Source organism: Bradyrhizobium sp. CCBAU 11357, from assembly GCF_028128865.1.
In the GTDB taxonomy this organism is placed as follows: Bacteria; Pseudomonadota; Alphaproteobacteria; order Rhizobiales; family Xanthobacteraceae; genus Bradyrhizobium.
This window is the reverse complement of record NZ_LBJW01000017.1, coordinates 1-115,343: the sequence shown is the minus strand read 5'-3', so window position 1 is coordinate 115,343 and position 115,343 is coordinate 1. Positions and strand designations below refer to the sequence as shown.

General features: G+C 64.3%; 107 protein-coding genes and 1 pseudogene (1 of these 108 running past the window's edge). 30 read left to right on the top strand and 78 right to left on the bottom strand.

The genetic code is table 11. The features are described 5' to 3' along the window. The 33 genes from fliR to motA form a co-directional block, all read right to left on the bottom strand. Window positions 1-481, bottom strand: partial view of a flagellar biosynthesis protein FliR gene (fliR, locus tag XI05_RS05560; RefSeq protein WP_172786940.1) — the 5' portion only. 272 nt of this gene lie to the left of the window's left edge; 481 of the gene's 753 nt are visible here — the first part of the coding sequence; it begins with the start codon at window positions 479-481; the stop codon falls past the left edge of the window. Further along, window positions 478-2,559 (bottom strand): flagellar biosynthesis protein FlhA, encoded by a 2,082-nt coding sequence (flhA, locus tag XI05_RS05555; RefSeq protein ID WP_212254446.1) that lies wholly within the window; start codon window positions 2,557-2,559, stop codon window positions 478-480. Before flhA ends, fliR begins: the two co-directional genes overlap by 4 nt. 76 nt (window positions 2,560-2,635) lie before the next feature. Further along, entirely contained in the window at window positions 2,636-2,902 is a 267-nt protein-coding gene (gene fliQ, locus XI05_RS05550) for a flagellar biosynthesis protein FliQ (protein ID WP_025034323.1), read from the bottom strand. Further along, window positions 2,899-3,321: a flagellar hook assembly protein FlgD gene (gene flgD / locus XI05_RS05545; RefSeq protein ID WP_271499506.1), complete on the bottom strand. Its 423-nt coding sequence runs from the start codon at window positions 3,319-3,321 to the stop codon at window positions 2,899-2,901. The genes fliQ and flgD overlap by 4 nt, the downstream gene beginning before the upstream one ends. Window positions 3,322-3,336: 15 nt before the next feature. Continuing rightward, window positions 3,337-3,747: a flagellar biosynthesis repressor FlbT gene (flbT, locus tag XI05_RS05540; RefSeq protein ID WP_271499502.1), complete on the bottom strand. Its 411-nt coding sequence runs from the start codon at window positions 3,745-3,747 to the stop codon at window positions 3,337-3,339. Further along, window positions 3,747-4,091: a flagellar biosynthesis regulator FlaF gene (flaF, locus tag XI05_RS05535; protein ID WP_172786944.1), complete on the bottom strand. Its 345-nt coding sequence runs from the start codon at window positions 4,089-4,091 to the stop codon at window positions 3,747-3,749. The genes flbT and flaF overlap by 1 nt, the downstream gene beginning before the upstream one ends. A 55-nt stretch (window positions 4,092-4,146) precedes the next feature. Next, the gene (locus tag XI05_RS05530) at window positions 4,147-5,193 is read right to left on the bottom strand and encodes a flagellar hook-associated family protein (protein WP_271499500.1); all 1,047 of its coding nucleotides are present in this window, start codon (window positions 5,191-5,193) and stop codon (window positions 4,147-4,149) included. A gap of 3 nt (window positions 5,194-5,196) precedes the next feature. Continuing rightward, the gene (gene flgK, locus XI05_RS05525; protein WP_271499497.1) at window positions 5,197-6,672 is read right to left on the bottom strand and encodes a flagellar hook-associated protein FlgK; all 1,476 of its coding nucleotides are present in this window, start codon (window positions 6,670-6,672) and stop codon (window positions 5,197-5,199) included. A gap of 34 nt (window positions 6,673-6,706) precedes the next feature. Further along, window positions 6,707-7,936: a flagellar hook protein FlgE gene (locus XI05_RS05520; RefSeq protein ID WP_212254441.1), complete on the bottom strand. Its 1,230-nt coding sequence runs from the start codon at window positions 7,934-7,936 to the stop codon at window positions 6,707-6,709. 90 nt (window positions 7,937-8,026) lie between these two features. Beyond that, window positions 8,027-8,608, bottom strand: coding sequence for a transglycosylase SLT domain-containing protein (locus tag XI05_RS05515; protein ID WP_271499494.1), 582 nt, complete (start codon window positions 8,606-8,608; stop codon window positions 8,027-8,029). After that, a complete protein-coding gene (locus tag XI05_RS05510) occupies window positions 8,559-9,902 on the bottom strand; it encodes a flagellar hook-length control protein FliK (protein ID WP_271499492.1) in 1,344 nt (447 codons plus the stop codon). Before XI05_RS05510 ends, XI05_RS05515 begins: the two co-directional genes overlap by 50 nt. Further along, a complete protein-coding gene (locus tag XI05_RS05505; RefSeq protein ID WP_271499490.1) occupies window positions 9,899-11,077 on the bottom strand; it encodes a chemotaxis protein in 1,179 nt (392 codons plus the stop codon). The genes XI05_RS05510 and XI05_RS05505 overlap by 4 nt, the downstream gene beginning before the upstream one ends. Continuing rightward, window positions 11,074-12,387, bottom strand: coding sequence for a MotB family protein (locus XI05_RS05500; protein ID WP_271499488.1), 1,314 nt, complete (start codon window positions 12,385-12,387; stop codon window positions 11,074-11,076). The genes XI05_RS05505 and XI05_RS05500 overlap by 4 nt, the downstream gene beginning before the upstream one ends. A 6-nt stretch (window positions 12,388-12,393) precedes the next feature. Beyond that, window positions 12,394-13,086, bottom strand: coding sequence for a hypothetical protein (locus XI05_RS05495; RefSeq protein WP_271499485.1), 693 nt, complete (start codon window positions 13,084-13,086; stop codon window positions 12,394-12,396). After that, complete coding sequence (gene fliF, locus XI05_RS05490; RefSeq protein ID WP_271499482.1) at window positions 13,083-14,708, bottom strand: flagellar basal-body MS-ring/collar protein FliF; 1,626 nt, start codon at window positions 14,706-14,708, stop codon at window positions 13,083-13,085. The genes XI05_RS05495 and fliF overlap by 4 nt, the downstream gene beginning before the upstream one ends. 300 nt (window positions 14,709-15,008) lie before the next feature. Beyond that, on the bottom strand, window positions 15,009-15,923 hold the full coding sequence (locus XI05_RS05485) for a flagellin N-terminal helical domain-containing protein (RefSeq protein ID WP_271499479.1): 915 nt from the start codon (window positions 15,921-15,923) through the stop codon (window positions 15,009-15,011). Window positions 15,924-16,198: 275 nt separating this feature from the next. Then, on the bottom strand, window positions 16,199-17,107 hold the full coding sequence (locus XI05_RS05480) for a flagellin N-terminal helical domain-containing protein (protein ID WP_271499476.1): 909 nt from the start codon (window positions 17,105-17,107) through the stop codon (window positions 16,199-16,201). 263 nt (window positions 17,108-17,370) lie between these two features. Further along, the gene (gene fliP / locus XI05_RS05475) at window positions 17,371-18,111 is read right to left on the bottom strand and encodes a flagellar type III secretion system pore protein FliP (protein WP_128263897.1); all 741 of its coding nucleotides are present in this window, start codon (window positions 18,109-18,111) and stop codon (window positions 17,371-17,373) included. Next, window positions 18,108-18,551, bottom strand: coding sequence for a flagellar basal body-associated FliL family protein (locus XI05_RS05470; RefSeq protein ID WP_260374817.1), 444 nt, complete (start codon window positions 18,549-18,551; stop codon window positions 18,108-18,110). The genes fliP and XI05_RS05470 overlap by 4 nt, the downstream gene beginning before the upstream one ends. A 33-nt stretch (window positions 18,552-18,584) precedes the next feature. Next, window positions 18,585-19,292, bottom strand: coding sequence for a flagellar basal body L-ring protein FlgH (gene flgH / locus XI05_RS05465; RefSeq protein ID WP_271499473.1), 708 nt, complete (start codon window positions 19,290-19,292; stop codon window positions 18,585-18,587). Then, entirely contained in the window at window positions 19,293-20,057 is a 765-nt protein-coding gene (locus tag XI05_RS05460; RefSeq protein WP_271499470.1) for a MotE family protein, read from the bottom strand. A gap of 67 nt (window positions 20,058-20,124) precedes the next feature. Continuing rightward, a complete protein-coding gene (gene flgI / locus XI05_RS05455) occupies window positions 20,125-21,255 on the bottom strand; it encodes a flagellar basal body P-ring protein FlgI (RefSeq protein ID WP_271499468.1) in 1,131 nt (376 codons plus the stop codon). Next, a complete protein-coding gene (gene flgA, locus XI05_RS05450) occupies window positions 21,252-21,728 on the bottom strand; it encodes a flagellar basal body P-ring formation chaperone FlgA (protein WP_271499466.1) in 477 nt (158 codons plus the stop codon). The genes flgI and flgA overlap by 4 nt, the downstream gene beginning before the upstream one ends. 13 nt (window positions 21,729-21,741) lie before the next feature. Then, entirely contained in the window at window positions 21,742-22,530 is a 789-nt protein-coding gene (flgG, locus tag XI05_RS05445; protein ID WP_172786960.1) for a flagellar basal-body rod protein FlgG, read from the bottom strand. Window positions 22,531-22,548: 18 nt separating this feature from the next. Next, on the bottom strand, window positions 22,549-22,878 hold the full coding sequence (locus XI05_RS05440) for a flagellar hook-basal body complex protein FliE (protein WP_271499463.1): 330 nt from the start codon (window positions 22,876-22,878) through the stop codon (window positions 22,549-22,551). A 2-nt stretch (window positions 22,879-22,880) separates the two neighbouring features. Continuing rightward, a complete protein-coding gene (gene flgC / locus XI05_RS05435; protein WP_172786962.1) occupies window positions 22,881-23,297 on the bottom strand; it encodes a flagellar basal body rod protein FlgC in 417 nt (138 codons plus the stop codon). Between the two features lie 11 nt (window positions 23,298-23,308). Beyond that, the gene (flgB, locus tag XI05_RS05430; RefSeq protein WP_172786963.1) at window positions 23,309-23,710 is read right to left on the bottom strand and encodes a flagellar basal body rod protein FlgB; all 402 of its coding nucleotides are present in this window, start codon (window positions 23,708-23,710) and stop codon (window positions 23,309-23,311) included. Window positions 23,711-23,774: 64 nt separating this feature from the next. Then, window positions 23,775-24,860, bottom strand: a complete 1,086-nt coding sequence (gene flhB, locus XI05_RS05425) for a flagellar biosynthesis protein FlhB (RefSeq protein WP_271499460.1) — start codon at window positions 24,858-24,860, stop codon at window positions 23,775-23,777. 13 nt (window positions 24,861-24,873) lie between these two features. After that, entirely contained in the window at window positions 24,874-25,914 is a 1,041-nt protein-coding gene (locus tag XI05_RS05420) for a flagellar motor switch protein FliG (protein ID WP_271499458.1), read from the bottom strand. A 2-nt stretch (window positions 25,915-25,916) separates the two neighbouring features. Next, entirely contained in the window at window positions 25,917-26,291 is a 375-nt protein-coding gene (gene fliN / locus XI05_RS05415; RefSeq protein ID WP_172786966.1) for a flagellar motor switch protein FliN, read from the bottom strand. A 76-nt stretch (window positions 26,292-26,367) separates the two neighbouring features. After that, on the bottom strand, window positions 26,368-26,682 hold the full coding sequence (locus XI05_RS05410; protein WP_271499455.1) for a hypothetical protein: 315 nt from the start codon (window positions 26,680-26,682) through the stop codon (window positions 26,368-26,370). After that, a complete protein-coding gene (locus XI05_RS05405; protein ID WP_271499452.1) occupies window positions 26,663-27,604 on the bottom strand; it encodes a flagellar motor switch protein FliM in 942 nt (313 codons plus the stop codon). Before XI05_RS05405 ends, XI05_RS05410 begins: the two co-directional genes overlap by 20 nt. Further along, on the bottom strand, window positions 27,601-28,497 hold the full coding sequence (motA, locus tag XI05_RS05400; protein ID WP_271499450.1) for a flagellar motor stator protein MotA: 897 nt from the start codon (window positions 28,495-28,497) through the stop codon (window positions 27,601-27,603). Before motA ends, XI05_RS05405 begins: the two co-directional genes overlap by 4 nt. Before the next feature lie 142 nt (window positions 28,498-28,639). On the opposite strand from motA, the gene XI05_RS05395 reads away from it, so the two are divergent. The 5 genes from XI05_RS05395 (at window position 28,640) to XI05_RS05375 (ending at window position 35,051) form a co-directional block, all read left to right on the top strand. Further along, entirely contained in the window at window positions 28,640-29,428 is a 789-nt protein-coding gene (locus XI05_RS05395; protein WP_271499447.1) for a DUF1217 domain-containing protein, read from the top strand. Between the two features lie 3 nt (window positions 29,429-29,431). Next, a complete protein-coding gene (gene flgF, locus XI05_RS05390) occupies window positions 29,432-30,160 on the top strand; it encodes a flagellar basal-body rod protein FlgF (RefSeq protein ID WP_172786971.1) in 729 nt (242 codons plus the stop codon). A gap of 36 nt (window positions 30,161-30,196) precedes the next feature. Then, window positions 30,197-31,522 carry a flagellar protein export ATPase FliI gene (fliI, locus tag XI05_RS05385; protein ID WP_260382456.1) on the top strand — a complete coding sequence of 442 codons (1,326 nt, stop codon included), beginning with the start codon at window positions 30,197-30,199 and terminating at the stop codon, window positions 31,520-31,522. Window positions 31,523-32,337: 815 nt separating this feature from the next. Next, window positions 32,338-32,973, top strand: a complete 636-nt coding sequence (locus tag XI05_RS05380; protein ID WP_172786973.1) for a MarR family winged helix-turn-helix transcriptional regulator — start codon at window positions 32,338-32,340, stop codon at window positions 32,971-32,973. A 1,013-nt stretch (window positions 32,974-33,986) separates the two neighbouring features. Beyond that, the gene (locus tag XI05_RS05375; protein WP_036006955.1) at window positions 33,987-35,051 is read left to right on the top strand and encodes a ketopantoate reductase family protein; all 1,065 of its coding nucleotides are present in this window, start codon (window positions 33,987-33,989) and stop codon (window positions 35,049-35,051) included. A gap of 24 nt (window positions 35,052-35,075) precedes the next feature. Here XI05_RS05375 and XI05_RS05370 read toward each other — a convergent pair whose 3' ends face one another. Continuing rightward, window positions 35,076-35,660, bottom strand: a complete 585-nt coding sequence (locus tag XI05_RS05370) for a LysE family translocator (protein ID WP_172786975.1) — start codon at window positions 35,658-35,660, stop codon at window positions 35,076-35,078. Window positions 35,661-35,904: 244 nt separating this feature from the next. Here XI05_RS05370 and XI05_RS05365 point away from each other — a divergent pair, with 244 nt between their 5' ends. Continuing rightward, window positions 35,905-37,419 carry an ATP-binding protein gene (locus XI05_RS05365; protein ID WP_271499444.1) on the top strand — a complete coding sequence of 505 codons (1,515 nt, stop codon included), beginning with the start codon at window positions 35,905-35,907 and terminating at the stop codon, window positions 37,417-37,419. Window positions 37,420-37,422: 3 nt separating this feature from the next. Here the strand turns inward: XI05_RS05365 and XI05_RS05360 are convergent, their stop codons facing one another. From XI05_RS05360 to XI05_RS05325, 8 genes are all read right to left on the bottom strand, one after another. Continuing rightward, window positions 37,423-38,160, bottom strand: a complete 738-nt coding sequence (locus tag XI05_RS05360; protein ID WP_271499441.1) for an ABC transporter ATP-binding protein — start codon at window positions 38,158-38,160, stop codon at window positions 37,423-37,425. Beyond that, window positions 38,157-39,005, bottom strand: a complete 849-nt coding sequence (locus XI05_RS05355) for an ABC transporter ATP-binding protein (RefSeq protein ID WP_271499438.1) — start codon at window positions 39,003-39,005, stop codon at window positions 38,157-38,159. The genes XI05_RS05360 and XI05_RS05355 overlap by 4 nt, the downstream gene beginning before the upstream one ends. Continuing rightward, a complete protein-coding gene (locus tag XI05_RS05350) occupies window positions 39,005-40,828 on the bottom strand; it encodes an ABC transporter permease (protein ID WP_271499436.1) in 1,824 nt (607 codons plus the stop codon). Before XI05_RS05350 ends, XI05_RS05355 begins: the two co-directional genes overlap by 1 nt. Before the next feature lie 55 nt (window positions 40,829-40,883). Next, window positions 40,884-42,041 carry an ABC transporter substrate-binding protein gene (locus tag XI05_RS05345; protein WP_271499434.1) on the bottom strand — a complete coding sequence of 386 codons (1,158 nt, stop codon included), beginning with the start codon at window positions 42,039-42,041 and terminating at the stop codon, window positions 40,884-40,886. Between the two features lie 58 nt (window positions 42,042-42,099). Then, a complete protein-coding gene (locus tag XI05_RS05340; protein WP_271499430.1) occupies window positions 42,100-42,675 on the bottom strand; it encodes an alkylhydroperoxidase domain protein in 576 nt (191 codons plus the stop codon). 11 nt (window positions 42,676-42,686) lie between these two features. Further along, window positions 42,687-43,286 carry a CMD domain protein gene (locus tag XI05_RS05335; RefSeq protein WP_271500571.1) on the bottom strand — a complete coding sequence of 200 codons (600 nt, stop codon included), beginning with the start codon at window positions 43,284-43,286 and terminating at the stop codon, window positions 42,687-42,689. A 37-nt stretch (window positions 43,287-43,323) separates the two neighbouring features. After that, window positions 43,324-44,361 carry a putative FMN-dependent luciferase-like monooxygenase gene (locus XI05_RS05330; protein WP_271499427.1) on the bottom strand — a complete coding sequence of 346 codons (1,038 nt, stop codon included), beginning with the start codon at window positions 44,359-44,361 and terminating at the stop codon, window positions 43,324-43,326. 162 nt (window positions 44,362-44,523) lie between these two features. Continuing rightward, window positions 44,524-45,318 carry a MetQ/NlpA family ABC transporter substrate-binding protein gene (locus XI05_RS05325; RefSeq protein ID WP_271499424.1) on the bottom strand — a complete coding sequence of 265 codons (795 nt, stop codon included), beginning with the start codon at window positions 45,316-45,318 and terminating at the stop codon, window positions 44,524-44,526. A gap of 307 nt (window positions 45,319-45,625) precedes the next feature. On the opposite strand from XI05_RS05325, the gene XI05_RS05320 reads away from it, so the two are divergent. Beyond that, the gene (locus XI05_RS05320; protein ID WP_271499421.1) at window positions 45,626-47,413 is read left to right on the top strand and encodes a peptide ABC transporter substrate-binding protein; all 1,788 of its coding nucleotides are present in this window, start codon (window positions 45,626-45,628) and stop codon (window positions 47,411-47,413) included. Window positions 47,414-48,013: 600 nt separating this feature from the next. On the opposite strand, the gene XI05_RS05315 is transcribed toward XI05_RS05320, so the two are convergent. The 4 genes from XI05_RS05315 to XI05_RS05300 all read right to left on the bottom strand — a co-directional run bounded on the left by XI05_RS05315 (window position 48,014) and on the right by XI05_RS05300 (window position 50,232). Beyond that, window positions 48,014-48,292 (bottom strand): DUF2934 domain-containing protein, encoded by a 279-nt coding sequence (locus XI05_RS05315; RefSeq protein WP_271499418.1) that lies wholly within the window; start codon window positions 48,290-48,292, stop codon window positions 48,014-48,016. 143 nt (window positions 48,293-48,435) lie between these two features. Further along, complete coding sequence (locus tag XI05_RS05310) at window positions 48,436-48,621, bottom strand: hypothetical protein (RefSeq protein ID WP_212254414.1); 186 nt, start codon at window positions 48,619-48,621, stop codon at window positions 48,436-48,438. Further along, window positions 48,618-48,779, bottom strand: a complete 162-nt coding sequence (locus tag XI05_RS05305) for a DUF2934 domain-containing protein (RefSeq protein ID WP_081493716.1) — start codon at window positions 48,777-48,779, stop codon at window positions 48,618-48,620. Before XI05_RS05305 ends, XI05_RS05310 begins: the two co-directional genes overlap by 4 nt. Before the next feature lie 274 nt (window positions 48,780-49,053). Beyond that, window positions 49,054-50,232: an acyl-CoA dehydrogenase family protein gene (locus XI05_RS05300; protein WP_271499415.1), complete on the bottom strand. Its 1,179-nt coding sequence runs from the start codon at window positions 50,230-50,232 to the stop codon at window positions 49,054-49,056. A 322-nt stretch (window positions 50,233-50,554) separates the two neighbouring features. On the opposite strand from XI05_RS05300, the gene XI05_RS05295 reads away from it, so the two are divergent. Beyond that, window positions 50,555-51,070: a MarR family winged helix-turn-helix transcriptional regulator gene (locus XI05_RS05295; protein WP_271499412.1), complete on the top strand. Its 516-nt coding sequence runs from the start codon at window positions 50,555-50,557 to the stop codon at window positions 51,068-51,070. Window positions 51,071-51,073: 3 nt separating this feature from the next. Here the strand turns inward: XI05_RS05295 and XI05_RS05290 are convergent, their stop codons facing one another. Genes XI05_RS05290 through XI05_RS05260 form a run of 7 tightly spaced genes read right to left on the bottom strand, consistent with a single transcriptional unit; the run spans window position 51,074 to window position 58,453 of the window. Then, window positions 51,074-52,699: an ATP-dependent acyl-CoA ligase gene (locus XI05_RS05290; protein ID WP_271499410.1), complete on the bottom strand. Its 1,626-nt coding sequence runs from the start codon at window positions 52,697-52,699 to the stop codon at window positions 51,074-51,076. 39 nt (window positions 52,700-52,738) lie between these two features. Beyond that, window positions 52,739-53,896 carry an ABC transporter substrate-binding protein gene (locus tag XI05_RS05285; RefSeq protein ID WP_271499408.1) on the bottom strand — a complete coding sequence of 386 codons (1,158 nt, stop codon included), beginning with the start codon at window positions 53,894-53,896 and terminating at the stop codon, window positions 52,739-52,741. Between the two features lie 55 nt (window positions 53,897-53,951). Continuing rightward, window positions 53,952-54,734 carry a cyclase family protein gene (locus XI05_RS05280; protein ID WP_271499405.1) on the bottom strand — a complete coding sequence of 261 codons (783 nt, stop codon included), beginning with the start codon at window positions 54,732-54,734 and terminating at the stop codon, window positions 53,952-53,954. A gap of 35 nt (window positions 54,735-54,769) precedes the next feature. Continuing rightward, window positions 54,770-56,011, bottom strand: coding sequence for an SDR family NAD(P)-dependent oxidoreductase (locus XI05_RS05275; protein ID WP_271499402.1), 1,242 nt, complete (start codon window positions 56,009-56,011; stop codon window positions 54,770-54,772). After that, on the bottom strand, window positions 56,008-57,186 hold the full coding sequence (locus XI05_RS05270; protein ID WP_271499399.1) for a thiolase family protein: 1,179 nt from the start codon (window positions 57,184-57,186) through the stop codon (window positions 56,008-56,010). The genes XI05_RS05275 and XI05_RS05270 overlap by 4 nt, the downstream gene beginning before the upstream one ends. A gap of 25 nt (window positions 57,187-57,211) precedes the next feature. Further along, complete coding sequence (locus tag XI05_RS05265) at window positions 57,212-57,640, bottom strand: organic hydroperoxide resistance protein (RefSeq protein ID WP_333939818.1); 429 nt, start codon at window positions 57,638-57,640, stop codon at window positions 57,212-57,214. A gap of 30 nt (window positions 57,641-57,670) precedes the next feature. Continuing rightward, a complete protein-coding gene (locus tag XI05_RS05260) occupies window positions 57,671-58,453 on the bottom strand; it encodes an aspartate/glutamate racemase family protein (RefSeq protein ID WP_271499396.1) in 783 nt (260 codons plus the stop codon). Between the two features lie 586 nt (window positions 58,454-59,039). Between XI05_RS05260 and XI05_RS05255 the strand changes: the two genes are divergently transcribed. The 4 genes from XI05_RS05255 to XI05_RS05240 are packed head-to-tail and all read left to right on the top strand — an operon-like array spanning window position 59,040 to window position 63,745. Further along, window positions 59,040-60,188: an ABC transporter substrate-binding protein gene (locus XI05_RS05255; RefSeq protein ID WP_271499393.1), complete on the top strand. Its 1,149-nt coding sequence runs from the start codon at window positions 59,040-59,042 to the stop codon at window positions 60,186-60,188. Between the two features lie 37 nt (window positions 60,189-60,225). Next, window positions 60,226-61,269: a branched-chain amino acid ABC transporter permease gene (locus tag XI05_RS05250; RefSeq protein ID WP_271499390.1), complete on the top strand. Its 1,044-nt coding sequence runs from the start codon at window positions 60,226-60,228 to the stop codon at window positions 61,267-61,269. Then, complete coding sequence (locus XI05_RS05245; protein WP_271499387.1) at window positions 61,266-63,035, top strand: branched-chain amino acid ABC transporter ATP-binding protein/permease; 1,770 nt, start codon at window positions 61,266-61,268, stop codon at window positions 63,033-63,035. Before XI05_RS05250 ends, XI05_RS05245 begins: the two co-directional genes overlap by 4 nt. Further along, window positions 63,032-63,745: an ABC transporter ATP-binding protein gene (locus XI05_RS05240; RefSeq protein WP_271499384.1), complete on the top strand. Its 714-nt coding sequence runs from the start codon at window positions 63,032-63,034 to the stop codon at window positions 63,743-63,745. Before XI05_RS05245 ends, XI05_RS05240 begins: the two co-directional genes overlap by 4 nt. A gap of 304 nt (window positions 63,746-64,049) precedes the next feature. Here XI05_RS05240 and XI05_RS05235 read toward each other — a convergent pair whose 3' ends face one another. Then, window positions 64,050-67,322 (bottom strand): adenylate/guanylate cyclase domain-containing protein, encoded by a 3,273-nt coding sequence (locus tag XI05_RS05235; RefSeq protein ID WP_271499381.1) that lies wholly within the window; start codon window positions 67,320-67,322, stop codon window positions 64,050-64,052. 311 nt (window positions 67,323-67,633) lie between these two features. Here XI05_RS05235 and XI05_RS05230 point away from each other — a divergent pair. After that, window positions 67,634-67,790 (top strand): annotated as a pseudogene (locus tag XI05_RS05230) (transposase); the annotation flags it as partial. Between the two features lie 275 nt (window positions 67,791-68,065). Beyond that, on the top strand, window positions 68,066-69,070 hold the full coding sequence (locus XI05_RS05225; RefSeq protein WP_271499378.1) for a hypothetical protein: 1,005 nt from the start codon (window positions 68,066-68,068) through the stop codon (window positions 69,068-69,070). An 81-nt stretch (window positions 69,071-69,151) separates the two neighbouring features. Here XI05_RS05225 and XI05_RS05220 read toward each other — a convergent pair whose 3' ends face one another. The 3 genes from XI05_RS05220 to XI05_RS05210 form a co-directional block, all read right to left on the bottom strand. Next, entirely contained in the window at window positions 69,152-69,874 is a 723-nt protein-coding gene (locus XI05_RS05220; RefSeq protein WP_271499376.1) for a GrlR family regulatory protein, read from the bottom strand. 275 nt (window positions 69,875-70,149) lie between these two features. After that, on the bottom strand, window positions 70,150-70,980 hold the full coding sequence (locus tag XI05_RS05215; RefSeq protein ID WP_271499374.1) for an outer membrane protein: 831 nt from the start codon (window positions 70,978-70,980) through the stop codon (window positions 70,150-70,152). Between the two features lie 123 nt (window positions 70,981-71,103). Then, window positions 71,104-74,355: an outer membrane protein gene (locus XI05_RS05210; protein ID WP_271499371.1), complete on the bottom strand. Its 3,252-nt coding sequence runs from the start codon at window positions 74,353-74,355 to the stop codon at window positions 71,104-71,106. Between the two features lie 438 nt (window positions 74,356-74,793). On the opposite strand from XI05_RS05210, the gene XI05_RS05205 reads away from it, so the two are divergent. Beyond that, on the top strand, window positions 74,794-75,774 hold the full coding sequence (locus XI05_RS05205; RefSeq protein WP_271499368.1) for an AraC family transcriptional regulator: 981 nt from the start codon (window positions 74,794-74,796) through the stop codon (window positions 75,772-75,774). A 147-nt stretch (window positions 75,775-75,921) separates the two neighbouring features. Here XI05_RS05205 and XI05_RS05200 read toward each other — a convergent pair whose 3' ends face one another. The 4 genes from XI05_RS05200 to XI05_RS05185 are packed head-to-tail and all read right to left on the bottom strand — an operon-like array spanning window position 75,922 to window position 79,118. Next, window positions 75,922-76,623, bottom strand: a complete 702-nt coding sequence (locus XI05_RS05200) for a hypothetical protein (protein WP_271499365.1) — start codon at window positions 76,621-76,623, stop codon at window positions 75,922-75,924. Continuing rightward, window positions 76,620-77,057, bottom strand: a complete 438-nt coding sequence (locus tag XI05_RS05195) for an acyl-CoA thioesterase (protein WP_271499362.1) — start codon at window positions 77,055-77,057, stop codon at window positions 76,620-76,622. Before XI05_RS05195 ends, XI05_RS05200 begins: the two co-directional genes overlap by 4 nt. Beyond that, a complete protein-coding gene (locus tag XI05_RS05190; protein ID WP_271499359.1) occupies window positions 77,057-77,965 on the bottom strand; it encodes a fumarylacetoacetate hydrolase family protein in 909 nt (302 codons plus the stop codon). The genes XI05_RS05195 and XI05_RS05190 overlap by 1 nt, the downstream gene beginning before the upstream one ends. Before the next feature lie 46 nt (window positions 77,966-78,011). Further along, complete coding sequence (locus tag XI05_RS05185; RefSeq protein WP_271499357.1) at window positions 78,012-79,118, bottom strand: cupin domain-containing protein; 1,107 nt, start codon at window positions 79,116-79,118, stop codon at window positions 78,012-78,014. Between the two features lie 110 nt (window positions 79,119-79,228). On the opposite strand from XI05_RS05185, the gene XI05_RS05180 reads away from it, so the two are divergent. From XI05_RS05180 to XI05_RS05165, 4 genes are all read left to right on the top strand, one after another. Then, entirely contained in the window at window positions 79,229-81,388 is a 2,160-nt protein-coding gene (locus tag XI05_RS05180) for an indolepyruvate ferredoxin oxidoreductase subunit alpha (RefSeq protein ID WP_271499354.1), read from the top strand. Further along, on the top strand, window positions 81,385-82,950 hold the full coding sequence (locus XI05_RS05175) for an indolepyruvate oxidoreductase subunit beta family protein (protein WP_271499352.1): 1,566 nt from the start codon (window positions 81,385-81,387) through the stop codon (window positions 82,948-82,950). Before XI05_RS05180 ends, XI05_RS05175 begins: the two co-directional genes overlap by 4 nt. A gap of 254 nt (window positions 82,951-83,204) precedes the next feature. Then, window positions 83,205-83,597 carry a MarR family winged helix-turn-helix transcriptional regulator gene (locus XI05_RS05170; protein WP_271499349.1) on the top strand — a complete coding sequence of 131 codons (393 nt, stop codon included), beginning with the start codon at window positions 83,205-83,207 and terminating at the stop codon, window positions 83,595-83,597. Continuing rightward, a complete protein-coding gene (locus tag XI05_RS05165) occupies window positions 83,597-84,079 on the top strand; it encodes a MarR family winged helix-turn-helix transcriptional regulator (protein ID WP_172789279.1) in 483 nt (160 codons plus the stop codon). Before XI05_RS05170 ends, XI05_RS05165 begins: the two co-directional genes overlap by 1 nt. A 44-nt stretch (window positions 84,080-84,123) precedes the next feature. On the opposite strand, the gene XI05_RS05160 is transcribed toward XI05_RS05165, so the two are convergent. From XI05_RS05160 to XI05_RS05135, 6 genes are all read right to left on the bottom strand, one after another. Next, window positions 84,124-84,852, bottom strand: coding sequence for an SDR family NAD(P)-dependent oxidoreductase (locus XI05_RS05160; protein ID WP_271499346.1), 729 nt, complete (start codon window positions 84,850-84,852; stop codon window positions 84,124-84,126). 23 nt (window positions 84,853-84,875) lie between these two features. Then, entirely contained in the window at window positions 84,876-86,492 is a 1,617-nt protein-coding gene (locus tag XI05_RS05155) for an ATP-dependent acyl-CoA ligase (RefSeq protein ID WP_271499344.1), read from the bottom strand. Between the two features lie 7 nt (window positions 86,493-86,499). After that, window positions 86,500-86,976 carry an aromatic-ring-hydroxylating dioxygenase subunit beta gene (locus XI05_RS05150; RefSeq protein ID WP_212254375.1) on the bottom strand — a complete coding sequence of 159 codons (477 nt, stop codon included), beginning with the start codon at window positions 86,974-86,976 and terminating at the stop codon, window positions 86,500-86,502. Next, window positions 86,973-88,313, bottom strand: coding sequence for a Rieske 2Fe-2S domain-containing protein (locus XI05_RS05145; RefSeq protein WP_271499341.1), 1,341 nt, complete (start codon window positions 88,311-88,313; stop codon window positions 86,973-86,975). Before XI05_RS05145 ends, XI05_RS05150 begins: the two co-directional genes overlap by 4 nt. A gap of 19 nt (window positions 88,314-88,332) precedes the next feature. Then, the gene (locus tag XI05_RS05140) at window positions 88,333-89,283 is read right to left on the bottom strand and encodes a PDR/VanB family oxidoreductase (protein WP_271499339.1); all 951 of its coding nucleotides are present in this window, start codon (window positions 89,281-89,283) and stop codon (window positions 88,333-88,335) included. A gap of 99 nt (window positions 89,284-89,382) precedes the next feature. Next, on the bottom strand, window positions 89,383-90,000 hold the full coding sequence (locus XI05_RS05135) for a flavin reductase family protein (protein ID WP_271499336.1): 618 nt from the start codon (window positions 89,998-90,000) through the stop codon (window positions 89,383-89,385). A 154-nt stretch (window positions 90,001-90,154) separates the two neighbouring features. On the opposite strand from XI05_RS05135, the gene XI05_RS05130 reads away from it, so the two are divergent. The 6 genes from XI05_RS05130 (at window position 90,155) to XI05_RS05105 (ending at window position 95,987) form a co-directional block, all read left to right on the top strand. Continuing rightward, the gene (locus XI05_RS05130; RefSeq protein WP_271499332.1) at window positions 90,155-91,033 is read left to right on the top strand and encodes an IclR family transcriptional regulator; all 879 of its coding nucleotides are present in this window, start codon (window positions 90,155-90,157) and stop codon (window positions 91,031-91,033) included. A 196-nt stretch (window positions 91,034-91,229) separates the two neighbouring features. Continuing rightward, on the top strand, window positions 91,230-92,273 hold the full coding sequence (locus XI05_RS05125) for an LLM class flavin-dependent oxidoreductase (protein ID WP_271499329.1): 1,044 nt from the start codon (window positions 91,230-91,232) through the stop codon (window positions 92,271-92,273). A gap of 46 nt (window positions 92,274-92,319) precedes the next feature. Further along, window positions 92,320-92,934 (top strand): NADPH-dependent FMN reductase, encoded by a 615-nt coding sequence (locus XI05_RS05120; RefSeq protein WP_271499326.1) that lies wholly within the window; start codon window positions 92,320-92,322, stop codon window positions 92,932-92,934. Between the two features lie 46 nt (window positions 92,935-92,980). Next, entirely contained in the window at window positions 92,981-93,760 is a 780-nt protein-coding gene (locus XI05_RS05115; RefSeq protein ID WP_271499323.1) for an alpha/beta fold hydrolase, read from the top strand. Window positions 93,761-93,840: 80 nt separating this feature from the next. Continuing rightward, entirely contained in the window at window positions 93,841-94,839 is a 999-nt protein-coding gene (locus tag XI05_RS05110) for a Bug family tripartite tricarboxylate transporter substrate binding protein (RefSeq protein ID WP_271499320.1), read from the top strand. A 197-nt stretch (window positions 94,840-95,036) separates the two neighbouring features. Next, window positions 95,037-95,987: a LysR family transcriptional regulator gene (locus tag XI05_RS05105; RefSeq protein ID WP_271499317.1), complete on the top strand. Its 951-nt coding sequence runs from the start codon at window positions 95,037-95,039 to the stop codon at window positions 95,985-95,987. Window positions 95,988-96,006: 19 nt separating this feature from the next. Here the strand turns inward: XI05_RS05105 and XI05_RS05100 are convergent, their stop codons facing one another. Beyond that, complete coding sequence (locus XI05_RS05100) at window positions 96,007-96,630, bottom strand: MFS transporter (protein ID WP_271499314.1); 624 nt, start codon at window positions 96,628-96,630, stop codon at window positions 96,007-96,009. A 244-nt stretch (window positions 96,631-96,874) separates the two neighbouring features. Here XI05_RS05100 and XI05_RS05095 point away from each other — a divergent pair, with 244 nt between their 5' ends. Then, window positions 96,875-97,183, top strand: a complete 309-nt coding sequence (locus tag XI05_RS05095) for a hypothetical protein (protein ID WP_271499311.1) — start codon at window positions 96,875-96,877, stop codon at window positions 97,181-97,183. Between the two features lie 16 nt (window positions 97,184-97,199). After that, window positions 97,200-98,111, top strand: coding sequence for a sigma-70 family RNA polymerase sigma factor (locus tag XI05_RS05090; RefSeq protein ID WP_442869231.1), 912 nt, complete (start codon window positions 97,200-97,202; stop codon window positions 98,109-98,111). Window positions 98,112-98,212: 101 nt separating this feature from the next. Here the strand turns inward: XI05_RS05090 and XI05_RS05085 are convergent, their stop codons facing one another. From XI05_RS05085 to iolD, 4 genes are read right to left on the bottom strand one after another with little or no spacing between them, the layout of a single operon-like run. Continuing rightward, window positions 98,213-99,388, bottom strand: a complete 1,176-nt coding sequence (locus XI05_RS05085; RefSeq protein WP_271499306.1) for a Gfo/Idh/MocA family protein — start codon at window positions 99,386-99,388, stop codon at window positions 98,213-98,215. A gap of 14 nt (window positions 99,389-99,402) precedes the next feature. After that, window positions 99,403-100,458, bottom strand: coding sequence for a sugar phosphate isomerase/epimerase family protein (locus XI05_RS05080; protein WP_271499302.1), 1,056 nt, complete (start codon window positions 100,456-100,458; stop codon window positions 99,403-99,405). A 43-nt stretch (window positions 100,459-100,501) separates the two neighbouring features. Continuing rightward, complete coding sequence (iolE, locus tag XI05_RS05075; protein ID WP_271499299.1) at window positions 100,502-101,401, bottom strand: myo-inosose-2 dehydratase; 900 nt, start codon at window positions 101,399-101,401, stop codon at window positions 100,502-100,504. A 15-nt stretch (window positions 101,402-101,416) separates the two neighbouring features. Next, window positions 101,417-103,258: a 3D-(3,5/4)-trihydroxycyclohexane-1,2-dione acylhydrolase (decyclizing) gene (iolD, locus tag XI05_RS05070; protein ID WP_271499297.1), complete on the bottom strand. Its 1,842-nt coding sequence runs from the start codon at window positions 103,256-103,258 to the stop codon at window positions 101,417-101,419. Window positions 103,259-103,366: 108 nt separating this feature from the next. On the opposite strand from iolD, the gene iolG reads away from it, so the two are divergent. Beyond that, window positions 103,367-104,359, top strand: a complete 993-nt coding sequence (iolG, locus tag XI05_RS05065) for an inositol 2-dehydrogenase (RefSeq protein ID WP_271499294.1) — start codon at window positions 103,367-103,369, stop codon at window positions 104,357-104,359. 271 nt (window positions 104,360-104,630) lie between these two features. Here iolG and XI05_RS05060 read toward each other — a convergent pair whose 3' ends face one another. From XI05_RS05060 to XI05_RS05040, 5 genes are all read right to left on the bottom strand, one after another. Then, on the bottom strand, window positions 104,631-104,951 hold the full coding sequence (locus tag XI05_RS05060) for a hypothetical protein (RefSeq protein WP_271499291.1): 321 nt from the start codon (window positions 104,949-104,951) through the stop codon (window positions 104,631-104,633). Window positions 104,952-105,159: 208 nt separating this feature from the next. Beyond that, window positions 105,160-107,280 (bottom strand): glucans biosynthesis glucosyltransferase MdoH, encoded by a 2,121-nt coding sequence (gene mdoH / locus XI05_RS05055; RefSeq protein WP_271499288.1) that lies wholly within the window; start codon window positions 107,278-107,280, stop codon window positions 105,160-105,162. After that, complete coding sequence (locus XI05_RS05050; RefSeq protein WP_271499286.1) at window positions 107,268-108,773, bottom strand: glucan biosynthesis protein G; 1,506 nt, start codon at window positions 108,771-108,773, stop codon at window positions 107,268-107,270. The genes mdoH and XI05_RS05050 overlap by 13 nt, the downstream gene beginning before the upstream one ends. Window positions 108,774-108,967: 194 nt before the next feature. Continuing rightward, complete coding sequence (locus XI05_RS05045) at window positions 108,968-110,515, bottom strand: tetratricopeptide repeat protein (protein ID WP_271499284.1); 1,548 nt, start codon at window positions 110,513-110,515, stop codon at window positions 108,968-108,970. A 26-nt stretch (window positions 110,516-110,541) separates the two neighbouring features. Further along, window positions 110,542-110,976: a hypothetical protein gene (locus XI05_RS05040; protein ID WP_271499282.1), complete on the bottom strand. Its 435-nt coding sequence runs from the start codon at window positions 110,974-110,976 to the stop codon at window positions 110,542-110,544. Window positions 110,977-111,578: 602 nt separating this feature from the next. On the opposite strand from XI05_RS05040, the gene XI05_RS05035 reads away from it, so the two are divergent. Continuing rightward, entirely contained in the window at window positions 111,579-112,277 is a 699-nt protein-coding gene (locus XI05_RS05035) for a hypothetical protein (RefSeq protein ID WP_271499279.1), read from the top strand. 95 nt (window positions 112,278-112,372) lie between these two features. Here XI05_RS05035 and XI05_RS05030 read toward each other — a convergent pair whose 3' ends face one another. After that, complete coding sequence (locus tag XI05_RS05030; RefSeq protein ID WP_271499278.1) at window positions 112,373-112,825, bottom strand: hypothetical protein; 453 nt, start codon at window positions 112,823-112,825, stop codon at window positions 112,373-112,375. 693 nt (window positions 112,826-113,518) lie between these two features. Here XI05_RS05030 and XI05_RS05025 point away from each other — a divergent pair. Further along, complete coding sequence (locus XI05_RS05025) at window positions 113,519-113,992, top strand: hypothetical protein (RefSeq protein ID WP_271499276.1); 474 nt, start codon at window positions 113,519-113,521, stop codon at window positions 113,990-113,992. The last annotated feature ends 1,351 nt before the right edge of the window (window positions 113,993-115,343 follow it).

The window sequence follows — 115,343 nt, the reverse complement described above, 5'->3', positions numbered from 1 at the left end:
TGCCGGGCTTCCAGACGTCGTAGGAGTTCATCAGCCCCCGCAGTACCTGCCAGTGCTGGTCGGTCATGAAGAACAGCGTGGTGACGGCGGCCATGATCAGCGGCACCAGGGCCGGTGCCGGATCGGTGTCGGCGACCGGCGTGCCCGGGATGTTGCTCAGGCCGATCGCGCCCGCCATCATGGTCGCCATGGTCTGGAGGGCGAGGAAGAACACGCGCCCGCCGAGCCCGATGACGCTGCCGACCACGAGCTCGGAGCAGATCAGGAGCGCCAGCGTCAGCGGCGCCGCGTTGTCCGTGAGCGGCTTCAGGACGGCGATCAGGATCGGCGTCAGCGCAAACGTCGTGACCAGCGCGACGAACAGGCGCACCTGGGGCGGCACGTTGACGCTGGAATAGCCGGGCACCAGCATCAGGCAGGCACCGATGCGGCAGAACACGATGAACGTCACCAGCACGCTGTCGGCGAGACCGGAGATCACGATATGGCTCCGAGTGCCCTGATCTCGGCGCTGCGTGCGACTTCGACATGCGACAGGATCGGCAATGTCGGGAACACCCGCTCTAGGATCATCCGGACATAGGGCCGCGCTTCCGGCGTCACGGCCAGCACCACGCTGGTGCCGCTCTCGGTGAATTTCCGGATCGCGGCGCTGGCTTCGGTCGCGAACTGCTCGATCAGGCGCGGGTCGGCGTCGAACTCGACGACGTCACCCTTGGCATCGCGCTTCAGGCTCTGGTGGAAGGCGAGGTCCCAGCGGTTGCCGAGACGGACCACGTTGAGCACGCCATTGTCGGAGAGATCGCCGCAGATCTGCTGGGCGAGCCGCGTGCGCACGTGCTCTGCCACCTGCTCGGAACGCCGCACATGGGGCGCGATCTCGGCGATCGCCTCGAGGATCAGATGGAGATTGCGGATCGACACGCGTTCGGCCAGCAGGATCTTCAGGATCGCCAGCAGGCCCGAATAGGAGATCTGCGACGGACAGAGATCCTCGACCAGGCGCTTGTATTCGGGATCGAGCCGGTCGAGCAGGGCGCGCATGTCCTTGTAGGACAGGAGCTGAGCGAGGTTCGCCCTGATCACTTCGCTCAAATGCGTGAGCAGCACCGACAGATTGTCGACCGGCTTGCAGCCCTGCCGCTTGACTTCGTCGGTGAAGGCTTCCGTCACCCATAGCGCCTTCATGCCGAACGCAGGCTCGATCACCTCGTCGCCCGGCACGTCGGGCTTGCCGTCCTTGTCGACCAGCACCAGCACCTCGCCGAGCCTGAGCTCGCCGTGGGCAACGCGCGTGTCGTGAATCCGGATCTGGTAGCTCTTGGGATCGATCGACAGATTGTCGGTGAGCTTGATCTCGGGAATGACGAAGCCGTACTGCTTGGCGAATTTCTTGCGTATCTTGGCCACGCGGTGGGCAAGCTCGTTGCGCGAGCCCAACAGATGGACCGAAAGGTGGCCGCCGAGCGCCAGCTCGATCTCGGCGGTCTTGAGCTGCTCCTTGACGGATTCCTTGGCCTCGGCCTGGGCGCGCTCGTCGGCCTTGGATGCCGCCTCCTTGCGCTCCCGCGCGGCTTGGCGCTTCGGCAGCGAGTAACCGACGAAGGCCATGACGCCCCCGAGCAGCACGAACGGCGCCATCGGCAGCCCCGGCATCAAAGCGAGCACGAACATCATCAGCGCGGCAGCCGACACCGCGCGCGGATAGCCGCCGAGCTGCCGCAGCACCGCCTGCTCGGCCGAGCCCCTGGTGCCGCCCTTGGAGACCAGGAGGCCCGCCGACAGCGACACGATCAGCGCCGGCATCTGCGACACCAGACCGTCGCCGACGGAAAGCTTGGTGTAGACGTCGGCGGCGCGGGACAGAGTCAATCCGTGATGGGTGACGCCGATGACGATGCCGCCGAAGATGTTGATCGCGGTAATGATGAGGGCGGCAATGGCGTCGCCGCGGACGAATTTCGAGGCGCCGTCCATGGCGCCGAAGAACGCGCTCTCCTCTTCGAGCTCGCGGCGCCGGCGCTGGGCCTCCTTGTCGTCGATGAGGCCGGCGGACAGGTCCGCGTCGATCGCCATCTGCTTGCCGGGAATGGCGTCCAAGGTGAAGCGGGCGCCGACTTCGGCGATACGCGTCGCGCCCTTGGTGATCACGACGAAATTCACCGTCACCAGGATCGCGAAGATGATGAGGCCGATGACGAAGTCGCCGCCCATGACGAACTTCGAGAAGCCGGCAACGACATGGCCTGCCGCCTGTTCGCCCTCCCCACCCCGCGATAGGATGAGGCGCGTCGTCGCGATGTTCAGCGCCAGGCGCAGGATCGTCGCGATCAGCAGCACGGTCGGGAAGGCCGAGAAGTCGAGCGGCCGCTGAATCCACAGCGCGACCATCAGGATCAGGGCCGACAGCGCGATCGAGAACGCGAGGCCGAGGTCGATCAGGATCGGAGGAATCGGCAGGAACAGTATCGTGAGCATGGTCACGATGCCGCCGGCGAAGAAGGCATCCGTTCCGAGGCGGCGCGGATTGGGCAGGCTAGCAGCTAACGTATCGGCCATGGGTCACCGGCAGAGGGGTCCGGTTCGCAATCTGCCGCGCAAAGCTTACGCGGGGATGGTGCCGGGGCCGTCCGGATCAGAAGCCGCGTTCGATCCTGGAATAGACCATCTCGGTGAAGGTCGACAGATGCGCGCCGATGAAGGAGCCGGAGACGGCAACGACCAGGAGAATGACGATAATCTTCGGAACGAAGGTCAGCGTCACCTCCTGGATCTGGGTCAGCGCCTGGATCAGCGCGATGACGGTGCCGACCAGCATGGCTGCGCCGACTGCCGGCCCGGAGGCGACGATGATGGTCCAGATCGCCGCCTGGACGATATCGAGGGCGTCCCGCTCGTTCATGACTGGCTGATCGTGAGCCCCGGTCCGACCGCGACCTTCGTGTCGTCCTGAAGGGTCGCGATGGAGCCGTCGCTGTTGATGGAGACCGAGACGACCTTGCCGCTGAAGGTGGCGCCGGTCGAATCGGTGAAGCTGACCGTCTTCCCGATCAACCCGTTGGCCTGCGACAAGGACTGCGAGGACAGCAGCGCGTCCAGCTTCGAATTCGTCTGCATCGCCTGCTCGACGGTCGAGAGCTGGGCGAACTGGCTCATATATTGCGAGGTATCCATTGGATTCGTCGGATCCTGATTCTTCATCTCGGCAATGAGGAGCTGGAGAAACGAGTTGTAGTCCACGCTGTTGCTCGACGTCGGCGAGTTGGTCGCGTTTGAGCTGGACGACTTGCCGGTCGTGTCGGTCGCGCTGTTGACGTTCATCTTGTCTCTCCGCTGTCAGGCAGCTTCGACTGGGGAAACATTGGCGGCGCCAGCCAGGATGGCCTGCTCCACCGGAAACAGCGCCCGAATCCGCTTGAGCGCCTCGAAATAGCGGGTCGCCCCGACCAGCTCGTGGATCGCGCCGAGCCCGTCGAGCATCTCGCGGCCCTCGCAAACGGCACACAGGGCCGCGTAATGCTGCGCGTAGAGCGCGGCGGCGTCGCCGACGTCGGTCGGGTTCATCAGCATGAGTTGGACAATGAAATAGAGCTGTCGCAGCGCCGTGGTGGCGTCGGACGCCTGCATGACCTGCCCTTCGAGCAGGAACATCACGTCGTTGACGAGCTCGACGGAGACCTTGCGGTCGACGCGGAGCACCGCGCCGTTGATGTAGATCCGTTCGCCCGCGCGCAAGGAGATCTTCATTAAAGCGCGTCTCGGATCAGGCGGTTGATTTCGATGAGCTGCACCACGTCGCTCGACCGCTGCTCGCGGAGGCGGTCGGCTTCCTTGACCACCCACAGCCCGATCGAGATGATGTCGGCGCGCAGCTTGTCCGGCAGCCCGTTCTCGGGGTGCGCGAGATCCTCGATGAAGATCGTCCACAGCCGCCGCACATAGAGCAGGCTCTCGACCTGGTCCTCGAGGCTGAAACGCCCCTTCTGGATCCGCTCGAGCCGGTCGATGCCGAGGCTGAGCGCCTGCCGCTCGCGGCTGCGCGCCTCATAGCCACTTTCGTCGACGACCGCTTCATAGGCTTCAAACGTCATCAGGACCACTCTTCGCAGGAGACCGAACAACTGGACAAAGGTTACGAGCCCCTATTCAGAGATAATTGATGAGGCTGATTTTCTGGAGCTGCGAAGTGAGCGCCAGCGCCGTCTGGATCTGTGTCTGCAGCGTGTTGACCCGGACCGAGGCTTCGGTCGGGTCGACCTTCTCCATGCCGACGATCTGATTGTTCAGGATGTCCTGCTGCGTCTTGAGCTTGGTGGTTGCTGTGGTGATCCGCTGCTGGACCGTGCCGACGCTGCCGCCGAGCGCAGCGAGGTCGTTGATGGCGTTGCCGACGAGCCCGATGGCCTTGTCCACCACGACCTGGAACGTCTCCTGGCTCAGCTTCACGTTTCCGAGGTCGGCCATCATGGTGTAGGCCTCGGCGAGCTTGCGGAAGCCGGTCTGGTTGGCGCTCACGGACGTATCGGCGATCTCGGTGGTGGAGATCCGGCTTTGCATGGTCTGGTCGGTCGCCGACGACCAGTTGGTGTTCCAGGCCGGGCTGGCAAACTCGGCATCGAAGGTGGTGTCGAGGAAGGTCTGCATCTGGGCCGGCGTGATGGTGGCGACGCTGACTGAGGATTGCGAGAAGCCGAAGGCCGCGAGAAAATCCGCATCGACCTGGTTCTTGCTGGCCGAGCCCGCGGCGTAAGGCGTGATCGGCGCGTTCTGCGTGTTGATGCCCGAGAACAGATAGGAGCCGTTATAGGAGACGTTCAGGGCGCCGATCAGATCCTGGAGATTGGAGGATGCAGGCGGCAGGATGACCCGCCCGCCGCCGTCGGTGCTGCGGGCCGCGATCAGGTCCTTGAGGAAATCCGTCGCGGTCTTGCTGAGCTGGGTGATCCGGTTCTGCGTCACGTCCAGGCGCCCCGAGACGAGGCCGTTGGTGTCGACGAGCTGATCGGCGAAGCTGAAGTCCGCCCGCAGCGTGAGGTCGCTGCCCGTCGTGGCACCGAGCTCGAGGCCGATATCGGCGAAGCGGCCGGTGGTCGCCTCGGTCGAGGCCTTGCTCAGCGCCGCCTGGTTGTTCGTGATCGAATACCTCAACGAGGAGGACAACATCAGGGTGGAAATGTAGTTCGCGCTCATCATGACTTAGTTCCCTACGGCAGCGAGCAGGCTCTGCAGCATTTCATCGACGGTCGAGATGATCTTCGACGAGGCCGAATAGGTGCGCTCGACCTGGAGCATCAAGGCCATCTCGTCGTCCATGTTGACGCCGTTGACGTTGGACAACGCCGTGATGCTGCGGTTGAGCAGCGTGCTCTGGTACTCGGAGTTGTCGTTGGCGGCCTTGCGCTGGTTTTCGATCCAGCTCGCCGAGGACGATGCGAAGTCGATCAGGCTGCTGCTCGGCTTGCCTTGCGTCGTTGCATCGAACGGCTGCGAGGCATCCATGCCGCCGATGAGCTGCTGCAGCCGGGTCGAATAGCCGCCGTTGCCGGCGGTGTTGTATTGATAGGCGGGGTTGCCGCTGATCGCGCCGTCGCGCAGCAGATTCGGGTTGCCGCCCAGGGCCGGATCGACCGATGCGGCGACCGAGATCGTGCCGGCGAGGCCTACGGAGACGGTTGCGCTCGCCGGCATCGCCGGCGCACCCGGATAGGTGAAGAGACCGGGAACGTCGGGCAGCGCCGCGGCGGTCTGATCGCTTTCCCTGAACGTATTGATCAGGCCGCGCGCGATTTCGTCGAGCTGGCTCTGATAGGTGACGGTGTCCTGGTCGCGCAGCTGAGCCAGCCCCGCGAGCTTGCCCGACTTCAGCGGCATCACCGAATTGGTCCCGGTCACGGGGACGCCGTCGATGTAGACGGCATTGCCCGTGGTGCCGGCGGTGTAGGCGGTCGTCGGCGCAAAGCTCACCGTCCGCGCCGTCTTGTCGAACAGCACGACGCCGCTGTCGGCGTAGAGCGCCGCGTCGCCGTTGGGGCGGATCGACATGGTGACGCCGACCTCCTGCGACATCTGCGAGACGATGCTGTCGCGCTGGTCGAGGTAGTCGGTGATGTCGTCGCCGGAGATCGTGCCCTTCACGATCGCCGTGTTCACGGTCTCGAACTGGAAGAGCAGCTGGTTGATGTTCTGAACCGACGTCTTCATGTCGGCATCGGCGCTCTCGCGGACCGACTGCACGGTCCGGGTCGCCTGGTTGAGCGCGGTCGCCATGTCCTTGGCGGACGCGACGGCCGCCTGTGCCAGCGTGGTGTTGTCCGGGGCGTTGGCATATTTCTGCAATGCCTGCTTCAGCGCATTGAGCTGCGCCGTCGGCGACTGGTCGAGCTCCGGATCGTCCACCGTCGCGGTGGCGATCTTCTGCAGGCCGTCATAGATCGCGGTTTGCTTGGCGGACGACGAGGTCGCGATCAGGACGTTGTTGTAGAGGCCCGAGCTGGCGGCGCGCTGGATCGCCGCGACATAGACGCCGGTGCCGGGCAGATTGTCCAGCACGGTGAGCTTGCGCGAATAGCCGGTGGCGCTGGCACCGGCGATGTTGCGCGAGATGACCGACGACTGGATGCTCGACGCCATGAGCGAGGAGCGAGCCGAGTTGAGAGCGGCGGTAAGCGACATGGCGTGCTCTTGCCCGAAACGAGCGCCGAAGAATTCAGCGCTTCAGGTTGACGACGACGTCCAGCAGATCCGCGCCGGTCTGGAACGATTTCGAGTTCGCCGTGAAGCCGCGCTGGGCTTCGATCATCGAGGTCAGTTCGTCCGCGAGATCGACGTTGGAATCTTCCAGCGCGCCGGATTTGACGGTGCCGAGACCGCCCTGGCCGGCGAGGCCAACCTGCACGTTTCCGGACTCCAGGTTCGGCGAATAGACGTTGCCGACTTCGGGCGTCAGATGGTCCGGGCTCGGCACCGTGGCGAGCGCGATCTGGAAGCTCGGTAGCGTGGTGCCGTTCTTGAGGACGGCGGTTACGATGCCCTTGTCGTCGATGTTCACCTTCTCCACGGCGGACGGAGCGTTGCCATCGACCGTCGCCTTGAAGTCGAAGGCAGCAGCGACCTGGGTCATGGCCGACATATCGATATTGAAGGCGGCGGAACCGCCCGGGATCGCGACCGAGAGCGCCGTCGGGCTCGCCGCGGCCAATTTGCCCTTGCCGGTCGCGGTGACGTCGAAGGTGAACGTGGTTGCGGGGCCTGGCGTCGTCAACGCAGTGGCGCCGTTGTAGACCTGGATATCCCAGGTATTGGCGCCCGTCTTGGCAGCATAGACGTCGAGCGTCACGGCATTGCCGATATTATCGTAGGTCACCATCGACGTCTTCGACGTGTAGTTGGCGGGCCCTGCCGGCGCTGCGATCGCGGTTGCGCTCGGATCGAGATTGGCGGCCACGGTCGCCTTGGTGGACGGCGCGGCCTGCAGCGCCATCTGGTTGACGTTGATGACCTGAAGGCCGCCGAAACCGTTGGCGGCGACGTTGGGGACGGCGCCGTTCGCGATGTTGTACCCCATCAGCTGGAAGCCGGCTGTGTTGACGAGGTTGCCGGTTTCGTCGGGCACGAACGCGCCCGCACGGGTGAGGAAGTTGTTTCCGTTCGCGTCCTGCACGACGAAGAATCCGTTGCCCTGGACCGCAAGATCCGTCGTCGATGTCGTGAAGTGATAGTTGCCGGCGTCGGAGATGGCATAACGGACGGTGGTTTCGACCGCGCCGGAATCATAATTGCCGGAGCCGCTCTTCAGGATCAGCGAGGAGAACTCCGTCGAAGCCCGCTTGTAGCCCGTCGTGTTGACGTTGGCGATGTTGTCCGAGACCGTCGACAGCTTGTTGGACTGCGCGTTCATCCCGGAAACGCCGGTGCGCATAACACCATACAGGCTCATGAATTGGACTCCTTGGTCAGGTTGCAGCTACAATGCGGGGTCTTGCTTGCGCGGGGCTGATGATTGGGCGCGATGCACAACTTCATGTTGTCAGGTCGTTTTCGGCTGACAGAAGGAGCGAGCCTTGTCGGTCCATGCGCCGAAGCCGCTCGAGACGAGGTGCGCGACGATGTGACAGACGTAGCGCTTCTGCGCCGGCTGATTGTTGGGACCTGCGTTGTAGCGGGCGACGGCCATGGTCCAGCTGCCTTCGCGCTGCTTCAACTCCTTGAGGAAGCGCGCGGCGTATTGGACGTTCCTGGCGGGATCGAACATCGCCTGCACCGAAGCGAACTTGTCGCCGTGGTAATAGTGATTGATCTGCATGCATCCGAGGTCGATCAATTTGATCCCCTTGCTGCGCATGGTCTCGAAATTCGCGATTGCATCATCCATGTCCTTGGCGAACACGGTCTGGCCGTCGGCACCGAGAGCATAGGGATGGAGCGCGCCGCGCCGTCCGGTCTCGGTGAGCCCGACCGCATAGAGAATGCCGAGCGGAATCCCGTGCTGCTGCGCCGCGCGCGCCATCTCGCGCTCGCAGGGGCGCGCAGTTTCGGCGGCCACCTGGGCCGCGCTCGAACTAGAGATAAACAGGGCCGCGACGGTGCTGCGGCGCCACGTCCTGATCATGACGCGTCTCCTGGCTGAACGGGCGCTCCTGGCGGGCCTGCTTCGCGCCGCCGTCGGACTGCCCCGACGACGTGCCCCCACCGCCGAACGCGTCTTGCGACTGCGGCGAGGATTGTTGCTGGCCCGAGAGCTGCGGCTGCGACGGGCCGGAGCCGCTCTGAAATCCATCCAGCGAGCCGTGCTGGACCGGCGCGACATCCGCGACATAGCCCGCCGACTGCATGAGATCGCGGATCTGGTCGCGCTGCTGGTCAAGCATCTGGCTCGTGTCCTTGCGCTCGGCCGCGAGCTGGACGGACACTTCGGTGCCGACGAGGCGCAGGCGCACCGTGACGTTGCCGAGCGCGGGCGGTTCGAGATTGACGGTCAGGATCCTGAGCGGCTGATCCGGTGCGTTGGTCTGGGCTGCCGCGAGATCGGGCGCCGCGGATGCCGCCGCGGCCGACGGCTCCTTCAGCTCGGCCACGACTGCGTTGGCGACCTGCTGCGGGGCGTTGAACTGCGCCGGCGGCAGATGGGTTTCCTGCTGGACCACGGTGACCTTGGTCGTCTCGGGCAGCGCCGCACGCGCCGAAGCCTTGGCAGCGCGCTCGACATCGGCCGTAACAGCCTCGAAGCCAGGTGATGCCGGCATTGCACTCGAAGACTCCGCACCTTGCGTCGGTGTCGGCTGCGACTCGGCCATCGCTTGCGACGTCGCGGCCTGCGAGCGTGCGCCGGCTTGGGCAGCACCGGATGGGACGGTATCGGCGGTCACCGCCTTCACGGCGCTTGGCGCCTCGTGCTTCGCCGAGGGGGGCCGCTCGTCGCGCGCGGGCGCGTCCTTGTCTGCGGACGGCAATTGCATCTGCGGCTTCGCAGCAGGCGCGGCAGCGATCTCCTGGCCGACCATGACAGCGATGCCGGATTGGTCCTGGCGATCCGTCCCGGCGACATCATCGACCGGACGTGGTTTCTCCGCCAGCTTGTCGGACTTGGTGTCGGAGGCCTCGTCCATGGACTTTGGATGTGCGGTGGCCGCGACGCGTTCGCGCAGCGTCGCCTCCTTCGGCTTCTCCTGCTCGGTCGGATGGATCAGGCGCGTGCGCAACGTTCCGGTCTTCGCGGCCGTCTCGCTGCCATCTTCGCCCAGTGCCTGCTTGGCGAGGTTCGAGACGGTGTGGAGCAGATCGTTGAACGACGAATTCGCCTGCGGTTTGGTCCCGGCGCCCTTTGCCGAGCGCGACCCGCGCATGTTGAGAGTCTCGGCAAGACCGGAGAAGAGCTGTCCGGAGGTTCCATTGAGCTTGGTCATGGACGGCGGTCCTTGGTCAGGAGTTCGAGTTCGCCGAGCTGCTTCTGCGCGCGTGCGAGCGTCGCGGTCGATGACGCCAGATCCAGCCGCGCCGGCGTTGCCGGAGGCTTGTCCGCTGCCGCGGCGGATCCGCCCGCGAAGGACTTGCGGACGTCGAGCGCGAGCTGCACCGCCGCATTGAGAAGGGGCACGTCGCGCTCGGGCAGCTTCGACCGGTCGAGCGCCTTGAGTTCGGCGAGACCGCCGTCATATTCGTCGGTGAGCACGCGCGAGGCGCCGCGGAAGAAATGCGCCCGCTCGCGTTCCGCCGATGCGTCCGCGCTAAGCGTCAATGCCCGCTCGCCCGCAAGTCGGGTGACGGCCAGCCGTCCGCGCACCATCGCCGCGCGCGCGATCACGAGATAGAGCTTGAGGCGGCTGGCGCGATCGATCTGCTCCAGCAAGGCGGAGATCCGCCCAAAGCGCCGATCGTCGAGTGCAAGGCTCGACTGCGTCAGCCCCGCGGAGAAGCGCTGCCAGAAATCGCCGGCATAGATCGAGTTGCGGTAATGGCGGATATAGGCCAGCGTCAGGAACTCGAACTTCTCGAAATCCTCCGCCTGCCCCACCAGCAGGATCTCGCGCCGCAGCGCCGCCTCCTCGACCAGCGTGCCCGGCAACAGCAGGCGCGCATCGTCCAGACGCTCGATCGCGAGCGACGCCTCGGCGCGCGCGAACAGCGCGCCCTGAACCAGCGCGACCTGTCCGCCCAGTCCTGAGGGAATGGTCCGCGGCTTGATCTCCTTGAGCAGCTCCCGCGCTTCCTCCTGACGACCCTCGACATAGGCGAGCGCACCGTTGAACAGCCGCTCGTCGACGTTCATCTTGTCGCGCGGCAGCTTGCGGACGATTTGCGGCGCACCGCCGCTGAGCAGGTAGATGACGACCGCCTGGCCGTTCTGCGGATTGCTCCACACGGCGGGATCGGCCGCGAGAAACTTCTCCCCGATCTGCCGGATCAGCGCGATATGACTGCCATGTGCAGCAGTGTCGCCGTTGGCGATGCCGTCCTGCACCGCTTGCAGCGCGCGGACGAGCTCATAGGGTTCGCCGCCCTGGGGCGCAGGCTGGGCAAGCGCATTTGCCGCCATGAAGGGCAGCAGCAGCCAAGCGGCACGGCGCAGCAGCCTGATCAAGGGCGCTTCTCCCGGATCAGGATCTCGATCCGGCGGTTCTGAGCGGCCGCCGGGTCGTTCGGAAGCTTCGGCCGCCGATCGGCGTAACCTTCGATATGCTCGATCCGCCGCACGTCGACGCCGGAGCGAACCAGCATGTAATAGGCCATCTGCGCGCGCGCGGTCGACAGTCGCCAATTGTCGTAGGTCTCCGACCGATACGGCCGATTGTCGGTATGCCCGCGGACGATGATCATGCCCTGGCGCTTCATCAGCAGCGGCCCGATCTTGTCCATCGCGCGGATCAGCTCGGGACGCGGCTCCGCCGAGCCGACCGCGAACATTCCGAAGCTTGCATCGTCGGTCAGGCTGATCAGGAGCCCCTCCTCGACCTGACGCACCTCGGCCGCCGGCCCTGCCCCTGCCTTGATGTCCGACAGCGCCTCCGCGATCGCGGACTGAAGCTGCTTGAGGGTCGGCTGCTGCGTTTGCGCCACCTCACGCGTTTCCGTCTCCTTCGCCGTATCGTTAGGACGCGCCTGCGGGGCGGCGTTGGCCTGAACGCCGGCTTGGACGCTGCCCTCGCGTGCCGACTGCGTCGGTGCGGAGCCCCGCGGTAGCAGAGGCGACAGGCTTGCGGACGAGCTCTCCGGATTCGGAGCCACGCTGCCGCCGGCATCATCGGTCCTGGTCCGGCGCGCCTGCGGCTCGCCCGGATTCGCGCCGGCTGCGCCGTCCCGCGCGGAGGCATTCGGCTTCGGCTCGTTCTCGATGAAGCGATCGGCGTCCTTGGACGCCTGCGGCGCCAGCTTCCAATAGCCGGGATCGAAGGGATCGCGATGGGCATCGCCCCCCTTGAGGCCGTCCTCTTCGGCGGAGGTCAGAGCGCCGGCGCGACGCTGGCCCGTGGACTGGTTCGCGCTGTTGGCGATCTCGGCGAGCGTCGCATAGGGATCGCGGAACAGGACCTTCTCCTCGAAGGAGGCCGGCTTCTCGGCGGTCGGAGAGTCACCACGACGTTCTTCGTTCGTGCCAGCCGGCTGGCGCTTGCCGTCCTGACCTTCGAACGAGGTCGGCTCCTTCTTGGAGAGATTCTTCAGGCCCTTCGGCGCGGGGGCATTTTCCGCGAGCTGAATCGGGTTGAAATAACTCGCGACCACCTGCTTCTGGTCCTGGTTGAGCGCGTTGAGCAGCCACATGACCAGGAAGAACGCCATCATCGCGGTCATGAAGTCCGCATAGGCGATCTTCCAGACGCCGCCGTGATGCGCCTCCTCGGCGAAGGCGCTGCGCCGGCGGACGATCACGATCTCATGCTTGACCTCCTCCATGGCGGACTACCGGCGCGCTTCCTCGAGGCGTTCGCTCCAGGCCGTGATCTGCGTCTCGATCACGGTCTGGTCGGCCACGACGCGGACCTCGAGCGTCTCGGCGGCCTCGTATGCGATGCCCGTTCGCCTGGATGCCTCGAGCTGCGTCTTCACGAGATCCAGCAGCTCGCTCGGGCCGGTGACCTTGAAGGCCGGCACCGACGAGTTGCCGGTCAGCGCCGCGATCTGCTCGACCAGCGATCCGATCGCCTTGTCGCGCACCGCATCGGTGAGGAACGGCAGCAGGATCCGCGCCACCGAGCTTGCGATGTTGGTCTCGATCTCGCGGCACGCCGCCTCGAAGCCGCTGACGATTGCGACCGCTTGCTGGTCGGACCATTTGGCCCGCTCCTCGCCGAGCCGGATCGCACTGCGGACGCGCTCCTCGGCCAGCTTGGCCTCGCCTTCCGCGAGGCCCGCGGCTTGGCCGCGCCGATAGGCATCGTCCAGCGGATTGACCGGCGGCGCTTCCGTCGCAGGCGCCGGAGACGGCGCCTGAAGCTGCGTCTGGGCCTGCGGCTGCGCTTGAGGCTGCGGATCGCGCCTCGCCTCCTTCGGCCTGGTCAGCACGTCCTGGATTTTCGGCGGCGGAGGCGGTGGCGACTTGATCCGGCCATTCGCATCGAACTGCGTCAGGAGTTTTCCGATTGCCGCGTTCATGCCGCCTCCTCGCGTCGCATCCAGTCTTTAAGGATCGCCGCCGCCTGCATCTGATCGAGCCGGACGATCTGCTCCAACCGCTTCTGCGGCGTTCGCTGCATCTTGCCTTCGAGGTCTTCGACGAGGTTGAGCTCGGCCTCCTCGCTGTCGGGCAGCGCAAGGGCCGCCGAGGCCTCGAGCTGGGCGGCCTCGGCCGCCTCTGCCTGCTCCTGCTCCGCGCGATGGGTCAGAATGCCGTTGACCGCGGGCCGCAGCCCGAACCAGACGAGCATCGAAGCCACGGCCAGGATCGTGATCGCATTGATGACGCTGCCGAGTTGCTTGTTGATCATCTCGACGAAGCTGATCGGCGGCACCGGCGCCAGCTCACGCGAACCTTCGATGAAGTCGACGGCCGTCACCTGGATCTGATCGCCGCGCGTCTTGTCCAATCCGCCCGCCGTCGCCGCGAGCTGGCTGATCTCGGCGAGCTTGCTGTCGATGATCGCCTGGTTGCTCTTGTCGCCGAGATCGGCGACCAGCCGCGCGCGGTTCACCAGCACGGCGATGAACAGCTTCTTGACCGAATAGCCGTCGCTGACCGTGGTCGTGGTCTTGGACGAGACCTCGAAATTGGTGACGTCCTCGCGGCGGGTCTTGTCCTCGCTGGAGTTCTTGCCGCCGCCCGCATTCACCTGCTGGTCCGGGAGGTTCTGCTGCACGGTGGTCGGCGACGAACGATCGGCGTTCTGCGAGGATTCCTTCTCGCGCACGGCCCGCACCGAGCGCTCGGCGCGGTTCTCGGGATCGTAGACCGTCTCGTTGATCTGCCGCTTGTCGGTGGACAGTTGCGGAGCGACGCTCACCTCGAAATTGTCGAGGCCGAGATACGGCGTCAGCGCCTTGCGGATGTTCTCCTGCACCATGCCGCTGACCGTCTTCTGCAGGCTCGCCATCTTGGTCGGCGCGGCGCTGGCCTCGTCCTCTTCGGCGAGCAGCATCGAGCCGTCGGCGTCGAGCACCGTCACCTTGTCGCGGCTCATGCCGGGAATGGCGGCGGCGACGAGATGCCGGATCGACTGCGCCGTGCGTGCCTCGATCGCGCCGTCGGTGCGCAGCACGACCGAGGCCGAAGGCGGCTGCTGCGTCGCGCGGAACGATCCGCGCACCGGCAGCACGATATGCACGCGCGCCGCCTTCACGCCCTTCATCAGCTGGACGGTGCGGGCGATCTCGCCCTCGAGCGCGCGCAGCTTGGTGACTTCCTGCATGAACGAGGTCAGCCCGAGCGAGCCGATCTTGTCGAACAGCTCGTAACCGGAATTGGCGCTGGTCGGCAGCCCCTTCTCGGCGAGCAGCATCCGCGCCTGCATGGTCTGGCTCGGACGCACCGAGACCGCATCGCCGGCGGAATTGACGTCGAAGGTGATGTTCTGCTCGCGCAGCGCCGCGCCGATGCGCGTCACGTCTTCGCGGGTGAGGCCGGTGTAGAGCGTCTCGAACTCCGGGCGGCTGAGATAATAGGCGCCGCCGACGACGGTGACGAGAACCGCAAAGCCGATCAGTCCCAAGGCCATCAGGCGTCGCGGCCCAAGCTCCAGCAGATTGTTGAGCAGTTGCTGTACCTGCGCACGACTGAGCATATGACCTCGTACCAATGCGAATGGTGAGGACACTCAGCTGCCAACCTTGTCTGAAGGTTGCGCGATGCGCGAATGTGCGGGTTCGCTGGCGAGGCGTTGCAATTTTACAAGGCTGGACGACGCAATCGTCTGGCAACCGCGAGCGAGCGCTCGGGCGCACGGCGGCCCGACCGGCTGCAGCGTGTCGCAAGAAGTCTGGCGTCGGGAGGTCGATTGCCGGCACATCGCGTGTCGGGACGCCCACCATCACGGCGGGGACCGTGCTCCCCGAGGGAGCACGGTCGTTTTCGAGAGCGCCGCTTAGCCGCGGAACAGCGACAGGATGCTCTGGCTGTTCTGGTTGGCGATCGAGAGCGCCTGAACGCCGAGCTGCTGCTGGGTCTGCAGCGCCTGGAGGCGGGTCGATTCCGCGTTCATGTCGGCGTCGACGAGCTGGCCGACACCACGATCCACGGAGTCCATCAGGGTCTTGACGAATTCCGTGTTGGTCGAGATGCGGTTCTTGACCGCACCGAGATCGGCAGCGGCCGAGCTCACCGAGTTGATCGCAGCGGTGACCTTAGCGATGTAACCATCGAGCGTGGTCTGGTCAGCGGCCGAGTCGGTCAGCGCGGAGATATTGATCGTGTCGACCGAGGCGCTGGCGGCAACGGTGTCGAGAATGCCGGTCTGCGTGGTGGAGTAGAGCGTGTAGTTGGCGGTCGTGACGGTGATCGAACCGATCGTCGGGGTGCCGCCGACACGCGAGTAGGACGAGACGAGATTGAAGCTCGTCGGGGTGGTACCCGTCGTCGTGCTCAGCCAGTTGATGCCGTTGAAGGTGGCCGAATTGGCCTTGAGCTTCATGTCCTGCTGGATCTGGGTGATGTCGGCCTGGATCTTGGTGCGGTCGATACCGGCAGTCTTGGCTTCGACCAGCAGCGCCTGGAGCTTGGTCAGGCCGGATTCCTTGTCGCCGATCACCGAGGTCAGAGCGGTGTATTCGGTGTCGACGGTCGCAGCCGACAGACCGAGCGAGTCGGAGACCGCGGACAGTGCGGCGTTGTCGGAGCGCATCGAGGTCGCGATCGACCAGTAGGCGGCGTTGTCCGAAGCGGTGGACACGCGCTGACCGGTGGAGATCCGGTTCTGCGTGGTGGCGAGTTGCGAGCTGACAGACCGCAGGGTCTGGAGCGCGGTCATGGCGGAGGAGTTGGTGAGAAGACTAGAACCCATTTTGATGTCCCTTTGAAGATTGAATCGAGCTTGGGGGACATACCGGGCTTGCACCGGTACGACAGAACGGCGTCATGCCTTTGGGCGTGCCGCAAGCGCGGGTTCAAGGCCCAATCTGTCGTAGCGGCGAGGTTAATGAGCGAAGCTTGTGCGGGGCTTGTGGCTCTGTGCTCCACCTGCAACAAGGTAGCCGAAATGACGGCGTGCGCAGGGTAACGCCAAACGAAAGGGCCGCGCTTCGCAAGAAGCGCGGCCCTCCCCGGATGATCCAAGCCTTAGCGGAACAGCGACAGGATGCCCTGGCTGCTGTTGTTGGCGATCGAAAGCGCCTGAACGCCGAGCTGCTGCTGGACCTGAAGCGCGGCAAGGCGGGTGGATTCCGCATTCATGTCCGCGTCGACGAGCTGGCCGACACCGCGGTCAACCGAGTCCATCAGCGACTTCACGAACTCCGTGTTGGTCGAAAGACGGTTCTTGACGGCACCGAGATTGGCGGCGGACGCGGCCACCGAGTTGATGGCGGTCGTGACCTGCGCGATGTAGCCATCGAGGATGGTCTGGTCAGCGGCCGAGTCGGTCAGCGCGGAGATGCTGATCGTGTCGACCGAGGCGCTGCCGGCCACGGTGTCCAGAATGCCGGTCTGGGTGGTCGAGTAGAGCGTGTAGTTGGCAGTCGTCACGGTGATCGAGCCGATGGTGGGCGTGCCGCCGACGCGAGAATACGACGACACCAGGCTGAAGCTCGTCGGCGTGGTGCCGGTCGTCGTGCTCAGCCAGTTGATGCCGTTGAAGGTCGCGGCATTCGCCGTGCTCTTCATCTGCTGCTGGATCTGGGTGACGTCCGCCTGGATCTTGGTGCGGTCGATACCCGCGGTCTTGGCTTGCACCAGCAGCGACTGGAGCTTGGTCAGACCGGAGTCTTTGTCACCGATGACCGTGGTCAGAGCGGTATATTCGGTGTCAACCGTCGCAGCCGACAGACCGAGCGAGTCGGAGACGGCGGAGAGCGCGGCGTTGTCGGCCCGCATCGAGGTGGCGATCGACCAATAGGCGGCGTTGTCCGAAGCGGTGGCCACGCGCTGACCGGTGGAGATCCGGTTCTGCGTGGTGGAGAGTTGCGAACCCACAGACCGCAGCGTCTGGAGTGCGGTCATGGCGGTCGAGTTCGTAAGCAGGCTTGACATTGCGAATGTCCCTTTATGTACGCGTTTACATTTTCACGAGGGGACATACCGGGCTTTCACCGGTACGGAAGGGCGGCATCATGCCTTTGGACCGATCTGTAAGGGTCCAACCCGCCGTGCCGCATTGCTAGCACGGCGAATCTTGCTTCCGGATTAAGACGAACTTGAATTCCGAAGTAAAATCATATGGTTAACATTACGACCCGCTAACCATAACCAGTGCGTATCGTTTAACCATAACCGCCCGCCGGCGATCGCGGCGCTCACGAGAACGAGCGGACCAGTCCGGAGGCCAGCAGATTCCAGCCGTCGATCAGCACGAAGAACAACATCTTGAACGGCAGCGCGAGGATCGTCGGCGGCATCATCATCATGCCCATCGACATGGTCAGCGTCGCCACGATCATGTCGATCACCAGGAACGGCAGGATGATGAGGAATCCGATCTCGAACGAGCGGCGGAGCTCGGAGATCATGAAGGCCGGAATGATGACGCGCAGATCGATCCGCTTGTCGTCGAACTTCCTGCGGAAGCTTTCGGCGGCGAGCGCTTCGAAGGTCTGGAGATCCTTGTCGCGGACATGGGCCAGCATGAACTCGCGGAACGGATCCGTGATCTTCAGATAGGCTTCCTCCTCCGATATCTCGTTCTTCATCAGCGGCTGGACGCCGCTCTCCCAGGCCCGGTCGAAGGTCGGCGCCATGACGTAGAAGGTCATGAACAGGGCGAGACTGATCAGCACCAGGTTGGCAGGCGTGGTCTGGAGGCCAAGACCGGCGCGCAGGAACGACAACGCCACCGCAAATCGCGTGAAGCTCGTCACCATGATGAGCAGCCCCGGTGCCACCGACAGCACCGTGATCAGCGCCATCAGCTGGATGATCCGGCCGCTGGTCGAGCCGTTTCCGGGCGGCAGCAGGGAATTCAGGTCCGGAATCTGGGCCAGCGCCGCCTCGGGCAGCACGACCAGAACCAGCGCGAGCAGCAGGACTTTCACCCTCACTGGATCACCAGCGTCTCGATGATCAATTCGCGGACCTTGCCCGACGAGCGGATATTGGCGCGCTCGGTCAGGTCGTCGCGCAGATGCTGGAGCCCGCGCGATCCCTCGAACTGGGCAACGGTCGCCGACCGCAGATAGGTCACGATGTCCTCGCTGATATGGGCGGCTAGAATGCCGGCATCCTCGTCGCTCATGCTGTCGGTCACCATCGAGGCTTCGATGCGCGCCCAGTTGTTGGCCGGCGCGGCGAGATTGGTCACGATCGGGGACAATTTCCTGAGCCGCGCGCTGCCGGCGTAGCTCGAGGCGATCGGCGGCGGTGTGGCGCTCTTCTTCGCGTCGGCAACGCGCTCGGCGGTTGCGATCAGATGCAGGCCGGCAACTGCGCCCGCGCCGATCGCGATCAGGGTCAGCACGACGATGGCGGCGATCAGGCGCATGGCGTCCCCTGCCATCGCGACACGGTGCCGGTCTCAGAACGGTGCCACGGCATCATAGATCCGGTGTCCCCATCCAGGCTGCTGCACGTCCGACAGATTTCCGCGCCCGCCATAGGACACGCGCGCCTCGGCGATCTTGTCGTAGGAGATCGTGTTGGCCCGCGAGATATCGCGCGGACGTACGATGCCGCCGACGTTGAGCACGCGCATCTCCGTGTTGACGCGAAATTCCTGCGAACCGCTGATCATCATGTTGCCGTTCGGCAGCACGTCGGTGACGATGGCCGCGATCGACAGCTTGATGTCCTCGGTGCGGTCGATCTGGCCGTTGCCCTTGATCTGGGTGTTGGTGCTGAGATTGGCGTTGGCCGAACCCGTGTCTTTCCATCCGGCGACGTCCATCAGCCAGTCGAGCCCGAACTTCACCTGAGAATCGCGCGAGCGGCCGGTCTTGTTGTCCAGCTTGGCCTTGTCCTGCATCGAGATGATCACCGTCACGACGTCGCCGGTGCGGCGGGCGCGGGGATCGCGGTAGAGATCGGTGCCGTCGTCCCAGGTGGAGCGGTAGCTGACGGGCGTGCGCATGCGCGGCGTCACCGGGATCGGATCGGCCTGCATCCGCAGGCCGCTGCCGACGGGCGACATCTGCGGACCGATCAGGACTTCGGACGGATCATGGTAGCACCCGGCCAGGATCACGGACGCCGCGAGCATAGACAGGATGAGGATCGGCTTGTTCATCTATTTGCTCTTTCCGTCGTCCACGCGACGCATGCCGCCGAGCAGGTCGGCGAGGTGCGCCGCGCGTGCCGCGTCCATCTCGTTGAAGATCGCGCTCGAGCTGCGCGGGCTGAGCTTGGCGAGCACGGCGGCGGCGGTCTCGTCGGCCATGCCGGCGATCTGGGTCGCCGCAGCTTCGGGCTTCATGCGCGAATAGATCTCGACGACGCTGGCTTCGGCCTTCTTCAGGAAGTCGTCGCGCAGCGCCATCCACTTCTCGTATTCGACGCGCTTGGCCTCGACTTCCGCGATGCGCTCGCGCAGCAGGCTCTCGGCCTTCTCGAGCTCCTTGAGCTGCCAAGCCAGCCTTGCGTCGACGGCGGGATCGGCGACGTTGCTGCAGAAGAGGGCGATTTCGTTGTCGGGAGCCGGCGCGGCCTGCGGCAGCGCAGGCTTCGGCGGCGCCGTGACGCTGCCGGGCTTGGCTGGACGGACCGGCGCGGGCGCAGGTGTCGGCGTTTCCGGAGACGGCACCGCGCCGGTGACGACGGGGCCGGAATCTTCAGCCGCCCATGCCCCGGCCCGGACCGACGCATTGTCGGCGGGTGTCGCGGTGGCCGGCGGCTGCGGCTTCTGCGGTCCGCCCGCACGAGCGCGGGCGAAGGAGAGCAGGTTGAGCGGTTTCGACGGCTTGGCCTCGTCCAGGGCGAGCACCGGCGAGACGCTCGCGAGCATTGTTGCCGCGGCCAGCAGGAGGAGTTTGGCTTTGTGATCCAGCTTCAGCATCGGGCCGCGTGCGATTCTCGCTTCAGACCTGAGCATTGAGCGACCAAGCTTGCACGACGCTTGCGCATCATTGCACGATGACGTCGGCCTGCAGCGCGCCCGCCGTCTTGATCGCCTGGAGGATCGCGATGATCCCTGACGGCTTGAGGCCGATCTGGTTCAGCCCGCGCACCAGGCGCTGGAGATCGACCCCGCTCAGGATCGCCACCTGCGATCCGGCCTCGTTGGCTTCGACCACGGTCTGCGGGACGACCACCGTCTGTCCTCGCGAGAACGGCGCCGGCTGCGACACAACCGGCATCTCCGTGACGCGAACCGTCAGATTGCCGTGGGTCACGGCAACGGTCGATATCCGCACGTCGCGCCCGATTACGACCGTGCCGGTGCGCTCGTTGATCACGACCCGCGCCGGCGTGTCCGGCTCGACCACCAATTCGCCGATCTCGGCGAGGAAGCGGACAGGGCCGACATGGCGCGGCTTCGACAGCACGATGGTGCGGTAGTCGCGCTCGAACGCGATCTGCGCCCGGTAGCGACCGCCGGCGTAGCGGTTGACCGCGTCGAGGATGCGCGTTGCGGTGACGAAGTCGGGGTTCTTCAGCTGGAGTACCAGGAACTCCATCTCGTGGAGGCTTCCCTGCACCTCGCGTTCGACCAGCGCACCGTTCGGGATGCGCCCGGCCGTCGGCGTGCCCTGGCTGACGTTCTGCGCCTGGCCTCCGACGCTGTAGCCGGCAACCGTGATCGCGCCCTGTGCCACCGCATAGACCGCGCCGTCCGCCGCGCGCAGCGACGTCATCACCAGCGTGCCGCCGAGCAGCGATGTCGCATCGCCGAGCGAGGACACGGTGACGTCCATGCGCTCGCCAGGCCCGATCGAAGGCGGCAGGTCCGCCGTCACCATCACGGCCGCGACGTTGCGCGTGCGTAGCGTAGTCGGCCGCGGGGGATTGTTGGTGCTCGTGGTCTCGTTCCTGACGTTGATGCCCATGTTCTCGAGCATCGACTGCAGGGACTGTTCGGTGAACGGCGCGTTGCGCAGCGTGTCGCCGGTGCCGTTGAGGCCGATGACGAGGCCGTAGCCGACGATCTGGTTCTCGCGCAAACCCTTGACGTCCGCGATGTCCTTGATGCGGACGGCGGCCTGGGCGCTGGCGGCAGACACCAGCAGGATGAGCGCAAGCAGGAGTCTGGTCATGACCCGTCCACGACCTTGACGGTGCCGTCCGGCTGGACGACGCCCCTGATGATCACGCCGGTGTCCGTGTTGCGCACCGGGATCAGCGCACCGGCCGCACCCGACTGCATCGCCGAGCCGTAAGTGACGATGGACAGGCCGCTGTCCTCGACCACGACCTTGACCATGGCGCCGCGCGCGACGGTCCAGGGATCCTCCACCGCATTGGTTGGAATGGGCTGGCCCGGCAACAGCGCGCGCCGCGCCATGCGGCCGACCAGGACCTGACGTCCCTCGATGAACATGGCAACGCCGAGCAGGCTCGGCGCGAAGGCGCGCTCGGTGATCATCTCCTCGCGGATCAGCTCGCCGGCGCGGATCGAGACGGCCGGCACGGGAAGCCGCTTCTCCTCGGCCGCGGCGACCCGCGCCGCGACGAGAACCAGCAGCACGGCGGCCAACCCGCGCACGATCCGGCCCACCCTGTTCAACATCGAGACACCGGAACTAGCGCATGCCCTTCGAGACCGTCTGGGCCATTTCATCCGAGGCCTGGATGACCTTGGCATTCATTTCGTAGGCACGCTGCGCCGAGATCAGCTCGGTGATTTCCTTGACCGGGTCGACGTTCGAGGCTTCGAGATATTTCTGGTTGATCTTGCCGTAGCCGGCATCGCCCGGCAGCCCGACGACCGGCGTGCCGGACGCCGTGGTCTCCTTGTAGAGATTGCCGCCCAGCGGCTCGAGGCCTGCTTCGTTGGCGAAATTGGCGAGGTTGAGCTGGCCGATCTGCCGCGGATTCACTTCCGTGTCGAGCTTGGCAAACACCTGGCCGGTGGCATTGACGGTGACCTCCACCGTTCCCTGCGGCACCGTGATCGCGGGGTCCAGCAGGTAACCGTCAATGGTGACGAGCTGGCCGTTGGCATTGGTGTTGAACGAGCCCGCACGGGTGTATTGCACCTCGTTGTTGGGTCCGAGCACCTGAAACCAGCCGCGGCCGTTGATCGCGAGATCGTAGGGGTTTCCGGTCTGCGTCAGCGCGCCCTGGATGTGCAGCTTGCGGATCGCCGCGGACTTGACGCCGAGGCCGAGATTGGCGCCTTCCGGAATCGGCGAGGAGCCGTTGGTGTTCGCGACGCCCTGCATGCGGTCCATCTGGTAGAACAGATCGGTGAACTCCGCACGCGCCCGTTTGTAGGAGGTCGAGTTGATGTTGGCGATGTTGTTCGCGATGACTTCGATGTTGGTCTGCTGGGCGTTCATGCCCGTGGCCGCAATGGCGAGCGATTTCACTTGTCTCACTCCTTCAGATCAAATCGACATCCGAACGACTTCCTGGTAGGCCTGCACGACCTTGTCGCGAACCGCGACCGCCGTCTGCAGGGCCTGCTCGGCCGACATCAGCGCCTCAACGACGCGGCGCGTCGATTCCTTGCCCTGCATTGCCGAGATCGATGCGGCTTCGCCCGCCTTCAGCGTCCCGATCGCGTCGGACGTCACCTGCTTCATCACCGATTCGAAGCCGACATCGTCACCGGCCTGGACCGACGTTGTCGCGGCAGGCGAGACGGCCTGCGTCTCGGTCGCGCGGCTCGCCGCTTGCCCTGCGGAAATCGCGGTGGATGAAATCGCTTCAAGCATGGTCAGCTCCTCAGGAGGTCGATGCTCATGCCGAGCATGGACCTCACCTGCTTTACGACCTGGAGATTGGCTTCATAGGAGCGGTTGACTTCCCGCATGTCGGCCATCTCGATCATCATGTTCACGTTCGGCAGCTTCACGTAGCCGGCCTTGTCGGCGGCGGGATGCCCGGGATCGTACTCGACGCGATAGGGCGTGGTGTCGACCCCGATCTCCTTGACCTTCGCGAGCTGCGCGCCCGAGGCGCGGTCCATCGCGGCGTCGAAGGTGATGGTCTTGCGCTGATACGGATCGGCGCCGGCGGCGCGCCCCGTCGAGGTGGCGTTCGCGAGATTTTCCGAGACGATGCGCATGCGCGTCGACTGCGCTTCGAGCCCGGAGCTTGCGACCGTCAGAGAGGCGCTCAGTGAGTCCAGCATCTCAGTTCACCTCAGGCTTTTGCACTCGACAGGACCATGCGGTGAAACGACCGCACGATCGCCGCGTTCATCGAATAGTCGCGATTGACGTCGTTGCCCTTGATCATTTCCTGCTCGAGGCTGACGGAGTTGCCGGAGTGAACCACTTCCCAGCTGTCCTTCTTCGCGGTCGCCCGGGTATCGGTCTCGGCCGCGGACAATTGCATGTGGGAGGGCGATGTCGTCGCAAGCCTGACCGGCATGCCGTCGAGCACCTTGTTGAATGGCTCGACGTCGCGCGCTCGAAAGCCCGGCGTGTTGGCGTTGGCGACGTTGGTGGCGATGGTCGACTGACGCAGCTCGAGATAGCGCGCCTGCGACGATGCGAGTTCGAAGAGATAAAGCGGTCCCACGACGGCCCCATTCTGATCCATTCGGGACGAGCCTAGGGCGTTAAGCTTTCGTCAAGCTGTTGCGCGACGCACCATCCTCGGAAATCTATCGGACGTTCTCGGGCCGCGGCGCCTGCTTGGATTGCAGGAAGTAGATGATCTCGGCGACGGGCCGGAAGAATTCCGCCGGAATCACCTGATCGACCTGAACCGCCTCGTAGAGTGCGCGCGCCAGCGCCTTGTTTTCGATGATGGGAATTCGGTTCTGCTCGGCGACCTCGCGGATCTTCAGCGCGATCACGTCCATGCCCTTGGCCACGACGAGCGGTGCGGCGCTTTCCTCGCGCTTGTAGCGCAGCGCGATCGCGAAGTGCGTCGGATTGGCAATCACCAGCGTCGCGCGCGAGGCCGAGGCGATCATGCGTTGGCGCGAACGGTCGCGCGCCAGCGAGCGCAGGCGCGCCTTGATCAGGGGATCGCCTTCCGCCTGCTTGTGCTCGTCCTTGATCTCCTGCTTGGTCATGCGCAGCTCGCGTCGCCAATGGAAGCGCGCCCAGGCGAGATCGATCGCCACCAGGACGATCGTCGCGATGCAGATCGCCGAGACGATGCGCATCGCGATGCTGAGGATCATCTCCGGCAGCGCGACCGGATCGGTGTACATCGCCTCGAACGCCTTCGCTTCGGACGCGCGCAGCACGAAGGCGACGACGGCGGTCACCGCACCAAGCTTGAACAGCGACTTGGCGAACTCGATCAGGCCCTGCGTTCCGAACAAACGGCTCCAGCCGCTGACGGGAGAGATTCGCGACAAATCAGGCTTGATGCGCTCGAACACGAAGCGCGGCGCGTTCTGCAGCAGCGAGGCGGCGAGCCCGAACACAACGAGGATGACGACCAGCGGCACCAGGAACCGCAGGGCCTGCAGGCCGACCACGGTGAGCAGGTTCTGCGCGTCCGCGCCGCTGGAGAGCGGGAAGCCCTCGGGATCGTCGAGCAGGCTCTTCAGCGTCGGCGTCAATTGCTGCACGCCCTGGCCGATCAGGAACGCCTGGATCACCATCAGCGCGGCCATCGAGGCGAAAATGGAGGCCTCCCGAGAGACCGGAATCTTGCCCTGTTCGAGCGCATCGCGGACTTTCTTCTCGGTCGGCTCTTCTGTCTTGCTCTCCTGATCGGATGTTTCTGCCATGCCCGTTCAGCGGTCAGCGGAAGACCAGCTCATCCTCCTGCTCGGGGTTGAGCTCGATTTCGCCCTTCTCCGCGAGGTCAAGTGCGAGGTCGGTGATCACACGGCGCGCCTCGAGCACGTCGCGCTGGTTCGACGGCTCGCCGATCGCGAGCTCGGCCTCGACGACGCGGCGGACGCGCGAGGCGACCGCGGACAGGATCACCTCGCGGAAATGCCTGTCGGTGCCCTTCAGCGCGACCACGATGCGGTCGGTCGGAACCTGGTCGAAGATCATGGTGCGCGCCTTCGGCGCCAGGTTGATGACGTCGTCGAAGGTGAACAGCAGCTCCTTCAGCACCTCGGCCGACTTCGGACGCTTCTCCGACAGGCTCTTCAGGATGTCCTCGATGTGGCCGCGCTCCATCTTGTTGATGATGTCGGCGACGCGAGCGTAGGTGTCGGCGCCGAGGTTGCGGGCGAAATTCAACGTCAGATCTTCGTGCAGCGTCTTCTCGAGAACCTTCATCGCGTCATCGACGATCGGCTTGAGGCTGAGCACGCGCCGCATCAATTCGTTGCGCAGGCTCGACGGCAGCTGGCTCATCACCTTGGCGGCGCAGGACGGCTTGACTTTGGACAGGATGAGCGCCGCGGTCTGCGGATGTTCCTTGGACAGGTAGGTGGCCAGCGAATTTTCCGACACCGACGAGACGCGGTCCCACACAGAGCGGCTCGAATTGCCGAGCAAGTCCGTCATGATCGCCGAAACCTGATCGGCCGGAAGCACGTCGCCGAGCACGGCCTCCAGACCGCCGAGGGTGCCGAGAATGTTCGCGCCCATCGAGAATTGCTGGGCGAACTCCTCGACGATTCCCTCGAGCTCCTGCGCGGTGATCGGCCGCAGCTCCGCCGCCGCCTTGGTGACGATGCGGATCTCCTGCGGCTCGAACTGCTGCAGCACGCTCGCGGCCGCCTGCCGGCCCATGGCCAGCAGGAGCGCGGCGACCTTTTCCGTGCCGCCCAGCGTGGTAACGCCTCGCTGCTTGACGGGAGCGATGCCGACCGGTGCCGCCATGGTCAGGTATCACCCTGCCCCAGCGGCCCGACGATCTCGGTGAGCGAGACGCCGAAGCGGGAATTGTCCTCTTCGACGACGACCACCTCGCCGCGGGCGACGATGCGGCCGTTGACGACGACATCGACGGGCTCCCCGACCCGGTGATCGAGCGGAACCACCGCGCCGCGTCCGAGCTTCATCAGGTTCGCCACCGGAATGGTCGCCGATCCCAGCACCACCTGCATGGTGACGGGAATGCGCAGGATAGCGTCGACATTGGCGAACTTGCCGGTCTCCTCGGCCGTGCGCTGGGCGATCTCGGCCAGGCGTTCCAGCGGTGACGTCTCGGCCTCAGTCGATGCAGATGCAGACTCGTAGTCGAAGGATTGCGCCATTTGGTATCGCCTCTTGGTATTTCCGCTGCCGGAGCGCCGCTGCGTTCCGGTCGTATTCTTCTGCCGGGTGGGGGCTTCAGTGCTTGTTCAGATCGGCGGTCGCCGCCGTCGCGATTGGTGCGAGCCCGCTCCGCGCGTCGAGCGCCGCGATCGCCTCGTGGGCCTGGTCGATCTTCGTGCCCAGCACGTTGGCCAGGCGTCCGAGATTTGCGGTGGATTCGTGCGCCGCGGTAATCACGGTGTCGAAGGCGCCCGCGGTCTCGTGCACGATGGTCGAGAATTCGCCCTGATAGCTGCGCAACCGCGCCAGCTCGCGGTGCATCCGGGTCACCCGCATGCTGGTGAAGGCGAGCGCGATCAGCAGCACGGCATCAACGAGATAGGATATCATCGACGAACTCCCGTTTCTGATCCACGGGATCTGCCACCTGCATGGCGTAATAGCCATCAAGCTGGCCGATCTGACACCAGAACAGCACCTGATTGTTGCTCTCGAGGCGAGCCAGCGTGCGCGGCGTGGCCTCCAGCTCCAGCACCTGCCCCACCTTGAACTTCACGACGTCCTCGAGCGAGATCATCTTCTCGTCGAGCACCGCGCTCAGCGTCACCTCGGTACGCTGGACCTCGCTCTCCATCTGCTCGCGCCAACGCGGATCGGTCGTGCGGCCGTCGCTGGCGGTGACGGTTGCAAGCTTCTGCCTGAGCGGGTTGAGCGCGGAGTGCGGAATGATCAGGAACATCTGACCGCCGCGGTAGAGCGCCTGCACCATCATGTTCGCGCAGATCGACATGTTGCTGGCGCGTCCGATCGCCAGCGACGCCATCGCGGTCTCGACACGCTCGACGCGGAAGGTGACGTTGGACGTTCCGGCGAAGGCGCCCTGCAGCGCCTTGGCGAACCGCTCGAACAGCGCCTGGACCAGCCGGATCTCAATGTTCGAGAACGTGCGTTCGACGTCAAGCGGCGGTTCCGCTCCGTCGGAGCCGAACATCGCCTCGACCATCGTGAACACGAAGTCGCGGTCGAGCATGATGATGACGCGCGAGTCCCACTGCTCGGCATAGAGGACGGCCGCGACCGCGTTGCCCTCGTAGTCCTTGATGATGTCGCCGAGCGGATCGTTGGTGATGCCGTTGACCGAGAAATAGCAGGGCGTTCCGGCCATCGGCTGCAGGCTGTCGGTGCACGATGCCGCCATGCGATCGAAGATCACATTGAGCATCGGCATGCGGTCGATCGATATGCCGGCAGCGTCCAGCAGGTAGTTCGGCAGCTGCTTGCGCTGATCGACTTCGGCGTCTTCCATCATCATGCGCGCGCCGCCTTGGGTTCAGCGTCGGCAACGACGGCCTTGGGACCTGCGATCGTCTCGTTCTCGACGACATCGATCGAGGGACGTTCGCTGCTCGAGATCATCTTGCGGCCGTGCTCGACCGCGATCTGGGGCATGGCGCCGTTCATGAACGCCAGCAGCGTCTGCTTGACGATGATGTAGGGCCGGCACTTCTTCTCGCGCGTCATCTTGATCTTGATCGCGAAGGGCGAAATGATGCCGTAGGACAGGAAGATGCCGGCGAAGGTACCGACGAGAGCGGCGCCGATGAAGCCGCCCAGCAGCTTCGGCGACTGATCGAGCGCCCCCATCGCCTTGATGACGCCGAGCACCGCAGCGACGATACCGAGCGCCGGCATCGCCTCCGAGACCGTCACCAGCGCATGGTAAGGAGCCAGCTTGCCCTTGACGATGGTGTGGATCTCCTCGTCCATCAGCGCCTCGATCTCGTGCGTGCGCGCATTGCCCATGATGATGAGACGGACGTAGTCGCAGATGAACTGGAGCAGCGAGGGGTCGCCGAGCACGCTGGGGAATGCCTTGAAGATCTCGGAGTTCGAGGGGTCGTCGATATGCGCCTCCACCTCGTTGCGGCCCTTGCCTCGCAGCTCACGCATCAAAGCGTGCAGCGCGCCGAGCAGGTCGAGGTAATAGCGCTGTCCCGGCACCGCGTTGGTGATGGCCTGCATGCAGGCGACCCCGCTGTCGACGACCGTCTTCCACGGATTGGCCACGATGAAGGTACCGACCGCGGTGCCGATGATGATCACGAACTCCCACGGCTGCATGAGCACGGCCAGGTGCCCGCCCATGGCGGCAAAACCGCCGAGCAGCGCCGCTACCGTGATGAAAATCCCCACGAAACTGCCCAACGCGCCGCTCCATCGCCGATCCCACCGGGAATACCTAGTCGGCGACGCTTGCGCGAAGCTGGCTTTGAGGTCGCCAGCCCCGCGCAAGCAATCGGCGGCAGCTTGAAGCGGCGTCGCAAACGGCGCCAGAGGGGCGCGTGTCATGCTATCCACCATCGCGGACTACACCAGGCTGACCAAGGACATGGGCAAGTCGCTGACGCAGGTCGCGCAGCAGCCGGATGTCAGCCGCGAAACCGATTATTTCCTCGGCCATATCGGCAACGTGAAGACCGTCGACGACTTCCTGAAGGACTACCGCCTCTACTCCTATGCGATGAAGGCCTATGGCCTCAGCGACATGACCTACGCCAAGGCGTTCATGCGCAAGGTGCTGACCGAGGGCGTCGCGAGCAAGGACGCCTTCGCCAACAAGCTGACTGACGTCCGCTACCGGCAATTCGCAACCGCCTTCAATTTCGCCGCGCTCGGCGACAAGGCGACTCAGACCGCCGCGGCCACGACCGGCACGGCGACCCAATTCGTCACGCAGGCGATGGAGGAGAAGGCCGGGGACCAGAACGAGGGCCTGCGGCTGGCGCTGTATTTCACCCGCAAGGCTTCCACCATCACGACCGCCTACCAGGTCCTGGCCGACAAGGCGCTGACGCAGGTGGTGCAGACCGCGCTCGGCCTGCCGGCGACGATCAGCTCGGCCGACATCGACGCCCAGGCCAAGATGATCGCGGACAAGATCAATCTCGCCGACTTCCAGGACCCGGCCAAGGTGACGAAGTTCGTGCAGCGCTTTGCGGCGATGTGGGATGCGACCCAGGCCCAGAACGGCAGCTCGACCAATCCCGCGCTGGTCCTGATCGCCGGCGCCGCGACGTCGGTCAGCATGGATACCAACGTGCTGACGACGCTTCAGAACATCAAGTTCAACAGGTAAGTCATGCAATCGGCTCTCTATGTGGGATTGTCGGCGCAGGTCGCCCTCGAAAAGCGCCTGCAGACGATCGCCAACAACGTCGCCAACGTCAACACGGCGGCGTTCCGCACCGACGTGGTGAAGTTCGAGACCGTGCTGTCCAAGGCGGGCCCGACGCCGGTGGCGTTCTCCTCGCCCGGCGACAACATCATCTCGCGCGAGATGGGCAACATCACCGAGAGCGGCAACCCGCTCGACGTCGCCGTGGTCGGCCAGGGCTGGATCGCCTTCGCCGGTCCGAACGGCACGGTCTACACGCGCGACGGCCGGCTCCAGATCGCCCCCAACGGCGATCTTCAGACCGTGAGCGGCTTTCCGGTCGTCGATTCCGGCGGCGCGCAGATCACGCTCGACCCGAACGGCGGACCGATCTCGATCGCGCGCAGCGGCGCGATCATCCAGGACAACAACGAGATCGGCACCATCGGCCTGTTCAGCATTCCGGCCGACGCCAATCTCGAACGCTACGGCAATTCCGGCGTGACGCCCGACCGACCCGCCACTGCAATCGCCGACTTCTCCCGGGACGGCTTCAAGCAGGGCTATGTCGAAGGCTCCGGCGCCAATCCAATGATGGAATTGACCAAGCTGATCGCGGCCTCGCGCGCCTTCGACGGCACCAACTCGATGATCGAGGGCACCGAGAGCTCGCTGCAGAACGCGATCCGGACGCTCGGCGAACCCGGCAAGTAGAGTGTGCCGCGTGCGCAATAAGGTTGGACGGTTTCCTTGAACGCTCTTCGGCAACTCGAGTGGGCGCTGCTGGAGCTTCAGCAGAGCACTCCCCTGGCAAGCGTCAGCGGCGCGATCTCCGAGATCGCGCCGACGCATTTCCGCGTCTCCGGCCTGTCGCGCTTCGTCAGGCTCGGCGAGCTCATCGGCGTCGATTGCGGCGGCAAGCGCCAGATCGGCGAGGTGGTGCGGATCGACAGCGACGGCATCATTGCCAAGCCGTTCGACCGGCAGTTCGCAGGCGGGCTCGGCTCGGTCGCCTCCCGCATGCCGCCTCTGTCCTTTGCGCCCGATCCGAGTTGGAAGGGCCGCGTCATCAACGCCCTCGGCGCGCCGCTGGACGGACTGGGGCCTCTCACGCAAGGGTCGCAGGCGGTCTCGGCCGAGACCGAAGCGCCGTCCGCCATGAAGCGCGCACGCGTGCACAAGCCGCTGCGCACCGGCGTGCGCGTCATCGACCTGTTCGCGCCGATCTGCGCCGGCCAGCGCGTCGGCATTTTTGCCGGATCGGGCGTCGGCAAATCGACGCTGCTCGCGATGCTCGCCCGCAGCCAGGGCTTCGACACCGTCGTGCTGGCCCTGGTCGGCGAGCGCGGCCGCGAGGTGCGCGAGTTCATCGAGGACGTGCTGGGCAACGACCGTCACCGCGCTGTCACAATCGTGTCGACGGGCGACGAAAGCCCGATGATGCGCCGGCTGGCGCCGAAGACCGCGATGGCGGTCGCCGAATATTTCCGCGACCGCGGCGAATCGGTCCTGCTGATGGTGGATTCGATCACCCGCTTCGCCCACGCCGCTCGCGAGGTCGCGCTCGCCGCCGGCGAGCCCGCGGTAGCGCGCGGCTACGCGCCGACCGTCTTCACCGATCTGCCGCGCCTGCTCGAGCGCGCCGGCCCGGGCGAGGAGGGATCCGGCACCATCACCGGGATCTTCTCCGTGCTGGTCGACGGCGACGATCACAACGAACCCATCGCCGACACCATCCGCAGCACGCTCGATGGGCACATCGTGCTCTCCAGGCACATCGCAGACCAGGCGCGCTATCCGGCCGTCGACGTTCTGGCCTCGGTCTCCCGCCTCGCCCACAACGTCTGGGACCCGGAGGAGCGCGAATTGGTGAGCAAGCTGCGCGCCATGATCGCGAAATACGAGGATACGCGCGACCTTCGCCTGATGGGCGGCTATCAGCCGGGACGTGATTCGAGTCTCGACCAAGCGGTCGAGATGGTCCCGCGAATCTACAGCGCGATGCGGCAAGGCGCGTCGGCCCCGCCGAGCGCCGATCCGTTCCGCGAGCTTCGGGACATGCTCAAGGGCGACTGACGGATTGAGAGGGCGAGGCGCGTGCCGCGCGCCGTGCCCGTGGTTTTCGACGGGAGATTGCGCATGTCACTACGCTTCCAGCGCATGCGCATGCACACCGGTCGCCAATTTTTCTCTTGAACGAATTCACCCGTTCGGGTGAGCACAAGCCCGCAAACGCGATGCAAGCAATCGAAGGGTCGATTCTGCAAGCAGTGCGGGAACAACCGTCACGTGTAATTCCAACGAATTCCCTCGACGATTCCTCGGCAGAACGCACAAGTTGTGGATGACGTGCCGCCAAACCCGGTCGTGATGCACAAGCTTCGATCAATTTGCATCAACGCCAGACAACAACGTGCCGTGCAATCAAACCGTCGTATAGTTGCGTGCATGTTGCGCGCGGGGCAGCGTATTGCGTTCACTATCATGTGTCCCTGGAAGTGAAATTGTCTTGAACGTTACATTCGCCTGCAACGACATCCAGTCTGCGAGAGGGTCTCTACTTGATTTTGTTGAGAAGCTCATCCATCGTTTTGGTTGAGTAGAAGAAACGTCTGCTTGTGACTTGAACTTTTGGGGGCTTCGGTTGAGCTATTCCGGTCCACCGTTCGCCGGCGACGGCAATCCGAGCTCCCGCGCGACGACGACGCTGTCGGCATGCCATCAGCGATACGGCTTCTCGCTCCGGACGATGCGACGCTCATCCGCCCAGGTCGAGCGCGTTGCGATCCGTGCCTTTGTGCAAGAGTTCGATCCGACATGCTCGTCTGACACTCAGGGCGCAAAGCGGCTTCGGGACGCCGCAGACGAAGTTCCGGGGACGAGGTAGATTCATGCCATTGGCGCGGGAAGCCGTCGAGCTGCTGGTTCAGGCGGCGAGGGCTTGGTATTTCGAGGGCAATCAGCATGGATTGCGCGATCGGGAGTGGATGGCGCTGCGCTTTCTCGGGCGCGCCAACAGGTTTTCGCGCACGCCGTCCGCACTCGCCGGCTTCATCGGCGCCACGCGAGCGACTGCATCGCAGATCGTGAAGACTCTGGAGAGCAAGTCGTTCCTGGTGCGAAAGCCGTCGCACGAGGACAAGCGTTCCGTCGTCCTGAATGTCACGTCCCAGGGCGAGAAATGCCTGAGCCAGCACGATCCGATCAATCACGTGGTGAACGCGGTGACGGCGCTCGGGACCGACGAGTGCATCAAGCTGCGCGACTCTCTCCGCGAGATCCTCAATCACCTCGACGCGGCCCATCAGCGGCTCGAAGCGAGCATCTGCCGCGACTGCATGTTTCTCGCAGAGCGCGGCCCGGGCACCGGCAAGGGACGTGGAAACGCCGAGTTCATGTGCCGGCTCTATCGTGCTCCGATCTCGCTCGAGGAGACCGAGCTGCTCTGCACCAGCTTCGAGCGCACGCGTGACCGTCCCAAGATCGAGCAGCATCTCGACCGCGACCGCGTGGCGAGCCAGGGCTGAGGCCGCCAAGAAGCGGCATGCGGTCCATCAATATCGTCATTGCGAGCGAAGCGAAGCAATCCAGAATCTGTCCGCGGAAAGACACTGGATTGCTTCGCTTCGCTCGCAATGACTTGAATATGAGATCGCGTCGTCATTCACCAACTCTCATCTCGGCCTGCGGACACGCCTTCCCGTTCTCGCGGCTGATTTCGCCCGAGCTTTGCTTCGTCGCTCCACCCTCCAATCCAAAAGGGCGCAGGGAAGACCGGGTGCCGGCTGGCACCCACGGTCCGCTGTGCGCGTGTAGCGCAAAAGGAATTGCACAGCGGCATACAGGTGAAGCCGTACACACGGCCTTCCCTGCGCGATGGTCGGACGGCTTATGCCGTGCTCTCCCGGGAGCCGAACTTTCCTTCTGGCCTCCCTCGCCCCGCGAATTGCATGATGCAGTCTGCCCGGTTGGGCTCGCTCGCACCTCCGCAGAAGCTTGACCGTAGCAACGACGGCCAGGACCACACGGTTTTGCCGTACGCACGGCCCGCCATTTCGCCGCAGTTTTCCCGGCCCTGTCGACGAAGCCAGAAACTTACAAGCGAGACGAAGCCTAGCAGCGCCGTTCGTCCGCACGCGGCTACGGACTCACAGGGACTACCCGCCCTGCCCGCACCTCTCGTGCCGACGCTGCCGCGTCCACCGCAAGCCCGGCTCGCGACAGTGACGACCACAAGATCGCCCCTCTTGGTTGAGCCGGGATGGACGACACATACGCCAAAACCGAATTTCGGTAAAGCGGAATATTTTTGCCGGAGTGGGTTGACGGCAGGCGAAACAGGCACGATGGCGCAGCCGGGATGGAGCGCAATCCGAGACCGGGGCGAGACGTGGGGCTGGGCGGCGGCCGGAGCCCGGCCTCGCCTTGTATGCATTATCCCAGTTGCCATCCTTCCGCAGTTCGCTTTACATGCCCCCAACGCGCCCCGCGGATGACGGCCGGGGCCGAAAAAACACACACATTGCCAAAGGGACGGAGCATGGCGCGCAACATATTGATTCTCGGGGCTTCTTACGGCTCCCTGCTGGGCACGAAGCTGCTGATGGCCGGGCACAACGTGACCCTGGTCTGCCGCGCCAAGACGGCGGAGCTGATCAACCGGGACGGTACCGAGGTCCGCATCAAGTTGCGTGACGAGGCGGTGCACCGGGCGATCTTCTCCCGCAACCTCCCCGGCAAGCTCGATGCGGTGACGCCGGCCAATGTCGACCTCTCCCGCTACGATCTGGTCGGCCTCGCGATGCAGGAGCCGCAATACACCAACCACACGGTGCGCGTCCTCATGGTCAAGATCGCCGCGGCGAAGCTGCCGTGCCTGTCGATCATGAACATGCCGCCCCTGCCCTATCTGAAGCGGATTCCGGCACTCGCCGACATGGATCTCGAGGAGGCCTACACCAATGCGCAGGTGTGGGAGCGGTTCGAGCCCGGGCTGGTGACGCTGTGCTCGCCCGACCCGCAGGCCTTCCGTCCGCCGGAAGAAGCCGCCAACGTGCTGCATGTCGGCCTGCCCACCAATTTCAAGGCGTCGGTCTTCGCCGACGAGAAGCACAACAAGCTGCTGCGCGAGCTGGAGGCCGACATCGACGCGGTGACGCTCGACGGCCACGACGTGCCGGTGAAACTGAAAGTGTTCGATTCCCTGTTCGTGCCGCTGGCGAAATGGTCGATGCTGCTCACCGGCAATTACCGCTGCATCACGCCGAACGAGCCGCAGTCGATCCGCGATGCCGTGCACGGCGATCTCAATCGCTCGCAGACGATCTACGACCATGTCGACGCGATCGCCCGCCGCCTCGGCGCCGATCCGCAGGACCAGGTGCCGTTCGCGAAATATGCCAAGGCCGCGGAGAGCCTGCTCAAGCCGTCATCGGCCGCGCGCGCGGTCGCGAGCGGCGCGCCCTTCATCGAGCGCGTCGACCTCCTGGTGAAGCTGATCTCGCATCAGCTCGGCGTGCCCAACGCCGAGATCGATCGCACCGTCGACACCGTGGACCAGAAGCTGAACGAGAAGATCGTGCAGGGCGGCTCCGGCGCGCAGTAGCGCCGCTTCCAGCGACGTCGGCGCTCAGGCGATCAGGAACGATTGCAGCCAGATCAGGCCGGTCACCGCGACCAGCGTGACTGCGCCGGTGCGCGTGACGAGGTCAGGGCGCCCGAGGCGGCGCGCGCCGCGTCCGAGCGTTGCGCCCAGAATGATCCATGCGGCGCCGGCGGTGAGAATCTGAAGCGCGATCACGCCGAGCCACGGCACCAGTTCGAGCGGTCCGGCCCCAAGCGGCAGGAGCAGGAACGCGAAGACCAATGCTTTCGGGTTCAACAGGGTCGTCAGCAGCACCTGACCGAACGTCACCGCAGCACCGTCGCGCAGCTCGCGCGTGTTGACGCGCCAGAGCATGGCCGCGAGGCACAGGATGTAGATCGTCACGGCGACGCGGAGCACCAGCGCCGCAATCGGGATGTCGCTGATGACCGGACCGAGCGCCAGCCGCAGCACCGCGATCGCCAGCAGATAACCGCACAGCTCCGCCGCGAGCAGATGAAGGGAGCGCGAGATGCCGGCTCCGGCGCCCGATGTCGCGAGCAGGGTGTTGGTCGGCCCCGGCACCGCCAGCAGGAAATAAGTCGCCGTGAAGAAGGTCAGAAACGTCATACGGCCAGATAGCAGGTCTCGGGCTCATCGATCTTGATCTGCATCATTTCGGGCCGAGCGATCGCCGATGCGGCCCCTTGGTCGGCGAACCGACGCCGTTCGGCACCGGGTTCCTGCCGCTCACAGTGAATGCTTTCCGGTTTTGACGTGGGCAACACCGCCTGATTCGCGCTGGAGCGCTCGACGCGCCACCGCTGGATTGATAAGCCGCTGTCCGCGAATGACGGGGACTTGAGTCGGGGACATGACGGTTGCGATCGAGATGGGGCAGACCACGGCGGGCGCCGCGGCCGCCATGGACCTCGAGGAACTGCTGGCGACCCGTCTCCTGGTGCAGGGCAATTCGGGCTCCGGCAAGTCGCATCTCTTGCGGCGGCTGCTGGAACAGAGCGCGCCCTGGGTGCAGCAGGCCATCATCGATCCCGAGGGCGATTTCGTCACGCTGGCCGAGCGCTTCGGCCATCTGGTGATCGAGGCTGAGGACCACACCGAGCGCGGCCTTCAGGTCGCGGGCGAACGCGCACGGCTACATCGTGTCTCCACCGTGCTCAATCTCGAAGGCCTCGATGCCGAGAACCAGATGCGGCGCGCGGCTGCCTTCCTCGGCGGGATGTTCGACGTCGACCGCGATCATTGGTACCCGATGCTCGTCGTCGTCGACGAGGCGCAGCTGTTTGCGCCGGCGGTGGCCGGCGAAGTCTCGGACGAAGCGCGCAAACTTTCGCTCGGCGCCATGACCAATCTGATGTGCCGCGGCCGCAAGCGTGGGCTTGCCGGCATCATCGCGACCCAGCGCCTGGCCAAGCTCGCCAAGAACGTCGCGGCGGAAGCCTCGAACTTCCTGATGGGCCGTACCTTCCTCGACATCGACATGGCGCGCGCCGCCGACCTGCTCGGCATGGAACGGCGGCAGGCCGAAGCCTTCCGCGATCTCGAGCGCGGCCAGTTCATGGCGCTGGGACCTGCGCTGTCGCGCCGGCCGCTGCGTCTCAACATCGGCCCGACGGAAACGAGCCCGCGCAATTCGACGCCACGGCTGATGCCGCTGCCGGAGGCCACGCTTGAAGATGCCCGCGCAGTGATCCTCGCCGCACCACCGCCCGATGCCAGCCGGCCGCAGCGACGGCCGGCGCCGGATCTGCTCGAGCAGCTTCGCGCGGCGAAGGCCGCCGCCGTGCCGGAGATCCGGCCAGAGGCGGTCGAGGCGCCCGTCAGCGCCGAACAGCTCGCCGAGCGGCGCGAGCGCGTGGATCGTACGCTGCGTGCCGTGCTGGCCGAGCCCGACGCCGGCTTCCGCGCCATCGGCGTGCTCTATCAGGAGTTCGTGGTCCGCTGCCGCATCGAGGGTTTGGGGGCGGCGGTGCCTGATCTCAACGAATTCCGCCGCATGCTGACGCATGCGCGCGCCGGCGTCGGCACCGATCTCGCCGAGGACCACGCCTGGCAGGACGTGTCGCTGCGCGCCTCGATCCTGCCCGACGACATGCAAGGCGTGTTCAAGATGATCGCGCGCGCGGCGAAGGAAGGCTGGCCGTGCCCCGGTGATGCCGCGATCGCCCGCGCCTACGGCTCGCACTCGCTGCGCCGCGCGCAGCGCCTGCTCGGCTATATGGAGGAGCAGGGCCTGATCGTCGTCCAGCTCGACGGCGGCGGCCGCCGGATCGTGACGCTGGTGGAGCTCGCCTGGGCGACCGCGCCGGGCGATCCCAATGGCGACGATCTGCCGGCGGAGACGGTCGCGAGCGCGGCGTCGGCTTGAGCGTCAGGCCGCCTCGGAGCCGCCGAGATAGGCGTCGCGGATGCGGGGGTCGTCCTTCAACGCGCGCGCCGGGCCGGATAGCACGATCTTGCCGGTCTGCAGCACATAGGCCTCGTGCGCGATCTCGAGCGCGAGGCTGGCGTTCTGCTCGACCATGAAGACCGAGACGCCCTCCTGGTTGATGGTGCGGATCAGCTCCAGCACGCGGTCGACGTAAAGCGGCGACAGGCCCATGGTCGGCTCGTCCATCACGATCATGCGGGGACGGCTCATCAGCGCCCGCGCCATCGCCACCATCTGCTGCTCGCCGCCGGAGAGCGAGCCGGCGCGCTGCGCCAGCCGCTGGCCGAGCTTCGGGAACAGCGTCAGCATCCTGTCGAGATCCTGCGCAATGGCGTCGCGGTCGTTGCGCACGAAGGCGCCCATCAGGATGTTCTCGCGCACGCTCATGTCGGCGAACAGCCGCCGCGCCTCCGGCACCGAGGCAATGCCGCGGCGGACGATCTGCGGCGTGGAAAGCCCGATCAGCGAGGCGCCATCGAACGTCACCTCGCCCGAGCGCGGCTTTACCAGGCCCAGGATGATCTTCATCGTGGTCGACTTGCCGCTCGCGTTGCCGCCGAGCAGGCAGACGATGTGGCGGCGCGCGACCGTGATCGACAGGTCGAAATGCACCTGGGCCTGGCCGTAGAAGGTGTTGACGTTCGACAAAGTCAGCAGTGCTTCGGGTGCGCTCGTCATGCCGCGCTCTCCTGCTCGGTCGTCCCTGACAGGCCGTGGCCGAGATAGGCCTCGATCACCTTGGGATCGGTTCGCACCTGCTCGCCCGGCCCTTCCGCGATCTTCTTGCCCTCGTCCATGACGATGACGCGGTCGGACAGGCGCATCACCATCTCCAGCTTGTGCTCGATCAGGAGGATGGTCAGCCCTTCGGCTTTCAATTCGGCGACGAGCCCCTGCATCTCCGCGGTCTCGGTCGGGTTCATGCCGGCGGTGGGCTCGTCGAGCAGCAGCAGCCGCGGCTTCAGCGCGAGGGCGCGGGCGATCTCGATGCGGCGGCGGTTGGCGTAGGAGAGGCTATACGCGGGCTGATCGATGCGCGGCAGCAGCCGCTCGCCGAAGCGGGCGAGGATGGCCTTCACCTCCTCGCGCAGCCGTTCTTCCTCGGCCTTGACGCTCGCTGGACGCAGCAAGGCCAGCCCCAATTCCAGCAGCGGCCCGATCACCGGCACCGCCGGCTTCACGGCGCGCAGCCGCGTGTGTGCGCCGATCAGGACGTTGTCCATGACGCTGAGATTGCCGAACACGCGGCCGAGCTGGAAGGTGCGCGCGATGCCCTCGGCCGCGAGCCGCTCCGGCGACAGGCCGGTGATGTCCTGGCCTTCGAAGTGCACGGTGCCGGCGTCGGGCCGGTCAAGCCCGGTGACGAGATTGAACAGCGTCGTCTTGCCGGCGCCGTTCGGGCCGATGATGCTGATCAGCTCGCCCTTGGCGAGATCGAGGTCGATGGCGTCGACCGCGGTGAGGCCGCCGAAACGGCGCGTCAGCCCGCGCAGGGACAGCATGGGGTGAAGCTGCTCCGCCATCAGATCGTCCCCAGCAGGCCCTGCGGCCTGAACCGCACGAGCAGCAAGAGAACGATGCCGTAGATCAGGATGCGATACTCCGCCGCGATCCGGAACACCTCAGGCAGGCCGACCAGCGCGACCGACCCGACGATCGCGCCGACGACGTTGCCGAGGCCGCCGAGGATGACGACCGTCAGCGCCAGGATCGATTGCTGCGTGTTGAAGGTCTCGTGGTTGATGTAGGAATAAAGATGCGCGGCGATGCCGCCGCTGACGCCGGCGGCGAAGCCGCCGAAGATGAAGGCGAGCGACTTGTAGCGGTTCAGGCTGAGGCCGTAGGCGCGCGCGGCGATGTCGTCGTCGCGGATGGCGCGAAAGCTGCGGCCGAGATGCGAGGTGAGCAGCCGCCCCTGCAGCAACGCCAGCACGACCATCACCGCAAAACTGAACCAGTAGACCGAGGACGGACTGATCAGGTCATAGCCGAACAAGGTCAGCGGCGGGATGCCGGAGATGCCGATCGGGCCGCGCGTGACGCTCTCCCAGTTCAGGATCACCAGCGACACGATCTCGCCGATCGCGAGCGTCGCGATCGAAACGTAATGCCCGCGCAGGCGAAAGGACGGCGAGATCAAGAGCGTGCCGAGCGCAGCGCTCATCAGGCCGCCGCCGATGATGGCGAGGCCGGCCGGAACGTTGAGGGTCAGCGACAGCAACGCCGACGTATAGGCGCCGATCGCGAGCAGCGCGGCATGCCCGAGCGAGACCTGGCCCATGGTGCCCGCAACCAGCGTGAGGCTGAGCGCGAGCATGCCGAGCAGCCAGGCATTGATCAGGGTCTGGAGCACGTAGAAGGACACCGGGAAGAACGGCAGCACCGCGAAGATCCCCGCTGCAACGGCCAACGCCCAGCGCGGAATGCGCAACGGGCGGCTCGGCGCGATGAAGGTGCCGGTGAGCGGCTCGGGCGGTGCCTGCCGGGGGCTGACGAACAGGCCGTTCGGCCGCAGCACCAGGACGACGACCAGCAGCAGGAAGGCGAACAGGTTGCGGTAGCTGGTGCCGAACACGGCAACGCCGTAGCTCTCGACGAGGCCCAGCAGCAAGCTGCCGATCACCGCGCCGGGCACGTTACCGGCGCCGCCGACCACTTCGGCAACGACGCCCTTCAGCGTCGCCTGCAGGCTCATCGCAGTGTCGATCTGGTTGTAGTACATGCCGACCAGCATGCCGGAGACGCCGCCGAGCGCCGCCGCGATGCCGAAGACGGCCTGATTGACGCGGTTGACGTCGACGCCCATCTGCATCGCGGCGTCGCGGTCCTGCGACGCCGCGCGCACGGCCCAGCCGAGCTTGCTGTAGCGCAGGAACACGAACAGCAAGAGCGCGCTGGTGATGCCGACGCCGGCGATGAGCAGATCGAGCGGCCCGATCGTGCCACCGCCGAGCTGGAAGCGCACGTCGGGCAGCTGGCTCGGCAGCGCGCGCGGATTGGGCGAGAAGGTCAGCATCACCAATTGATCGAGCACGAAGCTGATGCCGATGGTCGCGAGCAGCGGCGCGATGCGCACCGAGTTCTGCAGCGGTCGCAGGCCGAACCGCTCGATGACTAGGCCAACCATTGCGGCGGCCGCCGCCACCACGATGATGGTGAGCGGCAGCGGCGTATGCAGCTGCACCACCGCGACCCAGCCGATATAGGCGCCGACCAGATAGATCGAGCCTTGCGCGAAGTTGATGAGACGGCTGACGCCGAAGATGAGCGCCAGCCCGACCGCGACCAGGGCGTAGACATTGCCGATGATCAGCCCGTTGATCGTGTAGTCAAACCAGGAGGACACGCAGCGTTCCTAATGCGGGATGAAGCGGCCGGAGCGGTGCGCTCCGGCCATCAGGTCAGGTCGGCTTGCCGTCCCACAGCAAGAACTGGCCCTTGCGCACGACGAGCTCGGCGTTCATGGCGCCTTTGACGCGGCGGCTCTCGACGTCGAACGTCGCCTTTCCGAAGATGACGCTGGAGACGTCCTTCACCTTGGCGAAGGCATCGCGGATGGCGCGGCGGTCGGTGCCGCCGATCTTCACCACGGCAGCGGCCATGTTCATCGCGTCGTAGGAATAGGCGTTGAAGGCGTCGGGCTCCTGCCCGTTGTACTTGGCCTTGAAGCCGTCGATGAACTTCCTCACCTCGGGCCGCGGATCCTGCGGGAAATAGCGGGTGCCGAGATGGACGTCCTCGACCGCCTCGCCGCCGAGCTCCAGGAATTTCGGCGAGTACACCGAGCTTGCGGCGCAGATCGTCTGCTTCAGGCCGACCTGGCGGGCCTGGCGCGCGATCAGTGCGCCGTCGGAATAATAGGAGATCAGGATCAACCCGTCCGGGCTGGCATCGCGCACGCGCACCAGGGTGGAGCGGAAGTCGCGCTCCTCGGCGATGTAGCCCTCGGTGACGGCGATCTCGGCGCCGTATTCCTTGGCCGCCTTGACGAAATGATCGCGGCTGGTGCGGCCCCAATCGGTGTTGAGGTGCAGCACCGCAAGCTTCTTCAGGCCGAGCCGCCTGACGGCGTAGGACGCCAGCAGCGGCTGCTCGTCGGCCTGGCTCACGGACGTGCTCCACATGAAGTCGCCGCCCTTGGTGAAGTCGGGGTGCGAATTGGTGAAGCCGAACTGCACGAGGCCGCCGCGCTGATAGATCGGCGAGGCCGCCATCGAGGCGGGGCTGGAGAAATCGCCGAGCTCCATGACGATGCGGGGATCGGAGACGAACTTCTGGGCGATCGCCACCGACTGGCGCGGATCGCTCTGGCTGTCCTCGAACTGGTAGGCGAGCTTGCGGCCGTTGATGCCGCCGGCGGCGTGAATCTCGTCGAGCGCAAGATCAAAGCCCTGCTTCCACTGCGCGCCATATTGCGCGTTCGGTCCCGTGAGGGGGCCGCTGACGCCGAGCAGGATCGGCTCGGCGGATTGCGCAAAGGCGCTGCGCGAGAAGGCCGTGCCGGCCATCATGGCGGCGAGAGAGCCTTTGACCAGGGTACGACGATCGATGTTGCTCATGCACGGCTCCATCCATTTCAGTTGATACAAGCAGCAATTCTCGTGCCGGTGAAATTGCCTATTTCGAGGGCTCGCCGAGCGACAGCATCAGCCGGTTTGCCCAGTTGAAGAACGAGGCGCCGTTGATGACATCGACGATCTCGGCGTCGTCGAGACCGGCGCGGCGCAGCTCCGCGATATTGTCGGGCCCGAACGCGATCGGCGTGGCCGCCAGCGCCACCGAGGCCTTGACCACCGCATTCCAGCGTTCGCCGAGATCGGCGTTGACGCCTTCGTCGAGCAGGCGCTGCACGTCGTCGCGGCGCTTGGAATAGGTGCTGGCGAAGCGCGCATGCACCGAGGCGCAATAGATGCAGCCGTTGTAGCGCGAGGTGGCAGCGGCTGCGAGCTCGCGCTCGGCGCGCGGCAGGCCGTCGGCGACGTTGTAGAAGATGTCCTTGTCGGTCTTGGTGCGGGCCTCCAGCACTTCGGGATCGCGCACCAGCAGGCGGAAATATTCCGACTTGGCGCGGGAGCGGTCGACGAGGCCGGCATAGTGCCGCTCGGTCAGCTCGGCCTCGGGCAGCGGGTCGATCCACGAGACCCAGCCGAGCTCGTCCTGAGTGAAGACGACGGGCGGATTGACGGTGCTCATGATTGGGCCTCCTAGGCGCTTGCCGCGGCGAGCGTGCGCAAGCCGCTGACGACGCGCAGCTGGAACGACAGGAACGCAACGAGCTGCGAGAACGTGACGATGCCGGTGGTCGACCAGCCGGCGGCCAGCAGCGCCTTCATGTCGGCGGATGCGGCGTCGCGCGGGTGGAACACCAGGAGATGCGCATGCTCAAGCGCCGCGACAAGCCGGGCGCCGAGAACAGGCTTGCGCTCCGCGTTGACGCGATAGACCACGCCGGCCTTGTTCTCGATCGACAGCGGGCCGGCCGGATAGGCGCCGTATGGGCCCGAGGTCTTGCCGCGCTCGATCTCGGCCTTGATCGCATCAGACAGCGGCGCGCCATCCGCAGTCGCGGCAAGCTTGTCGCGGTAGAAGGCGGCGACGGGGGATTCGCCATGCAGCCCGGTCACGAAGGCGGCGACCGCGGCGCGTTCGGCGAGCGAAAAATCGCCGGCGTCGATCGGCTCGAACAGGGAGAGATAGCTCTTCTGCGCGTTCTCGCGCGCCTGCAGTCGGCGCGCGCGGATGGCATCCAGGGTGGAGCCGGGCTCGATCCCGGCGAGCGTGTCGATGATATCCTTCGGTGCCATCATTCAGCCTCGTACAACGCGATTTCATTCATTCCGGCTAGCCTGCGAGGGCAACGTCTTTGGCGGCCGTCCGGGTCCAGCCCAGCGCCGGCGCGACCTTGTCGGCGACGAGCTCGATCGAGCGCAGGACGTAAGGATGCGGCGCATCGACCGAATGCACCTGGAAGACGAGATCGGTCACCCGCTCCAGCGTGGCGTCGGTGCGGAGCGAGGCGATGACGTGGTCGGCGCCTCCGACATGGGTGTCGAACGCGGTGATCATCTCCTCCAGCGTCTCGCCCGGGGGAAGGTGTCCGCCTTTCATAAATTGCGGCAGCGCGCGGCGCAGCCCGATGTCGGCGAGGCGCAGCGCCTCGCGATGGTCGTCGGCGACGAAGACGCTGCGCGAGGCCATGATGCGCGGCTCGCAGCCCGGGGGCAGCGCGGCGAGATAGGCGTCGATGATCGGGTTCTGGATCTCGGCGAGCGTCGCGTTCGGCGCGTCCTTGGCGCGTGGCTGGGTGCGCGACAGCAAGAGGCCATCACCCTCCTTGCCGGCCCGGGCACCGCCGGCGACGGAGAACGTCGCCTGCCAGATGCGCTTGTCCAGTTGCGGCCGCTGCGGATAGAGCGTGTCGCCGCCGTCGAGCGGCTTGCCGGTCAGCGCCTTGCGGACGATCTCCAGATTGCGGGCGAAGATCTCGTTGCGCTGCGCGCTGTCGAGGCCGAAGGCGGCGAAGGCCGATGGATTGCCGCCGGTGCCGACGCCGAGCTCGAAGCGGCCGTTGCAGAGGAGATCGAGCACCGCGGCATCCTCCGCCACCCGCACCGCGTTCTCCAGCGGCAGGGTGACGATGCCGGTGCCGAGGCGGATGCGCGAGGTCTGGGCGGCGACGTAGCCGAGGAACGTGAAGGGCGACGGCAGGCCGCCCTCGCGCTCATGAAAATGATGCTGCGCGATCCACGCGGAATCGAGCCCGGCCTTTTCGGCGCGGACGATCTGCTCGGCGGCGAAGCGATAGCGGTCCGCCGCCGGCGCCTCGTCGAGCAGCCGCGTGAAGAAGCCCAGGCGTTTCAGGTTGGCAAAGCGTTTCATACGATCCCTGTCGGGCGAGGATGGGCCCCGATGATGTCGGTTGCCGCAGCTCCAGACAAGCGGGCATTGCGCAGGGCACATACGCAAGGCCCATGCGCAAGGCTCCTGCGCAAGGCTGCCCCGCCGGATCGCCCTTAACTGGACTCTGGGCGGGCAGTCTGCCTACCAGCTCGGCAGCACCGCGCCCTTGAACTTGGTCAGGACGAACTCCTTGACCTCAGGCGTGTGGTAGCTGTCGACGAGGATCTTGACCCAAGGCTTGCCCTTGTCGGCGCTGCGCACCGCGATCAGGTTGACATAGGGTCCCTTCGGGTCCTCGCGCAGGATCGGGTCCTTGACCGGATCGAGGCCCGCCTGGGTTGCATAATTGGTGTTGATCGCGGCGGCGTCGACGTCGTCGAGGGCGCGCGGGGCCTGCGCCGCATCGACCTCGATGAACTTCAGCTTCTTGGGGTTCTCGGTGATGTCGAGCACCGTCGGCTTGAAGCCCGTGCCGTCCTTCAGCTTGATCACGCCCTTGTCGCGCAGCAACAGCAGCACGCGGCCGCCATTGGTCGGGTCGTTCGGAATCGAGACCTTGCCGCCCTCGGGGATATCGCCGAACGCCTTGTGCTTCTTCGAATAGACGCCGATCGGGAAGTTCACGGTCAGGCCGACGGCTTCGATCTTGTAGCCGCGATCGGCCTTCTGGTTGTCCAGGTAAGGCTGGTTCTGAAACGAGTTGGCCTGGATCTCGCCGGCATCGAGCGCGGCGTTCGGCACCACGTAATCGGAGAATTCGAGCAGCTGGATATCGAGGCCCTGCTTGGCGGCGATCGGCTTCACGGCTTCGAGGATCTGCGCATGCGGGCCCGGCGTCACGCCGATCTTGATGGTCTCGGCCGCGGCTGCGGCGGACCATGCGGCCAGCACGGCGGAGAGAATCAGGGGAAGGCGAAACGACATCTTGGTCTCCATGGGTCTTGCGGCAACGGAACCGTATTCCCTTTTCTGCGGTGCGAAATCAATGAAATGGAAATCCATATTGGCCGCGGGTCGAGGCCAGCCTTTCTCCATTCGGCGGCAAACAGGAAACGAATGCAGAGTGCGACAAAGTGCGCGCACGTCATCCGGCGCGATCCGGGGCCACTGCCGCTTGTGGCAGATTCCCGGATTACACTTTCGTTCCATGCGCACTTGGGCCTGCGCCCTTCTCTTTGACTCCACCACGCCCGACGTGCTGAGTTAGCGCGCACTGAGCCGGTGGCGACGAGGTGGGGATCCGATGAACGAGAACGAAATTCGCAATCTGGTCGCGGAGGTGAAGCAAGGCACGCTGTCGCGGCGCTCGTTCATCAGGACAATGGCCGCAGTCGGAATCGCAGCGCCAATCGCGAGCCAGATCCTGGTCTGGCACGACGTGGCGATGGCCGACGCCACGCTGCCGTACAAGCCAGCCAAGGCCGGCGGCGGCGGCACGCTCAAGATGCTGCTGTGGCAGGCGCCCACTTTGCTCAATCCGCATTTCGCGCTCGGCACCAAGGACCAGATCGCCTCGCGCATCTTCTTCGAGCCGCTCGCCGGCTGGGACAAGGAGGGCAACCTCATCCCCTGCCTCGCCGCCGAGGCTCCGACCAAGGCGAACGGCGGCCTTGCAGCCGACGGCATGAGCGTGATCTGGAAGCTGAAGCGGGGCGTGACCTGGCATGACGGCAAGCCCTTCACCGCCGACGACGTCGTCTTCACCTGGCAATACGCCGCGGATCTCGCCACCGCGGCCTACACCACGGGCTCCTACAAGGACATCAAGGTCGAGAAGATCGACGACCACACCGTCAAGGTGATCTTCCGGGCGCCGACGCCGTTCTGGGCCGATCCGTTCGTCGGCTCGGTCGGGATGATCCTGCCAAAGCATCATTTCGGCGACTATGTCGGCGCCAAGTCGCGCGAAGCGCCGGGCAATCTGAAGCCGGTCGGCACCGGCCCGTACAAATTCGTCGAGTTCAAGCCGGGCGACATGATCCGCGCCGAACGCAATCCCGACTACCACATCAAGAACCAGCCGCATTTCGACACGGTCGAGATCAAGGGCGGCGGCGACGCGGTGTCTGCGGCGCGCGCCGTGCTGCAGACCGGCGAATACGACTTCGCCTGGAACATGCAGGTGGAGGAGGAGGTCCTCAAGCGCATGGAGGCCGGCGGCAAGGGCAAGCTCGACATCGTGCCGTCCGGCAATGTCGAGTTCATCATCCTCAACACGACGGACCCCTGGACCGAGGTCGACGGCGAGCGTTCGAACGTCAAGACCAAGCACCCGACGCTGTCCGATCCCGCCGTTCGCCGCGCGATCAATCTTCTGATCGACCGCGATTCGATCCAGAAGTTCATCTATGGACGCGCCGCCATCGCGACCGCGAGCTTCGTCAACGCGCCCAAGCAGTTCAAGTCGCCGAAGCTCAAATACGAGTTCGACATCGACAAGGCCAACAAGATCCTCGACGAGGCCGGCTGGACCAAGGGCGCGGACGGCATCCGCGAGAAGGACGGCAAGAAGCTCAAATACGTGTTCCAGACCTCCACCAACGCCCCGCGCCAGAAGACTCAGGCCATCATCAAGCAGGCGTGCCAGAAGGCCGGCATCGACATCGAGATCAAGGCGGTCACCGCCTCCGTGTTCTTCTCCTCCGACGTCGGCAATCCCGACACGTACTCGAAATTCTATGCCGACATGGAGATGTACAACACGACGCAGCCGCAGCCCGATCCGGAGCGCTTGCTGAACCAGTGCGTGTCTTGGGAGATCGCCACCAAGGACAACAAATGGCTCGGCCGCAACAATTCGCGCTATTCCGATCCCGAAGCCGACAAGGCCTACAAGGCCGCGCAGAACGAGCTCGATCCGGTCAAGCGCGCCGCGCTGCTGATGAAGGTCGACGAGATCTTCTGCGAGGCCCACGTGTTCCTGCCCCTGCTCTCGCGCCACGTCGTCAACGCCGGCGCCAACAATTTGATGATCGACATCTCCGGCTGGGACACCATCACGTGGAACCTGGCGGCGTGGTATCGGACCTAAGGGGCACGCGAGCCCGCTTATGGTTGCAGCGCAGCGCGGGCTTCAGAGCGTGACACCGAATCCCTTTCACTGTGTGCTCCAGATCACAGCGGAATCGCGCGCCATCGCCTACAAGGATCGGGCATGGCCGCAAACAAGGTAACGGCGGTACGCACGAGGCTGGGAAGACGATCAACAGCCGTAGGGTGGGCAAAGGCGCACTTGCGCCGTGCCCACCACCTGTCCGAAACAGCCACAGCAGCGTGGGCACGCTGCGCTTTGCCCACCCTACGAGATCTGAGAGGCTTCTTATGGTTGCAGCGCAGCGCGGGCTTCAGAGCGTGACACCGAATCCCTTTCACTGTGTGCTCCAGATCACAGCGGAATCGCGCGCCATCGCCTACAAGGATCGGGCATGGCCGCAAACAAGGTAACGGCGGTACGCACGAGGCTGGGAAAACGATCAACAGCTACCGACTTTGCAAAGCCGTCAGGGTGAAGAGCCCGGCGGCTTTTTCGTTTGGCTGGTTCGGAAGGATGGGTAGAGCGAAGCTAAATCCATCAATACGAACGCGGGGGCATGATGGGTTCGCAAGGGGCTCTACCCATCCTACGCACTGGCTATGAAGCACCCCCGCCCTTCTTCTCCTCGCGTTCATCTTCGATCTGACGTTCGGCTTCGAGCCAGAAGTCCAGCTCCCGATTGCTCGGCCGTCCCGCCTCCTCCCAGAGCTCATATGCGCGTGTGCGCACCTTGCCACGGCGCATCATGCGAAGCAGCTTTCGTTTCAATTCCTCGGCGAAGCTCCTGAAGCGTTGTCCGGTGGTTTCGTCCTTGACGAGCGAGGCCGCTCGCGTTGCGAGTTCGATCTGGTGCTCTAGCTTCTTCTGCTCGTCCACCGCCGAAACTGCCGTGGGTAAGGAACGTTGTCGGAGCCGTGCAGACACTAAATTCCCATCCCGGATGGTCCGTTCCTTCAGGTGTTGCGCTTTCGGAAGTGAACACCTTCGCGGCATCGCTTGAACCGACGCAGCCGGCGCCGCTAATGCCACGTCGTGTCGGCTTCGACGATCACCACTCTGATTTCAGGGTCTTCCGTCGTATTGCAGGTGCACGGCATGCCCTCGCCGCAGCGGCAGCCGCCGAGCTTCTCGCTCCAGACCCGGAGCGGGTGGTTTTCGCAGACCCATCCGAGACCCTGGCAGAATGGGCAGGTCTTGTTGGTCACAGCGTATCCGGCGTCCGCAGCGTGTTCGACTTGTCCTCGTTGCGCAGCTCCTGCTCCGCCGCGTGCCAAAATTCCTCCTCGCGCCCTTCGGGCTTGCCCGCCTGCTCCCACAATTGGTGCGCGCGTTCTCTGATCTCTTGCTCGGTCGGCTCGGACAATTGCACCTCCTGCTTGGAAGCACGGCCCCACCCTGGGGGGTATGGGGGGCTTGGAGGCGGGGCCGTGCAGGCCAGCGATCGGCGGCGAGGCTGGCCCGCGGAGTCAAGCTTCGACCATGCGCAAGGGTTCCTCCGCGTCTGATCGCGTCGGACGGAACCCGCTCCGCCCCCGCCGGCTGGGCATGGGGCCGACGATCAGCGCGGCCGCTCCTCCTCGCCGTGCTGCCGCAGGAGGTCGAGCTGGCGCCTGATCTGAGATCAGGCCGAGGCCGGCTTAGCGCGGCTTGAGCAGTTCGCGCGCGACGATCAGCTTCTGCACCTCGGTCGCACCTTCATAGATACGAAGGGCGCGGACCTCGCGATACAGGCTCTCCACGATTTCGCCCTTGCGCACGCCGCGTCCGCCGAACATCTGCACCGCGCGATCGACAACCCGCTGGGCGGTCTCGGTGGCCGCCAGCTTTGCCATCGCAGCTTCACGCGTGGTGGGAAGCTTCTGGACGTCGCGACGCCAGGCGGCGCGGTAGGTCAGCAGCGCCGCGGCGTCGGTTTCGGTCGCCATGTCTCCGAGCGCGGCCTGGGTGAGCTGCAGATCCGACAGCGTCGCCCCGAACATGCGCCGCGTTTGTGCGTGCAGTCGCGCCTCCTCCAGCGCACGTCTGGCAAAGCCCAAGGCGGCTGCAGCAACCGAAGCGCGGAAGATGTCGAGGGTCTGCATCGCGATCTTGAACCCGCCACCGGGTGCCCCGAGGCGCCGGCTGTTCGGAATGCGGCAATTGTCCAGGCGCAGCGTCGCGAGCGGATGCGGCGCGACGATGTCGATCCGCTCGGCCACGCTGAAGCCGGGGTCGTCCGGAAACACGACGAACGCCGAAATGCCGCGCGCGCCGGGCGCCTCGTCGGTTCGGGCAAACAGCGTATAGACGTCGGCGATGCCGCCGTTGGAGATCCAGGTCTTCTCGCCGTTCAGAACATAGCTGTCGCCGTCTTCGCGTGCCGCGCAGGTCATGGCCGCCACGTCGGAGCCGGCCCCCTGCTCCGAAAGCGCGAACGCGGCCAGCCATTCGCCCGAGCGGACTTTCGGCAGCACAGCGTGTCGCAGCTCCGACGAGCCCGCAAGCGCAATGGCGCCGGATCCCAGGCCCTGCATGGCAAAGGCGAAGTCGGCAAGGCCATCGGCATAGGCCAGCGTCTCACGCGACAGGCAGATCGAGCGGGAATCGATGCTGGTCACGTCGCCGTCCGGCGCCGCGACCGCGCAATCGAGCAGCCCCGCGGCACCGAGCGCCCGCACGAGCTTGCGGCAGGCGCCGTCGACGTCGCGGTGATCGACAGCCTGAACACCACCCTGTGCGACGAAACGATCGAGCGCGTCGCAGATCACACGATGACGCGGCTCGAAGAACGGCCAGTCCAGCCAGTCGCGGGAGATTGTCTGTGCCGGTGAGTTCATCGGTCGCTCCGCAAGGTCGGGGGGCCCGCCGGACGGCCGGCATGCTCCTGCCGCACCAGCGACCGCCAAGCCGTCCGCATCATCAATTATTTCAAGTATAAACTATTTCCCTGGTCGGGGCCATTGTCAAGACGTCAGGCGGGGACGATATTCGAACACCTCTTGCTTGCGGCGACACAAGCGATGAAAAGCTGACGGTTCCGTCCACATCAGCAACAGGCCTGGTCCTGTCACGCCTTGAATTTAGTTTTGGCACGAACTATTCTGCGAACTGAACGGAATTCCACTCGCTTGCAGCCCGAACGAGGCTTAGGAGATCGATTTGGCACTCGCAAAGGAGTCCTCTCCGGCCTCCAGCAGGAAGGCGACCGACGCGGAGGCCGAGTACCGGGCTCAGACAAGGCTCTGGCTTCGGCTGCTGGCCTGCACCTCCATGATCGAGAGCGAGTTGCGGCGCCGGTTTCGCGAGGAATACGACTTCACGATGCCCCGCTTCGACGTCCTCGCCCAGCTCGACCGTGAGCCGAGCGGGTTGGTCCTGGGCGAACTGCCCAAGCGCCTGATGGTGTCGGCCGGCAACCTGACCCCGATCGTCGACCGCCTCGTCGAGGATGGATACATCACCCGCACGCCCTCGCATCTGGACCGGCGCGTCCAGATCGTCTGCATGACGGTCGAAGGCCGAAAGACCTTCAGGCGGATGGCGAAGAGTCACGGCGCCTGGCTCGCCGAATTGCTCGCCGATCTTCCGATGGACCGTCTCGACGGCCTCGTCGGCGAACTCGACGACGTGAAGAGTGCCGTGAGGGACGCCCTGCAGCGGCGCGAGCGGCCCTGAGCCTCAACGCCGAATTCGAATCCCGGCAGCTTCGCGATCCCAGGTCTCCGTCGTCACGCCGGCCTGTTGCAGCGCGCCCTTCCTGATCTTGCCGTTCTCCGTCAACGGCATCTCGCTCACGATGCGAACGTAGCGTGGGATTGCGAAATAGGCGATCTGCCCCTCGCAATGCCTGATGATGTCGACAGGCTCCAGCAACTGCCCCGGCTCCAGCAAGATCGCAGCCGCGACCTCGTCTTCGCCGAGCTTGGACGGCAGCGGATAGACTGCGCACGCTGCGACCGCCGGATGGGCAAGGATGATCTGCTCGACCTCCCAGGACGACACGTTCTCGCCGCGCCGGCGGATCGAGTCCTTCATGCGATCGATGAAGCGATAATGCCCGTCGGCATCCCTGATGACGCGATCTCCGGAATGAAACCAGAGATTCCGCCAGGCTTCGACCGTCTTCTCCGCCATGCCAAAGTATCCAGTGGCGAAGGCGAACGGCTCCCTGGCGCGCAGGACGAGTTCGCCCGCCTGGCCGTCCGGCAGCTCCGAATCGTTGTCGTCGACGATCCGCGCCTCGAAGCCATCGGCCAGATAGCCCATCGTTCCCGGACGGTCGGAGGGAATTGCGCCGGCAAACACGAAATTGGTCTCGGTCGATCCATAGCCGTCGACCAGCGTCACGCCGAACCGCTCGAGGAACGGCCGGTGGATCTGCGGCGGCACGCCTCCGCCCAAGGCGACGCGGAGGCCATGCGCATGATCGTCCTCCTTGCGAGGCTGAGCCAGCAGCATGGATGCCATGGCGCCGAGCAAGTAACCTACGCTTGCATTGTGGAGGCGCGCGGCGGCCCAGAAGCGGGACGCGGAGAATTTTTGCTCCAGCACGTAAGTGCAACCGTTCAGCAGCGCCTGATAGAATGCGTTGAGCGCGTTGGTGTGGAACAGCGGCAAGGTCGTGAACAGCACGTCGCCCTCGCGGATGCCGAGCGCCCGCGCCGAGCAGATGCCCCACCAGAACAGCTGCGCTTGGGGACAGCACACGCCCTTGGCCGGCCCCGTGGTGCCGGATGTGTAGAGGATGGCAACGGTGTCTCCCGGCCGCACGGCACCGGGCGGCGCCATGGATGCGAGCGCGGGCAGCGGCATGGATCCCTTCGCCGTCCCCTCCGCGACCTGATCGATGGTCCACACCAGCGTCGGCAGGCCGGCCTCGATGCCTATCGTCTCGATTGCGTCCAGAAATCCGGCCTCGACGATGAGGAGCGCAGGGCGCGAGTTGCGGAAGATGTGGGCGAGCTGGAGGCCACGCAGCGCCGTGTTGATCGGCACCGCGATGGCGCCGAGCCAGGCGCAGCCGAGACAGACCTGAAGAAACTCGGGCCGGTTCGAGCACATCAAGGCGACCCGGTCTCCCGGTTTGATGCCGGCCTCGATCAACGTCTGCGCCGATGCAGCGGCAATCGCCGCAGTCTGCGCATAGGTCCAGCGTGCCTGCCCCGCAACCAGCAGGATACGATCGCCGTAGCGGCGCGCTTGTTTGACGAGGATGGTCGAAAGCACGCGATCGGACGGGGGAAACAACTCGACCGCACGTGCCCAGGCCGGCGTATCCTGCTCCTGCCCGGCGTCATCCCGCATGCAATGCTCCGTCATCCGGCCCGAATGGCCTGCCCGAGATCAAGGCAGGAGCTTGTACTTACCGTCCTCGATCTGGACGAGGACGCGCGAACGTGCGTCGACACCATGACGATCCGCCGGCGTGAAATTGTAGACGGCTTGCGTGCCTACGACTTCCTTGGTGGCGAACAAGGCCTGGCGCAGCGCGCTGCGGAATTCCGGCGAACCCGGCTTGGCCCCGGTCGCCAACGCGCGCTTGGCAGCATCGACGAAGACGACCCAGCCATCGAACGAGTAGGAGGAGAATCCGTCCGTCGGCTGCTCGCCGTTCGCCTTCTCGTAGGCGGCCCGGTAGGCCAGGGCGACCTTCTGGATGGGATTGCTCGGCGGCAGCTGCTCGGCCGCGATCACCGGCCCGGTGGGGCAGATGATGCCATTGGCGGCCTTGCCGGCGAGACGAAGGAAGTCGGCGCTGATCATTCCGTTGTTGCCGTAGAGCGGCCCCTTGTAGCCACGCTCGGACAAGGCAATGGCGGGCAGCGCGCCCGGCGTTCCGGTGCCGCCGAGCATGATGGCATCGGGCCTCGCCGCCAAGGCACGCAGCACCTGCGCCGTCACCGACGAATCGGATCGGGCATAGCGTTCGTTGGCGATGACCTTGATTTCTGCCGCCTTGGCGCTCTGCGACAACGAATCGTACAGGAGATCGCCGAGCGCATCCGAGAATCCAATGAAGGCGACCGTCTTCAGCCCGCGCGCCTTCATGTGGTCGACGATGCCCTGGACCAGCAGCGGCATCGGTTGGGGTGTCTGAACGACCCAAGGGCCGCCTTCGCCGGCCGGAACGGACGCGATCGGGGAGACCGCGATCATCGGCACCTGCATCTCGATCGCGGCGGTGGCCATCGCCAGCGTCTGCGGCGCGCCCGACGTCCCGATCAGGACGTCGACCTTCTCCTGCTCGACGAGCTTGCGCGCGTTGCGCGCCGAAGCGGTTGCATCGGAGGCATCGTCGAGCTGGATGAGGCGCACCTTTTCGCCGCCGATCTCGCCGACATAGGCCTCTCCCGCAGCGATCCCCTTTGCGTTGGGAATGCCGATCGAGGATACCGGCCCGCTGAGGCCGGTGACGAAGCCGACGAGAATATCGGCTTGCGCGCAGCACGGAGCCGCCAGAAGGACCAGCGCTGAACCCAGCAGTGATTTCATCGAAGTCATGGCACCTGTCATTGGTGGTTTGGATGCGTTAATTCCGGCAAGCCGTACGCGCATGTCACGTGGACGAAACCAGCGCGATCACGCGCAGCGGACTGCCCGAGCCGTTCTGGATCTTCAGCGGGGAGGCGACGATGATCGCGCCAGTCGCAGGAAGCTGATCCAGGTTGCACAGGCATTGCAGGCCGTAGCGGCCCGCGCCGTGGAGGAAATGATGCGCCGGATAGGGCGGCTCGAAATGCCCCGCCTGTCCTGCATCGGTGCCGATCGTCTCGGTGCCGAAACCGATGATGCCGCGCTCCTCCACCAGCCATTTCATCACAGCTGCATTCGGACCCGGCGTGTGCGCCCCGTCGTCCCGGAGGTTCGAATAATCGCGCCAGCCCTTCTTCGACCAATCGGTCCGCAGCAGCACCCACTGGCGGGCCGGAATTCGGCCGTGCTCGGCTTCCCAGGCCTCGACGATCGGCACCGTGAGCACGAAGTCCGGATCCTGAGCGGCCTGCGCGGAGCAATCGATGACGCAGGCGGGCGCGATCATGTCCTTGGCCGGCATGGTATCGACCGCATTGTTGGCGAGGTCCTTGCCGGTGAACCAGTGTATCGGCGCGTCGAAATGCGTGCCGGTATGCTCGCCGAAAGTCACGTTGTTCCAATACCAGGCCGGGCCGCGTGCGTCATAGCGCGAGATCTCCTGGATGCGCACCGGCGCCGCCTGGCCGAATTCGGGCGGCAGCACGATCACGGGAAAGTCGGGGCTGAGCGTGAAGCTCAGGTCGATGACGCGCACCGCATCCGAAGCGATCGCGCCCGCGAGATCCAGGAGAGCCTTGCCGTGCATTGTCGCGTCCTCCAGCTTGGTCGAAAGGGGCTGACTTACCGGTCGAGCTCGCGCTCGAGCGCTTTCGGATTGGCCGCCAGACGCTGCCGAATCTCCTGGGCGACGTCTCCGACATACATTTCCTCGAGTCCGCCCCTGAGCCCGGCCACGACCGCCTGCGCGATGGCCCGCGGCGCCACCTTCGGCGGCGGCACGGTCTGAAACCACTCCGTGTCGACGGGCCCCGTGAAGACGTTCATCAACTTGATGCCGCCGGGCCGAAGCTCGGCGCGAAGACAATGCGAGAGCGACAGGCAGGCGGCTTGCGAAGCCGAGTAAGCACCGAAGGCGGGCCAGTTCGCCAACGCGTGGACGGACAGGATGTTGACCCAGGCCACGCTGTTGTTGATGCCGTCCGCTCCCCGCATCCGCATCGCGGGTCCGAAGGCCTGTGCGAGATTGATGAAGCCGAGATAAGCCTGATCGATCTCGTCGCGCGCGATGCTCGTGCCCTTGCGGTCCAACAAGCCGCCGGGCCTCACATAATCGATCGTATTCACGAGGATGTCGACCTTGCCGCCGATGTCGGCGGCGAGATCACCGGTCGATTTTTCATCGGCGGCGTCGAGGGGTAAGAGCTCGATGCCCTCCTGCCCGCGCAGCAGCTCTTCGCCGGCAAACGGCCGCCACGGCTCGGCGATGCCCACGAACACGGTCTTTGTCCCCGCGGCCTTCAACGCCAAGGCGACCTCCCGCCCGGCGGCACTGCGGCCGCTGGTCACGAGCACGCGCCGAAACCTGGGATCGGCAGTCATTTCGCGCCACTGCCTGTCGTCAGCCATGTTGGGCGTCTCCCCTTCGGGTCGGGCAAAGGCCACCGCCTGACCGCTCTTGTCGAGCTGAAACGACATGCGGACGGGAGCACCCTCGATGCAATCGGCATGAAGATGCGCCACGACGGTCGGGCCACAATCCATCTTGACGAGGCCGACGCGCCAGGGCGCCCGCTCCCGGAAATAGACGTCACTCGGCACGTGCGCCGTGGTGTGCGCCAGCAGCACACCGCGCGCCGGCGCGTCGACGAACGCAAGCGCGGCGGACAGGCATGACGGGCACGCCTCGCGCGCCGGATAGGTGAAGGTGCCGCAGCCCTCGCAGCGCTGGAGCATGAAGCGCCCTTCGGCGGCAGCACGCGTAAAGCCGTGCGAGGTCCTGCTGCGGGCGCGCGGCGGCGCGGTCGGCAGGCGCGTCCGCAGCAGCGGGTTCTTGCGTCGAGGCGGTTCAATCGGATCGATCATCGCGAAGGCCCGGCAAAGATCGCGGCACCGGAGGCAAGTCCGCGGTCATAATTGATCATACCGAAGCCGGACGCCAGGCCGAGACTCGCATCCCTGACCTGAGTCGGACCCGCAATTCCCAGGACCTGCCGCAGCCCTTCGACGAGACCGAGATAGGCGCCGGCTGCTCCGGCCTGTCCGACCGAGAGTTGACCGCCCGACGTGTTGTGCGGAAAGTCACCGTCGATGGTGAGATCGTGCTGGCGGACGAACTCGGCCCCCTCGCCCTTCTCGCAAAAGCCGAGATCCTCGAACTGCATCATCGAGATGACGGGATAGTCGTCGTAGGTCTGGACGATGTCGAGATCGTCGGGCTTGACGCCGGCCATCGCATAGAGCTCACCGACGTCCATCGCCCAGCCGCCACGAACCTGCATCGGATCATCGGCAAAGGCATTGTGCCGCTCGATCGTCGACAGCAGTTTTGCCGCGGGTAGTCGCAGCGAAGCGGCGGTGTCCTCCCGCATCACGAGGAATGCCTCGGCGCCGGCGCAAGGCATCACGCAGTCGAACAGATGAATGGGATCGGAAATGGGGCGCGCGGCGAGGTACTGCTCGATCGACAGCGCCGTCTTCATCAGCGCGTGCGGATTGCGCAAGGCGTTCGTGCGCTGGGCAACCGCGATCCTGCCGACGTCCTCACGGCTCACTCCGAAGGTCCGCATGTAGTTGCGGGCGATGAGAGCGAAGCTCGAATTCGCGCCGCCCGCGCCGTAAGGATAGACCGCATCCTGGTTGAAGCGGGAGAAATTCTCGAGCGTCAAGCGGAAGGAATCGACGTGGTTGGTGTCGCCGGCGACGCACGCAACGATGTCGGCATCGCGCGCCTGAACCGCGCGGGCCGCCTTTCGCACCGCCGCGATGGCGCTGGCGCCGCCGAGCGGAATCGTATCGAGCCATCGCACGCACAGTCCGAAATGCTGCGTCAGGCCGATCCCGCTGTCCGTCCCCAGGGTGAAGCTGGAGACGCACAATCCGTCGATGTCGGAAGGCCTGATGCCCGCCTGCGCAACGAGTGCGCTCAAGGCGCGGCCGATCCACCATTGAGCGCTGTCGATCGAATAGCGCACATAGGGTATCGTGACGGGGGCCGCCATCACGATGCCGTCGTAGGGTGTGCGAAGCGAGAGCGTCAACGATCGTCCGCCTTGTCCATTCGCCTCAGATCACCGTCAGCTTCACGTCGATATTGCCGCGTGTTGCGTTCGAATAGGGGCAGCGTTCGTGCGCGCCGGCAACGACGGCTTCCGCCACCGATCGCTCCACGCCGGGCAGATCGACCTTCAATTCGACGGCCAGCGCGTATCCGACGGACACCGGTCCCATCGCCACCTTTGCCGTGACCGAGGGCTCCGCAGACGGCACCACCTTCCTGGTGCGCGCCACAAGCTTGACCGCACCGAGGAAACAGGCGGCATAACCCGCCGCAAAAAGCTGCTCCGGATTGGTTCCCTCACCGCCGGGGCCGCCGAGCGATTTCGGCACCGACAGCGACACCGACAGCAGGCCATCCGCGCTCGCGGCCTTGCCGTCGCGGCCGCCGGTCGCGGTGACTTCGGTGTCGTACAGGATCTTCTCGGGCGTCATCATGTTGGTCTTCTCCAAACGTGCTAGCTGGCTCTAACGTCGGTTGCGCGCGAGCAGCGCGCGGAAATCGTCGCGGGCAAGCGCGCTGGCGCGCCTGAAGCTCGGACCCCGGCTCGGCTCGGTTCCGTTGAGACGCCTGAGCTGCACCCACATCTCGGCGCTCTTCAGCGCCACCGCCGCGCAATTGACCACCGGGGCGTGCCCGACCTTGAGACCGTGCTCCCGCCCGATCAACAGACCCGGCAGCACGCCAGCAGGTATCACGACGTCGGCACCGCGCTCGACGAGCGGCAACGCACAGGCGACGAAATCCTCGATCATGCGGGCGTGCGCGGCTTGATCGCCGGCGAAGGCATCTGCGAAATCCTCTGGCTTGCAGCCGAGGCCCGTGACGTGAACGACGCGACCGCCGAGGCCGTAACGTTCGGCCTGCTCATAGTGCCAGACCTCGAAAACGGGATCGAGCGTGACGAGGCCGAGCCGCCGACCAAGCTGCGAGGCAGCAAGCAGCGTCGCCTCGCCGGCTCCGATCACGGGAATATCGAGCGTTGCGCGCAGCTCGTACAGACCGGGATCCTGGAAGTGGCCCATGACGAATGCATCGAAGCCCTGCTCTTCCGCCGCGATGCCGTTGTCGATGGCCTGAACGGCGCAGCGCAATTCGGCGAGCCGGCCAAATTCGCGATCCGGCGGTGATATGCCTTCGACATGGACCGTCGTGCCCGATGCCGCGATGCTGTTGAGGTACTCCGACAGCCGCGCCATGTAAGGCGCGTTCACGCTCGCATCAACGAAGCTCTGCCAGAAGATGCGCATCGTCTCTTCCTCACCGGACCGCCGGCCCTAATATTTCAATCACAAACTAATTTGCGCGTCAAATGTGTGCGGCGCACCCAAGGAAGCGGGCTGGCACGCCGCAGCCGTCACTGCCGGTTTTGTCGTTCGCATCGCCCAAGAATCCGCCGCTAACTGCCGGAATTGTATGCATCAGCATTTTTTTGCAGAGAGCCGCCGGGCGCTGTTGACGGGCTCGCCGGATATACTTTAGGCTTTAACTAATTCCTGCCGCTCTGGCGGCGTAACGATGATGTTGCAGGACACCGCTCTTGAGCGACTCGATCGTGTGGGCAGTCTTCCGAGCTGAACGATGGGCAGCAATGTCCTGTGCAGGGCTGCGCGGCCCCGCCCTAAATGTTGAGACGCCCGCGATACACCAGGCGAGGTCGCCCGGCGGTGAGCGCCTCCGTCCACGGGCAGTGGCATGACGCCGCCGCCAACCAGGCGAAATCTTCATATTCGCGCCGACCTCCGGCGCCGCAATAGCGCTTCCGATTGCCGTCAGTCCCGACTGAGGTCCGGCGGCTTCCCGTCATTCGCACGCGTATCAAAGCAGGAGAAGGCAATGCGCAAGACCCTGGCCTTAGTGGCAGTTGCAGTTGGAATCACCGTCGCGCCGGCGGCGCGGGCCGACATCACCATCGGCTTCGTCACCTCGTTGAGCGGCAACGGCTCCTCGATCGGCATCCCCTATGGGCGCGGCATCAACGCCGCCTACGAGTACCAGAAATCGGTCAACGGCGAGGCCGTCCGCCTGATCCAGCTCGACGACGGGTCCGATCCCTCGGCGGCGACGCGCAACGCGCGCAAGCTCGTGGAGGAGGAGAAGGTCGACCTGCTGATCGGCACCGCAACGGCGCCCTCGACGATCGCGATGGCGGCCGTCGCGAGCGAACTGAAGGTGCCGATGATCGCGGTCTCACCGATCGTCAAGCTGCCCGACACGCCGGAGCAATGGGTGGTCTCGGTGCCGCAGCCAGCTTCGCTGCTCGTCAAGATCATCGCTGATCGCATGAAGCGCGATGGCATGAAGAACATCGGCTATATCGGCTTCTCGGATGCGTGGGGCGACCTCGTCTACAACGGCGCCAAGGCGGCGGAATCGGCCGACGGCATCAAGATCCAGACCAACGAACGCTATGCCCGCACCGACACCTCAGTCACCGCGCAGATCCTCAAGGTCATGGCCGCCCGGCCCGACGCCGTGCTCGATGGCGGTTCCGGCACGCAAGGCGCACTGCCTCTGCTCAGCCTTGCCGAGCGCGGCTTCAAAGGAAATACCTACGGTACGGTGGCGCTGGTCAATCCGGATTTCGTCAACGTGGGCGGCAAGGCGGCCGAGGGGATTCAGGTCTCGGCGGGGCCCGTGATCGTCGCCGAACAGCTTCCCGACGAGCATTTTGCCAAGAAGATCGCGCTGGATTTCCGCAGCGTCTACCAGAAGACCCACAACATTCCGACCACCGACGGCTTCTCGGCCTATTCCTTCGACGCCTGGCTGATCTTCGCCAACGCGGCCGAGCGCGCGCTCAAGTCGGCAAAGCCGGGGACGATCGAATTCCGCGCCGCACTCCGGGATGCCATCCTCAGCACCAAGGAGCTGCCGGGGGTGCATGCCGTCTACAATTTCAAGCAAGGCGCCGCGACGGGCGTCGACGAGCGCTCCCTCGTCGTCGTCCGGCTGACCGGCGGCGCCTGGAAGTACGTGCCGTAAGAAAACGATCGGCCATCAACAGGGGAACAGCGGCTCAATGACGAGCGATATCGCAGCCATTCTTGCGATCGACGGCATCGCCACCGGCGCCATCTATGCGCTGGTGGCGATCGGCACCGTCCTCATATTCACGGTGACGCGGGTCGTGTTCATCCCCTTCGGCGACATTGCGGCCTTCACCGCGCTGACGCTCGCGGCCCTCGACGCGAAGCGCTTCCCCGGAACGGGCGCGCTGGTCGTGGTGCTGGCCTGCCTTGCGACCCTGATCGAGATCGCTTCGCTGGCGCGCTCGGGCGAACTCCGCCTCGTCCCGCGCGCGCTTCTCTTCTATCTGGTGCTCCCCCTTGCGGTGGTCGGTTGCGCCTGGCTGGCGACGCGCATGGACCCACCCCTCGCCGTCAGGCTCGTGCTCGCACTGATGCTGATCACGCCGATCTCTCCGCTTCTCGACCGCATCGTTTTCCGCCCGATCGCGGACGGCACGGTGCTGCTGCTGCTGACGGTGTCGGTGGCGCTGCATTTTGCGCTCGTCGGGCTGGGTCTGCTGTTCTTCGGTCCCGAAGGCGTCCGGACCGAGCCGCTGACCTCGCTCTCGATGGAATTCGCCGGCGTCCTGATCTCGGGCCAGACCATGCTGATCGTGATGGCGGCACTGGTCTTCAGCGGCCTGCTCTATCTCTTCTTCGACTTCACGCTGGTCGGCAAATCGCTTCGCGCCACCGCCGTGAACCGGACCGGCTCGCGGCTGATGGGAATCCGCCCGGCGCGCGCGGGCACGATCGCTTACCTGCTAGGCTCGCTGATGGCCGGCGTATCGGGCATCCTGATCGCTCCCGTCAACACGGTTTTCTACGATTCCGGCTTCCTGATCGGGCTCAAGGCATTCGTCGGTGCGATCGTCGGCGGCATGACCAGCTATCCGGGGGCTGCGATCGGCGCCGTCGGCGTCGGCATCCTGGAAAGCTTCGCATCGTTCGAGAGCAGCGCGCTGAAGGACGTCATCGTTTTCTCGCTGCTGATCCCGATCCTGATCTGGCGATCGCTCGCATCGCTGCATTCCGAGGAGGAGATCGAGGAATGACGCGCCTTCACGTTCGGATCGCCGCCATCGCGGCCGTGTTGGGTCTCGCTGCGGCTCCCTTCGTCCTCAGCCCGTTCAGCATCACCTTGATGAACTACATCGGCATCTATTCGCTGGTTGCCATCGGGCTCGCGCTGCTGACCGGGGTCGGCGGCATCGTCTCGTTCGGACAGGCGGCGTTCGTCGGCGTCGCGGCCTACGCGACCGCCTGGGTCTCCGCGTTGAACGGCCATTCGCCCTGGCTCGGCCTGCTGTTCGGCGTGGCGCTCACATGCGGCGTCGCAACCGTTCTCGGCCTCGTCACCCTCCGCCTGCAGGGGCACTTCCTCTCGCTCAGCACCGTCGCCTGGGGTCTGGCGATCGGCTTCCTGTTCGGCAATTTGGACGGGCTCGGCCGCTTCAACGGCATCTCGTCGATCCCGCCGATCAGCATCGGATCGCTCGCTTTGGTGTCCAGCGCGCAGATCTATTTCCTGATCTGGGGGATCGTCGCCGTCGTTCTCTTCCTCGGCTACAATCTGCTGGACTCCCGGCTTGGCCGCGCCATGCGCGCGTTGCGCGGCGGCAATACGCTGGTCGAAAGCCTCGGCATCAATGCCTTCCGCATCAAGCTTGTGACGTTCGTGACCGCGGCGTTCCTGGCCTCGCTCTCGGGATGGCTGTACGCCCATATGAGCCGGTTCATCAGCCCGGGACCATTCGATGCCGGCATGGGCATCGAATATCTGATGATGTCGATGGTCGGAGGTGCCGGCAGCCTTCTCGGCGGCGTCGTCGGCGCCGCCATCGTCACCCTGCTGAAGAACAGCGTGCAGGACTATCTGCCCTTGATCGCCAAGGGTGCGTCCGGGCAGCTCGAGATCGTCGCGTTCTCGGCGCTGTTCATTCTGTTCCTGCAATGGGCACGCCAAGGCATCGTGCCCTATCTTGCACGCTACCTGCCGAAATTGAAGCGCGAGCGGCCGGCGCCGGCACCGCCCCTGCCCCGCCGTCCCCAACCCAAGCCGGGCGAGCTTCTCCTGAAGGTCGCCGGAGCCGAGCGCCGTTTCGGAGGCCTCGTCGCCGTCAACAACGTCAGCTTCGAGGTCCGCGCGGGTGAGATCCTCGCCGTGATCGGCCCGAACGGTGCCGGCAAGAGCACGATGTTCAATTGCCTCACCGGTGCGCTCAGGGTCAACAAGGGCGAGATCGTCTTCGCCGGGCGCGCGATCACGCATGACGCTCAGTCCCGCATCGCCAAGGCCGGGATCGCGCGCACGTTCCAGCACGTCAAGCTGCGGCCGCGCATGAGCCTTCTGGAGAACGTGATGCTCGGCACCTATGGCCGCACCGCCGCCGGCTTGTTCGGCGGGGCCTTCCGCCTCAACCGGCGCGAGGAAGCGAGCGCCCGCCACGAGGCGCTGCTCCAGCTCGAACGCGTCGGTCTCGGCGACAAGCCGTTCGAGCTCGCCGGCAATCTGCCGCTCGGAAACCAACGCATCCTGGAGATCGCGCGGGCGCTCGCCGCGGATCCGACCCTGCTGGTGCTCGACGAGCCCGCCGCGGGCCTGCGTCGCCAGGAGAAGCTCAGGCTGGCCGAGCTGCTGCGCTCGCTGCGGGAGGACCACCTGACCATCCTGATCGTGGAGCACGACATGGAGTTCGTGATGTCGCTGGTCGATCGCATCGTCGTGCTGGATTTCGGCTCGAAGCTCTGCGAGGGCGCGCCGGCTGCGATCCGCAGCGATGCGCGGGTGCAGGAAGCCTATCTCGGAGGCGTCGCGTGAGCTCGATGTTTTCCTTGTCCGACGTCACGGTCTGCTACGACAATGTCGAAGCGGTCCGCAACGTCTCGCTGTCGGTCGAAGAGGGGCAGATCGTCACCGTGATCGGCCCGAACGGTGCAGGCAAGACCACGCTGCTGATGGCGGCAATCGGACTGCTGTCGTCGAAAGGCCGCATGGTCTTCCAGGGCAGCGAGATCGGGAAGCTCTCGGTCGAGGACCGTGTCGAGCGCAGATTGTGCCTCGTGCCGGAGAAGCGCGAGCTGTTCTCCGAGATGTCGGTGGCCGACAATCTTCTGCTCGGCTCCTACAGCCTGCGCGACCGTTCCGGCGTCGAGAAGACGCTCGACGAGGTCTATGACCGCTTCCCGCGGCTGAGGGAGCGGCAACGCCAGGCGGCCGGCACGCTGTCCGGCGGCGAACGCCAGATGCTCGCGCTCGGACGCGCGCTGATGGCACGGCCCAAGCTGCTCATGCTGGACGAGCCGAGTCTCGGTCTTGCGCCGCTGATCGTGCGCGAGATCTTCCGCACCATCGCCTCCTTGCGCGATCTCGGCGTTTCGATCCTGCTGGTCGAGCAGAATGCCCGCGCCGCGCTGGAGACGGCCGATTACGGCTACGTCCTGGAAACCGGAGAGATCGTGCAGTCCGGCCCAGCCAAGGATCTCATCCACGATCCCCGACTGATCACCGCCTATCTCGGCGGACATTAGCGCCCAGGACAAATAAATCGAAAAACAACCCCATGCACAGTAGCCGCCGACAGCAATATCAACGGCTTGGCGTCGGAGGTGCAATGTCTTCTGATTTTTCGAAAGTCGTTTGACCCGTCGGGCAAAACAATGGCATTATGCCACCCTCGCAGCGTCCGGCCGCTAAAGCGCGATGAGATCGTGCTTTAGGGTGCGTACTCATAAGATCTATCGCCAAGAGTAGGTGCGCCTGATGTCGGCTTGTCCGCCAACAGCGGGGCGAAAGCGGACGTCGTCGGACTTCCGAGAAGGGCACGAGCGGACGTTAGCAACCGCGGCTTTCCAACCCGCCTCCTTGCTTTTGGGCGAGTTGAGCGAGGCTTTTGGTCGCCTCACGTTCGAACGATTTAGCCATCTGTTGTTTCGCAACGATCAGTGACTTTTCAAAATGAACTCGCGCCTGTTCCCACCTGGGCGGTGCTGAGGCGAGCGCCACCTCTCCCGCGATGCGACAGGCTTCCGCCTCTTGCCAGCGTTCACCGCTCTCGCTGATTCTCAACAACGCCTCACCAGTAAAGCGCTGCGCATCCTCAAGCCCTCCGGTTCGGGCGTAGGTGGCTCCCAAAATGCTGAGATACCACGGTGCATAGGCGGTTGCGCCCGTGGATCGCATGTCCGAAATCCCGGCCTCGATCATCTCAGCGGCAGCGTGGTCCTGCCCCTCCAGGGCAAGCACCCGGCCGCGAAGCAGCCTCCCATAGGAATTCCAGAACCGCGATTCCTTCTGGTCCGCGAGATCCATGAGCTCGCAAGCGAGCTCGCCCGCGAAGTCGAGGCTGCCCATGTAGATCAGTGTGAGGGACACATGGGCAAGTGCATACATCAGCGTGGCAGCGTGACCAAGCTCGCGCGCCTCGCGGATCGCGCGCTCCACGTCAGCCGTGGCGGCATCGACGGACCCGAGCGCCCATCGTGAAAAGGCGCGCCACGCCAACGCCGAGACGAGAACATCATGGCCAAATCGCGTCGCGAGCGGGCGGTGCTCGGCGTGACGGTAGCTTGCCACCACTTGATCGAGCTCGGCTGAGCCGGCAGCCAGTTCTCCGGCGAGCACGCGAGAAATTCCCATCAGGAGGTGCCCGATCATCATCGGTGTACCTGCCCGACTTTGCTTGGCGAGAGACCGGAATTGGGCGGCCAGCTCCCGCGTCACATCGGCGTGGAACGACATTCGGCTTGCCACCCAGAACCCGTAGAGCACCGAAAACAGCACGAGGGGATCTTCCGTCGCATCCCCGAGCTTCTCCGCATGCTCGATCAAGGCGCGTGCGCGATCGAAGGCCGCTCTTGTCTCGGGGGCGGCATGGCCTTTTGTGTGGATCAAGGCGTTGGCAAGTTCAATCTGTAGCGCAATCCGCTCACGGCGCGACGACGCGGTCTCGGCCGATGCGGCAATCAGGTCGAGGGCGCGGGCGAGTTGCTCCGCCGCCTCGACCAGAGCCGATCGGGAAAGCGAGCGCCTTCCCGCCTTGCTCCACTGCTGTGCGGCCTTTTCGAGCAGGCCAGCTTCGGCACAATGTCGGGCCAGCACTTCCGGGTGACTCTCCGCAACGTCGGCGAAATCGATTTCTATGGTCTCGGCGAGTACAAGGTGGAGCGCGCGGCGCTTCTCGCGCAAGAGCGCGTCGTAAGCAGCCTCCTGCACCAGCGCGTGATTGAAGACATACTGCGAATCGTGTGGCTCGCCCTGGCGAAACAGCAAGCCCGCATCGACCAGCCGGTCGAGTGCGCGGCTCAGATCGGAGTCCGTCAGCGGCACGATCGCGGCCAGTAGCCCACGGCTGAACTCCCGACCGATCGCGGCTGCCATCTGGGCAACCTCCTTGGCGTCACCGAGCCGGTCCAGCCGGGCCATCAGCGATGCCTGAAGAGTGGCCGGCACGCGGCTTGTAGCCGCAGGAATTGCCCCGACGAGATCGGTTCCGGAGCCTGCCTCGAGCACGGCCTTGGTCATCTCCTGCACAAACAGGGGAATTCCGTCGGCGCGATCGATGATCTCCTTGCGAATGTGTGCCGGGAGGGGGCGCTCGCCGATGACCTCATCAAGGAGAGCTTCCGTGTTGCGCGCATCCAACCGGTTGATAGTCATCGCCGCGATATGAGGCCGAACGGCCCAGGGTGGCGGAAATTCAGGCCGGAACGTCGCGACCAGCAATACCGGACGGGCAACAATCGCGTCGACGAGCTGGCCCAGCAGTTCGAGGCTGGACGGATCGATCCAGTGCAAATCCTCGAAAATCATGAGAACCGGGTTGGACCGGGCCTGGCTCCCAATATCCAGCACGATCGCTTCGAGTATTCGTTGGCGGCGCTGCGCTGGCGTCATGTCGTTGATCGGATACCGGCCGTCATTGCCGAGCTGGAGCAGGTCGGCAAGCGCCGCCCTGTGTGCGACAGACGGCAATGTATGACCGAGCGTTGCGTCAAGCTTGTCAAGCCGCGCTTTCCGATCATCGTCTCGCGTGAAATCCGCGCGCCGCTCCATCTGCTTGAGAATGGGGTAAAGCGCCGAATTGGTATGCTGCGGAGAGCAGTAGTAGCGCAGCTCCGTCGGCGCATCCGCGGCGACCTGCTCCAGAATGGCTGCCACTAGGCGCGATTTCCCGATGCCGGCCTCGCCGGCGATAAGGACGACCTGCCCCTCGCTAGCTCGAGCTCTGGACCAGCTCTGCTCCAGAACCGCACATTCGCGCTCGCGCCCGACGAGGGCTCCCAATCCGCGGCGATAGAGGGCTTCAAAACGGCCATGGATGGCATTGGTGTCTTCGACGGCCCAGGTCTGAACCGGTCCAGCGAGCCCCTTGAGCTGTTGCGGCCCAAGACCCCTCAGTACGAACAAATCGCCGACCAGCCGTCGCGTTGCATCCGCGATTACGACCATGCCGGGCTCTGCGATTGCCTGCAGACGGGCCGCGAGGTTCGGCGTCTCGCCCACAACGCCCCGCTCCTGCGCCTCTCCAGAGCCGACAATGTCTCCGACAACGACCAGCCCCGTTGCGATCCCGACCCGCACCTGCAGTCGACCGGGGGCTGCCGTTTCGAGCTTTCCCACCGCAGCAACGACTCCAAGTGCTGCCTGCACCGCGTGCTCCGCATCATGCTCGTGGGCCTGCGGATAACCGAAATAAACCAGTACGCCGTCGCCCATGTATTTTGCAACGAACCCGCCGTTCTGTTCGACGACTGCGGCGCAGGTCCGGTGATATGCACCGATGATCTTCCGCAAGTCCTCCGGATCGAGCTGCGTCGACAGTGCGGTCGAGCCGACGAGGTCGCAGAACATGACGGTCAGCTGACGCCGTTCGGCCTCCTCAGCCGCCCATTGCGCCGACGTGGTGGTGCTGGCGACTTTCTCGGACGCGTGCAGCTCACGGATGGCACGCAGGATCTTCTTGCGATCGCCAAGGACGATGCCCAGTTCCCGAAGGTCGTGGTCGTCAAGATCACCCAAGACCGAGATATCGATCCTGTTTTCAAGAAACAGCTGGGCGTAAGCGGACATGCCCAGCGTTTCCAGCCACTCTGTGATCTGCTGCATTCGCTCCTCGACCGATCGCAATCTGGCGTGGGGGTGTTGCTGGATCAAGCAGGAAATTTCCGCAAGTAGGGCCGACCGGCTAGGCCTGCGTAGGCCGATGACGTTGCTACTGCCTCCACGAGCAGTCGGCCGGGCAACTTTCTCCCATGGGTCACGAACGTCAAAGCTCAAGGTGAGCATAATAGGTCTGCTTCCTGGTGCATAGCGACCTGTTGAGCCTGGCAGCCGAGCCATGATTCAAGCCCGCCAACGGAAGGGGCCGAACCGTACGCTACGAACTCACGGACTACGAGCGGTTTGCCATTAAGCCGATGCTGCTGAAATAAGCCGGGCGGCGTGCAACGTGTGAATGACCGGCGTGTCCTCAATGGCATCGTCCGGGTCTTGTGATCCGGGCCGCCGTGGCGCGACGTGCCAGAGAACTTCGGTCCGTACCCGACCTGCTACAATCGGTTCATTCGCTGGCGACTGCCACTTCCAGACCTCGCCGATGGGTATAGGATCAGCGTCCACCCGGAGAACGGCAAGTGGCCCGAATAACAACCTTGGTATGGATCCTAACGACTTTCATCATCATTGTGGTCGCCACTCCAGGACGGGCTCTGGCAACACCAGAAGCGTCTGCATGCGGGTACCTCGCTGGCCTGATCGACAAGGCACCGCCAGGGCCGTTATTCTTGCCCAGCTATCCGACTGTGAACTCGGGGCCTCTCCATGGCGCCGCATACCTTTATGACAATGCGGTGGCCGCCATCGCATTGGTCGGTTGCGGTGAGCAAGACAAAGCACGTCGCATCGGCGCGGCGATTCTCTGGGCCATCGACAATGACCGGACCTGGCATGATGGACGGCTCCGGAACGCTTACGCCGGGGGTGTGGTGGCGAATGGCCCTGTCAAACTTCCGGGGTGGTGGGACAACACGCAGAACAAGTGGTTGGAGGATCGATATCAGGTCGGCAGCGATAACGGTAACATCGCGTGGGCCATGTTGGCGTTGCTGTCGATTGACGATGTGAACACCGGGTCTCGATTCCGCGACGGTGCAGCACGGCTTGGCAGCTGGGTCGCGCAATGGGCCGACCGGCGCGGGACTGGCGGTTTCACGGGCGGTACGTTTGGGCACGAACCGACGCCCGAGTTGCGGACATGGAAATCGACTGAACACAATACTGATCTCGCCGCCGCGTTTGGCCTTCTTGCAACCCGCACAGGCGAATCGCGCTGGCGAGACATGGCAACAGCTGCCGAGCGCTTCGTGGATACGATGTGGGATCCGGCATGCGGCTGTTTCGCCGCAGGCACCGCCGAAGACGGTGTCACGCGCAATCCGATGTTGGCCCTTGATGCTCAAGTCTGGCCGTTAACGGCGCTCCCCGGAGCGGCCAGGAAATTTGCATCGGCCATTTCGACCGCCGAACAGCGAATGAGTGTCGACGGGGGCTATTCATACGGTGAAGACCGAGATGGTGTGTGGACCGAAGGGACAAGCCAAATGGCGCTCTTGCTGAAATTGCTCGGCAGGACTGCGGAGGCAAAATCGCTGATCGTTGTCATCGAATCCCAGAGGTCGCCGGATGGCGGGTTCTATGCCACGAGTGTCCGAGCGCTCCCGACCGGGTTTATGCTGGATACCGATCCGGCCAAGCCACGACTCTATTTCCGCTTGCCACATCTTGGCGCTGCTTCGTGGGCTGCTCTTGCAGAACGGGGGTTCAATCCGTTTACGGCGACACAAGGACTTCCGTAGTTGAACCGCGGTGGCGCCCAATCGGAGCGAAACCGATCTTCCAGGTTCGCCCCGGCTGCGCCCATCAGCTTTCGCGCTTCCTTACGCAGAGCAGATTAATTCCAGACCAGCTTCGAACCTAATGCTGCGCTTGCCCGCAAGCGCCGTGCCCTCAAGGATACCGCCCTTCGCATCGCACGTCCCCGAAAAACCAATTCCAATCTCGTGTCCGCCAAATACCGGGTCTTCCCCTCGCGCTGGCGTATGCTCTTGATTGACCATCTGTCCTCTCCATCGACCGTTGGAGGAGGAATATGACCCCAGATAGTAGAAGAAAGCATCGCCACCCAAGATACGGCCGTTGTTTAACAGCATGACCCCAGTGAGGCCGCCGGCGACGCCGTCCAAGATTTTTAGATGGATCGAGTACAATCCGTTGGAAATGCCACCTTCACCAATCATCCCAGGCGGCGGAAGGTCGGTTTCATCCAGCGGGGTCATGATGGATCGAAAAACGGCACCCGGCACCTGTGGGGAACTGCCCTCGAAGTGAAACGCCTTACCAACCGCCCTTCCAACGACAGAAATTGACGAGACGTCGGAACCAAGCAAAGACTGATGATCGGCGCCAAAATTGTGTCGTCGGCTGGTCACATCGACACGGATTGAGTCCCCGTCGACATGGTAATTCCCAATATGAGCAAACCCTGAATTGCCGCCCAGCAGCTTGCCCTGGCGCACGTACGTGACGCTCCGTCCAACCGCTTGGTTGATCGAAAATTCGCTTTTGAAGAGGCCGTCGAAAGCGCTTGATAACTCGTTCATCCGGCACCAACGATTGACTCGGACTCGTCTTCTGCTCAGCGGCTAGACTCGGAACCATCGTAGGGGAGTATACGCGTGTTTATACAGGTGGTGCCAGGCAAAGCAATTTCTCGGTTCGAGATTGCAATTTGGTGCTACGAGCCCGGAGGGCCAAGCTGGCCCTAAGCTGTCACGCTACGGTCGTATTCTGGCATTTGGGCATTCGCCCAGCTCTCCGCGGCTCGCTACTAGGCGCGCTTGCGCTACCACCGCTAAACACCACCAAATCAATTCAATCAGAACCGATAGTTGATGCCGCCCTTGGCTGTATGAAGCTGAACCTCGGTGTCCGAGAAGGACGCTCCGGGGAACGCAAGAGCATTGCCGTTCGACTTTCCGAGATTGATGTAGATGTACTCGGCCTTGAGCGTCCAGCGCGGGTCGAAAGCCCATTCAAGGCCGCCACCCGCGGAGAAACCCACCTGGACCTCCGACGAGGACGCGCTTCGCGTCAGGGCCGGGAAGAAGCCGTTGAAATTGGCAATATTCGGCGTGGCGAGATTGGAGGTGAAGATGCTGTTCTTGACGTGGCCCCAGGCGAAGCCACCGGTACCGTAGATCAAGAGATTGTTCGCCGCGTATCCGAGACGTCCGCGGACCGTGCCGAAGACATCGATTTCCTGCCTGAGATTGAATACGCCGGTGAAGGCGCCATTGTCGCCGCCGATCGTTCCAGTGACGCTGAAGGGGCGGCTCGCCGTCTCCCTGATGGCTGCGCCGCTGACGTCCGCTTCCAGACCGTACACAAACGTGCCGGACTGCCAGTTGTAGCCGATTTGGCCGCCGCCGAATCCACCCTTGGGACTCACATCCAGGGAGAACGGCCCAGTGCCACCCGTGACGACATAGCCGGGGACCGTCCCGGTTGCGAGCGCGCCCGGATCGAACGTCGCGGTCGGATCGCTCCAGCCATAACCGCCATGCACGCCGACATAAAAACCGGTCCAGCTGAATGCGACCGGCGCGGGCGGCGCCTTGGTGTAAGCCCTGCCGAGATCGGCCGCGACGGCGCCCTGGGACAGACAGAGAGCCGAGACCAGGAGAGTACCGGAGACGATGGATTTCATGACTTCCCTCAATTGCGCCGAGAGGCGGCGCTCCCATGGAACGATCGACTAGCGGCTTTTCGCCGACCTAATTCATAGAGGTGATCGCAACCACCATCTGCATGCGCGTTTGCCGCCGCGCTTCTAGTCGCAATAGCAGAAGCCATAGACGGCGCCGATCTTCGCAATGTGGAGGTCTGCCCCGGTCTTTCGCGACGTGCTGTCCGCATTGGACCTCAGAATCGTCGTAGCGCCCAAGACCTGCGTGCTCGAGCTGGTCCGTGTCTCGTTGCGGTCGATGTCGAAATGCATGTAGCGATATTCGCCGCGCAGTGACCATCGCTGCGTCAGCTTGAACTCGCCGCCCGCGCCGGCCGTATAGCCCGCCACCCACTTGCCGTTGGGCCCGTCGGCATTGCCGGGATCGGGAAAGGTGAAATGGCCCAGCGCCAGGCCGCCGAGGCCGTAAAGCATCAACTTCGGGGTCACGAGATAGCCGGCCCGGCCGATCACGCCGACGTTCGAGCGCAGTTGCTCGCTGGCCTGTATCGTTGCCTGATTGACACTTGCAGTCACGACGCCGTTGAGAACCTGTCGGGTATTGCTGGTTCGCTCGCCGACCGTCTTGAACGCAACGTTGGAGAACAGAGTGCCTTCGATCTGACCGCCGGCCACGATATTGCCGGCGCGCCAATTGTAGCCTGCGAACAGATCGACCATCGAGCCCGTCGTGTCGCCCACGGCATTGCCGCGGGTGGTCGTGCTGCCGACGAAATTCGTCGTCAGCACGGCGCCGTTGAAATTCTGCTGGGCAGAGTCGGCCGTCGACGCGAGGTTTTGTCGGGCGCGGCCCGCGCCGGCAGCGAAATAGGCGCCGAGATAGGGGCCGGCCCAGTGGTCGCTGGGAGCGCCAGGCAGTGCCGCCATGGCCGAGCGCGGTCCGCCTTCACCGAACCGGTAGACCATGCCGATCTTCCCGGTGTGGAAGTCGGCATTGATCTGACGATTGGTGCTGTCGGTGGACACAGAGGTGCTGGAGGATCCGGTCGATTGCGAGCTCGATCCGAAGTTGCTGGATTCGTTGCGGCCGAAGCCGTAATGCGCATAGCGATACTCGCCGCGTAGCGACCAATTGCCTGTCAGCTTCACTTCGCCGCCGGCGCCCAACGTGTAGCCGGCCACCCACTTGCCATTGGACTCGCCGCGGCTGAGGTCCCCGTCAGCGTAAGTGAAATGCCCCAGCGCCAGACCACCGAGGCCGTAGAGCAGCACGTTCGGCGTCACCAGATAACCGGCCCGGCCGATCACGCCGACGTTCGAACGCAGCTGCTGCTGGACCTGGTTCGCGGCGGTTTGCGAGCCCGAGAACGTCGAGGTGACAACTCCGTTCGAGGTGTCGACTGAAGTGAATGTCTGAGGACCGATGGTCTTGAACGTAACGTCGGAGAACACCGAGCCTTCGATCTGCCCGCCGGCCACGACATTGCCGGCGCGCCAGTTGTAGCCCGCGAAAAGGTCAACCATCGAGCCCGTCACGTCGCCGACGGGACGGCCGCTCGCCGATTGAGCGCTGGTGGAGGTCGTGGTCCCGACGATGGTGGTCGTGCTGGTCCTGCTGTTGTTCGTTGCGATGGTTTCCGCGGCACGTCCGGCACCGGCACCGAAATAGGCACCGATATAGGGTCCGGCCCAGCCGTCGCTCCAGGCCGGGTCCGGCAGTGCCGCCATCGCCGACCGCGAGCCTGACGCGCCGAATTGGTAAACCAGTCCAACCTTGCCGACGTGGAAATCGGCGTCGATATGCCGCCGGTTGACGGTGCTGTTGGTGGACGTGGTGGTGCCGCCACCCGATACGGACGTCTGCGAGTTGCCTGACGGCTCGTTGCGGTCATATCCGAAATGCATGTAGCGGTATTCGCCGCGCAGCGACCAGCTGTCCGTCAACTTGACCTCGCCGCCCGCGCCCGCGACATAACCGGCCACCCATTTGCCGTTCTTGCCGCCGACCTGCACTTCCGAATCGGGATAACCGTCGGGATAGGTCAGGTGCCCCAGCGCCAGGCCGCCGAGGCCATACAGCAGCACATTCGGTGTCACCAGATAACCGGCCCGGCCGATCACGCCGACGTTCGAGCGCAATTGCTGCCGGTCCTCGATGCTGTTCGTCCCCGACCTTGTCGAGGTGACGACGCCGTTGTCGCTCGAAACCGAGCTGTATGCCTCGTTACCGACCGTCTTCGTGGTGACGTCGCTGAACAAGGTGCCTTCGATCTGCCCGCCGACCACGACATTGCCGGTTCGCCAATTGTAGCCCGCGAACAGATCGACCATCGAACCGGTCATGTCGCCGGCGAGATTGCCGAATCCCGATTGCGTGAACGCCGACGACCCGCCGGGGACGCTGACACTGCCTTCGTCGTCGATTCTCGTGGAGGTCTGCCTTGCCCGCCCGGCGCCGGCGCCGAAGTAAGCACCGATATAGGGGCCGGCCCAGCTGTCACCCCAGCCGCTTGCGAATGAAGCCCCGCGCGTTGCCGGAGGTATCGCCGCCATTGCGGACAGCGGCCCGGAATCACCGAATTGGTAGACCAGACCGATCTTGGCAAGGTGGAAATCGGCGCTTGTACGTGAGGAGGAGGATTCACTGTTGGTCGAGACAAACGTGGTTGCGCCCGTCGCCGAGCTGGCCGTTGCGCTGGCGGCCGCGCTCCGGTGGAAGCCGAAATTGAGGTACCGGTATTCGCCGCGCAGCGACCAATTACCGGTCAGCTTCAACTCGCCGCCGGCGCCGACCGTGTAGCCGGCCACCCATTTGTTGTTGTCGCCGCCAAAAGGATCAGCGCTGTCGGCAAAGGTAAAGTGACCGAGCTCGAGGCCGCCGAGGCCATATAGCAGCAGATCCGGACGCGCGAGAAAACCGATCCGACCGATCAGCCCGACTCGCGAGCGCAGCTGCTGGTTGCTCTGCACGATCGCCGAGCCGGCAGTCGTTGAGGTCACCGCACCAAGCAGCACGTTGGTGCTGACGCTGTTGAACGTCTGGTTGCCGAACGGCTTCAACGCGACATCGGAAAAGACGGTGCCTTCGACCTGCCCGCCCGCCACGATATTCCCGGCCTGCCAATTATACCCCGCGAACAGGTCGACCATCGAACCGGTCACGTCGCCCGAAAGATTGCTCGCAGTCGTCCCGACCAAGGTCGAGCTCGACGTCACCACGCCGGCGTTTGTCGAGACCGAACTGCTACCGAAACTGCCCGTCGAGGATTCCGTCACACTTCCGGCGCCCGCGCCGAAATAAGCGCCGATATAAGGCCCGGCCCAGCTATCGACCCAAGCCGGTCGGGGCGGCGCCTTCACAGTGAGGTCGGCGGCCAGCGCTCCTGCAGAAACCATGATCGAGGCACCTGCCAATGAGGCGCCCGTCAGTGATGTCAGCTTTTTCACTCCAACCCCCAATTCCAATTCCAATTCCAAAGCAGCTGCTCCAAAACCACAGGAACCGCGCCCGTCACCAGGCGTAGCGCATCACGCCCTTGCCGCCTTCGTTTGATGGCCAAGTTACTGACACGTCAAGGCCATCGGCTTCTTGTCCTGGCCTGCACCCGAGTTGGACGATTCCGCATCGTCTGCCCTTTTCGGACGCCATGTTGCTCGGTGGATACATTTACGGGTTCGCTGCGTCACGAAGTTTGCCAGCGGCGCGCCCGACTTGGACTCGTGCGACATTCAATCAATTCCGGCAGAGCGTGCGGCGCTTTACCGCATTGGTAGCGCTTGCGCCGCGATCAACTCTGCGGCGGTATCGCGTTACATCCACAGCTTTGCCGTGCAATGATGTCCAAGGTCGTATTCGCTTCGGATCAGCTTCCCGCTCAGCTTGACGCAGGTGCGCGCCAGCGGCTGTGGCTCGACCTGTTCACCGATCATTTGTGCGCGGCAGACATTTCGTTCTTTCCCGAGGCGCCGTTTTACTCGCGGTCCGAATTTCTGAAACTCGGCGATATCGCGGTCACCCAGCTTGAGGCTAATATTCAGACGGCAGTGCGTACCCAGCGTCACGTCGAAGCCGATACCCGCGGCGACTACATCATCGGCACCACGTTCAACGGTGTGAGTACGCTGATCAGGCAGGAAGGCCGCGAAGCCATTCGCGGCGCGGGGGAGGCGATGCTCTATACCAACGCCGCGCCGATCGCGTCGCAACTTGACGGGCCGATCGCCTTTCGCGGCATCACGGTGCCGCGCGCGCTGCTGGCCGAGCGGCTGCCGAATTTCGAGGACCTTGCCTTGACGCCGTTGGCTGGATCGCCGGCCTTGCGTCACCTGGAGCGCTATCTCGCCATCGTCATCGACTCCGACATCGATGCCGACCCTCAGCTGAGGGATAATATCGGCACGCATCTCATCGATCTGGTCGCGCTGGCCCTCGGCGCCCGCGGCGATTCAGCCGAACTCGCGACGCGCCGCGGCTTGCGTGCCGCGCGGCTGCAGGACGTGATCGCGAATATCAGGGCGCGTTTCGCTGATGCGTCGTTTTCGCCAAACGAACTTGCGCGCAAATTAGGGCTTTCGCCGCGTTACGTTCAGGAACTGCTACACGAGACCGGATCGAGCTTTACTGAGCGTGTCACCGAGCTGCGGCTGCAGAAGGCACGAAAGATGCTGCTCGACACGCGCTACAACCGATCGAAGATCAGCGATATCGCCTATGCCTGCGGATTCAACGAGGTGTCCTACTTCAACCGCTGTTTCCGCCGCCGCTTCGGAGCTTCGCCGAGGCATTATCGCCGCGATGTCGGCGAGCCGATGTGATCGGACGCGCAGTCCGACGATCCGCTGGCTCGCGTCCACCGCGACCATGAGCCACTTTTGTACCAGCACACCGATGGGTAGGTCGCGCGGCGCGTCCAACTCGCATCTATCCACCTATGGCTGGCCGCGCGTCATGAGTCCGCCCCCCTACGGCCGCACCGTCCGCGTCAGCATCGGAAAATGCTTGTTGCCGCCTGCAAATGGCGGGAACTGGACGAAGTCGGCGCGCATGCGCGCGATGACGTCGGAGCTCAGGGCGCGTGCGAGCGCGGCCGGGCTGTCGAACACCAGCTTGTTGCGCTGCATGTGCTCCACCCGCCGCGACGGCAACCGGTCGACCCAATCGATCCGCGTATAGATCTCGATCTGGCGGACATCCGGGAAGGTCCGCATGATTGCCGGGTGATGCTCGAGATAGTGCAAATGCCAGGCGTTCATGTCTTCGGCAGGCCCGGGATAGTGAACGAGATAGCTGCACGGAATGCCGGCGCCTTCCGGATGCGCGGCGACGTCGACGGGAAAGGCGCGCGTGAGCATCACCTGGTGCGTGACCTCCAGTCCGGTGAGGCTCGGCAATCCGTCGCCCGCCACGAGGCTGGCGAGGTTGCCGCCGCCGTTCATCGCCGCCTCGCATGCGAACAGATCGTCAAACCGCAGCTGAAGCGCAAGCGCCGGACCAGCGCCGTCGGCCTTGTAGGGATGATCGACCGACTGCTCCAGCGGCGTGAACAGCAAGGCCTCGGTCAGCGCCGGGACCGACCCCGCCAATTCGGCTGCGACGGCGATTTCTTCCGGATGGAGCCGCCGGTCGCCGGCCGGATCGGAGAATGCCACGAACAGCGAAATCATGACGGTACCGCCTGCGGTTTCTCGCCCGCGTGAAGATGTCTCTCGAGCGCGCCGCGAATATCATCGGGCCAGGGGACAGCATGGTGGTTCACCAGCGAGGTCGCAGCAAGAATCTGGCGGGCGCGCCAGCGCGTGCCGTCCGCGCCGGAGACCACGTGCGCCAAGTGAAGCGAGGCCCGCCCGACCTTGCCGATGCGCAGCTTGAAGGTCAGGAGATCGCCGAACATCGACGGCCGGGAAAAATCGCAGTCCAGATGCACCGTCGGTGTGCCGATCTTCCGGCTTCCGATCAATCCGGGCCAGGGAAATCCGATGTCGCACCAGAAATCCTCGACCACCCCGTTCAACATGTTCAGGTAGGAGGGAAAGTAAGCGATTCCGGAGGGGTCGCAGTCTGCAAACCGCAGCTTGCGCTCGAAGCAGAACTCACTCATCAGATCGCAACGACCGGATGCCGGATGACACCGACGCCGTCGACCCCGGCTTCCACCACGTCGCCCGGCCACAGCCATTCCTGCGGGCTCATGCCCGCGCCGACGCCTTCGGGCGTGCCGGTCGCGATGATGTCGCCGGGCTCCAGCGTCATGCCCGACGAAATGTCCGAGATCAAAACCGGGATGTCGAAGATCATGTATTTGGTGTTGGAATCCTGCTTCACGACCCCGTTTTTCGTCAGCCACAACCGCAGATCATGCGGATCGGGAATCTCGTCCGCAGTCACGATGCAGGGGCCGAACGGGGCATAGGTGTCCATGCCTTTGGAGAAGATCCACTGACCGGCCCGGCGGTTGTCGCGCGCGGAGATGTCGATCATCACCGAATAGCCGAACACGTGGTCCATTGCCCTCTCGGCGGTGATCCGCGTCGCGGTCTTGCCGATGATGACGGCAAGCTCGACCTCCCAGTCGAGCTGCTGCGTCATCTTCGCATTGTGCTGGATCGCCGCGCCCGGGCCGATCACGGAGGTCGGCGGCTTGGAGAAGACGACCGGCTGCTTCGGCAAATCCTTGTCGGTATCCAGGCTCTTGGCGGATTCGGCGACATGGGCGCGATAGTTCAGCCCGATGCCGAAGATGTTCTTGCGCGGCCGCGGGATCGGGGCCTGCAGCTTCACGTCTTCGAGAGGAACCGCGGCGCCGGCCGGCAGGCGTCCATTGGCGCTTTCCAGGCCACTCTTAAGCGCCGGCAGCAATGTCGCGTTGTTATCGATGAAGGAGATCATGTCGTTCGGCCACGCCAGGCCGAACGATGCGCCGAGGCGCTCGACATCGACGACCAATCCGTTGACGAGAACGCCAAGACGGGCGCCGGCGGCGCCGAGAGCATAGGTTACGAGACGCATGGAAGCTTGATCCGTCTGTTGAAATCCCGGGCGAATGAGGGCGTGGTCAGGCGGCCACCGGCTGATGGCCCGCATTGTCGCCATAGGCCTCCTCGCGATAGAGACCGAGCCCTTCGATGACCGGCAGGTCGTTGAAGCAGAACAGGCAGGCGTCCTCGCTCTTCGAGGCATTGCCATGTTCGTGCCAGGCCCAGGACGGAACGCAGAAGATATCGCGCTCCCGCCATTCGAAGCGTTTGCCGCCGATGACGGAATAGCCCTGCCCCTTCGCGACCTGGTAGATGAAGCTTCCGGTATGCCGATGCGATTTCGTGCTCTCGCCCGGCCGCAGCAACTGCATGCTGGCGCCGATCGTCTGCATCACGTGGCCACCGGTGACCGGATTGACGTAGTTCATGAGAATGCCGTCGTAAGGCGATCCGTCGGTTGCCGCGGCATATTTGTTGAGGGCATCGTAGGTCGGCTCCCACTCATATTTGAACATCGGCGAATAGCCCTTCGACCAGGGCGCGTTCACCGGGCGAAGGCCCGGATTGCCCCAGGTCCTGGCCATGTCGTCGACCGGATAGCCGGATTCCTCCTGCTGGACCTTCGGATGCACCACGAAGAAATTGGCCTCGAGCGCGTTGACGAGGGGAATGTCGAGCCCGTCCTGCCAGATGCACACCGAGCCGCCGGCGTCGACGCCGTGCTCATGCCAGGTGCCGTTCGGCGTGAGCACGAAGTCGCGGGCCCCCAGGGTCATCTTGTGACCGTCGACGATGGTGTAGGCTCCCGAACCTTCCATGATGAAGCGCAGCGCCGAGGCCGAGTGCGCATGCGCGGTGGCGACCTCGCCGGGATGCATGACCTGCAGGCCCGAGTAGAGCCAGCCGACGGCAGCCGACACCTCGCGACGACCGGGATTGTTGAGATAGATGACGCGGCGACCGGCCTTCTCCGGCGACACCAGCTCGACCGACCGCAGCACATGCTCGCGCAGATCCTCGTAGCGCCAGAGCACGGGAACGGACGCCGATTGCGGCTGCCACGGCTCGATCTTGTTGGCGACGGTCCATAAAGCGCCAGCTTCGTGTTTCTCGAGGTCCTTGTAATAGGCCTTCAGCTCCGGAGTGTCCTCGACGTTGGCGCGGCCGATCACGTTCTCCCGCATCTCATCCTCCAAGTCGTTTGTCGTGGTATCGTGCGATCGAAGCGGCCGCCCGGAGGCGTTGACTTACTTTACATGTAAAAGTATGGTAATGCATATTTCTGGAGGACGCAATGGCTGAACGGTCTTTCGCGCGCGAGGTCGAGGATCTTCGGCTCGGCGCCGGCGACACCTTTCGCGGCGAAGGCATCCTGGCGATCACCAAGGCGCTGCTGCAATCAGGCGTCGCCTATGTCGGCGGCTATCAGGGCTCGCCGATCTCGCATCTGATGGACGTGCTGGCCGACGCCAAGGACGTGCTCGACGATCTCGGCGTCGTGTTCCAGAGCTCGGCGAACGAGGCGGCGGCCGCCGCCATGCTCTCGGCGTCGGTGATGTATCCGCTGCGCGGCGCCGTGGCCTGGAAGTCGACGGTCGGCACCAATGTCGCGTCCGATGCACTCGCCAATCTCGCCTCGGGCGGCGTCACTGGCGGCACCATGATCATCGTCGGCGAGGACTATGGCGAAGGCTCCTCCATCATGCAGGAGCGGACCCACGCCTTCGCCATGAAATCGCAGATGTGGCTGCTCGACCCGCGTCCCGACCATGAATGCATCGTCAACCTGATCGAAAAGGGTTTTGAGCTGTCGGAAGCCTCGAACACACCCGTGATGCTCGAGGTCCGCGTCCGCGCCTGCCACATGCATGGCAGCTTTGCCTGCAAGGACAACGCCAGGCCGGCGCACACCATCAAGGACGCGCTCAACAATCCCAAGCGCGACGTCAATCGCATCGTGCTGCCGCCGGCGGCCTACGAGCACGAGCAGGAGAAGATCAAGACACGCATGCCGGCCGCGATCGGCTTCATCCGGGACAACAAGCTGAACGAACGGATGGGACCGGCGCGGGGCAAGGTCGGCATCGTCATGCAGGGCGGCATGTACAACAACGTCATCCGCGCGCTGCAATATCTCGGTCTGTCGGACGCCTACGGCAACACGCAAGTCCCGCTCTACGTCATGAACGTCACCTATCCGGTGATCGAGGCCGAGGTGGCGGACTTCTGCATCGACAAGGACGCGGTCCTGATCGTCGAGGAGGGCCAGCCCGAATATCTGGAGCAGGCGATCAACACCGTTCTGCGGCGCAAGGACATCCAGGCGCGCGTTCACGGCAAGGACGTGCTGCCGATGGGCGGCGACTACACCGCGCAGGTCCTGCTCGGCGGCATCAGGGACTTCCTCGAGAAGACGGAGCCGCGCCTGCTCGGCAACCGGCCGCCGGCGCCGGACGCGGCTCCCGTGCTGAGCCATCCGGCGGTCGCGAAGCTCAAGCAGGTCGTGCCGGCGCGCCCGCCCGGGCTCTGCACCGGCTGCCCGGAACGACCGATCTTCGCGGCCATGAAGCTGGTCGAGGAGGAACTCGGCCAGCACCATGTCTCGGCCGACATCGGCTGCCATCTGTTCTCCATCCTGCCGCCCTTCAACATCGGCGCAACCACGATGGGCTTCGGCCTCGGTCCAGCCTCGACCTCGGCCTTCAACGTCAAGGCCGACAAACGCGCGATCGCGGTGATGGGTGACGGCGGCTTCTGGCACAACGGGCTGACCAGCGGCATCGGCAACGCCGTTTTCAACAAGCATGACGGCGTGTTCGTCATCGTGGACAATTTCTACACCTCGGCGACCGGCGGACAGGACATCCTGTCCTCGCGCGCTCTCAACAAACGCCGAAAGACCAACAATTCGATCGTGCAGGCCGTGAAGGGCATCGGCGGTCAATGGGTCCGGCAGATCGACCGCACCTATGACGTCGCCAGGATGCGCGACACGCTGAAGGAAGCGCTGACGACCAAGGAGGAAGGTCCCAAGGTCATCGTCGCCTCTTCCGAATGCATGCTGAATAAGCAGCGCCGCGTGAAGCCGCAAGTGAGCAAGGCGATCAAGGACGGGGAGCGGATCGTCAAGGAACGCTTCGGCGTCGACGAGGACGTCTGCACCGGCGACCACGCCTGCATCCGTCTGTCCGGCTGCCCGTCGCTCTCGGTGAAGCAGCTCGACGATCCCCTGCGCGACGATCCGGTCGCCGCGATCGACAATTCCTGCGTCGGCTGCGGCAATTGCGGCGAGGTCGCCGAGGCTGCCGTGCTGTGCCCCTCGTTCTATCGCGCCGACGTCATTCACAATCCGACGCGCTGGGACGCGCTCAAGTCGAGGATCGCCATGGCGGTGATCGGCTGGCTGCAGCGACGGCGCGATCGCAACCGGCCGACATTCGGGGCCCTGGCATGAGGGACGAGACGGTTCGGCTGGCGCTTCCCGCGGCCGGCGAAGCGACCGAACGCCCGATCTCGATCGCGATCCTGGCCATGGGCGGTCAGGGCGGCGGCGTGCTGACCGACTGGATCGTCGAGCTTGCGGAGAGCCATGGCTGGGTCGCGCAGTCGACTTCGGTGCCCGGCGTCGCGCAGCGCACCGGCGCGACCATCTACTACATCGAAACGATGCCGCCGCTCGATGGGCGCAAGCCGATCCTCTCGCTGATGCCGACGCCCGGCGATGTCGACGTGGTGATGGCCGCCGAATTCATGGAGGCGGGGCGCTCGATCCTGCGCGGCCTGGTGACGCCGGACCGCACCACGCTGATCGCGTCCAACCACCGGTCATTTGCCATCGGCGAGAAGATCGCACCGGGCAACGGCGTTGCCGATCCCGGCGCTGTCACCGGCGCGATCGGCGTCGCCGCCAAGACCAAGATCATCTTCGACATGAACGCGCTGGCGATTGCCCACGGGAGCGTGATTTCGGCCGCGATGTTCGGCGCGCTCGCGGCCACCGGCGTGCTGCCGTTCGACCGCGACAGCTATCTGTCGGTGATCCGCGCCGGCGGGAAAGGCGCCAAGGCCAGCGTCGAGACTTTCGAAGCCGCTTTCGATCGCACCCGATCCGGCGCGCGGGAGGCCGTCGAGCTCCCGCGAGCCGCGGAGAGCAAGGAAATCCGCCCGCTTGCGACGCCGGATGCAGAGCTGGCCAAGCTGCTCGAACGATCAAGACAGGAGCTGCCGGAGTCGGCGCTATCGCTGGCGCAGGCCGGCCTGAAGAAGGTGGTGGATTTCCAGGACATCGCCTACGGCGCCGAATATCTCGACATTCTCGGTGCGTTGCACGCGGCCGATCGTGGTGCCGGCGGCATCGACAGGAGCTTCGCCTTCACCCAAACCGCCGCAAAATACCTCGCCAATGCCATGACCTATGACGACGTCATCCGCGTTGCCGACCTGAAGACGCGCACCAGTCGCCGCACGCGGATCGAGGGCGAGCTGGAGCTGGGGCAAGGCCAGGTGCTCCAAACCACCGAGTTCATGCACCCTCGCCTCGAGGAGATCATGGGAATGCTGCCGGTGTCCTTTGGCAATTGGCTCGACACCAAGCCGCGCCTGATGGGCTGGCTCGATCGCCGCATCAACCGGGGACGGCGGGTGCGGACCTATTCGCTGCCCTGGTTTCTCGTGCTCTATGCCGTCGGCGGGCTTCGCGGCATGCGCCGCCGCTCACGGCGCCATGCGATCGAGACGGCGCATCGCGACGAATGGCTCAAGGCCGCCACCGAGGCTATCAGGACCAACTACCAGCTCGGCGTCGAGATCCTGCAATGCCGCCGGCTGGTCAAGGGCTATTCCGATACCCACAGCCGCGGCCTGTCGAAGTTCGACCGGACGCTGGCGACGATCAAGCTGGTTGCGCAGCGCGAGGACGCCGCCGATTGGGCCCGGCGCCTGCGCGAAGCGGCGCTCAAGGACGGCCCCGGCAAGGAGCTCGAGGGCGTCATCCAGACGATCAAGAGCTTCGCCTGACGGGATCGGCGTCGGCAAGGGATTGCGGTTCAGCCGACGCTGGTCAGAACCGGGCTGCTTGACTGCGCTGCCCGGTACGCTAATCGGAGCCCGACCACCTCCTCAAAGAGCTTTGGAATATCTCCGTCAGACCAACCCGCCCTCCTGGTCATGCGATGCCGGCAGCACTCAAAGAGAATATCGTTCCCCTCGGGCAAATCGAGACCCGGCTCTGGCTGCAGCTGTTGTCGCTGCACGGAGACGTCTTCGCGTCGTTGAATTCCCTCCTCGGCGCCGAGTTCGGCTTGTCGCTGGCGAAATTCGACGTCCTGGCCCAGCTCGACCGCGACAGGAACGGCCTTGCGCTCGGACAATTGTCGCAGAACCTGAAGGTGTCCGGCGGCAACGTCTCGGGCCTGGTGCAGCGCCTCCTCGCTGACGACCTCATCAGCAGGGAAATGTCGAGTGAGGACCGCCGGTCGTTCATCGTGCGCCTCACACCGAAAGGTGAAGCCTTGTTCAGGAAGGCCGCCGACGTGCACAAGAAGCATCTCAGCCAAAAATTCGAGAACATCTCGGCCAAGGAACTCGACGCGGCGCTGTCGGTGCTGCGCTCGCTTTCGGCCAAGATACGAACCCCCAGCAAGAAGCAAAGTCGAAAAAGCTAATGGCAAGAGAATCCAGGAGCAGGTGGAGATCCGGCCCGCCAAGGTCGAGAGATCAGCTCTACGCCTACATTCCCTATCTGTTCAATCGGCTGGCCAATCGCTGGAACCTGGATCAAAACCGCGATCTCACCGAGCATGGCATCAACAACGTCGTCTTTCGTACGCTGTCGGTGCTGTTCATCTACAAGACGCTCACGGTCAACGAGATCGCCGTGCTCGCCGTGACCGAGCAATCGACGGCGAGCCGCATGGTCGAATCCATGGTGTCCGCCGGTCTCGTCAAGCGCGAGATCGCGGAGGAGGACCAGCGCCGCCGGGTCGTGGCGTTGACCACTGAGGGCGAAGCGCTGCTGCGCAAGATCTGGCCGATCATGGCAAAGAACTACGAGCGCCTGACCGCCGGCATCGATCCCGACGAGATCGAGACTTGCGCGCGCGTGCTGGCCAAGATGATGGAAAACGTCAAGCAGAACCAGATCTGACGCGGGTCATCCGATGCGCAGTTGATGCGCGTCATTGATACGCGTCATGGGCCGAGGCCAACGAGGCTGGTGCCGCCGCAGACATAGAGCACCTGCCCGGTGACGAAGTCGGAGCGTTCGTCGAGAAAGAATTCGATCGCGTGCGCGACGTCCTCGCGCGCGCCGAGCCGGCCGACCGGGACGTTACGCGCCATTGTTTCCTGCCGCTCGGAATCCTTGGGGATGATGCCCCAGAAATTGTCGGTCAGGATCGGGCCCGGCGCGACGACGTTCACGGTAATGCCGCTGGACGCAAGCTCCAGCGCCCATGTCCGCGCCATGCCGTGCACGCCGGCCTTGGTGGCGGAATAGGCCGAGCGGGTCACGGCGCCCATCGCTGCGCGCGAGCTGACGAACACGATGCGGCCGAAACGGCGCGATCTCATTCCCTCCAGCGCGGCCTGGGTCAGGAGCATGGGCGCGCCGAGATGCAGCTGCGCCAGCGCCAGGATGTCTTCGGGCTTTGCATCGGGCAGCAGGTTCGGCAGGATGATTCCGGCATTGTGCACGAGGCGATCGATCGCATGATTGGAGGCGATCTCCCGGGCAACTTCCCGCGTCTGCTCGAGGCTGGTCAAGTCCGCGGAATAGGCCGTGAGCAGATCGTGTGTCCAGTCCGGTCGCTGCAGCCCGACCGAGACCACGCGCTGGCCCTTGTCGAGGAGGCTCTTCGCCAGCGCTTCGCCGATTCCGGAATTGCCGCCGGTGATGAGGGTGGTGCGGACCTGGCTCATGCTCGGTTATCCCTGCGTTTCGTTCAGACCTGCCGCCGCTTCAGATCGCGCAGATCGAAGAAGGCGCCGTCCTGCATCAGCTTGGCGACGAAATCCTTCAAGCCGCCGCGCTGGATCTTCTCGGTCGCGGTCAGCGGCAGGGTATCGACGAAGCAGATCCAGCCGGGCGCCTTGTAATAGGCCATCTGCTCCAGGCTCCAGCGGACGATCTGCTCGGCGAGCGCGCGGTCGGCGCCGGCCTGCTCGGCGATGATGACGGCCGCCACTTCGTCGCCGCGCACCGGGTCCGGCGTCGCGGCAATTGCGGCCTGCCGAATCTGCGGATGCCGATTGAGCACGGATTCGACCTCGACCGCGGCGATGTTCTCGCCGGAGCGGCGGATGACGTTCTTCTTGCGATCGACGAAATGCAAATCGCCGTCCGCATCGCGCGACACGATGTCGCCCGTATGCAGCCAGCCTCCGGCCCAGGCCTCCGCCGTGGCCTCGGGGTTCTTGAGGTACTCCCGGAAAAAGCCGTAGCGCGGATCCGCGCCGGCCCGCCGCACCAGCAGCTCCCCCGGCGTCCCGGCCGGCACGTCATCCCCGCTGTCATCGACGATGCGAATGTCGATCTCCGGAGCCGGGCGGCCGAAGCAGCTGGTGCCGACCTTGCGCGGCTCGACATTGGCGGCGATCACGCCGCCGCTGCCGGTCTCGGTCATCGCCCAGGCCTCGAGCAGGGGGAAGCCGAAGCGCGCCTCGAACGGCGCGTGAAGCATCTTGTCGACGCCCGCGCCGAAGCCGAAGCGAACCGCGTGCTGCCGATCCTCTTGCGAGGGCGCGGCGCTCATCAGCATCGACGGCATCACGCCGAGATAATGCAGGCACGTGGCCCGGCTCTGCCGCACCGAGCTCCACCAGCTGCGCGGGTGAAAACGATCGAGCATGGTCAGGCAGCCGCCAACCGAGACCATCGCCATCAGCGAGACCGCCATTGCGTTCATGTGGAACAGCGGCAGCGGCGTGATCATGCGCTCGACATCCGGCTTGAGGCCAATCAGCCCGCCGGCATCGCGATACCAGTTGCCGCTGTGCAGGAAGTATTCGTTGGTGAGGACGCAGCCCTTCGGCTGGCCCGTCGTGCCCGACGTGTAGAGCAGCGCGCATTCCGTTGCGCCGTCCGCCGGCCGCAGCGGCCGCGCACCGTCATAGGGCGCGGGCACGTCTGCGTCATCGGTCACGACAGGAATCGGCCGGCCCGCCTGGCGCGCCGCCGTCTCCACCTCAGTACGGCGTTCGGCCAGCACGAAGGCGGCGTTCATCTCGGAATGCGCGATGATGTATTCGAGCTCGCTCATGCGCAAATCGGGGTTGATCGGCACCACGGAGACGCCGAGCGCGTTCAGCGCAAACCACAGCTCGATGAACACCGGCCGGTTCTGGAGCAGGAGCCCCACCCTGTGGCCTTCGCCATAACCGCTCTGCGCGAACGCCTGGCGGCGGGCCTCGATCCGATCGAGCATCGCGCGGTAGGAGATCTCGCCGGCCGGAATGCCGTAGATGCCTGATGTCTCCGGCAGCACGTTGAGGAAGCCGGCCTCGCCGCGGCGGAGCGCGGTTTGGCGAAAGCGGGCATGGACTGTCGTTGCAGCGGTCAAGGCGCACTCACATGAAGAGCTGGATGTTGCCGAACGGCGCGTCGAAATTGACGAGATCGAGGCGCTTGAGCTTGATCTTCAGGCCGTCGCCGACCTGGACCAGATCGTGCGATGCCCATCCCGAATAACGCTCCAGCAGGTCGCCGCGGGTCTCGGTGTAGATGTAGGACGTTCGTGTCTTGAACACGCCCGCCGCGACGTCGCAGGCGACGATCCTGGGGGCCTGGAGCAGATGGTGGCAGCGGCTCTTCGGCTTCTGGCTGAAGGTGCGCTCGCCGGCGAGGCGTTCGACCCGGACCTTGAGCAGCAGCAGATCCTCGTACATCAGCGACGGCTGCAGCACCGGATCCTGCTGCTGCCATTCGAGCGGCATCCAGTAGCGCCCTTCCGGGTGAAACAGATCGAGCCAGCTCTGCCACTGCATCGTGTCGAGAAGCTCGGCCTCCCGATAGATGAAATCGATGATGGCCTTGTCGTCGATCATTCCGCCGCCTCGGTGTGCTCGTCCATGCCCATCGTCATGAATTTGGCCCAGGCTTGGAACTGGTTGCGCATCTGCCGCTCGGACGTGCCGTTGATGACGGCGGTGACGTCCGGCTGTTCGCCTGCTACGTAGAGGCGGCGCAGATTGATCCATTGATTGCCGTTGGACTTGAGGCCTTCCTGCGCCCGCTCGTACATTTCCAGGTCGTCGTGCCCGACGATGGAGGTCGGCGCGTTGATGAAGCGGTTGTACATCAGGGCACGCTCGTAGAGCTTGTCGGGTGCGCCGACCAGGCGGTAGACCCAGCTCTCGACCAGAGTCCTGTCGACCGCGATCGGAATGAAGTTGCGCAGGATCTGCACGGCGCCCTTGACCATGATGTTCGGGAAATAGACGGTGTTGTGCCTGACCTCGCCGAGGATTTCGTGCGCCCGCGTCTCGCCGTAGGCGGCGACCATCTGATCGAGATAACCGTCGACGTCGGAATAATTGGAGTGGATGGAATTGGCGACGCCGGTGTGGCCGTGGCCGTTGGGCCAGATCCTGATGCCGCTCTGCTCGTAGAATTCGTACGGGCTCATGAACGGTCCGTAGAGCTGAACCGCCATGGGCGTCTCGGTCGAATCGCCCTGCTCGCGCTTCCAGACCTTGACCGCGGTGCCGGCCGAGCTCTCGTGCGCGACCATGGGATGGCAGGTGTCGGTCTGGTTCTCGACCAGCATCTTCCAATTGCAGGTGTGCATGTAGCGGATCGGCGCCGCCATCACCGCGAGCTTGCCCTCCGGCGAGCGGTCGACCATGTTGTCGATCGTCGAGAGGCTTTCGCCGAAATAATCCTCGAAAGACAGGCCGCGCTCACTCAGCCGCGCGAAGATGAAGTCGCGATAGATCGCGACGTTCCTCACGCGCGACAAGCCTTCATTGGCCTGGGTGTCGCCGAAGCCGGTCGCCTCATAGCCCTTCTTCAGGGGAATCGCCAGCAGCGATCCGTCGGTCTTGAACGACCATGCATGGTAGGGACAGCGAAAGAACTTCCCGGTGTTGCCGCACGGCTCCGAGGCGATCTTGACGCCCTTGTGCGGGCAGCGGTTGTAGAAGACGTGGACCTGGCCGTCGGTGTGGCGGCTCGCCAGCACCGGTTGCCGGCCGATCGTGGCAGTGATGAAGTCGCCGGGCTTTGCGAGCTGGCTGGCATGGCCGACATAGATCCAGCTGTTGGGAAACAGATGCTCCATCTCGAGATCGAAGATCTCCGGGTCGACGTAGACGTCGCGGTGCACCTCGGCCTCGCGTACCAGCGCCGCGATCGAGCGCCTGTCACTTGCGTGCTTGCCCATGGTGTCCTAAGTCCTTGTCCTAGAGATCCAGCACCAGTCGGTTCGATTTCGCGCGCGAGACGCAGATCTGCATCACCGTGTTCGACGCCTTCTCGTCGTCGCTGAGAATGACGTCGCGATGATCCGGGACACCGGAGATCACGCCGCACTGGCAGATGCCGCAATCGCCGCGCCGGCAGTCGGAGAGAACCTCGTGGCCGGCAGCTTCCAGCGCCTCGATGATGCTCTGGTCGGCTGCGACGGCGATGACCTCTCCCGTCGACTTGAGCTCGACTTCGAAGGCACGGTTCGGCGCATCCGGCGTCTCGGCCTTGAAGAGCTCGTAATGGATGCGATCGGCGGCGATGCCGCCGGCGAGAGCGGCGGCCTTCACCGCATCGATCATGCCTGCGGGACCGCAGACATAGACGTGGGAGCTCGCAGGCGAGGCCTGCAGCGATGCCGCGATGTCGAGGCACGACGCGTCGCTGTCGTAATGGACCGTCAGGGCGCGCGCGCAGACGGCCTCGAGCTGCGGCAGGAACGCCAACGCGCCCGGTGCCCGCCCGGCATAGTGGAGACGGTAGGTCGCTCCCCGGCCCTCGAGCTCGGCCGCCATCGACAGGATCGGCGTGATGCCGATGCCGCCGGCGAACAGAAGCGCGGGCGATGCGTCCTCGTGCAGCGGGAAATTGTTGACCGGCACTGAGGCGGTCACGACGTCGCCGACCTTGAGCGCATGCATGTAGGCCGAGCCGCCGCTCGACATCCGCTCACGCAGAACCCCGAGCGCGAGGTGGCCTTCGGGCAGGCCCGGCAGGGCCATCAGGGAGTAAGGCCGGTCTCCCCCGCTCGGCAGCGAAACACGAAGATGTGCCCCTGCCCGCCATCGCGGTGCCGCACCGCCCTCCACGCCGAACACGAGGCTTCGTATCGTCGGCGTTTCCGCCGAGACCGACTGCACCCTGAGCCTCAGCTGACGCGTGTCCATTCGCGGGGTCTGCACAATGTATGAATTTGCATATTTTTAGACATATAACAATTCGATGTCAATCGGCTTGCAGCCATGGCCGATTGGCGCCGGCGGCCGCTATTCGATCGGCGCCGGACGCGCCAGCTGGAAGAGGTCGCGAGGCCTCGCATACCAGCCGGAGCCGTGCATGCGGGCGATGAGGTCGAGGCCGATCGTGTCGATATGCCCTCGCTGTGCATCGATCACGAACTGCTCGGCGACGTGCGCACAGACGATCTCGCCGATCACCGCGATTTGCCGCGGCCCGGTTTCCTGAACAACGAGGGAGCGGCATTCGAACGTGACGGGGCAGCCCTTGAGGAGCGGAGGCGAGACCATTTGGGAGGGTAGCGTCTCCAGCCCCGCAAGCTCGATCTCGTCGATCGCGGCCGGAGCATCGACGGCGGTCGCGTTCATCGCTTCAGCCATCCGGTGCGGCACGAGGTGAACGACGAACTCGCCCGTCTCGACGATATTCTGCGCCGTGTCCTTCAAGCCTCGTTTCGGATGACGCAGCAGACCGAGCACGACCGTCGGCGGCTCGTGTCCCAGCACGGTGAAGAAGCTGAACGGCGCGGCATTGGCGGCCCCGTTCCGGGATCGCGTCGTGACCCACGCGATCGGTCGCGGCGTCACCGTCGCCGTCAGGATCTTGTAGCGGATATCCGCCGGAAGCTGTCCCATATCGAAGAGCATCGAACCCTCAGTTGTTCGCGCGAGCGGCTTGAAATTTGCGATCGCTCGTGCGTCCGTCTGTTTTTTATTTAATCATATGCATATGATCTTATCAAATACACCGACTGTATCGGGACCAATCCCGGCTTAACGGTTTGATTTGCGAGGACATTCCGTGAAGAAAACGCGCCGCCCCCGTCCGCCGGATCCGGCGCCTGCCTCCGCGCGCGGGGCCAAATCCAGCAAAAGCGCCACCACCGAGCGCCCCGGCCGGCGCGGCATCCAGTCGATCGAGATCGGCTTCAGAATTCTCGATTATCTCCGGACCGAGCTGCGCCCGGTGCCGCTGAAGATGATCGCGGCCAACACCGGAATGTCGGCCGCGAACGTCCACTATTATCTCGTGAGCTTCCAGGCGGTGGGCATCGTCCGCCAAGAGACCGACACCGGCTGCTACGCCCTTGGGCCCTATGCGTTGAAGCTCGGCATGGCGGCGATTGAGCAGTTCGACGTCTTTGCCGTCGCACGTCCGGCCATGACCGAACTCGCGACGACCATCGGCCACACGGTGTTTCTCGGCGTTTGGGGCAATCGCGGCCCCACCATCATCTATCGCGTCGAGGGCGGGGCCGGCCGCCCCATCATCGAGCTGCGCGTCGGAAGCGTCCTCAGCCTGCTGCGGTCCGCGTTGGGACGCAACTTTCTCGCACATCTGCCGCGCTCGCTGACGGGTGAGATGCTCGATCAAGAGCTCAAGGAGGAGCGCTCGCGCAAGCCGCGGATGGATGATGCGCCAACCACCAAGATCGAGGTGGAACAGATGATGGCTGCAATCCGGCGCGAGGGCATCAGCCGCTGTCGTGATGCCCTGCTGCCGAACTTCACCTCCCTATCCGCACCGATCTTCGATCAGGCCGGGTTCATGATCGCCGCCATCACGATGATGGGGCCGATCGGCATTCTCGACGACGACCTGAAAGGCCCGACCGCGACCGCGCTGACCGTGCATGCGCGCGCCATCTCCGCGACCGCCGGCTGGCAGCCCGAGACGTGACGGCTCCACGACCGGGCACGGCGGCAACAATGGCCATTGATGCTGCCGATCTCGCGCGTGACGAGACGAGGCTTGCATTAGTCATCCATGGTGTGAATGTCACAGATCAAAACAATCGATTTTTCAAATCTGAACATCCCCGCTAATCGGGCAGTGCGCAGCTCGGAGAGGCTGCCGATGCAAGGGGAGAACGCATTTGATCAAGCCGTGGATTTTCGAGTTCATGCAGGCTCCGCATCCGAGCGATGGGGAGACCCCGGCCGGCGCCGTGTCCGCTGCGTTCAACGAAGGGTACGCATTCTGGCTCGAAGCCGAACGGCTCGGCTTCGAAGGAATATTCTTCAGTGAGCATCACTTCGGCCACTCGTTGAGCCCTTCTCCCAATCTGCTGATCGCAGCTGTGGCGCGCCACACCACTCGGCTGCGCCTGGGAACGATGGGCAACGTCGTGCCCTTCTATGAGCCGTGGCGCATCATCGAAGAGCTGACGATGCTGGACCACCTGACCAACGGCCGCCTCGAGATCGGCTTTGCAGCCGGCGTGCCCCAGGAGCTGCAGCGAATTGGCCTGGGAATGGAGGACGCCCGAGAGCGGTTCAATGAGGCTCTCGAGATCCTCGATGCCGCCCTGGTGAACCCGGTCATCAGCCACAGCGGAAAATATTGGAAGCTCGAAGGCATCAACCTGATGCCAGGCGTCTTCCTGCAGAGCGCGCCGCCGAAATGGACGACCGTCGTAAGCACCGGATCTGCGCAGAAATCCGCCCAAAGACGATCGAAGATTTGCACCGGCTTCGAGTCCGTCACGCGCATTTCGGAGATCTTCGAGGTCTATCGAACCGAATGTGCCCGGCTGGGAATGCCGGCGGGGCGCGATCAGCTCGCGATTCGGCGCAATATCTCCATTTCCCGCGATGCAGCCGAGGCGCGAGAAGAAGCCAAGGCTGCGAAGGACGCCACCCTGAAGATCGTGGCTGGCGATCCCCGCGTCGTCAAGCACGCCGCCCACTCGACGCTCGATGCACCGAGAGCCGGGGCCGGATTTTCATTGCATGACGATGACTATATCGCGGGCACGCCGGCGCAAGTCGCTGAGCAAATCATCGATCAATGCCGCAGATGCGGTGCAGGCCATTTGCTCGCGATGCTGGGGAGGAGCGTTTCGGGACGCCGCCGCGAATCGCTCGCCCTCTTTGGCGAGGAGGTCATTCCTCAACTGCACCGCGCGCAGGTCGGTTGATCGGCCTCATCGGCCGACGAGCGGAGACAAGAGCGGGAGCAGAAGGATGATGCAGGACAGACCTCTCATTGTCGGAATTGGTGGCACGCCGCGGGCGGGGTCCTCATCGGAACGCGCGCTCGCGGTCAGTCTCAAGGCGGCCGCGGAGCGCGGCGCCAGGACCCTTCTTCTCTCCGGCGCGGAGCTTGTTCTGCCGATGTACATGCCAGGGCAACCGCAATCGGAGCAGGCGTCTCGCTTGCTGGCCGCGCTACGCGAGTGCCACGGTCTCATCATCTCGTCCCCCGCCTACCACGGGTCAATATCGGGATTGATCAAGAACGCCCTCGATTACGCAGAAGAGCTCAGAACGGACGCGCGCGCGTACCTTGACGGCGTTCCAGTCGGCTGCATCGCATGCGCCGGCGGCTGGCAGGCCGTTGGGCAGACTTTGGCCGCCTTGCGGACGATTGCGCACTCGCTCAGGGGCTGGCCCACGCCGCTTGGCGCAATGTTGAACACGTCAGTGCCCCTGTTCGATGCCGACGGCAATTGCACCGACAAGGCAACCAAGCGCCAGCTGGAGACGGTCGGGCACCAGGTGATCGACTTCGCGCGCATGCAGCGACTTGGCAGACAGAGAGCACAGCCCATCCCGACCGAGGCAACGGCCGACCCATAGGTCCCGACGCAACCGGGGGACCACGTCGACAGCAAGGGAGTGTGAAGTGACATTCGAAACGAGAAGACTCGAGCTGGACGGCGTCGATACCGTGATCAAGGTCATCGGAAAGGGCCCGGCTGTCCTGGCGCTGCACGGCGCAGCAACGATCGAGGGACACGAATGGGCGCGCGGTTTAGCCGATCGGTTTCGGGTCTATTTGCCGTTTCACCCCGGCTTCGGCGAAAGCGGGCCTGCGCCACACATCTGCGGAATGCAGGACCTGATCGTTCATAACCTGAGCATCATCACAGCACTCGGACTGGATCGACCGCACCTCGTCGGCCATTCCATGGGCGGGTGGATGGCGGCGGAGATCGCCGCGGTCGCCGGTGAACGTTTTGCTCGATTGGTGCTCAATGCGCCGGCCGGGCTCAATGACCCCGATCATCGAGGTGCCGACCCATCGAAGATCGCTCCGCAGGAGCTCCCACAATATCTGGCTCACCGAACGGAGGTCGCAGCCCGGTATTTCCCTGGAGGCACCCTTGCGCCTCCGCCAGAACAATTCATCGCGGCAAGGGAGAAAGAAAGCAACGCGCTGCGCAACATCCAGAAGTCTCACGGCATGGGGCACCCGAACCTCCGCCGATGGCTGAGGCGGATCCCCAACGAGACGCTCATCTTCTGGGGCAGCAAGGACAGGGTCGCACCATCCGGCCAGGCGGAGCTCTGGGCAAGAGAAATTCCGAACGCCCGCATCCATATCGTTCCTGATGTCGGGCACTTGGCCATGCAGGAGGACCCGGCCTGCGTCAGGGCGATTGGCGATTTCCTCGCGGGTTGAATTGTAGGGTTGCCACCTCCAGCGGGCGTTCAAGCGGCGATCGACCTTTCCAATCACCACAAGACTTCAGGGAGACGTACATGAAGGCCATCGCGATTGCACTCGCTCTCGCCGCAAGCATGATATCGCCATTGTTGGCGCAGACTTCGGCCAGCCCTCCATCCGCCTCTTCGCCGCCCCCTTGGCCCACCCATCCCATTCGCCTCATCGTCAACTTCCCTGCGGGTGGAGCTGCCGACCTGCTCGCCCGTCTGATCGGACAGTCGCTCAGCGAGACCTTTGGTCAGCCGGTGGTCGTCGAAAACAAGGCTGGCGCCAACGGAAATCTCGGCGGCGAGATGGTGGCCCGCGCGGCACCGGACGGCTACACCTTGCTGATGTCGTCGGGCGGCATGGTCGCTATCAATCCGCATCTGTATGCCAACATGCCCTTCAATCCGACGAAGGATATCGTTCCCGTCGCCTCCGTCGCGCGCGTCCCGTTCTACCTCGTCGTTCGCGCGACCAATCCGGCTCAGGATTTCAAGGCATTCGTCGCCGATCTCAAGGCCAACCCCGGCAAGCGCAATTTCGGATCGCCCGGCATCGGCAGCTCTCCGCATCTCGCAGCGGAGTTGCTCAAGAAGATGACCGGCACGGATGCCATGCATGTGCCCTATCGGGGTGCAGCTCCGGCGCTAAACGACTTGCTTGCCGGGCAGATCGACTTCCTGTTCGACCCCGGTATCGCCATCGAGCATGTGAAGACCGGGGTCCTGCGGGCGATTGCGATCGGAAGCCCGCAGCGCTCGCCTCAACTTCCCGACGTGGCGACGCTGGATGAGCTTGGCCTGACCGGCTTCGACGCCGACGCGGTCTTCGGCGTCTATGCACCTGCCGGAACACCGGCCGAGATCATCGTACGCCTCAATACCGAGATCAACCGGGCGCTCGCGACGGTCGCGGTGAAGGACCGCATCATGGCCGTCGGCAACGTACCTGCGGCGATGTCTTCCGCTGAGTTCGGCGCGAGGGCCCGCGGGGATTCCGAGCGGTTCGGCGCAATCATCCGCGAACGTGGAATCGTGGCCGGCAATTAGCGAAGTCAGCGTCTTCCCGTTTCGAACCGAAGCGGAAGGGAGAGATCCACCAGCAGCGTTCGAGGCGGGCCGAGCGGGTCGAAGACGGTCACGTCAGGCGATCGCGCACGTGCGCCAGGCAAGCATTGCGATCATCGCCGGCACGAGTAAGCTGATGATCCTGCGTCCCGGCATCACTGCAAATGAATGCATGTACCATGCGCTTCAAAGGTCTCGACCTGAACTTGCTCGCAGCGCTCGACGCGTTGATGACCGAGCGCAGCCTCACGGTTGCGGCACGCAGCCTCAACTTGAGCCAACCGGCGATGAGTGCGGCCGTGGCGCGGCTGCGCGATTACTTCCGCGACGACCTCTTCACCATGCAAGGACGCCAGCTGGTCCCTACACCGCTTGCCGAGGCATTGGCGAGCCCGACTCGCGAGGCGCTGCTGCACATCCAGCTGTCAATCGTTTCTCGCGAGACATTCGATCCCGGCAAGTCCGATCGACGCTTCCGGGTGGTCCTGTCCGACTTCATGCTCCTGGTCTTCTTCAGGAAGATCGTGCAACGCGTGTCGCGGGAAGGACCCGGGATTTCTTTCGAGCTCATTCAGTTCGATCATCCGGCAGACGAGCCTCTTCGCCGCGGCGAGGTGGACTTTCTCATTTTTCCAGACCTGTTTCTTTCGAACGCTCATCCCAAGGCCAAGCTGTTCGATGAGACGCTCGTCTGCGTGGGCTGCCCCTCCAACGCACAATTGTCGCGAAAGCTCACGCTTGAACAATACATGTCAATGGGACACGTCGCAGTCCAGTCCGGACGGATGCGGAAGCCGTCGGTCGAAGAACGGTTCTTGCTGGAGCATGGCCTCAAGAGGCGCATCGAAGTCGTCGTGCCGAGCTTTGGCCTGATACCGGCACTGCTTTTGGGCACCAATCGTATCGCGACCATGCACTCGCGGCTGGCTAGCTACTTCGAGGAACTGTTCGATCTCAAGATCGTCAAGCTCCCGCTTCCGCTTCCATCTCTTGCTGAAGCCGTCCAGTGGCCCACACTCCACAACAGTGACCAGGCCAGCATCTGGTTGCGCGACATCATCTTCGAGGAAGCCCGGCACATGGCGCAGCCGCGTAAAATCACCGCGCGACGTCCGACCAGGCGAAAGTAAGGCCATGACCTGATTGGGATCAACGTCCCGGCGCTCGCGATACCATTTGCGGCGCTGCCGCGGTGGATACCGGTTTCCTGGCCGGCAGCAATAGGCCGATCCACGCGCCGACCAGCGACAACAGCGCCGCCAATGTCATCGCTGCCTCGAAACCGTCGGCGAAATGAGCCGCGCTGTCCATTGCGCCATTCGCCGAGAAAGTGGCAACCAGCGCCGCAATCCCGAACATGCCGCCGAGAAATCGGCCCATGTTGAAGATGCCCGAAGCCTTTGCCATTTCAGCCAATGAAACCGAGCTCAGGATGGCGTTCTGCGCCGCGGGCATCGCCATGGACACCCCAACGCCGGCGATCACCAGCGGAGCAATCAGCGCGGCGTAGGCGACGTCGGGCGAAGCGATGAAGGCAATCCAACCAAGCCCGATCGCCTGCATGATCAGTCCCGTCACAGTGAACAGCGCGATGCCGCCAGCAAACATCCTGCGCCGCCCGAACCGGTCGCCGAGCGCGGCTCCGGACAGCAGCAGCACGGCGAAAGCGAGATTATAGGCGTTAACAGTCCATTGCAGTGTCTCGACCGAGCTCGAGAACTCGATGCGGATACCTGCGAACGCCGTCGTAAGGACCATCGCATCCAGCGCCATCATGAACGAGGCAAGCGAGGTCAGGGCGAGTACCCAGGTCTTCTCCGCGGGGGTGGGAGCGTCTTGCATCTCATCAATCTCCATCTTGGGGCCGGAACGGCGCCGTCGCGGAGAGGACGAAGCAGGAGAGCCCAAGGATGCTGGCTGAAAAAAACTTGTGCGGGCCGCATCCTTTGGACCCAGCCAGACGTCCTATTGATCGAGAAGCCGCAAGTTCGTGCTGCGGTGAGATGAGGAGACAGCGATGAAACGAAACGTGATCCGCTACAGGACCAAGGCCGACATGGCCGACAAGAATGCCGAGCTGGTCGAGGCGGTGTTTGCCGAGCTGAAGGCGGCGCACCCGGAGGGGGTGCGTTACTTGACGTTGCGGCTCGAGGACAACACCTTCATCCACATCGTCGAAACCACGGCCGAGGACGGCTCGTCACCGCTGCCGAAGCTTGCGGCCTTTCAAGCCTTTCAGAACGGTTTGCGCGACCGCTGCGCCGAGCCGCCGGTGCGCAACGGTGCTATTGTCGTCGGCAATTATCGCGTGCTGGCGGAGCCATAGGGCTCGTGGTGGAGACATGATGAACTCGGCTCGGGAAAGCGCGGCCCACGACATTCCGGCGCTCCTGGTGGCTATCCGGCCGCGGCTGCACCGCTATTGCGCACGCATGGTCGGATCCGCCATCGACGGAGAAGACGTACTGCAGGACGCGTTGATCAAGGCCGTGGAGGCGGCCCCTACGGCCGGCCCGATCCGCAATCCGGAGGGCTGGCTGTTCCGGATTGCCCACAATACGGCGCTCGATTTCCTGCGCCGGCGCAACCGGCAAGAGGCACTGCATTCGCTTCAGGAGGTGGACATGATCGTCGACGAGATCGACACGGTCGCCAGCCGCCAGATCGCTGCGGCCAGCCTGCGCACCTTCATGCGCCTGCCGGTTGGCCAACGCGCAAGCGTGATCCTGATGGACGTGCTCGGCTGCTCGCTTCAGGAGATCTGCGATGTGATGGACTCGAGCCTGCCCGCAGTAAAGGCTGCGCTGCATCGCGGCCGCACGCAGTTGCGCGAGCTTGCAGAGGAAGGCGACGATGCGCCGCCTGCGCGCCTGTCGGCAGCCGACCGCGCGCGGCTCGCCAATTATGTCGATCATTTCAATGCAAGGGATTTCGATGCGATCCGCGCCATGATCGCCGAGGACGTCAAGCTCGATCTGGTCAACAAGACGCGAATGACCGGCAAGGCCGAGGTGTCGCGTTACTTCGGCAACTATGCAAAAATCAATGACTGGCATCTCGTACCGGGCCTCGTCGAAGGCCGTCCGGCCGTCCTGGTGCTCGATCCCGCGGCGATCCCCGGTTCAAAGCCCAAATACTTCATCCTGCTCGGATGGGCGTCGGGCAAAGTCGCCAGGATACGGGACTTCAGGCATGCCTCGTACGTTGCCGAAGACGCTGACATCCTGGTCGACCAAGACAAGATCGGGCGTTAGGAGCCCGACCAGCGTTTCGATGCACTGGGTTCAGTCACGGAGCGGGCCATTGGAGTTGCCATCGGTGCCGCGCCCCAAGGCACGCCCCCAAGGCACTGCAGCTACGTCATCCGAACCCAAGCGCCCTTGCTTGTTGCGGACTTCACAGCAGCATCGATGAACTGCACCCCTGCCAGACCATCCTCGACGGTTGGGAAGATCACCTCAGGATCCGGCTTTTGGCCGGCCTGTGCCGCGCGGATGGCGCGCGCTGCTTCGGCATAGATGGTCGCGAAACCTTCGAGGTAGCCTTCAGGGTGACCTGAGGGGATGCGGCTAACGCGGGCGGCGTCGGCCAATGTGCCGGCCCCACCGCGCGTCAGGAGCTGCTTCGGCCGGCCGTACGGCGTGAACCAGAGATGGTTCGGATTCTCCTGCGCCCATTCGAGACCGCCTTTGCTGCCGTAGACGCGCAGCGTGAGCCCGTTCTCATTGCCGGCGGCGACCTGGCTCGCCCACAGCATGCCCTTGGCGCCGCCCTTCCACTTGAGGAGAATCTGGACATCATCGTCGAGCCGCCGCCCCTCGACGAAGGTCGACAATTGCGCGAGCAATTCGTCGAGCGCGAGCCCGGTGACGAAGCAGGCCAGATTGTAGGCATGGGTGCCGATGTCGCCGATGCATCCGCCGGCGCCGGACCGGGCCGGGTCCGTGCGCCATGCCGCCTGCTTCTGGCCGGTGGTTTCCAATGGCTCGGTCAGCCAATCCTGCAGATACTCGGCCTTGACGAGACGGATCTCGCCGAGTTCGCCATTTGCGATCATCGCGCGCGCTTGCCGGACCATGGGATAGCCGGTGTAATTGTGCGTGACGACGAAGATCCTGCCCGTCTTCCTGACCAGCGCCACCAGTTCCTCGGCCTCCGCAACCGTTGTCGTCAGCGGCTTGTCGCAGATGACGTGGATGCCGGCGTCAAGGAAGGCTTTCGCGACCGGGCTGTGCATGTGATTGGGCGTCACGATCGAGACCGCCTCGATGCCATCCGCTCTCGCCGCTTCTGCCCGCGCCATCTCCTCGAACGAGCCATAGGCACGGTCGTCAGCGATGCCGAGCTCCTTTGCGGAGGCTTTGGCTCGAACCGGATCCGACGCGAGCGCGCCGGCGACCAGCTCGAACTGGTCGTCGATGCGCGCGGCAATGCGGTGGACGGCACCGATGAAGGCACCCTGGCCACCGCCGACCATGCCGAGGCGGATCCGACGATGGCCGCCGGTTTCAGTGCTTGCTTCGATAGCCATGTTGCACCCTCTCTTCAGGAGATGCCGAGCATCTTGCGGTTGGCAGCAGCATCAGTGCCGCTGCCTGCGAAATCGTCGAAGGCCTTTTCCGTCACCCGGATGATGTGGTTTCGGATGAACTCGGCGCCCTCGGCCGCGCCTTGCTCGGGATGTTTCAGGGCACACTCCCACTCGAGCACCGCCCAGCTGTCGTAGTCGTATTGCGTGAGCTTGGAGAAGATGGCGCCGAAATCGACCTGGCCGTCGCCAAGCGAGCGGAAGCGGCCGGCACGGTCGACCCAGCTCTGGAATCCGCCATAGACGCCCTGGCGGCCGGTCGGATTGAACTCGGCGTCCTTGACGTGAAACGCCTTGATGCGCTGATGGTAGATGTCGATGTAGTCGAGATAGTCGAGCTGTTGCAGCACGAAGTGCGAGGGATCGTAGAGCAGGTTCGCGCGCGGATGGTTGTTCACCCTCTCCAGGAACATTTCGTAGGAAACACCGTCGTGCAGGTCCTCGCCCGGGTGGATCTCATAGGCGAGATCGACACCGTGCTCCTCGGCATAGTCGAGGATGGGCCGCCAGCGCCTGGCGAGCTCGTCGAAGGCGGTCTCGATCAGGCCGGCGGGACGCTGTGGCCAGGGATAGACATAGGGCCAGGCCAGCGCGCCGGAGAAAGTCGCCTGGGCAGTCAGCCCGAGGCGCCTGGACGCCAAGATGGCGCGCTTGACCTGATCGACGGCCCATTCCGTGCGGGCCTTGGGGTTGCCACGCACCTCCGGCGCGGCGAAGCCGTCGAATGCCGCGTCATAGGCCGGGTGAACGGCGACGAGCTGGCCTTGCAGATGGGTCGAAAGCTCGGTGATGGCAAGGCCGTGGCGAGCCGCAATGCCCTTCACCTCGTCGGCATAGGTCTGAGACTCCGAGGCCTTGTTCAGGTCGAACAGCCGCCCATCCCAACTCGGAATCTGAATCCCCTTGTAGCCCAGGGATGCCGCCCATCCGCACATCGCATCGAGCGAGTTGAACGGCGCCGCGTCGGCAGCGAACTGAGCCAGGAATATCGCAGGCCCTTTGATCATCTTCATCGAATGCCTCCTTCTGCCTTGGACACTGATAGGCCCTGGGGGCTCAGGCGAGCCCAGCCAGCTTCAGGCTCTGCTTCAGATGGGCCATACCCTGCTTGGCATAGGTCAGCGGTTGTGCCTTAAGCGGATCCTGCTCGGCCTCGATCACGATCCAACCGGAATAACCCCTGAGCTCGCGGAAGACAGCGGGGTAATCGACCATGCCATCGCCTGGCACAGTGTAGATGCCGAGCTCGCTGCCCTGCCCCAACACGGCATCAAGGAAGCTCCAATCCTCGCTGCGCGCTTGCTCCATCACTGCAGGACGTACGTCCTTGGCGTGGACGTGGCTGATGCGGGTCCGATATTTTCGGGCCAGCGCAGCCGGATCCGCACCGCCCCACGTGGCGTGGCCGGTGTCGAGCAGGAGATGAGCAGCCTCGCCGGTCGCGCCCATGAAAGCGTCAATATCATCGGCGCTTTCGACGATGGTGCCGATGTGATGATGGAAGACCAGCCTGACGCCCTCGGCGAGCGTACGCTTCGCGACCTCGGTGATGCGGCGGCCGAACTCCGCCCAATCGCCCGCTTTCATGACCGGCCGCTGCGATAGCGGCTTGCCGCGATCGCCATGGATCGCATTCGAGGTCTCGGCAAAGACCAGCACGGTCGATCCCATTGCCTTGAGGAGATCGAGATGCGGTCGCAGATGCCGCATCTCCTCGTCGGCATCGCGTCTCAAGAGCTGCGCCGAATACCAGCCGGAGATGCAGTCCATGGCGAAGGGCGCGAGCGCAGCCTTCAGGGCCTGCGGCTCGCGCGGAAATTTGTGGCCGAGCTCCATGCCTTCGAAACCCGCCTCGCGCGCTTCGGCGAGGCACGTCTCGAGCGGCGTCTCGCCGCCGATCTCCTGGAGATCGTCGTTCGACCAGCCGATAGGGTTCGCTCCGATCCGGATAGGCATGTCGTCCTCGCTCGATCAGTCCTTGCGGCGCGCGAGCGCCTCGACATAATTGCGCCTGGCGGCCTCGACCTCGGCGCGCTCCGAGACCTCCGGCACCGCCACATCCCACCAATGGCCGCCGGCCTCGGTCGCGCGCAAGGGATCGGTGTCGATCACCACGACACTCGTTCGATCGTGGCGCCGCGCCTCGTCGAGCGCTGCTTCCAGCTCGGTGAGCCCTGCGACCTTGCGCGCAATCGCTCCCATCGCGGCGGCGTGGCTTGCGAAGTCGATCTCGGGCAGGGTCTCGTGACGCGCGTCGCGCAGCAGGTTGTTGAAAGACGCGCCGCCGGTCGCGTTCTGGAGCCGGTTGATGCAGCCGAAGCCGCGGTTGTCGAGCACGACGATGATGAGCTTCGCACCTGACATCACTGACGTCGCGATCTCGGAATTCATCATCAAATAGGAGCCGTCGCCGACCATCACGATCACGTCGCGCGTGGGATCGGCGAGCTTGACGCCTAGTCCGCCGGCGATCTCGTAGCCCATGCATGAATAGCCGTATTCCATGTGGTAGCCGCCGGGCGCGCCCGGCTGCCAGAGCTTGTGCAGCTCGCCGGGCAAGCCGCCGGCCGCGCAAAGCACGACATCGCTTGGCCGGCTACGGCGTTGAACCGCGCCGATCACCTGAGCGTCGCTCGGCAAGGCTTCGTTGCCGGCAGCCAGGTAGCGCGCTGCCGTGTCCAGCCAGGCTGTGCGGGCCAGTCTTGCCTGCTTGGTCCAGGTTGTAGGTGCCGTCCAGCCTTGAAGCGCGGCGCCGAGCTCCGCCAATGCGGCCTTGGCATCGGCGACGAGCGGCTGCGCGCGGTGCTTGCCGGCATCAAAGGTTTGCGTATTGAGACCGATGATCCGGCAATCTGGATCGGCGAAGAGCGAGCGTGAGCCCGTGGTGAAATCCTGCAAGCGCGTGCCAATCCCCAGCACGAGATCGGCCTTGCGCGCAGCATCGTTGGCTGCGCCCGTGCCGGTGACGCCGATCGCGCCGAGATTGAGCGGATGGTCGTGAGGCAGCGCGCTCTTACCGGCCTGCGTTTCCGCCGCCGGGATGCCGTGCGCCGTACAGAAGGCGGCGAGAGCGTCTTCCGCCTCACTATAGAGCACGCCTCCGCCGGCGATAACGAGCGGGCGCCTCGCCGCCTTGAGCAGGGCCGCGGCCTGCGCCATTTGCGTCTGGTCGGGACGTGCCCGCCGCTTCTGCCAGACGCGTTCGGCGAAGAACCAGTCGGGATAATCGTAAGCTTCCGTCTGCACGTCCTGGCACAGCGCGAGCGTCACGGGCCCGCATTCGGCCGCATCCGTTAGAACCTGCATCGCGCGCTCGAAGGCGGGCATGATCTGCTCGGGTCTGGTGACGCGATCGAAATAACGCGAGACCGGCCGGAAGCAATCATTTGCGGAGACCGTGCCATCGCCGAAATCTTCGATCTGCTGCAGCACTGGATCAGGGCGGCGCCCGGCAAAGACATCGCCGGGCAGCAGCAACAAGGGCAGGCGATTGACGTGAGCGACGGCCGCAGCCGTCACCATGTTGGTCGCGCCGGGACCGATCGAGCTGGTCACCGCCATCATGCGCCGGCGGCGCGAGGCTTTCGCGAAGGCGATCGCGGCATGTGCCATCGCCTGCTCATTATGCGCGCGCCAGGTCGGCAGACGGTTGCGCGCGGCATACAGCGCCTCGCCGATCCCCGCCACATTGCCATGCCCGAAGATAGCCCAGACACCGGCGAACAGCGGCTGCTCCTGTCCGTCGATCACCGTCTTCTGCGCGGCCATCGCGGTGACGAGCGCCTGTGCCATGGTGAGCCTGATCGTCGCCATCAATTGCTCCCGCTCAACTGCGCCACGACAGGAACACACGCTCCGACCTTGACGAGGCGGCGCAGAGAATGGAATGCTTATTCGAATAGTCAAGCAATGATGATGACAATGCGGTTTGGACTTCTCGGCGCCGGCAGGATCGGGCGCATCCACGGCCTCAATGTTGCGGCGCGTCGCGATGCGCGGCTCGTCGCCGTGGCGGACGCCTCGCGCGAGGCTGCATCCTCGCTGGCGCAGGCGATGGGGGCGAAGGTGGCCGATGCGGATGCGATCCTGGGCGATTCCGGCATCGCCGCCATTCTGATCTGCACGCCGACCGACACGCATGCCGATCTGATCGAAGCCGCCGTCGCGGCCGGCAAGGCGGTGTTCTGCGAGAAGCCGGTCGATCTCGATTCGGGCCGCATTCGCCGCTGCCTCGCCGCGGTCGAGACCTCAGGCAGACCTCTGATGATCGGCTTCAACCGTCGCTTCGATCCGAACTTCGCAAGCCTGGAGCGGCGGCTGCGCAGCGGCGAGGCCGGCGAGATCGAGATCGTCAGCATCATCTCGCGCGATCCCGCTCCCCCGCCCGTCGACTATGTCAAGCGCTCGGGCGGCCTGTTCCGAGACATGATGATCCATGACTTCGACATGGCGCGCTTCCTGCTGGCGGAGGAGCCGGTCGAGGTCTTCGCGCTCGGCGCGGCGCTGGTGGACAAGGCCATTGGCGAGGCCGGTGACGTCGACACGGCTGGCGTGCTCATGAAGACGGCGAGCGGGCGCATCGCGCAGATTTCGAATTCGCGTCGCGCTGCTTACGGCTACGACCAGCGCATCGAGGTGCATGGCTCGAAGGGGATGCTGCGGGCCGGCAACATTCACGAGACGACTCTGGAGATCGCGACCAGCCAGGGCTTCCGTGCCGATCCGGTGCAGAACTTCTTCCTCGAACGCTATGCCGCCGCCTATCGCGCCGAGCTCGCGGCCTTCATCGATGCGTGCACCGGCAAGGCGGCGCCCTCTCCCACCGGTCTGGACGGGCTGCGCGCCCAGATGCTCGCTGACGCCGCCACCGAATCGGCCCGCACCGGCCGCCCGGTCGCGATCGGGGCTGCCTGACCAGCTGGGCCCCGAGACCCACCTGCGATGACTTCATTAGACCGTTTGGACACGAACGAGCGGTGACGGAATTCCTCGCCTTATGCACGTTGGAAATGTGATGCCGTCGCAACTTCGCATTCTCGCGGCGCATGTCGCCCGAGCTTTGCCTGGTCACTCCACCCTCTTGAGCCAAGAGGGCACAGGGAAGATTGCGGCTTTGGTAGATGAGCCTAAACGGCATGGTGGCACCCTCCTGTCGGTCCCGTACGTTTTTGGGATTTTCGGGAAGTTAGCGCTGGGCTTCAGGAGCAGGCTTGGGCGAAGGCGTCGGTGAAGGGCTGGCCTCCGGCTTCACGACGGCGCCGTCACCATGAGGCACGCACGTTCCAACATTGCTCAACAAACGCTTGGCTTGCGCATCGCGGGCTTTGGAATAGTCGCGACGCCGCTCGATGTTCATCGCCGCCCACTTGTCCCAAGCCTCGAAAGCGTCAGCATAGTGCTTGCGCATCTGCTCTTCCGCCGAAAGGCAATCGGCGAACTTGTCAAACAGCAAGTCTGTGTTGACCGGCGTCACGCCGCCGACCAGAACCACCAGCATCCATTTCATCGCGGTTCACCGTACTTCCCGGATGCAAACAGCGAACAAAGCTCGCCGGTTCCCTGGGGCGGGGCATCAACATCACCTCGAAGGCGTCCGCAATAGTCCAGCGCGGGCGCGGAAAGGCGGGCGGCGCTGCAGGGCGGCCTCATCGAAGCAAGGGCTCCGTGCCCAATGCTCGCCTCTCGCCGATGGGTGCGCCCGGCAGGCCGAAACCTTATGGCTTCTGCAACACGGTTGAGAGCGCCGAACCGTCGTTCAAGATCGAAAAGATTTCCCGCGAGGACAGATGCCCTGCGGCCTCCTCGAAAGTCTCGCTGGCATCGATCTTGGCACGTCCGACCGCCAGGTTGGCGTCGACCGTGTCGGGCCTGGTGGGCCGAGGAGGCGGCAGCTGAGCGAGGTGGAAGGCCAGGAGCGCGGGGTCTTGGCGCAGCTCCAGCAACGCGCGGTTGCCCTCTGCGTCCGCCGACGCGCTCAGTTCGTTCGCTCGCCGCAGCACGGGAGGCGGCTCTCGTTCTTCGGGGGTGACGAACAATCTTCCGGAGACGGGCATGGCGGTCAGCGCGCCTATGGGAACGGCGAACAGCAGCCCAACGACGACTGGCGACATCCAAAGCAGCAGGGGCAGCGAAACGGCGTAGGCGCTTGCGGCCATCGCGACGCCGCACAAGGTTGGAATGCCGTACTTCCGATAGAGTTCGCGGCGCTCGACCGTGCCGTCGTCGCGCCTTTGCGTCTGCCAGCCGGCATCGCGGCCGGCCAGAATCTCGACCACGGCGATCGACTGAAAGATCATCATCACCGGCGCCATCAGCGCGGATACGATGATCTCCGCGAGAACTCCGGCCGAAGCACGCAACGCGCCGCCGAACTGGCGCCTCACCGAGCCCCGCATCCAAACGAGGACAAGGCTGAGCAGCTTCGGCAACAGCAGCAGGCCCATCGTGGCGACGAACACCCAGATGGCGAGCACGGGATCCTGGGCGGGCCAAGTCGGAAACAACGAGAAACCCTTCGGAAAATACTCCGGCCGCACGAAGCGGGCCTGCAGCGAGATCAGCATCCCCAGCAAGAGGAACAGCAGCCAGAGCGGTGCCGTCAGATATGCTCCTATCCCCACCATGAAATGCAGGCGCGACACCCAATGGAGACCCCGCGCCGGCACGACAGCCAGATGCTGAAGATTGCCCTGGCACCAGCGTCGGTCGCGCGCTGCGAAATCGAGCAGCGAGGGCGGCACCTCTTCGTAGCTTCCGCCGAGCGTCGGCAGCATGTAGATGCCCCACCCCGCGCGCCGCATCAGCGCAGCCTCGACGAAATCGTGGCTCAGGATGTGCCCGCCGAATGGCTTGCGCCCGCGCAGCTGCGGCAGCGCGGCCGATTCCGCGAACGCCTTCACGCGGATGATCGCGTTGTGGCCCCAGTAATTGCCTTCGGAGCCGTGCCACCAGGCGACGCCGGCGGCGATCAACGGTCCGTACAGGCGGCCGGCGAATTGCTGGACTCGGCTGAACAGGCTTCGCGCGTTGACGACCATGGGGAGCGTCTGGACGAGCCCGGCGCTCGGATTGCTCTCCATGGCATGGACCAGTCGGACGATGGTCTGCCCGCTCATGAGACTGTCGGCATCGAGCACGATCATGAAATCGTACGCGCCGCCGAACCGCGTGATCCACTCGGAGATGTTCCCGGCTTTGCGCGCCGTATTCTCGCCTCGGTGGCGATAGTACAGCCGTGGCGTCCCCACCGCCTGTCGCAGCGCGAGGAGCGCTTTTTCTTCGGCGACCCAGATGTCCGGATCGGTGCTGTCGCTCAGAACGTACCAGTCGAACAGCTTTCCTTGCGAGGTCGTCTCCAGGGATTCGATGATCGCGCGGAGCCGCGCCGTCAATCGGTGCGGGTCTTCGTTGTAGGTGGGAAGCAGCATGGCGGTGCGGCTTGCGATCGCAGGCAGCTCCGCGTCCGGCGCGAAGGCGCCCGGACGATGGGCGAGCAGCACGAAGAAGCCGGCCAGCGCGGAGGCGAACGAGAAGGCGACCCAGGCGAGCAGGACCAGGAAGAGCGCCAGCACCATGGCTTCAAGGACGGTGACGCCGCCGACCTGCAGCACGCGATACATCTCATATCCGCCGGCCGCCGTGAGCGCCGCCGTCGAGACGACGATGAGGCCGCGCCGCCAAGCCATCGCGGGAGCAACCGGCGCAGGAATGCGGTGGGCGACCCGGTTTTTTCCGAGGTCGCCGGGAGCCATCGGAAGGGGGGACTCGCCCGGCAGCAGGCGCTGGGTCGCGATATCGCCGGCCATCGGCCGCGGTGCCGTGCTCAGGGCGCCCATCGGTAGACCCAGATTTCCGACAAGGGCTTGTCGCCTTGGGCCAGGAACGCCCGCAGCTCGATCGGCTCGCTTTTCACCTGGCACTGGAAGCTGAGCCGCCACCCACCTGTGTGGGGATTGGGCTGCGTGACGATGTTCTTCACCTCGGACTTCTCCGCCGTCACCACGCCTTTGACACCGGCAGGATCGATGCCCTTGAGGTTGTCGCCGAGCAGATCGAGCACGAACAGGCGCGCGTCCTCGCCCCTGGCGCCTATCCCGCTTCGCGTGAATCTGGCGAGCGAATGCGGCTTCGGGCTATCCGGCCCCCAATGCAGCCGATAGGTGTAGTTGTGTTCGCCCTTGGCCTGCAGCGGGTTTTTCGGCCGCCAGAAGGCGGCGATGTTGTCGTGGACCTCCTCCTTGGTCGGGATCTCGAACAGCACGACGCCGCCCTCGCCCCAATCCCCGATCGGCTCCATCCAGAGACTTGGGCGTTTTTCGAAGCTGGATTCGATGTCCTGGTAGGCGAAGAAGTTTCTCTCCCGCTGCATCAGCCCGAAGCCACGCGGATTGAGATCCTGGAAGGTGCTGATCTGGAGATCGCGGGGATTGCTGAGCGGCCGCCACAGGCTCTCGCCCTTCCCATTGAATATCCCAAGGCCATCGGAATCGTGGACTGAGGGGCGGAAATCGTCGATGTCGTTGCGGTCGTTCGGACCGTAAAAGAACATGCTGGTCATGGGCGCGAGACCGGCCCGCGGCATCTCGACGCGCGGGTAGACCGACATTTCGACGTCGAAGACCGTCGTCTCCCCGGGCCGCACCGTGAACCGATAGCTCGCCGCGCAGCTCTTGCTGTCGAGCAGGGCATGGATCACCAGCGAGGTCGCACCCGGCGCCGGCCGCTCGAGCCAGAACGTCTTGAAGAGCGGAAATTCCTCGCCCTTGGCTTCGCCCGTATCGATCGAGAGCCCCCGGGCGGAAAGTCCGTAGGTCTGCCCCTTGGCCACGGCGCGGAAGTAGCTCGCCCCCAGGAAAACGCAGACCTCGTCGTAATAGTCGGGACGGTTCATCGGAGCATGGATGCGGAAGCCTGCGAACCCGAGATCGCCGTCCTCGAACGCCGGGACCTTCTCGCCGAAGGAGAAGTCCGCCTTGCGGTACTTGAGCTCGGACGCCTTTCCGTCCGCGACCTCGAAGATGTTCACCCTGTTCTTGTAGAAGAAGCCGCGGTGGAAGAACTGCGCCTCGAACGGAAGATTCTTGCCGCGCCAGAGCGCCCGCTCCGGCAAAAAGCGGATCGAACGATACTGATCGTAGTCCAGGTCCTTCAATCCACCCGGCAGCTTTTCGTCCGGCGCCTCGTACGGCTTGCTCGCCAACCTCCGCGCCAGGTCCCTCACGGTGGACGGCCCGAACATGTCATCCGAAGGGGCGGCCAGACTGCGTCGGGAAGCAAGCAGCAGCGCCGGCAGCGCTGCCGACCCTTGAACAAGCTGGCGTCGGTTCACGTACTCTCCTACTCGCTTGCAATTGCCGCGGCCAAGCAACGGCCGACGCGCCCACGAGTTCCAACCGAGCCCCGTCGACGAAGCCGGAAACTTACAGACGAGACGAACCTAGCAGCGCCGTTCGTCGGCGCGCGGCCGCGAGCTCACCGGGGACTACCCTCCCTGCCCGCCCGCGACAGCCAAAGCCTTGCGTCTCATTTCCCGGCAACGAAGTAAAAATCCTGCCGGCCCGAGACCGATCCGTAGCTGAACGGCTTTTGTGCACGATTGGTCGCCTCCATGACGTCATCACGCACGACGTCGAACAGCCGGCGCACCTCGAGACCGGGCTTGCTCATATTGTTGACGAACGCCGTGGCGAACGGGCTGTTCCTGCCCACTCCGTCGAGCGCCATCTCTCCGTCCTTGGCGGCATACACCACCAGCGTGCCCGCCTCGGGCTCGATCGCCGCAAGGCCGCGCGACACCGAACGCGACGCCAGCGTCATGGTGCGCTTCATCTGGTTGGCGAACGGATTGTCGCGGCAGGCATCGAGAATGATGAGGCGCAGCCGCTTGGCGCGTTCCGCCGCGTTCAACACCTGGTCCAGCGCCACGGCTTCGAAGCTGACGTCGCGGTCGGAGGCGATCTTCGCGTCGATCGGGATCAGATAGTTGACGCCGCCGACCTCCATGCCGTGACCGGCGTAATATACCATCGCCCAGTCGGCGATTTCCGCCTGCCTTGCAAAGTCGCGCAGCGCCGCGGTCAACGCATCCTTGCGCAGATCGGTCAGCAGCGTGACGGAATCGAATCCGGTGAGCTTGAGCGTTTCGGCGACGAGCGCCGCATCGCGCGCCGGATTGGCGAGCGCTGCGACATTCTCATAAGCGGAGTTTCCGACCACGAGCGCGATGCGCCTGTCATTTCTACTTGACGGTCCCGGCAGCGCGATGACCGACGTGGTGGTGGCGGGAACGGTCTTGATGGACGTATCGTCCAGCGCGGCGAGGCGTTCGCGCGCCTTGTCCATCGCCCATTTCGCGCTGTCGTACTTCTGCGGGGCAGCCAGAGCTGCGTTGAAGTCGGCGCGGGCCTTTGCGACCTCGCCCAGCTTCTCGAACACCATTCCGCGGTTTACCAGCGCACTCTGATGTTGCGGATCATTGCGCAGCGACTCGTTGAAATCGGCGAGGGCTTGATCGTACCTGCCCTGAAGGAGATAGATGTCGCCACGGTTGTTGTAGGCCAGCGTTGTCCTCGGCAAAAGCCGGATCGCCTCGCTGAAATCGGCCACGGCACGCTCGGACTGGCCGGTGTGCTGATAGGACAGTCCGCGATTGTTGAACGCATAACCGTAGGTCGGGTCAATGCGAATGACCTCGGAGTATTCGGCGATCGCCCGGGTGTGATCGCCCTTGCCGGCATAGAGCCGCCCTCGATTGAAGTAGGCGAACTTGAACATCGGATTGATGCGGATCGCTGCATTGTAATCCGAAAGCGCGCGCTCGGAATCACCTGCAGCGGCATAGGCCATGCCGCGGTCGTTCAAGGCGTTCAGATTGTATGCATCGAGCCGGATCGAGGCGGTCAGGTCGGCGATGGCCCGATCCACCTCGTTCCGGCGAAGCAGGGCGGCGCCGCGATGCTGCCAGGCAAGCGCGTATTTCGGATCGATGCGGATGGCCTCGCTGAAATCGGAGATTGCGCGATCGTAGTCGCCCTTGTCGCCATATTCGGCACCGCGATTGTCGAACGCCAAGGCGTCGCGCCCGCCGCTCTTTGCGATCAGCCGCGAACACGCGGCGATGCGGTCTTCATGGCCGCGCTGCGCGCAGATTGTCCGGTCGTCTGCGGCCGCAAGATCAGCGGCTGCCAGAAAAGTGAAAAAAAAGAAACTGAAAACCAGTGCAATCCGATTCCGCATGGTCGCCACCCTGCTTCAGAGCCGGCAGTATAGACGGGGAAGGCGGCCATGCCTGTGATGGTGATCACAGAACCGGTCGCTTGCTTCCCGAGTGCGGCCTGCCACCACGCGCTTTTCATCGCAGACACGCCTTCGCAGCCTCGCGGCTGATTTCGCCCGAGCTTTGCCAGATGTTTCGTCCCTCTGAAAGTCAAGAGGGCACAGGGAAGGCCGGGTGCCGACATCGCACCCGCGGTCTGCTGCGCAAAATGCACACGCAGAAAACCGCACAGCAGCATACAGGTGGTGCCGATCACTCGGCCTTCCCTGCGCGATGGTCGGACGGCTTATGCCGCGCTCTCCCGGGAGCCGAATTCCTTCTGGCCTCCCTCGCGCCACGGAATACACCGGCACCCGCGCCGGTTGACGCGACTGCCGCATCCGCAAGAGCTTGACCGTAGCAACGACGGCCAGGACCACACGGTTTTGCCGTACGCACGGCCCGCCAATTCGCCCGCAGTATTCCCCGCTCCGTCGACGAAGCCGGAAACTTACAGACGAGACGAGACCTAGCAGCGCCGTTCGTCCGCGCGCGGCCGCGAGCTCACCGGGGACTACCCTCCCTGCCCGCTACCATCGCGCCCGACGCTGCCGCGTCCACCGCAAGCCCGGCTCGCGATCAAGACGACGACGCGATCGCCCCTCAAGATGAGCCGGGATGGACGACACATACGATATTTCCGAAATTCGGTAAAGTGGAATATTTTTGCGGGGAGGGGTTGACGGGGTGCGAAACAGGACTGACAGCTCACGGCGAAAGCCGAAGCGGGGGCCCCTACCCGTCATTGACACTCAATTCAATGCACCCATAAATTGCAGAACGAGACAATTGATTTGCATACGAGCCGGAGAGGCCGAGATGCATCGCAAGCAGATGCGCGCTTTGTTGAGAAGTCATCGATCGCAGCCATCGGCAACTCAGGCAAATCGATGGTCGGCAGCCGTACTAGCCAGCATAGTGACCTTTCTAATTACTGTGTTCGGCTTCGGCATTTCGGCATTTGGATTTTGGGCGAAGCTTCGTCAGACCGACGACCTGAGGGTCCTCATCACATCCTCCGCCCCCCTCATAACAACGGAAACCGACCGGGTTGGATTTACGCAGCCGATCAGCCTGACCTACATCAATTCAGGAAATCGGCAGGCTCGCATCAGCAACCTTGGGCTGGTCGCGCTCAAGTACAATGACACCAGGACACCGGCAGACGAGAGTTGCGACGCGGGCGAACCAGACACAAAAATTTATCCGCGGTTCGATTTTTCATCGATTGTAATAAAGCCAGGAGAAATTACGGACATTCGCGACCTCAAATATACCTTTGGGCTCCTGAGTAAACCACTCGGAGAACAGGGAATTGTATTCCCGAACATCCTTCGGCTCACGGCGAACGACTCCTTGCTGGTCTGCCTGCAGCAAAGAGTCGTCACTCCTGATAGCTATGTGGTGTCGTTGAGCAAGGCACTCTGGTTGCTGCGATCCCGCGACGGAGATTTCAAATTTCTGTTCGATCAGGGGAAGCCAATCGTGGTGAAGAAAACGATCACATACTTTGATTAGATCGTAGGATGGGTAGAGCGCAGCGAAACCCATCGAGATGTTTGCCAGGGGGAGACATGATGGGTTTCGCTGCGCTCTACCCATCCTACGGTCCGTCAGCCTGCGCAAGCTCGCTCGATTTCAGTCACGTAGGATATCCAGTCGAACGCGAAGGGCCCGACCTTCGACAGCTTGGTTTCGCTGTCATCTCCATTCTCGTACGCAAAGTCGGACCAACGCACGATACCGTCGCTCCGCGATACGATCGCGGTGATGGCTCCGCACGCGAGGTCTCCACATTCCGGACAGACAAACAGAGCCACGCGCTCATTGCCGCCGATCGGCACGGCCGACGTTAGAAGTCGCGCAAGTCTGTCGTTGATCCGAAGGGCAAGCTCCGGCTCTCGTTGAGGAACCGAAAGACAACCAGACAAATCGAAGCTGGCGGCGCCGGTGGCGGCAAAGAGAGATTGCCCGCTAACGACGAAATCGAACGTATACCGCTCCGTCTTCGCGGGGCTTCCGCAACCGCTCCGATGAAGCACTACAAGCTCAAGCAGGTCGGACATTCTCCATCACCCTGGGCCTGGTTGCGTATCAATGCCGCACGAGCGGCGCCGACGCCCAGCAGCCGAACATCAGAGCGATGCGAGCAGCATAGGGCAGCCCGTTAGCAGCGGGTCAAATGCACTCGAAATCCTGGCAAAAATGTCAGCTGCTTAGCTGGATTTGGTAGCGGGGGAGCGCTACCGCCTACCCCCACACCGACCAAACCTACGATATCTTATCCAACCGCCCGCGTAAGACTTTTGCGGAGAGCTCGCACCGCGGGCGTCGACGCCTCAAACTGCGTCGTCACTCCGGCTCAGACCGGATGATCCGCGAATGATGGCTGAATGGGCCTGCCGCCGAATACCCGATGTCGTGGTGTCGCCTTCACACGACGCGGACGAAGTTCCGCCAACGGTGCGAGGACACCCCCAAGCCGGCTGTGCGAGGATCTCCGCCTGCACGTTGCGTGGCATTCATAAATGACGACGACGCTTGAAAGGCCTGTAATGTACGCCAAAACGATCGAGCGGGCCCGTTTTCCCGCGACTAAGGCGCGCCCTCGTGCGCGAAACGTCTCAAAAAATGAGCCATTGACCTCGCCTGGATGCCAAGACGATCGAGCAGAAATACCGCAGATGAAGGACCTTCTACGCTGATTATCATCATGGCCACCGTGCTAACGTAGCCCTGCTACTTGCTTGGGGCCAACATTGTCATCGCAGGAAATTTCTCCCCAGTCGACTGCTGCAGCCGATCGGGATCTAATCTTCCTAGTGATCGAGCGTCATCGCGAGCTGTTGGCACATTACGATGCGGCCCTGTCCGTATCGGCGAAGCTCGATTCGGGACCCGAGTTTGATGCCGCCGACGAAATCAGCTGTCAAAGGAACCATGCTCTCGCGGAGCAAGGGAACGTGCTCATCCGTTCAACCCCAACCACGATCGCAGACGTGATTGCTCTGACGCGTTACGTCGGCAGCCTACAAGAATGGGACCTTCCGACGATGATGCGTGGTATCGGACTTTCTTGGAAGGGCTGGCAGACGCGATCGATGGAATCGCCATGGCGCAGCGGCTTGGGCAAGATGGCGATTAAAATGGCGCTCGCTTTCATCTTCCGCGGCATACTTTTCTGGGTGGCAATCGCTGCGCTTCTCTATTTCGTGTGGAAGTTGCCTTTCTGAAGTCTGACGATTGGGGGCTCACCCGAGCCAGTGTCGAGGCAATGAGGAGGGGCCGCTCTTGAACCGGGGTACTCGCCGGATCCCTGGAAGATGGATGCGATTTCAGTTTCGTGGCCTTGCCCGAAGCTGATCCGTCTTAGAATCGTCGACCACGACGCCTTTGCCAGCGCTGCGCGGCAGGCGCGCCTGCTCCACTGCTGCAGAAGGGGCATCGCTTGAGGAAGATCAAGAGAACTGCGCCCAAGTGAGGCAGCAATGTGCCAAGGGGGCCCCGTGCCCATAGCCTAACGAATAGCTGCACCGTGGATGCTTCCGGGCATTATGGAACAAACGACCGCAGGAGCCGCTGTGGACCAGCCCTACCGCCGATGCCACGACGTTCCGCACCATGGCAGCGGCTCGGTCTATTGTCCAGTAGACAAAGACGCCGGGCAAGCCGCCGGCGAAGTGAACTTAGCAACCCGCAATCGCGCATTGCCTAATCGGACCGCTCTGGCGATCTTTACTGGCGCAGAGGCTTGCGAGACGCCATCCTGGTCTCCCAGCAAGCCGCAAGCCGAACATATGGTGCGGACATGGAATTTACATCGCGGTCCACGCCCATGGGCCGATTGAATTCTTCGAGAATCTCAATCGCCCGCTTCAGATCGTGACGCGTGACCAATCCCCATGAGACATGACGTGCGACGCCGTGGGCGGTCAGCGATGCTCCCGCGGATATCATCGCGATCACCATGATGGGAGGCAAGCGCAAGATGAGTCACCGCCCGTGCCTGATCGCATTGGTTTCTCCACCGGCCTAGCGGCGAGCAAACTGACACAGGACCAAGAAAAACACAGCTTTTATCCTACTTCAGGACCGAGACGATAATGTGCATAACTGCCGCCAAGAGCGCCGCTCGAAAGAGAGCGATCTTACATCTGCAACTCTCCCGGGCTCCAGCGGCATTACAGGAGATTACCTCGGGTCGTCAATTAACTCGCGAATTCGCCAATGGAACAGTCAGCTTGAGCTTACTAAAGTATGTGGAGAGTTGTCGGTATTCCGACAGAGCCCAAATCCCGTGTCAGGTCGAGTACAGCGGGTAGTAACCGAACTCTCGAAAGGCCCATTCGGCGTTATGGCTTGCCCACCGCCGCCTGGTATGGCCATTGCCTAAAACGATCTATCAAGAAACAGAGCCACAAAGCAGCAAATGGTCACGCTTTCCACCCGCATTTCATCCTTGAGGAACGGTCAGCTGATTCACATCGCGGACATATCCGCTATGACCATCGGAGACATGTAGACCAGCAAATACTCTCGAACAGGTTGATATGGCACGATGACGGTCGATGGCTCGCGGCAAAT

Coding starts and splice junctions, on each gene's coding strand:
- flhA (WP_212254446.1), bottom strand. CDS start 2,559: ATGGCCGATACGTTAGCTGCTAGCCTGCCCAATCCGCGCCGCCTCGGA.
- fliQ (WP_025034323.1), bottom strand. CDS start 2,902: ATGAACGAGCGGGACGCCCTCGATATCGTCCAGGCGGCGATCTGGACC.
- flgD (WP_271499506.1), bottom strand. CDS start 3,321: ATGAACGTCAACAGCGCGACCGACACGACCGGCAAGTCGTCCAGCTCA.
- flbT (WP_271499502.1), bottom strand. CDS start 3,747: ATGAAGATCTCCTTGCGCGCGGGCGAACGGATCTACATCAACGGCGCG.
- flaF (WP_172786944.1), bottom strand. CDS start 4,091: ATGACGTTTGAAGCCTATGAAGCGGTCGTCGACGAAAGTGGCTATGAG.
- XI05_RS05530 (WP_271499500.1), bottom strand. CDS start 5,193: ATGATGAGCGCGAACTACATTTCCACCCTGATGTTGTCCTCCTCGTTG.
- flgK (WP_271499497.1), bottom strand. CDS start 6,672: ATGTCGCTTACCGCCGCTCTCAACTCGGCTCGCTCCTCGCTCATGGCG.
- XI05_RS05520 (WP_212254441.1), bottom strand. CDS start 7,936: ATGAGCCTGTATGGTGTTATGCGCACCGGCGTTTCCGGGATGAACGCG.
- XI05_RS05515 (WP_271499494.1), bottom strand. CDS start 8,608: ATGATCAGGACGTGGCGCCGCAGCACCGTCGCGGCCCTGTTTATCTCT.
- XI05_RS05510 (WP_271499492.1), bottom strand. CDS start 9,902: ATGACCAAGCTCAATGGAACCTCCGGACAGCTCTTCTCCGGTCTTGCC.
- XI05_RS05500 (WP_271499488.1), bottom strand. CDS start 12,387: ATGGAGGAGGTCAAGCATGAGATCGTGATCGTCCGCCGGCGCAGCGCC.
- XI05_RS05495 (WP_271499485.1), bottom strand. CDS start 13,086: ATGAACGCGGCAATCGGAAAACTCCTGACGCAGTTCGATGCGAATGGC.
- fliF (WP_271499482.1), bottom strand. CDS start 14,708: ATGCTCAGTCGTGCGCAGGTACAGCAACTGCTCAACAATCTGCTGGAG.
- XI05_RS05485 (WP_271499479.1), bottom strand. CDS start 15,923: ATGGGTTCTAGTCTTCTCACCAACTCCTCCGCCATGACCGCGCTCCAG.
- XI05_RS05480 (WP_271499476.1), bottom strand. CDS start 17,107: ATGTCAAGCCTGCTTACGAACTCGACCGCCATGACCGCACTCCAGACG.
- XI05_RS05470 (WP_260374817.1), bottom strand. CDS start 18,551: ATGCGCCTGATCGCCGCCATCGTCGTGCTGACCCTGATCGCGATCGGC.
- flgH (WP_271499473.1), bottom strand. CDS start 19,292: ATGAACAAGCCGATCCTCATCCTGTCTATGCTCGCGGCGTCCGTGATC.
- XI05_RS05460 (WP_271499470.1), bottom strand. CDS start 20,057: ATGCTGAAGCTGGATCACAAAGCCAAACTCCTCCTGCTGGCCGCGGCA.
- flgI (WP_271499468.1), bottom strand. CDS start 21,255: ATGACCAGACTCCTGCTTGCGCTCATCCTGCTGGTGTCTGCCGCCAGC.
- flgA (WP_271499466.1), bottom strand. CDS start 21,728: ATGTTGAACAGGGTGGGCCGGATCGTGCGCGGGTTGGCCGCCGTGCTG.
- XI05_RS05440 (WP_271499463.1), bottom strand. CDS start 22,878: ATGCTTGAAGCGATTTCATCCACCGCGATTTCCGCAGGGCAAGCGGCG.
- flgC (WP_172786962.1), bottom strand. CDS start 23,297: ATGCTGGACTCACTGAGCGCCTCTCTGACGGTCGCAAGCTCCGGGCTC.
- flgB (WP_172786963.1), bottom strand. CDS start 23,710: ATGGATCAGAATGGGGCCGTCGTGGGACCGCTTTATCTCTTCGAACTC.
- flhB (WP_271499460.1), bottom strand. CDS start 24,860: ATGGCAGAAACATCCGATCAGGAGAGCAAGACAGAAGAGCCGACCGAG.
- XI05_RS05420 (WP_271499458.1), bottom strand. CDS start 25,914: ATGGCGGCACCGGTCGGCATCGCTCCCGTCAAGCAGCGAGGCGTTACC.
- fliN (WP_172786966.1), bottom strand. CDS start 26,291: ATGGCGCAATCCTTCGACTACGAGTCTGCATCTGCATCGACTGAGGCC.
- XI05_RS05410 (WP_271499455.1), bottom strand. CDS start 26,682: ATGATATCCTATCTCGTTGATGCCGTGCTGCTGATCGCGCTCGCCTTC.
- XI05_RS05405 (WP_271499452.1), bottom strand. CDS start 27,604: ATGATGATGGAAGACGCCGAAGTCGATCAGCGCAAGCAGCTGCCGAAC.
- XI05_RS05395 (WP_271499447.1), top strand. CDS start 28,640: ATGCTATCCACCATCGCGGACTACACCAGGCTGACCAAGGACATGGGC.
- flgF (WP_172786971.1), top strand. CDS start 29,432: ATGCAATCGGCTCTCTATGTGGGATTGTCGGCGCAGGTCGCCCTCGAA.
- XI05_RS05380 (WP_172786973.1), top strand. CDS start 32,338: ATGCCATTGGCGCGGGAAGCCGTCGAGCTGCTGGTTCAGGCGGCGAGG.
- XI05_RS05375 (WP_036006955.1), top strand. CDS start 33,987: ATGGCGCGCAACATATTGATTCTCGGGGCTTCTTACGGCTCCCTGCTG.
- XI05_RS05370 (WP_172786975.1), bottom strand. CDS start 35,660: ATGACGTTTCTGACCTTCTTCACGGCGACTTATTTCCTGCTGGCGGTG.
- XI05_RS05365 (WP_271499444.1), top strand. CDS start 35,905: ATGACGGTTGCGATCGAGATGGGGCAGACCACGGCGGGCGCCGCGGCC.
- XI05_RS05360 (WP_271499441.1), bottom strand. CDS start 38,160: ATGACGAGCGCACCCGAAGCACTGCTGACTTTGTCGAACGTCAACACC.
- XI05_RS05355 (WP_271499438.1), bottom strand. CDS start 39,005: ATGGCGGAGCAGCTTCACCCCATGCTGTCCCTGCGCGGGCTGACGCGC.
- XI05_RS05345 (WP_271499434.1), bottom strand. CDS start 42,041: ATGAGCAACATCGATCGTCGTACCCTGGTCAAAGGCTCTCTCGCCGCC.
- XI05_RS05340 (WP_271499430.1), bottom strand. CDS start 42,675: ATGAGCACCGTCAATCCGCCCGTCGTCTTCACTCAGGACGAGCTCGGC.
- XI05_RS05335 (WP_271500571.1), bottom strand. CDS start 43,286: ATGGCACCGAAGGATATCATCGACACGCTCGCCGGGATCGAGCCCGGC.
- XI05_RS05330 (WP_271499427.1), bottom strand. CDS start 44,361: ATGAAACGCTTTGCCAACCTGAAACGCCTGGGCTTCTTCACGCGGCTG.
- XI05_RS05325 (WP_271499424.1), bottom strand. CDS start 45,318: ATGGAGACCAAGATGTCGTTTCGCCTTCCCCTGATTCTCTCCGCCGTG.
- XI05_RS05320 (WP_271499421.1), top strand. CDS start 45,626: ATGAACGAGAACGAAATTCGCAATCTGGTCGCGGAGGTGAAGCAAGGC.
- XI05_RS05300 (WP_271499415.1), bottom strand. CDS start 50,232: ATGAACTCACCGGCACAGACAATCTCCCGCGACTGGCTGGACTGGCCG.
- XI05_RS05290 (WP_271499410.1), bottom strand. CDS start 52,699: ATGCGGGATGACGCCGGGCAGGAGCAGGATACGCCGGCCTGGGCACGT.
- XI05_RS05285 (WP_271499408.1), bottom strand. CDS start 53,896: ATGACTTCGATGAAATCACTGCTGGGTTCAGCGCTGGTCCTTCTGGCG.
- XI05_RS05280 (WP_271499405.1), bottom strand. CDS start 54,734: ATGCACGGCAAGGCTCTCCTGGATCTCGCGGGCGCGATCGCTTCGGAT.
- XI05_RS05275 (WP_271499402.1), bottom strand. CDS start 56,011: ATGATCGATCCGATTGAACCGCCTCGACGCAAGAACCCGCTGCTGCGG.
- XI05_RS05265 (WP_333939818.1), bottom strand. CDS start 57,640: ATGATGACGCCCGAGAAGATCCTGTACGACACCGAAGTCACCGCGACC.
- XI05_RS05260 (WP_271499396.1), bottom strand. CDS start 58,453: ATGCGCATCTTCTGGCAGAGCTTCGTTGATGCGAGCGTGAACGCGCCT.
- XI05_RS05255 (WP_271499393.1), top strand. CDS start 59,040: ATGCGCAAGACCCTGGCCTTAGTGGCAGTTGCAGTTGGAATCACCGTC.
- XI05_RS05250 (WP_271499390.1), top strand. CDS start 60,226: ATGACGAGCGATATCGCAGCCATTCTTGCGATCGACGGCATCGCCACC.
- XI05_RS05245 (WP_271499387.1), top strand. CDS start 61,266: ATGACGCGCCTTCACGTTCGGATCGCCGCCATCGCGGCCGTGTTGGGT.
- XI05_RS05235 (WP_271499381.1), bottom strand. CDS start 67,322: ATGCAGCAGATCACAGAGTGGCTGGAAACGCTGGGCATGTCCGCTTAC.
- XI05_RS05220 (WP_271499376.1), bottom strand. CDS start 69,874: ATGAACGAGTTATCAAGCGCTTTCGACGGCCTCTTCAAAAGCGAATTT.
- XI05_RS05215 (WP_271499374.1), bottom strand. CDS start 70,980: ATGAAATCCATCGTCTCCGGTACTCTCCTGGTCTCGGCTCTCTGTCTG.
- XI05_RS05210 (WP_271499371.1), bottom strand. CDS start 74,355: ATGGTTTCTGCAGGAGCGCTGGCCGCCGACCTCACTGTGAAGGCGCCG.
- XI05_RS05205 (WP_271499368.1), top strand. CDS start 74,794: ATGATGTCCAAGGTCGTATTCGCTTCGGATCAGCTTCCCGCTCAGCTT.
- XI05_RS05200 (WP_271499365.1), bottom strand. CDS start 76,623: ATGATTTCGCTGTTCGTGGCATTCTCCGATCCGGCCGGCGACCGGCGG.
- XI05_RS05195 (WP_271499362.1), bottom strand. CDS start 77,057: ATGAGTGAGTTCTGCTTCGAGCGCAAGCTGCGGTTTGCAGACTGCGAC.
- XI05_RS05190 (WP_271499359.1), bottom strand. CDS start 77,965: ATGCGTCTCGTAACCTATGCTCTCGGCGCCGCCGGCGCCCGTCTTGGC.
- XI05_RS05185 (WP_271499357.1), bottom strand. CDS start 79,118: ATGCGGGAGAACGTGATCGGCCGCGCCAACGTCGAGGACACTCCGGAG.
- XI05_RS05180 (WP_271499354.1), top strand. CDS start 79,229: ATGGCTGAACGGTCTTTCGCGCGCGAGGTCGAGGATCTTCGGCTCGGC.
- XI05_RS05175 (WP_271499352.1), top strand. CDS start 81,385: ATGAGGGACGAGACGGTTCGGCTGGCGCTTCCCGCGGCCGGCGAAGCG.
- XI05_RS05165 (WP_172789279.1), top strand. CDS start 83,597: ATGGCAAGAGAATCCAGGAGCAGGTGGAGATCCGGCCCGCCAAGGTCG.
- XI05_RS05160 (WP_271499346.1), bottom strand. CDS start 84,852: ATGAGCCAGGTCCGCACCACCCTCATCACCGGCGGCAATTCCGGAATC.
- XI05_RS05150 (WP_212254375.1), bottom strand. CDS start 86,976: ATGATCGACGACAAGGCCATCATCGATTTCATCTATCGGGAGGCCGAG.
- XI05_RS05145 (WP_271499341.1), bottom strand. CDS start 88,313: ATGGGCAAGCACGCAAGTGACAGGCGCTCGATCGCGGCGCTGGTACGC.
- XI05_RS05140 (WP_271499339.1), bottom strand. CDS start 89,283: ATGGACACGCGTCAGCTGAGGCTCAGGGTGCAGTCGGTCTCGGCGGAA.
- XI05_RS05135 (WP_271499336.1), bottom strand. CDS start 90,000: ATGCTCTTCGATATGGGACAGCTTCCGGCGGATATCCGCTACAAGATC.
- XI05_RS05120 (WP_271499326.1), top strand. CDS start 92,320: ATGATGCAGGACAGACCTCTCATTGTCGGAATTGGTGGCACGCCGCGG.
- XI05_RS05110 (WP_271499320.1), top strand. CDS start 93,841: ATGAAGGCCATCGCGATTGCACTCGCTCTCGCCGCAAGCATGATATCG.
- XI05_RS05105 (WP_271499317.1), top strand. CDS start 95,037: ATGCGCTTCAAAGGTCTCGACCTGAACTTGCTCGCAGCGCTCGACGCG.
- XI05_RS05100 (WP_271499314.1), bottom strand. CDS start 96,630: ATGGCGCTGGATGCGATGGTCCTTACGACGGCGTTCGCAGGTATCCGC.
- XI05_RS05095 (WP_271499311.1), top strand. CDS start 96,875: ATGAAACGAAACGTGATCCGCTACAGGACCAAGGCCGACATGGCCGAC.
- XI05_RS05090 (WP_442869231.1), top strand. CDS start 97,200: ATGATGAACTCGGCTCGGGAAAGCGCGGCCCACGACATTCCGGCGCTC.
- XI05_RS05085 (WP_271499306.1), bottom strand. CDS start 99,388: ATGGCTATCGAAGCAAGCACTGAAACCGGCGGCCATCGTCGGATCCGC.
- XI05_RS05080 (WP_271499302.1), bottom strand. CDS start 100,458: ATGAAGATGATCAAAGGGCCTGCGATATTCCTGGCTCAGTTCGCTGCC.
- iolE (WP_271499299.1), bottom strand. CDS start 101,401: ATGCCTATCCGGATCGGAGCGAACCCTATCGGCTGGTCGAACGACGAT.
- iolD (WP_271499297.1), bottom strand. CDS start 103,258: ATGGCGACGATCAGGCTCACCATGGCACAGGCGCTCGTCACCGCGATG.
- iolG (WP_271499294.1), top strand. CDS start 103,367: ATGCGGTTTGGACTTCTCGGCGCCGGCAGGATCGGGCGCATCCACGGC.
- XI05_RS05060 (WP_271499291.1), bottom strand. CDS start 104,951: ATGAAATGGATGCTGGTGGTTCTGGTCGGCGGCGTGACGCCGGTCAAC.
- mdoH (WP_271499288.1), bottom strand. CDS start 107,280: ATGGGCGCCCTGAGCACGGCACCGCGGCCGATGGCCGGCGATATCGCG.
- XI05_RS05035 (WP_271499279.1), top strand. CDS start 111,579: ATGCATCGCAAGCAGATGCGCGCTTTGTTGAGAAGTCATCGATCGCAG.
- XI05_RS05030 (WP_271499278.1), bottom strand. CDS start 112,825: ATGTCCGACCTGCTTGAGCTTGTAGTGCTTCATCGGAGCGGTTGCGGA.